This is a genomic window from Streptomyces boninensis (genome assembly GCF_048572725.1).
Lineage (GTDB): Bacteria > Actinomycetota > Actinomycetes > Streptomycetales > Streptomycetaceae > Streptomyces > Streptomyces boninensis.
This window is the reverse complement of sequence record NZ_CP183837.1, coordinates 3,991,950-4,105,918: the sequence shown is the minus strand read 5'-3', so window position 1 is coordinate 4,105,918 and position 113,969 is coordinate 3,991,950. Positions and strand designations below refer to the sequence as shown.

The following is a 113,969-nucleotide window of genomic DNA, read 5'->3' as shown; positions in this document are numbered from 1 at the left end:
AGGTGATGTTCACGTACCCCTTCACGGATGAGGTGCTGAGCGGAGTGAAGGGCGACTACCTCAACGTCTATCTGCGGATCGCCGCCCGGCCGGGGACGGAGATCGTGCCGCCGATCTCGGGCGGGGGCGGCAATGGCACCCGCAGCAGCACGCCGCTGCCGCTGCCGTCCGCCGGAGGGGAGAGCTGATGCTGACGCTCCGTACGCACCTCAAGAACATCGCCTTCATCGTCCTCGGCCTGTTCGTGCTCGCGTACATCGGCATGAACTACGCCGACCTCGGCCGCCTCGTCGGCGCCAAGAACTACTACACCGTCCGCGTCGGCATGCCCGAGACCGGCGGCCTCTTCGACCACGCCAACGTCACCTACCGCGGCGTCGACGTCGGCCGCGTCGGCAAGATGAAGCTCACCGACAGCGGCGTCGAGGCCGAGCTGCAGATCCGCGACTCGGCGCCGAAGATCCCCGCCGACCTGACCGCGAAGGTCGCCAACCTGTCGGCGGTCGGCGAGCAGTACATCGACCTGGCGCCGCGGACCGACTCGGGCCCGTATCTGACGGACGGCGCCTACGTGCCGCCGCAGCAGACGAGCGCGCCGCCGCCGGTGACGGACGTGCTGAGCAGCGTCAACGGGCTCGCGGCCTCGGTGGACCTGGAGTCGCTGCGCACGGTCGTGGACGAGCTCGGCAAGGGCTTCGCGGGCCGCGGCCAGGATCTGCAGATCCTGGTGGATACGGGCAGCGAGTTCATCCAGGCCGCCGACAAGGCGCTCCCCGCCACGACGAAGCTGATCGTGGACGCGCAGACCGTGCTCAACACCCAGGCCGAGGAGTCGAAGGCGATCAAGTCCTTCGGCACGGACGCCGCGGCGCTCGCGGCGAAGCTCGAGTCCTCCGATACGGACCTGCGCAAGCTCATCGCCCAGACCCCGCAGGCCGCGAATCAGTTCACCGCGCTGCTGCGGGAGACCGACCCCGGCTTCTCCGTCCTGCTCGCCAATCTGCTGACGACCAGCGAGCTGCTGGTCACCCGGCAGCGCGGCACCGAGGAGCTCATGGTCCGCATCCCGCGGATCGCGGCCAACGGCAACAACACCGTGTCCTCGAAGGGAGTCCGCTTCGGCATGGTCACCACCTTCTTCAAGCCGCTGCCGTGCACGGCGGGCTATGGCGGCACGGCGTACCGGAACGGTCTTGAGACGTCGCCGGTGAAGACGAACACCTCGGCGCGGTGTGCCTCCGGCGCGGGCAGCGGCATCAACGTCCGAGGCTCGCAGAACGCCCCCCGGGGCGGGGTGCCGACGCCGGCCAGGCCGGGGTCGCTGGGCACCGACCGGGACGCCAACGTCAACGACAGCCCGACCGACCTGGACGGGCTGCTGGGAGGCGGCCGATGAGACTCGCCTTCCGGCTGGCACTGGTGCTGGCCTTCGCTTTTACGGGCTTCGCGGGGTGGACGTACGCCCAGGCGCGGAGCGACGACGACCTGTCGTACGCCAAGACACGGGACGCGGCGCTGAGTGCGGCCCGCACCCACATCGCCACGCTCAACAGCATGGACGGCGCGCGGGTCGGCGACGGCGTACGGCGCTGGCGCGCGGCCTCGACGGGCGCGCTGGAGACGGAGATCGGCCGCAACGGAACGAAGAGCGCCAAGGTCCTGGCGCAGGAGGGAACCACGGCGCGCGGCACGGTCACGGACGCGGCGCTGACGGACCTGGACGAGCGGGCGGGGACGGCGACGGCGATCGCGACGGTACGGGTCGAGGTCGAGCCGCGTAACGGCGAGGCGAAGACGGACCGGAAGCGCTTCCAGGCGGAGCTGGAGCGGACGAAGAGCGGCTGGAAGCTGGCGTCGCTCGGGGCCGTGCCAGTGGGGAAGGGGTGACGATGACGACGGAGACCACGGACACCACGGACACAGCGGCCCGCACCCGCCCCTCCCCATCGGCACCGGGCAGCACGCGCGCGGACCGCCGGCGAGCGACGCAAAAGCCCAAGCGCACCGGCCGCCGCCTCACCGCGACCCTGCTCCTGATCTGCCTCCTGGCCACGGGGGCCGGCCTCCTCATCGCCACCGCCCAACTCCAGGACGGCGCCGACCCCGACAACAAGGCCCTCACGGACGCCGGCGCCACCGGAAACGTCGCCGGCGACGTCGGCAACGCGGTCGCCCGCATCTTCACCTACACGCCCGACACCCTCGACACCACCCGCCAGGACGCCAAGGAACTCCTCCGCGGCGAGGCCGCCAAGCAATACGACCGCCTCTTCGCGCGCCTGGCCCCCCGCGTGGCGGACCAAGAGCTGTCGCTCACCACCAACGTCGTCCGCACCGGCGTCGTCGACCTCACCGACACCACCGCCCACCTGCTCCTCTTCCTCGACCAGACCAGCGAGCGCAAAGGCGGCAAACCCAGCACCGCCGCCGCCCAGCTGTCCGTAACCGCCGAACAACACGGCGGCACCTGGCAGATCACCAAGATCACGGCCCGCTAGGGGAGACACCGCATGACCGGAGCCAGCACGCCGACCCGCGCAGCCCTCGCCCTCGCCACCCTCGCGGCGGCAGCCGCCGCCTGGGGCGGCACCTCGTGGTACGCCGCCGCCCACGACGACTCCGCGGCCTTCGCCAAGACCCGCGACGACGTGCTCGCCGCGGGCGAGCAGGGCGTACAGAACCTGCAGACCCTCGACTACCGCGACATCGACGACGGCCTCGACACGTGGGAGTCGTCCGCCACCGGCGACCTGCTCACCGAACTCGAGGGCGGTCGCGAGGACTTCGAGAAGCAGGTGAAGTCGGCGAAGTCGGTGACCACCGCCAAGGTGCTCTCCGGCGCGGTCACCGAGCTGGACGAGCGCGCCGGGAAGGCGAGCGTGATGGTCGCGGTCCGGATCACGGTCGATACGGCCAAGGAGAAACCGGGCAGCAAGGAGAGCCGCATCCTCGGCGAGCTCACCCGCACCGACGACGGCTGGAAGCTCAGTGCGCTGAGCGAGGCCCCGGTCGAGGGCGCCGCCGGCGCCGGCCAGTGAGGGAGGAGCGAAGCAGATGTCGACGACCCGCCACCTGGTCAACCGCCAGCGCCGCCTGGCGGCCGCGCAGACGGGGACGAAGGATGCCCCGGCCCGTACGAAGCGCCAGGACCCGGACCGCAAGCCGGAACGCGAGCGCAAGCCGGACGGCGAGCGCAAACCGGCGCGCGGCCGAAAGCCCGCGGCCGAACGCCGCACTCGCCCCCTCCCCTGGCTCTCCATCCTCGCCGCCCTCACGATCCTCCTCGGCGCCTTCGCCGCCTGGGCCTTCACCGAGGCGGGCAGCCTGCGCGACACCTCCTCCACCGCCAACGACGCCCTCACCGACAACGCCCGCACCAGCGAGGTGAAAGGCACGGTCACCAAGGCCGTCGACGCCGTCTTCTCGTACGACCACACCAAGCCCGAGAAGACCGACGCCGCCGCCCGCACCTACCTGACCGGCAAGGCCACCGCCCAGCACCGCGAGCTGCTCGCCCAGGTCAAGTCCCAGGGCCAGAAGCAGAAACTCGTCCTCACCACCACCGTCACCTACCTGGGCATCCAGCGCCTGGAGGGCGACCGCGCCCAGGCCCTCGTCTACGCCGACCAGACCAACACCAGCACGGCGAAGGGCGGCGACACGTCCTCGTCCGCCGCCATGTTCAGCGTCAGCGCGAAGCGCCAGGGCGGCGCCTGGAAGATCGCGAACATCGACACCTTCGACAGATGAGGAACCGCTATGCGTAGGACCATCCCCTCCTCGATCGCCGCGCTCACCGCCGCCGGCCTGGCCGCCCTGACCCTGGCCGGATGCGGGTCCGACGACGAGGGCAAGCCGAAAGCCGGTCCGGAAGTCGCCTGGGCGGGCAGCGTCTGCGACCACGTCAGCGCGAGCGGCGCGCGGATGCAGCTGCCGAAGACCGACCCCAAGAAGGCGCAGAAGACGCAGAAGCAGATGGCTGCCTTCCTGAAGAGCGTTGCCGAGCAACTCGGCAGCCTGCAGCAGGCGATGAAGAAGGACGGCGCGCCACCGCTCAAGGGCAGCCAGGCCGCGTACGACAAGGCCATGACGAACCTGGGCAGCACGAAGCAGAGCGTGACCGAGGCGGCCTCGGCGCTGAAGGGCGCCGACGTCTCCGACGAGAAGTCGCTGCGAAGCGCGATGGCCAAGGTCGGCAAGGGCATGGGCAAGGCGAACAAATACCCCGGCGTGGCCGCCGACCTCTCCAAGGACGCCAGGCTCAAGAGCGCCTTCCAGCAGGCACCGTCCTGCGAGAAGGTCGTCCCGCGCGCCTCCGCCTCCGCCGCGGCCGAGCAGGGCTGAGCAGGTGGACACCGGGCAGGCGCCGCCAACGGCGGCGGTGCGCAGAGCCGTCGCCGCGGTGGCCGTGGTGATCGCGGCTGCCATCGCGGTGCACACGGGCGCCACGTTCTTCCACCTGACTCCCGCCAACGCGGTGAGCGAGAAGCACGACAAGCGCATCGACGCCTATCTGCAGCCGGAGTTCCAGCAAGCCTGGAACCTCTTCGGCCCAGACATCACCCGCGACAACACCAAGCTGTACGCGCGGGCCGGACTCGGCGGCGGCGAGACCAGCCCCTGGGTCGAGATCTCCGCGGCCGACCAGCGGGAGCTGCACCACAACCTCCTGCCCAGCCACTCCACGGCCCAGCTGCGCAAGGCCTGGAACAACCTGGTGCGCTGGAGCGACGCCAAGGGCAACCCGTACGGCCAGCCGGGCGCGGACGCCCGCGAGCTGATGATGCGCATGACGATGATGCGCCTCGCCGGGCCGCTGGACGAGCACCGGATCGAGCGGATCCAGGTGCGCGCGGTGACCGCCAAGGTGCCCCCGCCGCCGTGGAAGCCCCAGCCGGGCAAGGAGCCCGAGACCGCCCGGGACTTCCCGTGGTGGTCGGTGAGCCAGGACGACATCCCGGAGGGCGGTGCACGGTGAGCGCCACGACCACGGAGGCCGGGCTGCTGAGCCGCGGCTTCGACCGCGTCACCGGCAGCCCGCTGGGCGCGTATCAGACGGCGCTGGTACGGATCGGCATCGCCGGCGTCTGGCTCCTCGGACTGCTGGTGGAGCTGCCGAACCGGCGGGAGTTGTACGGGCCCGACGGGCCGTGGAGTCTGTCGCTGGTGGAGCGCTCGCTGGAGCGCACGCACGCCTTCAGCGTTCTGCCGTGGTTCGACGGCGCGCTGTGGTTCGAGTGCTGCTACGCGCTGTCCATCGCCGTCACCGTCTGCATGCTGCTGGGCTGGCGCACGCGGACCACCTCGGTGCTGTTCATGGTGTTGCTCGTATCCGTCATGAACCGCAACGACTTCGCCCTCAACGCGGGCGACGACATCCTCCGGATCATGGCCATCTACCTGGTCTTCACCCGCTGCGGGCAGGTGTGGTCGCTGGATGCCCGGCGGGCGCGGAAGGCGAAGGGAGCGGATGCCCCGGACCGTACCGGCATCGTGCTGTGGGCCGTGCTCGGCGCCCTGCTGGCCGCGGCCACGCTGGGCGGGATGCTGGCCGCGGTATGGGCGGCGGCGTTCTGGGCGGCGTGGGTGATGACCGGGGTCTGGCGGTGGGTACGGGAGCGTCCGAACGCCCGTACCGGCCTCGACATGGTCGCCAACCTGCTGCACAACGGCGCCGTCCTCGTGATCATCTTTCAGATCTGCGTCATCTACGCGGTCGCCGGGCTCTACAAGATCCAGGGCAAGATGTGGCAGGAGGGCACGGCGGTCTACTACTCCACGCAGATCGACTGGCTCAAGCCCTGGCCCGGCCTGTCGGACGCGCTCACCTCCAACAGCGCGCTGGTGCTGGCGCTGTCGTACGGCACGGTCTTCGTTCAGGTGGCGTTCCCGCTCAGCCTGCTCAACCGCCGCGCCAAGAATGTGCTCCTGGTGCTGCTGATCGGCGAGCACCTCGGCATGGCGGTCGTGCTCGGCCTGCCGTATTTCTCGCTGACGATGATCGCCTGCGACATGGTGTTCGTGCCCACGGTGGCCGCCCTGTGGCTGGGCGGCCGCGTCGACGACCTGGCCGAACGTGCCCGCGCGCGCTGGCATGCGGCGCGCAAGGGAGGTGCGGAACGGCCCCCGGGGCCCCCGGAGAAGGTGCGCAAGCCTGCGGGTGTGCCGTCGTGACCGGGGACCGGCTGGCGCCGCGTGGCGGCCCCCTGGGCCGGTCCGCGAGCTGGGCGTTGTCCGTCGCCGCGCTGCTCGTGGCCGTGCTCGCGGGCGTGCATCTCTCGGCGACCTTCCTGCACCTCGCGCCGCGCAACCACGTCTCGCAGCGGCAGGCGGAGCGGCTCAACTGGTGGCTGCAGCCGTGGTTCGACCAGAACTGGGCGGTGTTCGCGCCCGAGCCCGGGCCGGTGCAGGTGACGGACCTGCGCCTGGAGGCCCGTACCGCGAAAGGCGCGCGCACTGACGCCTGGATCGACCTGACGGCGGCGGACTACGCGGCCATCCGCGGCAGCCTGCTGCCCGCCCGGCTGCCCCAGAACGAGCTGCGGACGGCGTTCAGCCAGTACCAGCAGGCACGGGAGGTGCCGGCGACGCGGGAGTACCTGCTCGACGTCGTCGTCGCGCGGCTGGAGCGGGAGGGACGGCACGACTTCGACCGGGTGCAGCTGCGGGCTACGTATACGGACATCCCCGGGCCGGGGAAGGTGGCGGTCGCGCCGCGGGTGGCGGAGGAGGAGTGGTGGGCGGTGGCTGATGGATAGCTGGTGGGCCGGGATCACCCAGCGGCCCGCCGCGCTGTACAGCGCGGCGGCGATGCGGATCGGCCTCGGCCTGCTCTTCCTCGTCTATCTGCTCCGGGAGCTCCCGGAGGCGACGCGGCTGTGGGGCCCGGATGCCGCCTGGACGCCTGCCAGGAACCAGGCGCTGGCGGAGCGGGCGGACTGGGCCGGCTGGACGAAGGAGCTGTACGGGCTGCTGGCCACGGACAGCGTCTGGTTCTTCTGGTGCTGTTACGGGCTGGCGGTGCTGGTCGCGGTGGCCTTCATCGCCGGCTGGCGTACGCGTGCCGTGTCGGTGGTCTTCGCGCTGCTGGTGCTGGTGTTCTTCAAGCGCAACGTCATGGTCGGGGACTCCAGCGAGCGGGTTGCCTGCATCCTGGCCGTGTACCTGGTGTTTGTGGCGTGCGGGCGGCGGTGGTCGCTCGACGCGCGTCGGGCCACGGCGGCGTCGGGTCACGGTGAGTGGGAGGAGCTGCGACGTCGGCTGGTCACGCTGCTGCACAACGCGGCGCTCGGCGTCATCGGCGTCCAGATGGCGCTGATCTACTGCTCTGCCGGTCTTGCGAAGGTCCGCGGCGACATGTGGCGGGACGGCACGGCGCTCTATCTCCAACTGCAGCGCGACTGGTGGCAGCCCTTCCCCGGGCTGACCGGGCAGTCGACGGACCATCTGACGCTGCTGCTGATTGCCGCGTACGCCACGGTGTTCGTGCAACTGGCCTTTCCCTTTGCGGTGCTGAGCAAATGGCTTAAGCGGCCGGTGCTGCTGATCATGTTGTTCTTCCACGTGAGCATCGCGGTCATGATGGGGCTCGGGTATTTCTCGTGGGGGATGGCGGTCGGGGATCTCGTCTTCGTATCCGATGGATTCTGGGCGGGCGGGCTGGCCTGGATCGCGCGGCGGCGGGGCGAGGCGCCGCAGGAGCCCGGGCCATCCGAGGAGTCCGAGGAGGCCGAGGAGGCCAAGGCGGAAGTCTCCGTGGGATCGACCTGAGCGTTGTCAGCCGGCCTGAGTGCTCACTGGGCCCCGTCGGGGATTCTCCTCGCCGGGGCCCAGCGCTTTGTTGCTGCTTACGGCTTCTTGTAGGTGAGGTCCATGTCGATGGTGTTGCCGTTGCCGGCGGTGAAGATGCTGATGATGCCGCCGAGCATGCCGCACTTGTCGGCGTCGAGGCCGGAGAGCGGGTAGTCGCTGGTGGCGAGCTTGCCGCCGGTGTAGGGCTTGAAGCCGGTGCCCTCAAGGTGGATCTTGGAGGGCTGGGAGGTCTTGCATTCCTCGCCGCCGCCGATCGGGATGCCGAAGAGGTTCACGGACTTGAGGTAGGTGAACATTTCGGAGTCGGAGGTGAGGTTGCCCTTGTTGTCGAGGGTGCCGGTGGTGTCCTTGGTCTGCTTGAAGGCGATGTCCACCTTGGTGGGCAGGAAGCCCATGATGTTCATGTCGCCCTTGGTGGGGTTGAGCGTCAGTTTGGACACGTGCTTGCCGGACGCGAGGTCGTAGTCCGCGCCCAGGGTGCCGGTGAGTGGCACGGTCCCGTTGGGAGTCTTGATCTTCGAGACGCCCTTCAGGTCGAAGTCCAGGTGGATCGGCTCCTCGCCACCTGGGTCCGTCGGCTCCGTGGGAGTCGTCGGCTCGGTGGGAGTCGTCGGCTCCGTGGGCTCCGTCGGAGTTGTCGGCTCCGTAGTTGTGCCGCCCTCCACCTTGATGGTGGTCAGCGTCTTGTTCTGATCCGCCGGGTCCAGCGTGCATTCCGACTCGAAGGTGTCGAGGGAGGTCTTGGCGCCGTCCTTGTCCTTCGGAGTCAAGGTCAGCAGCAGGCTGTTCACATCAACCTTGACGTCGCCAGGCTGCGTGAAAGTCAGTTTGGGGACCTGCCCCTTCGCCTTCACCTCGAAATCTGCCGCTGGTGAGGGAATCGGCGTCTTCTCGATCGTATTGTCAAGACCGATGTTCAGCGGCCCCTCGGGCAGGCCCACCGTAACGTCCGCCGTCGCAACGCCCTCTAGCGTGGCCCCGCCGACCGTACCCAGACCGCCCGCCGCCCGCTTGCTCACCTTCGTGACTGAATTGACCGGGGTGCCCTCGACCGTGTCGCCGACCTTGATCGTCTTGGGCAGGTCCGTGGATATCTCCACGGTGATCGGGTCCTCTTCCAGGATGGGGAAGACACATTGATAGGTCTGTTTCAGCGTGACGGTCTCAGCGGAGGCGCTTCCCCCGCTCATAATGCTGAGGAATCCGGCCAGCAGCGCGGCGGCGGCAGCCGCGGCCGGCAAGGCTCGCGCCTTCCGGTTGCGTCGCAAGTTCATTGACTGCCTCTCTGACTAGAGCCAGCCCCCCGCCGCGAATTGCGACGAGGGGCTGGATTCTCGCATGTGCAGAACTCACCTGGTGGACTTACGGCTTCTTGTAGGTGAGGTCCATGTCGATGGTGTTGCCGTTGCCGGCGGTGAAGATGCTGATGATGCCGCCGAGCATGCCGCACTTGTCGGCGTCGAGGCCGGAGAGCGGGTAGTCCTTGGTGGCGAGCTTGCCGCCGGTGTAGGGCTTGAAGCCGGTGCCCTCAAGGTGGATCTTGGAGGGCTGGGAGGTCTTGCATTCCTCGCCGCCGCCGATCGGGATGCCGAAGAGGTTCACGGACTTGAGGTAGGTGAACATTTCGGAGTCGGAGGTGAGGTTGCCCTTGTTGTCGAGGGTGCCGGTGGTGTCCTTGGTCTGCTTGAAGGCGATGTCCACCTTGGTGGGCAGGAAGCCCATGATGTTCATGTCGCCCTTGGTGGGGTTGAGCGTCAGTTTGGACACGTGCTTGCCGGACGCGAGGTCGTAGTCCGCGCCCAGGGTGCCGGTGAGTGGCACGGTCCCGTTGGGAGTCTTGATCTTCGAGACGCCCTTCAGGTCGAAGTCCAGGTGGATCGGCTCCTCGCCACCTGGGTCCGTCGGCTCCGTCGGAGTCGTCGGCTCGGTGGGAGTCGTCGGCTCCGTGGGAGTCGTCGGCTCGGTCGGCTCCGTCGGGGTCGTGGGCTCGGTCGGCTCCGTGGGAGTCGTCGGCTCCGTGGGAGTCGTCGGCTCGGTCGGCTCCGTCGGAGTCGTGGGCTCCGTCGGGGTCGTGGGCTCGGTCGGCTCCGTGGGAGTCGTCGGCTCCGTCGGTTCCGTCGGAGTTGTCGGCTCGGTGGGAGTCGTCGGCTCCGTCTCGCCTCCCGTGATCTCCATCGTGGCGATGGTGGTCTTCTGGCCCTCATTGAGGGTGCAGGGGGCCTCGAAGTCGTTCAGCTGCTCGATCGGGGCGCCGGAAGCGTCCTTGACGATCATGTTGTGCAGCTTCAGGCCGGTGACGTCGAACTTCGCCGTACCCGGCTTGTCCCAGGTCAGCAGGTCGCCCGGGGTCTTGCCGACGATGTCCTTGATGTCGAAGTCGGCTGCCGGGTCCGGGATGTTCGTCTTCGGGACGTCCGGCTTGACCTTGATCGGGAGCGTGCCGCCGTCGCCGGGCAGGGTGACCACGACGTCCGAGGTCGCCTTGCCCTCGAGGGTCACGCCACCGAGCACACCCATGCCCTGGGCCGCGCGCTTGCTCACGGTCGAGGTCACATTGACGGTGTACTCGGGGACAACCTCGCCGACCTTCATGGTCTTCGGCATGTCCATATTCACAACGATCTTGATGGGATCGTTGTTGATGATGGGGAACTTGCAGGTGTACTGCTGCGTGAGCGTGACGGGATCGGCTGACGCAGTACCCCCTCCCATACTCAAGAAACCGGCAACGATGCCACCGGCCGCCACAGCACCCAGGGCGGCTCTCACCCTGAGCTTCCTAGTTTGAGCTCCCATGAGCTACCTCTCGTGTTTTCGCCAATAAGGCACGAACACTGCACCCCGTCTGAAAGTCGCCACCTCCAGCCGAAGTGATCGATCGGGTCCGAGAACTCGCCGGCCCTTCGTTCGCGGTAACCCTCGGGGGCAGAGGGCCGCGTCTGCGGTTATCCGGTACCGATACGGCCACGTTTCGAAACCGTAAACTACTGACGGGTACATGGCCGGTCAAGGCCTACCCGCCAACGCTCCGATTAGCGCTTCTCCGTTGTGACTTGGATGAGCACGCGCTAGTTTGCGTTCATCGGTTGGCAGCAATCTTCGGCAAGTGACTAATTTTGCGGACGGGTTACTAACTCGGGTGACAATGTCGCCGGACAGGGGCCTGTTGCATTACGTCACCTGCGGCAAAGGGTTGACCGTAAACTTACCCATCAGTATGTTGGCGACCCGCGTAACACGAGCGTTTCAATTCAGGGCCGGATTCTCGCTCACCTGCATCTGATGGCCAGTTGAGAGGCAACGCATGGGAACGCATAGAAGCAAGGCTCGGTCGCGGGTCGCATTGGGCACTGCAGTGGCGACCGGTATATCGGGCGGGCTGCTCATCGTGTTCGGCGGGGGTACGGCCTCGGCAGCCAGCATCGAGCAGAGCTACACCTGCAAATTCCCGATCATCAACAACGAACCGATCAAGGTCAAGGTCGACGTCGACATGCCGACGACGATGAAGGTGGGGGAGTCCGTCCCCGCCTTTGACGTCAAGGCCGATACGACGGTCAGCAAGCGGGCCGCGACGGGACTCTCGACGGTCAATGCCGTATCGCTTGAGGGCAAGGCCACCTCTGACGTGGAGGTCACGCTGCCAGGCGGCGACGGCAATCTGCCCATCAAGGTCCCGGTCAATGTCGCGAAGACCGACATCCCTGACCCGCCCGCCGACTTCGTCACCAAGGCCACCGGCAAGACGCCCGGCGACCTGCTGGCGTGGGAGAAGCCGGGCAAGGCCGAGTTCAATGTGAAGGGCCTGAAGCTCCACGACATGGTGGCCAAGGACAAGGACGGCAAGCCGGTCGAGCTGCCGCCGCAGGGCACCAAGTGGGACGCCGAGTGCAAGCTGGACTCGGGTCAGCCGACCAAGGTCGGCGAGATGGACATCACCGGCGAGGGCGGCGGTTCGACCGGCGGCTCGTCCGGTGGTGACAGCGGCGGTGACACGGGCGGTTCGACCGGTGGTGACACGGGTGGCGACACGGGTGGCGACACCGGCGGTGACACGGGTGGCTCGACCGGTGGTGACACCGGCGGCGACACCGGCACCGGCGGTACGACCGGTGGCGACACCTCCGGCACCTCCGGCTCCCCCCAGTCCACCGGCGGCTCCTCCACCGGCGGCAGCTCCACCCAGGGCGTCGGCACCACGGTGACCAGCGGAAGCAGCGGCAGTGGCGGCGGCACCGGGCTGGCAGCCACCGGCTCCACCGGCCTCGGCCTGATGCTCGCCGCGGCCGGCGCGCTCGGCACCGCGGGCATCGGCATGCGCCACTACCTGGCCAACCGCGTCCGGCACGACGAGAGCGCGGCGTAGCCACAGGGCCCGTACGAGAACCACCGCAAGGCACCACGCAGCAGTCCGCGGGGCCCGGAGCAGGGAACTCTGCTCCGGGCCCCGCGTCATTTCGGACGCTTCAGGTGGGGCCGGGAGCCTGAGGCCTGACTCAATGGAAATGGAGGCTTCATGAAGGTCGCCCTGACCACCAAGGCCGCCCTGACCACCCTGACCGGCCTGACCGCCGTGCTCGCCGCCGTCGCGGCGCTGCTCATCGGCACCCCGACGGCCGGTGCGTCGGAGGAGTTCTACCGACCACCGTCCCCCTTGCCCACGGGCAGAGACGGGGACGTCATCAAGTCCGAGCCCGCCACGTACAACAGCAGCGGTGCGGCGAAGACCACCCGCGTCATGTACCTCTCCCGCGACATCAAAGGCCGGCCGATGCCGGTGACCGGCCTGGTCATCGTCCCGTCGAAGCCGTGGACCGGACCGGGCCCGCGCCCGATCGTCGGCTACGCGTCCGCGACCGTCGGCGCCGGCGACCAGTGCGCGCTGTCCAAGACCGCCACCGGGGAAGGGGAGTCGGACCTGCTGGCCTTCCAGCGCGGCGTGTTCGTCGACCCCCTGCTGGCGAAGGGCATCGCCGTGGCCGAGGTCGACTACCAGGGCGTCGGCACACCCGGCGACCCCACCTTCACCATCCGGCTGCCGCAGGCCCACGCGGTGCTCGACGGCGTCCGCGCCGCGCAGCGCCTGCCCGATACGGGGCTGCCGCCCGCAGGCCCGGTCGGGATCACCGGCTACTCGCAGGGCGGCGCCGCCTCGGCGGCCGCGGCGGAACTGGCCCCGAGCTACGCCCCCGAGCTCGACATGAAGGGCGCCTACGCGGGCGCGGTGCCCACCGACCTGGAGGGCGTGGGCCGCAAGGCCGACGGCAGCTACGCGGGCGGGGTGCTGGCCCTGGCGGTGATCGGCGCGCAGGCGGCGTATCCGGAGCTGGACATCGAGGGCTCCCTCAGTGAGCGCGGCCGCCAAGTGGTCGAGGCGGCGCGGTCCCTGTGCACGATGAATATGGGCCTCGCCCACCCGTTCCTGCGCAGCTCGACCCTCACCGCCGACGGCCGCTCGCTTCCCGACCATCTCGCCGAGCCGCCCTTCAACCGGATCGTCGACGAACAGCGCATCGGGCGCATCGCCCCCAGGATGCCGACGCTGATCGAGCATCCGCTCACCGATGACCTGGTGCCGTACGCCCAGGGCCGGAAGCTCCTGAAGGACTGGTGTGCGGGCGGCGCCACGGTCCAGTTCCGCGACCTGCCGTCGATGCCGTTCGTCGTTTCGCACGTCTCCGGGACGCTCTTCGCCTCCGGCAACTCGGCGGAGTGGCTGAAAGACCGCTTCCAGGGCAAGCCGGCTGAGAGTTCGTGCTGACGGGTCCGTAACAAGATGCGCGGGCCCGGAGCGGAGGTGGCTTCCGCTCCGGGCCCGCAGTCCGAGGGCCGGGATTCAGCCGGAGGTACGGGCGGCCACCGGCACCGCCACCCGCCCGCGCCGCCGCGCCCGCCGCCGAGCCGCCACCCCGAGCGCGATGAGCACCACGACCACGAGTCCGATCCCGGCGAGCCCGAGCCAGTTGACCGTACGGAAGTCCGCGGCGCCGCTCGCCACCAGCTCGCCGTCCTTGTCGCTGGCGGACAGCTGGATCTTGCCCCAGTCGACCGGCGGCGGGCCCGACCACTTCTCGGTGACGCGCACCTCCTGGCCGGGCAGCAGCTCGGCCGGGAGCTTCTTGCCGATCGCGTCGAAGGACGTGCGGCCGAAGAGGCCCTTTGCCTTCACGTCGATACGGGGCTTGAGCATCACGTTGCCGCGGTTGGCGACCGTATAGCTGATGGTGGCGTCGTCGCCGAAGCCGGGCAGGGCGGGGATGTCGTAGTCGAAGCGCACGCCCTCGACGGCGAGGCCCGGCTTCCGCTCGCCGTTCACCTGGAGGTACAGGCGGGCGCCGACGGCCTGTTGCACGCCAACGCCGGTGCCCTTTGCCCGCGCCACCCGCTTGTCGATGGCCACGATCGCGCCGGGGTGGTCCCCGGGTTCGGCGTCCTTGGGGACGCGCAGGGTGAAGGGCACGGTCACCTTGCCGCGGGCCGGGACCTTGATCTCCGTACGGGCCAGGTGCGCCCACACGCCGACCGTGCGCTGCTTCTCGGCCCGGGAGCGGATCGCGAAGCCGCCGTCGCGAGGGGTGTTGTAGGCGTCGGCGCCGTAGAGCTGGAAGGTGCGGGCCTCGGTGGCGAGGTTTCGGACGGTGACCTTGTCGCGCAGCGTCGCGCCCGGGTCGGCCTTGAGGTGGAAGTAGGCGGCGTCCGCGCCCTTTCGCGACGGGGACTTGGACTTGGCCGGGAAGACGGACCACTGGCCGTTGTCCGCGGCATGCGCCCGCTGCGCTGGGAAGGCGGCGAACACGCCGAGCACCAGGCCGAGAAGGGCGAGGGCGGCGAGGGCGGATCTGGCGCGGGTGTGCTGTGCGATGGGCATGGGCTTAACCCCCAGGACGAGGAAGGTGGGCCGACCGCCCAGAAGATGACGGCCGGCCCACCAGGGTGTGTCGGATCAGGCGAGGGTGAGGGTGAGGACGGACTTGTAGTCGCCGGCCTTCGCGGTGGCCGGGACGTCGAGGTTCAGGCCCGCGCCCACGGTGAAGGTGCCGCCGGTCTTCTCGGCGTCGGCCGCGCTGGCGAGGGTGGCGCCGGTGGCGCCGACCTTGCCTTCGGTGCCGGGGGCGCAGGTGCTGGCGGAGCCGGGGGCGGTGTCACAGCTGGGCTTCCAGCTGAGGTTGTCGCCCGGGATGGTGCCGGCGCTGCCGGTGAAGTCGGTGACCTTGCCGGTCAGCGACCAGCCCTTGTTGCCGTTGCGGTCGTCCTTGACGGTGACGGCGTTGAGGGCGCCGCTGGAGAGGCCGCCCTTGCCTTCCTCGACCTCGGACAGCGCCACGGCGTTGCCGGCCTGTGTCATGGAGAGCGTGCCGGGGTTGGTGCCGCCCGGCTTGACCTTGGCGTTCAGGTCCTGGTTGCCGGTGCTGGGATCGGCCGGGTCGGCGGGGTCAGTGGGGGTGGTGGGGTCCGTGGGGGTCACCGGGTCGACGGGGCTGCCGTCGTCGGTGATCTCCATGGTGCCGATGGTGGTGGGCTGACCGGCGTCGAGGGTGCAGGGCGCCTCGAAGTCGTTGAGCATCTCGACCGGAGCGCCGCTTGCGTCCCTGACGATCATGTTGTGCAGCTTCAGGCCGGTGACATCGAACTTTGCCTGGCCCTTCTGCTCCCAGGTCAGCAGGCCACCAGGGCTGGCCGCCTTGATGTCCTTGATGTCGAAGTCGGCCGCCGGGTCCGGGATGTTGGTCTTCGGCACGTCCGGCTTGATCTGGATGGGCAGCGTGCCGCCCTGCGGCAGGGATACGGAGACGCTCGACGTCGCCTTGCCCTCCAGGGTCACGCCGCCGAGCACACCCATCCCCTGGGCGGCCCGCTTGCTCACGGTGGAGGTCACGTTGACCGGGAATTCGGGGACCGTCTCGCCGACCTTCATGGTCTTCGGCAGGTCCATATTCACGACGATTTTGATCGGGTCGTTGCTGATGATGGGGAACTTGCAGGTGTACTGCTGGCTGAGCGTGACGGGGTCGGCCGAGGCCGTACCGCCCCCCAGGGTCAGAAAGCCGGCGGCAAGCCCCGCGGCGGCCGTTGCGGCCAGGGCGGCTCGCACCCTGGTGATCCTTCTGTGAGCTCCCATGAGCTACCTCTCGTGCAGCGCGAATCGGGCACTAACACTTGCGGCCCCCGGTTGCCGCGAATGCACACGGACGGCGTCGATCGCCCGGCCGCTGGCGACGGGTCCGGTGACTAGTGGGGGGAACTCGCGGGGGTAAAAGTCCGTATCTGTCGTGCTGTTCGATAGATACGAGGGTGTTTCGGATGCGTAACGTACTGGCGGGTAGGGGGTCGGTCAAGAAGTGCGGCCGCGGTACCCGTGGATATGCGGAGGGCGGGGAATTTGTTGTCAGGCCGGTGAGTGCCGGTGTGGCCTCCATACCCACCGGAATGCACATGCACGGGTGCGAGCCACCATCCCGGTGACGTCGCCCCGGGTCGTCGATGCGGCGGACTCGCGGAGAGCGCAGGTGACGGGTTTATGCGCGCCGTATCACAACACCGGAATTCGCCTAGCGCAGTTCCGCGATGAATTCCACCCGCTGCGTCCCGGCCCACATGACGCGTCCGCCGCATGTGTGTTTCTATCGGCCCGCCCCCCAGCCCGTACTCCCGCAGGAGCTCCGAATGGCTGTTGGCATGCGCCGGCGGCGGCGGATTTCCGCCGCTGTCGCGGCACTTCTCTCCGCGACACTCCTCCCCCTGCTCCACGGGCCGGCCGCCGATGCGGCGCCCGTGCCGAAACCCAATGCCGAGGTGTACGACTACAGCCGCGTGAAGGACCGGCTCCCCGGCACCCATGCCCCGCTCCCGAAGGGCTTCTCCCGCCATGAGTTAGCGGTGAAGTTGAAGGACGCCAAGGACACCGCCGTCCTCCGTGACGTGCTGCGTAGCCACCCGGGCGGGTGGCTGCGGCGCGCCGCGCCGGAGCCGGAGAAGCAGGTCACCGAGCGGCGAGTGCGGGCGGAGCGCCGTACGGGCCGGGACCTGCCGGATATGAACGCCTGGTATCTCATCACGGTGAGGTCCGGTATCGGGCTGCTGCTGGCGGAGCTGAATGCGCTCCCCGCTGTGGAGATCGCGATGGCGCAGCCGGAGCGGTCGAGTCCGGCCGAGCCGCTGCAGCGGTACCAGGACTACCGGAGCCCGGTCGGAGCGGGCGCTACCCCGCCCGACGGGATCGATGCGGACTACGCCAGTTCCCAGCCCGGCGGCAAAGGCGACGGCATCGCCGTGACGGACATCGAGGCCGGGGGCTCCGAGGTGGGGCCGTACGACATGGCCGGGAAGACCGCGGCGGGCGGCAACCATGCGCTCATGGTGGTGACCGACTCCACGGTCTGGGCCTGGGGCGACAACAGCCATGGCCAGCTCGGCACCGGCAACCGGACGGGCAGCAGGATCCCGGTGCAGGTACCGGGGCTGACCGGTGTGTCCTCCGTATACGCGGGATTTGACTTCTCCGTGGCGCTCAAGAACGACGGCACCGTCTGGGTCTGGGGCGACGACGCTCAGGGGCAGATCGGCAATGGCGATGGGGAGACCGGGGACCGGCTCACCCCGCAGAAGGTCGAAGGGCTGACCGGCGTGAAGTATGTCGGCGCGGGCAGCAACCACATCCTGGCCGCCTACGACGACGGCACCGGGACGACAAGGGTGAAGGCCTGGGGCGCGAATGAGCACGGGCAGCTCGGCAACAACACCGCGACGAATCGCACCAGTCCGGGCCCGGTGGGGGACCTCACCGGGGTGTGGGGGCTATCCGCGGGGGTGCACCACTCCATCGCCCGCCTGTCCAGCGGCAAGGTGCTGGCCTGGGGCAGCAACGAATTCGGCCAGCTGGGGATCGACAGCCCCGGCGGCGGCAACTACGCCAACCCGCAGCCCGTCCCCGCCCTCACCGACGTGGACCTGATCAGCGCGGGCGGCTACCACAACCTGGTACGGGACGCCGGCACCGTCAAAGCCTGGGGCCTGAACACGTCGGGGCAGGTCGGCGACGACTCCGTGACGAAGCGCATCGCCCCGGTCGCGGTCAAGAACCTCTCCGGCGTGAGCGCCCTGAGCGCCGGCGCCTTCCACAGCATGGCCCGCAGGGACGACAAGAAGATCGTGACCTGGGGCTACAACAAGTACGGCCAGCTGGGCACCGGCGACACCACGAACCGGGATGTGCCCACCCCGGGCAAGGCGCCCGACGGCCTTTACCCGCTGGCGGCGGGCTACCGCTTCTCGCTGGGTGTCAGCCCCGACCGCTCCGTCCGCTCCTGGGGCGACAACGCCTTCGGCCAACTGGGGAACGACTCCACCACCGCGGCCAAGGAGCCGGTGCAGGCGGCGAATCAGCACAACCGCTGGAACCAGTGCCACGAGGAGCTGGCCAACAAGCCAGCCTCCGCGGGCGGCCCGCCCGTACCGCTGCGGCCGATGCTGGGGTCGAAGTGCTCCACCGACGCCCACGGCACCGCCGTGGTCGGGGTCATGTCGGCGCAGGACGACAACGGCGTGGGCCTGGCCGGGATCGCGCCGCATGCGCGGCTGCAGCTGAACCTCACGGCGTCGGGCGACTCGGACGGCGGCGCCATCCTGCACACGCTCCAGACCTCCCGCCCAGGCGACGTCATCCTGCTGGAGCTGCAGACCGGGCTGGGCGCGGGGGCTGTTGAGCACTATCCGGTGGAGTACTACCCGATCACTTTCCAGGCGATCCAGACCGCCACCTATGCGTACGGGGTGACCGTGGTCGAGGCGGCGGGCAACGGGACGAACAACGTGGGCAACGACCTCAGTGACGAGACCGACCCGTACGCCAAGGCGATCATGGACCAGGGCGACTCGGGCGCCATCATCGTCGGCGCAGGACACCCCGGCACCACCAGGTGCGGCACCCAGGCAGGGCCTGAGCGCACCCCCACGAACTACACCAACTACGGCAAGCGCGTGGACCTGCAGGCGTACGGAAGGTGCGTGGCCACTCTGGGCGTCCCCGGCGCCGCCAACAATCTGCCGGACGGCACGCAGACCGACCCCAACAAGATGTACCTGGGCACCTTCACCGGCACGTCGGCGGCCAGCCCCATCGTCACCGGCGCCGTCGTAGCCCTCCAGGGCGTCGCCAAGCAGACGGGTGACGGCACACCGCTCACCCCCACCGAGGTCCGCGACATCCTGACCGTGACCGGCACCAATCAGCCGGAGCCCAGCGCCACGGACCGCCCGATAGGCCCGCAGCCCGACCTGAAGCGGGCCATCAAACTGCTGCGCATTGGGCGCGGCTGAGCTTCCACGGAGGTGCGAGATGGAAAAGGTGCGCAGAGGAAGGCCGATGGGCAGACGCTCGCTCCTGGCGGATGCCGCCGCCGGCGCCGCAGGCGTGTTCATCGGGACGTCGGCCGGCGCGAGTACGGCTCGGGTGGCTGCGACGCCGCTGCGGAGCGCGGACGGGTCATTCGAACTGACGAGCATCAGCGATGTCAGCCGCAACGGCAGGGTGCTGGGCTTCAGTGGCTCCGGCGCGGACGGCTACCGGCGCGGGGTCTGGGGCAAGGGCCGGCTCGTCGAGCTGGCGGCGCCCGAGGGCGGGAGCGTCAGCACTGCGGAATCGGTCAACTCCCTTGGGCAGGTGGCTGGCTCCGGCTACCTCGACGGGGTCCGGAGGCCGGTGCTGTGGAGCGGGGGGAAGCCCCAGGTTCTCGGGCAGGACGCGACCCCGGCGTACGCGGCATACGCGGCGTACGTCAATGACCGCGGTCAGGTCCTGGTCAATGTACTGAAGGAGGAACCGGTAGCTGATGAGGTGACCCCCTGGCGGTTGCATCTGCATCAGCATGGTGAGGTCACCCCGGTCGACCTGCCCGCACATGAGCAGTACGCGCACTCGCCGCACGGCTTGAGTCACCGGGGTCATGTCGTCGCCGACGTCGGCTTCATGGGATGGCCCGGGGACCACTACGTCTGGCGGGCAGGTGAGGCGGTGCGCTTGCGCCGCGACTACTTCCCCCTGACGCCCGAGGCGGTGAACTCGGCGGGCCAGGTCGCGGTCAGCGCCATGGAGATGGATCCGGACGGCGACATGTGGGTGTACATCTGGCAGGACGGGCAGGACCGGGACTTCCCCGGCAGCGGGTGGAGCACGTTCCGCGGCTCCCGACAGGTGCTGAACGCCCGTGGTGACGTCGTCGGCGCTCACCGCGTCGACGAGAAGTGGCAGCCGTTCCTCTGGACCGGAGATCAGGTGAGCACGCTGCTGACCCTGGGCGGGGACGCTGAGACGACGGCGGTCGCCATCAACAACCGCCGCGAGATCGCCGGCACCTCGCCCGACCCGGGCGGAACCCCCCCCACGCGGTGCTGTGGCGGGACGGCCGGCTGATCGACCTCGGTGTGCCGAAGGTATGCGTGAAGTCCGAGGCCACATGGATTTCGGAGTGGGGAGATGTCTTCGGCATCGCCTATTACGAGCAGACCGACGGCGAGAGCGTCGTCCTGCGTTCGCGGGCCTATCGCTGGCGAGCGGCCTGAGTGCGTGCGAACGGCCCGGAGCGCGGCAGCGGCTCCGGGCCGTTCGGGGCGGAATGGCCCGCTGACTCAGGCGAGGATGAGAGTGAGTACGGACTTGTAGTCGCCGGCCTTGACCGTGGCCGGGACGTCGAGGTTCAGGCCCGCGCCCATGGTGAAGGTGCCGCCGGTCTTGTCGGCGTCCTTGGCGGTGGCCAGGGTGGCGCCCGCGGTGCCGACCTTGCCTTCGGTGCCGGGCTCGCAGGTGCTGGGGGAGCCGGGGGCGGTGTCGCAGCTGGGCGTCCAGCTGAGGTTCTCGCCGGGGATGGCGCCCTCGTCGCCGGTGAAGTCGCTGACCTTGCCGGTCAGCGACCAGCCCTTGTTGCCGTCGCGGTCGTCCTTGACGGTGACGGCGTTCAGGGCGCCGGTGGAGAGGCCGCCCTTGCCTTCCTCGACCTCGGACAGCGCCACGGCGGTGCCCGCCTGCGTCATGGAGAGCGTGCCGGGGTTGCTGCCGCTGGGCCTGACCCTGGTGTTGAGGTCCTGCCCGCCATCCGCGCCGTCCTTCGCGAGGACGTCGACGGTGGTGAAGAGGGTGTGCTGACCGGCTTCCAGGGTGCAGGCGGAGCTGAAGTTGCCGAGCGCCTCGACCGGATTGCCGCTCGCATCGCGTACGACCATGTCGTGCAGTCGCAGGCTGAGCGCGTGGAACTGTGCCGTACCCGGCCGGTCCCACGTCACCAGCGGGTCCGGCTTGATGCTGGTGAGGTCCGTAACGCTGAAGTCGGCCGCGGGCCGGGGGAGGTCGAGGCTGGGGAAGCCGGCCGTGAGGCCGGTGTTCACATCGGGGCCACCGGGCTGGGGGATGCGGATGCCCACCGTCGCCCTGCCCTCGATCGTGGTGCCGCCGAGCACGGCCGCCCCCTGGGCGAAGCGCCGGCTCAGGCCCAGGGTCATCTTGATATCCGACGCGTAGACCGACTCGCCGACCGTCATGGTGGGCGGCAGATCCGTGCTCATAGTGACTTTGACGGGGTCGTTGCTGAGGATGGGGAACTTGCAGCTGTACTGCTGGCTGACCGTGACGGGGTCGGCCGCCGCCGGGCCGCCGCCCAGAGCCAGCAAGCCGGCGGTCAGCGCCGCCGCTAAGCCAAATCGCTTCATGTGTCAGCCTCCCGGCTGTCGAGAAGTTGAGATGATGGCCGGCGGTGGGGCGCCGCCCGAAATACTAGCCCGCGGACTTTCCAGGCGAGTGGTGCGCTAACGGCAGTCAATTAATTGACGCTGTCGGATGATTCTCTCCCGGCGGGTGCTCAGTGCATCGCAAAAGTAGCGGATAGTCGCAGGTCAGAGTGTGTCTCTCAGCGGCTTGTGACAAGCCCTGCGGGCCGCGTGCTCAGCCTCGTCACAACGTGGCCAATGGGATTGCGTCCTGTTCTTGACCCTCACGTGACCCCCTAGTACGTTCCGTTTTCAGCTTCCGCCAATTCGGTAATTCCAACGGGTCTTCACCTCGTCAATCGATGAATCGGAGAACCATGCCGCCTGCCGTAGAAATCCCGGAATTTGTCATCGGGTTGAGCCCTTTCGGGCGGCCCGATGCGCGCCTGGTGAGTGCTGTCTGCCGGGCCGGTGGGCTCGGGGTGCTCGACCTGGGCGCCGGGGACCGGGTGGCGCGTGAGGCGCTGGCGCAGCTCGGGCGGTGGGTGCCGGGGGACTTCGGCGTACGGATCGGGGGCGGGTGTGCGCTCGGGCCCGATGACGTCGAGGAGCTGGCGCCCGGCGGCGAGCCGCACACCGTCATCCGCGGCGCCGACGCCACCTGGCCGCTGGGCGAACTCGGCGGCTACTACCGGGTCCTCGTCGAGGTGACCAGCCGCGCCGAGGCGCTGCAGGCCGTCGCCGACGGCGCCGACGGGCTCATCGCCCGCGGCAGCGAATGCGGCGGCGGGCCGGTAGCCGAGCTGTCCACCTTCGTGCTGCTGCAGCAGCTGCTCGCCGAACCCCGGCTCACCCTTCCCGTCTGGGCCGCCGGCGGCATCGGCGAGTACACCGCCGCGGCGGCGGTGCTCGGCGGGGCGGCAGGCGTCGTACTCGATGTGCAGCTCGCGCTGCTTCCCGAGTCGTCGCTGCCGGAGCGCGAACGCGCCCTGCTGGAGGGGATGGACGGGACCGAGACGGCCGTTGCCGGCGGAGTGCGGCTCCTGCGCCGGCGCGGACGCCTTCCGGTCCAGGGGGTCGCGCGGGCAGGCGGTGCTCCGCGTGACCAGCACGGCGGGGAGGGCGGCACGGTCGACGCCGACCGCGCCCTCCCCGCCGGCGAAGACGGCTTCCTCGCCGCGCGCTTTTCATCGCGCTGGGGCGATGTGGCGGAGGCGGTGCGTGCGGTGCGCACCGCCGTCGGGGAAGCGGTGCGGGGCGCGGCGTCGGGCGAGGCGCTGCGTCCCGCTTCCGGAATGTGCGCGGCCCTGGGTACCCGGCTGCCCATCGCCCAGGGGCCGATGACGCGGGTCAGCGACCAGCCGCGGTTCGCGCGGGCGGTGGCGGACGAGGGCGGGCTGCCGTTCCTCGCGCTGGCGCTCGCCGACGGCGGGCAGACCAGGGACCTGATGACCCGTACCCGCGCCGAACTCGAAGGCCGCCCCTGGGGCGTAGGCATCCTCGGCTTCGCCGACGAGCGGACGCGGGCCGCGCAGCTGGAGGTCGTACGGGAGCTGAAGCCCACCCACGCGATCATCGCGGGCGGCCGCCCCGCCCAGGCCGCCGACCTCGAACAGGCCGGAATCCGCACCTTCCTGCACGTCCCCTCCGCCCGGCTGCTGCGGCAGTACCTCGACGCGGGCGCCCGCCGCTTCGTCTTCGAGGGCTCCGAGTGCGGCGGCCATGTCGGGCCGCTGGCGAGCTTCCCGCTGTGGGAGGCCCAGTTGGGGGTACTTGAGGAATACGGGGCCGAGGACGTCGAGGTGCTCTTCGCGGGCGGCGTGCACGACGCGCGCTCCGCGGCCATGGTCGCCGCCCTCGCCGCGCGGGTCCCGGGCCTCTCCGCAGGCGTCCTCATGGGCACCGCCTACCTCTTCACCGGCGAGGCCGTCGACTGCGGCGCCGTACAGCCGCTCTTCCAGCGCCAGGTGCTGGCCGCCGAGTCGACCGCGCTGCTGCAGACCGCGCCCGGACACGCCACGCGGTGCGTGCCGTCGCCGTTCACGTCGGAGTTCGCCGCGCGCAAGCAGCGGCTGCGCTCGGACGCCGTACCCGACCGGGACGCCTGGGAGGAGCTGGAGCGGCTCAACGTCGGCCGGCTCCGCCTCGCCAGCAAGGGCGTCGAGCGCATCAACGGCGGCCTGCCGCAGCCCGTCGCCGAGGAACGGCAGCTGAGCGACGGAATGTTCATGGCCGGGCAGGTCGCGGTGCTGCGTACTAAAGCGACGAGCGTGCGCGAGCTGCACCGCGAGGTGTCCACCGGAGCCGCGGACTATCTGCGGCTGCGGGCGGCGGAGCTGGTGGAGCGGGTCGAGGGCGTAAGGGAGCGGCCGGCGGCGGCCGCGCCGCTCGATGTGGCCGTGGTCGGGATGGCGTGCATGTTCCCGGGAGCGGACGGGCTCGACGCGTACTGGGCCCAGGTGCTGGCCGGGGACGACGCCATCACGGAGGTGCCGCCCGAGCGCTGGGACCCGGCGGTCCACTTCGGCGGCGAGCGGGCCGAAGGGGACGGCACACCGTCCAAGTGGGGCGGCTTCCTTCCCCCCATCCCCTTCGACCCGCTCGCGTACGGCATCCCGCCCGCGTCGCTCGGCAGCATCGAGCCGGTGCAGCTGCTCGCGCTGGAGGCGGCGAAGCGGGCGCTGGACGACGCGGGGTACGGGGCGCGGCCCTTCGACCGGGCGCGTACGTCCGTGGTCTTCGGCGCGGAGGCGGGCAGCGACCTCGCGAACGCGACCACGCTGCGGACGGTGCTCCCGTCGTACGTGGACCAGGTGCCGGAGGCGCTGGCGGAGCAGCTGCCGCGGCTGACCGAGGACTCCTTCCCAGGGATGCTCGCGAACGTCATCTCCGGCCGGATCGCCAACCGCCTCGACCTGGGCGGCGCGAACTACACGGTAGACGCGGCCTGCGCGTCCTCCCTGGCCGCGGTCGACGTGGCCTGCAAGGAGCTGGTCGCGGGGACGAGCGACATGGTGCTGTGCGGGGGAGCGGACCTGCACAACGGGATCAATGACTACCTGCTCTTCGCGTCGGTGGGCGCGCTGTCGCCGACGGGCCGGTGCCGTACCTTCGACGCCTCGGCCGACGGCATCGCGCTCGGCGAAGGCGTCGCGTGCGTCGCGCTGAAGCGGCTCGCGGATGCGGAGCGGGACGGCGACCGTGTGTACGCCGTCATCAAGGGCGTCGGGAGCGCGAGCGACGGCCGGGCCAAGGGCCTCACCGCGCCGCGGCCCGAGGGCCAGCAGGCCGCGCTGGAGCGGGCGTACGCCGGGGCCGGGGTCTCGCCCGCGCGGGTCGGGCTGGTCGAGGCGCACGGGACCGGGACCGTGGTCGGGGACCGTACGGAGCTGGCGGTGCTGACCGAGGTCTTCGGCGCGGCGGGGGCCGAGCCGGGGAGCTGTGCGCTCGGGTCGGTGAAGTCGCAGATCGGGCACACGAAGTGTGCGGCGGGGCTGGCCGGGCTGATCAAGACGGCGATGGCGCTGCATACGGGGGTGTTGCCGCCGACGCGGCAGCTGTCGGCGCCGAATCCGGGGTGGGATGCGTCGGGGAGCCCGTTCGTCTTCCACACGGAGGCCCGGCCTTGGGCGGCCGCGGCCGAGGAGCGGGTGGCCGGGGTCAGCGCCTTCGGCTTCGGCGGCACGAACTTTCATGTGGTGCTCGGCGCGCATGCGGCGGGGGCGCCGCCTGCGTTCGGGTACGCCGAGTGGCCGGCGGAGCTCTTCACTTTCGGGGCGGAGGCTGATGCGGAGTGGCTGCTTTCCCGGCTGGAGGACGGGGGTGACTCCGGGCGGGTACGGCTCCGGGACTGGGCCGCGACCGCTGCCCGGCGGGCGGCTTCGCGGCCTGGTCCGGTGCGGATTGCCGTCGTGGCGACGGATGTTACGGGGCTGGCCGGGCAGCTGCGGCAGGCGCTGGCGGGGGAGCAGGGGCGGGGTGTCTTCCTGGCTAGTGCCGACGCCGATGTTCCGACCGTCGCCTTCCTCTTCCCCGGGCAGGGCAGCCAGCGGCCCGGCATGGCCGGTGACCTGCTCATCGCCGTACCGGAGCTGCAGCACCACCTGCAGCTCGGGGCGGCCCACGCGCCCGCGCTCTACCCGCCGGCCGGCTTCACCGCCGCGGCGGCCGACGCGCAGCGGGCGCGTCTCACAGACACCCGCAATGCCCAGCCGGCCCTGGGCATTGCGGGGCTGACCGCGTACGAGCTGCTCGGCCGGGCCGGGGTGCGCCCCGGCCTGGCCGGCGGGCACTCGTACGGCGAGCTCGTCGCGCTGTGTGCGGCGGGCGTGTTCACCCCGGCGGAGCTGATCGCGCTGAGCGAGCGGCGGGCGCGGGTGATCCTCGACGCGGCCGGGGACGATCCCGGCTCGATGGCCGCGGTGTCCGCGTCCGCGGACGAGACCGAGCTGGCGCTGAAGGAGGCCGGGCTCGCCGAGCGGGTGGTCACCGCGAATCGCAATGCGCCGCGGCAGACGATCATTTCCGGACCTTCGGATGCGGTGGCGTCGGCTGTCGCCGCGCTGAAGGCGGCGGGTCTTGGCGCGAAGCCGCTGCCTGTCGCCTGCGCCTTCCACAGCCCTGTGGTGGCGGGGGCGGAGCCGGCCTTTGCTGCCGAGCTGGCCGAGGTGCCGTTCCGGGAGCCGGAGTTCCCGGTGTTCGCGAATCGGAGCGCCGAGCCGTATCCGGGGGATGACCCGGATGCGATACGTCGGGGGCTGGCGGCGCAGATCGGCGCGCCGGTGCGGTTCGCCGAGCAGGTCGAGGCGATGTACGCGGCCGGGGCGCGGGTGTTCATCGAGGCCGGGCCGGGGGCGGTGCTGAGCGGCCTGGTCGGAAAGGTGCTCGGCGACCGGCCGCATCTGGCGGTCCCGGTCGAGCCGCGGGCGGGGAGCGGGCTGCCCGGATTCCTGGAGGCGCTGGCGCGGCTGGCGGTGGCCGGGGTCGAGGTGCGTACGGGGTGGCTGTTCCAGGGGCGCGGGGCGGTGGCGGGTGCGGATGCCGAGAGCGCCGCGCAGCGGCGGGCCCCGGGGTGGACGGTCGACGGACAACTGGTCAGGGACGCGGCGGGAGAACCGCTGCCCGGGGCGCTGCGGCCGGCCCGGCGGATCGCTTGGGAGGGCGGCGGGATGACCGGCGGTGGCGGTGGCGGTGGAGCGGTGGAGCGGGAGGCCGTTGTTACGGAGTTCCTGCGCGGGACGCGGGAGATGGTGGCGGCGCAGCGGGAGGTCGTGCTGTCGCTGCTGGGTGGGGGCGGGGTGCCTGCGGCGGCGCCGGTGCCGTTGCCTGCGGCGGAGGCGGCGGTACCCGCGTCGGCCGCCGCCGGGGAGCCGGCGCTGATGCCCGCGGCCGCGGCGTCGGAGGCGCCGGCCGAGCCCGCAGCGGACGCGCCCGACCCCGCCCCCCTCACCGAGGACGGGGTCCTCGCCGCCGTGCTCGGCATCATCAGCGAACGCACCGGCTACCCCGCCGACATGATCGAACCCGACCTCGACCTGGAGGCCGACCTCAGCATCGACTCCATCAAGCGCACGGAGATCGCGGGCGAGCTGGCCATGCGCCTGTCGCCTGACGGCGACGCGAGTGCGCTGGGCGACGACGAGCTGGAGGAGCTGGCGAAGGCCCGTACGGCGGGGGCGATCACGGGGTGGCTGGCGGAGCGACTGGTGCCGTCCGGCCCCGGCGACAGCGCGGAAGCCGCCCACACAAGCGCCCCGTCGGAGGCCGGTGCGGGCATCCCGGGCTCCGGCGGGGTTTCAGCGAGCGCCGCGAGCGGCCGCGACAATGTGCGAGCTGTGGGCGTGCGTTCCGCCGAGGCGGAGCCGGGCGTCCACGGCGATGAGAGCGGGGCAACCCCGGCGCAGCGCGATCACACCGGCCCCGGCCATACCGGGTCTCGCGGGGCGGGCGGGAAGGCCTCCCACCAGGCCGCCGCCCAGCTTCTCGCCGCCGCGCCCAAGCGGCTCGTCGTCGAGGCCGCGCCGATCGAGGGGGTGCCGGGCGTGCCCGACCTCGCGGGCAGGCGGTTCGCCGTGCTCGGGGGCGGGGACTTCGGCGCCGATCTCGTAGCCGCCCTCGGCCGGGCGGGCGCCGACGCCGGGGCGTACGACGCCGCGCAGCTGCTCGGCGCCGAGTACGGCCCCCTGGACGGAGTGTTCCACCTGGGCGCCCTCGCCGGCGGCGAGCCCGTGCTGCCCGACGCCTTCGCCGCCCTCCAGGCGGCCCTCGACCACCGCCTCAGGTGGCTCGTGGCCGCCTGCCGCACCGACGACCCCGCCGGCGCGGGCCTCGCGGGGCTGATGCGCTCCATCGCCCGCGAGTACCCGAGGACAGGCGCCCGGCTCGTACGCTTCACCGGCTTCGACCTCACCCCCGAGGCACTGCTGCGCGAACTCCCGCCGGTGGACGACGGATTGGGTGAGACCGCCCGACCGGGCACGGCCGCGGCCCAACCCGCAGGCGCTGCGCCCACCCTCACCACGAGCGACCCGCTCGCCCGCCCCGCCGAGCCCGTCATCGACCTCACCCCCGACGGCCGCCGCACCCCCCTCCCCATACCCGCGCCCCTCACCTCCGCCCTCGGCGCCCGCGGTGCCGGCCCCGCCGCCGACGGGGCCGCCGAGGCGCAGGCGATCGGCCTCACCGCCGACTCCGTCGTCGTCCTCGCCGGTGGCGCCCGCGGGATCACCGCGCGCTTCGCCCTCGCCCTCGCGCAAGCTGCCCGCTGCCGCGTCGAGTTGCTGGGGCGTACGCCGCTCCCCGCCGCGCCCGAACACCCCGACACCGAAGGCGCACACGACCGCCCCGCGCTCATCGCCGCCCTCGCCCGCCGCGGCAGCGCCCAGACCGGCGCCCAGGCCAGCGCAAGGGCCGGCGCCCAGGGCACCGCCCCAGCCCCCCGCCTCACCCCCGCCCAAGCAGCCGCCACCGCCGACCGCATCCTCGCCCAGCGCGAAATCGCCGCCACCCTCCGCGAGCTGCGCGCCCTCGGCAGCCCAGCCCGCTACCACGCCTGCGACCTCCGCGACGCCGACGCAGTCCGCCGTACGCTCAAAGAGATCGCCGCCGAACACGGGCGCATAGACGCCGTCATCGGCGCCGCCGGAGTCATCGAAGACCGGCTCGTGGCCGACAAGGACCCGGAGTCCTTCCACCGCGTCTACGGCACGAAGACCGACTCCGCCCGCCACCTCCTCGACGCCGCCGCCGAACTCGCCGAAGGCCCCCTCCTCGCCGTCCTCTTCGGCTCCATCGCCGCCGTCTACGGCAACGCGGGCCAGGCCGACTACGCCGCCGCCAACGACGCGCTGGAACAGATCGGCACCAACTGGGCCGCCCGCACCGGCCACCGCGCCCTCACCGTCCACTGGGGCCCCTGGGCCCCGGTCGGCGCCCACGCCGGCATGGTCACCCCGGAGCTCGGCCGCGACTACGCCCGCCGCGGCGTAGAGCTCATCGACCCCGACGAGGGCGTCCTCGCCCTCCTCCGCGAACTCGCCTGGGGCGACCCGGCACTGACCTCCGTCGTCTACACGGCCTCGGGGTGGTGACGCCCGTGGATATCGCCATCACCGGGATGGCCGTCCTCTTCCCCGGCGCCGCCGACCTGGAGGCGTACTGGAACGGCCTGGTCACCGGCGCCGACGCCATCACCGACGTCCCGGCGCACCGCTGGGACCCCGCCTACTTCCCCGACCGCGTCTATTGCAGGCGCGGCGGCTTCGTCGACGACCTGGCCGCCGTCGACGTCACCCGCTTCGGCGTGATGCCGGGATCCGTGCCCGGTACGGACCCGGACCAGCTCATCGCCCTCTCCGTCGCCGCCCGCGCCCTCGCCGACGCCGGCGGCCAGGAGCGGCTGCCGGACCGCGAGCGGGTGGGCGTGGTGCTCGGCCGCGGCGGCTATCTCACGCCCGGCCAGGCGCGGCACGACCAGCGCGTCCGTACGGCAGGCCAGCTGACCCGCACCCTGGGCGAACTGCTCCCGGAACTGGGCGCCGACCATCTCGCCCGAATCCGCGACGCCTTCGCCGAACAACTCGGCCCCGAGGTGCCGGAGGCAGCCATCGGCCTCGTCCCGAACCTGGTCGCCTCCCGTATCGCCAACCGCCTCGACCTCCGCGGCCCGGCCTACACCACCGACGCCGCCTGCGCCTCCTCCCTGATCGCCGTCGACCAGGCCGCCGCCGAACTCACCTCCGGCCGCTGCGACCTGATGCTCGCCGGCGGCGTCCACCACTGCCACGACATCACCCTCTGGACGGTCTTCTCCCAGCTGGGCGCCCTCTCCAGGAGCCAGCGCAGCCGCCCCTTCCACGCGGGCGCGGACGGCATCCTGATCGGCGAGGGCACCGGCATCGTCGTCCTGAAGCGCCTCGCGGACGCGGTACGGGACGGCGACCGGGTCTACGCCGTCATCCGCGGCACCGGCGTCGCGGCGGACGGCCGCGGCGGTGGCCTGGTCAGCCCCGACCCGGTCGGCCAGACCCGGGCCGTGCGGCAGGCATGGGCGGCGGCCGGCCTCGACCCGGCGGCACCCGACGCGATCGGCCTGATCGAGGCGCACGGGACGGGCACCCCTGCCGGGGATGCAGCCGAACTGGCCACGCTGGCCGAGGTCTTCGGCCCACCTGCCGCCGACGCCGCCCCCGCCGTGATCGGCTCGGTCAAGTCCATGATCGGCCACACCATGCCCGCCGCCGGTGCGGCAGGCCTCATCAAGGCCGCCCTCGCCATCCACCGGGCCACCCTCCTGCCCACCCTCCACTGCGACGACCCCCACCCGGACCTCGCCCGCACCCGCTTCGCCCCGCTGGCGACGGCCCGCCCCTGGGAGGCGGAGGTGCGGCGGGCGGCTGTGAACGCCTTCGGGTTCGGCGGCATCAATGCGCATGCGGTGCTGGAGCAGGCACCCGGAAGCGGTCCGATATCCCGCGGGACCGCGGCACCGATTGCCCTGGTGACCGCCGGCAAGCGGGCTCTCCCGGCGACCGCCACCACCGACGAGCCTGTTCTCCGCCTGGCCGCCGACACCCCGGCCGCCCTCGCCGCGCTGCTCGACGCGCCCGACGCCGGACTCATCTCGCGCTGCGGCACCGAGCCCGGCCCCGGCCGCGTCCGGCTCGGCGTCGTCGCCCCCGACGCCCGTCGGCTCGCGACGGCCCGACGCGCCGTAGCCCGCGGAAAGCCATGGCGCGGCAAGGGCGACGTGTGGTTCACCCCCGAGCCGCTGCTGGCGCCCGGCACCGGCAAGCTGGCGTTCGTCTTCCCCGGCCTGGAGGCCGAGTTCGACCCGCAGGTGGACGAGGTCGCCGAACACTTCGGCCTGCCGCGCCCCGGCGCCGCCGACGTCGGCGACGTGGCCCGGCACGGCCTCGGCGTCCTGGGCGTCGGCCGCGTACTCGACGCCGCACTGCGCAAGCTCGGCCTCGTACCGGACGCGGTCGCGGGCCACAGCATCGGCGAATGGTCGGCGATGTACGCGGGCGGCCTCTACGACGACGCCGCCGCGGACGAACTCCTCGGCCCCTTCGACCCCGACTCCCTCCGCGTCCCAGGCGTCGTCTTCGCGGCAATCGGCGCACCCGCCAACCACGTGGAGTCGATACTCAACGACCGCACGGACATAGTCCTCAGCCACGACAACGCCCCCGGCCAGTCCATGATCTGCGGCCCGGAATCCGCGGTGGCGGAGCTGGTCGCGGACTTCCGCGCGGAACGGATCATCGCCCAGCTCCTCCCTTTCCGCTCCGGCTTCCACACCCCCATGCTCAAGCCCTACCTCGGCCCCCTGACCGAGGGCGTACGGCGAACCAGGGTCCGCCCCGCACGCATCCCCGTCTGGTCCGGCACCACGGCGTCCCCGTACCCGGAAGGCACGGAAGCAATACGCGACCTGTTCGTACGCCACCTCCTGGAGCCCGTCCGCTTCCGCCCTCTGATCGAGGCGATGTACGCGGCCGGATTCCGCGCCTTCGTCCAGGTGGGCACGGGCCAGCTGACCTCCCTCATCTCCGACACGCTGCAGGGCCGGGACTTCCTGGCCATAGCCGCGAACTCCCCCCGCCGGGGCGGCCTGGCACAGCTCCACCGGGTTTCCACAGCACTGTGGACGGAGGGCCGGGCAACGGACACGCGCGACCGCGCGTCGGCCCCGGTCCGCCTCGACCTCGGCGGGGCGCTGGTGTCCTTGCCGACCGGGGTACGGGATGAGCTGCGCTCGGCCATACACGGCGCAACCGGACCGAACCCAGCCCCCGACCCACTGGCGGCCCACACCGACCGGCACCCCGTGGCAGCCCAGCTGCGCGCCGCCCTGGCCGAAACGGCCGCAAGCGCGGCAGCCGTACTGACCGCCACCCGCCCACCCGAGGAGGGGCCGGAGTGGAGCGACGCCGCCGAAAAAACCCAGCACCGAGCAGCCGCCGACCACAACGTTTTTTCGGTGGTGTCGCGGAACTCCGGCCCCGGCCCACGCACCCACCGGGAAACAATCACGGTCTCCATCCCCGAAATGCCCCACCTACTCGACCACTGCTTCATCCCCCAGCAGCCCAACTGGCCAGACCTCTCCGACCGCAGACCAGTCGTCCCAGCCACCACCATCGTCCAGCTCATGATGGACGCCGCCGAACGCGCCCACGGCGGCCGAGCCATCGGCGTCCACGACGTACGCCTCGAACAGTGGCTGGGCGCCGAGGAACCCACCGACGTCGACGTCACCGTCACCCCCACCGGCGACGTAACCTTCGGCCCCTACGCCCGCGCCACCGTAGAACTCGCCCAAACCCACCCCACACCCCCCGCCCCCTGGCGCCCGGACGGGCGCATCGCCGAGCCCTGCCAGCTGACCGCCGCCGACCTCTACCGCGACCGCTGGATGTTCCACGGCCCCGCCTTCCAGGGCGTCACCGACCTCATCGCCATCGGCGACACCCACATTCGCGGCACCATCACCACCCCGGCCGCCCCCGGCGCCCTCCTCGACAACGTCGGCCAGATCCTCGGCTACTGGATCCTCGCCAAGCGCAGCGAGCGCAACGTCGTCTTCCCCGTACGCATGCGCGGCTTCCGCTTCTACGGCCCCCAGCCCGAGCCCGCCACCGAGGTCGACTGCCGCATCCGGATCACGTCCGTCACCGGCACCGCCCTCACCGCCGACGTCCAACTCAGCATCGACGGCAAGGTCTGGGCCGAGATCGCCGCCTGGCAGGACCGCCGCTTCACGGCAGTCAGCGCCGCAAGGCCCGGCGGCTACCCGGAACACCGCACCCTGGCCGCCCCGCAGCCCGGCGGCTGGGTGCTGCTCGCCGACGGCTGGCCCGACCTGGCCTCCCGCGACCTGGTCATGCGCACCCACCTCGGCGCAGCCGAGCGAGCCGCGTACGAGAGCCACCCACCCCGCGGCCGCCGCCAGTGGCTCCTCGGCCGGATCGCCGCCAAGGACGCGGTCCGGCAGTGGCTGTGGACGGAGGGCGGCGAGGACGGCCCGATCTTCCCGGCCGAAATAGCGATCCACAACACCGCCGACGGCCGCCCGTACCCCATCGGCCACCACCGCGACCTGCCCCTCCCCCCGCTCTCCCTCTCCCTCGCCCACCGCGGCGACGCCGCGGTCGCCCTGGTCCGCCCGGGCAAGGACGCGGAGACCGGCATCGACATTGAGCTGATCTCGGATCGCGCCGAATCCACGTACGGCACCGCCCTGGGCCCCCGCGAACGCGACCTCCTGGCCGAGCGCGCCAGCGCCACCAGCGCGCCGGAAGCCCTCTGGTTCACCCGCTTCTGGGCCGCTAAGGAAGCCGCCGCAAAGGCGGAAGGCACCGGCCTCCGCGGCCGCCCCCGCGACTACGAGGTCGTCGAAGCCGAGCCGTACGCCCTCGTCGTAAAGACCCCCAGGCGCACCCACCACGTCCGCCTGGACCACGTGACGACCGAAACGCCCGGCGCACCGAGCAGGGGCTATGTCGTGGCATGGACAACGAAGGAGTTGTTTCAGTGAAAGCCGTAAAGGCCACGCCGACGCCCATCCCGGACGAGGCGCAAGTCCTCGCCGAGATCGGCGAAATGATCATCTCCGTCCTCGGGGATTACGCGCCCGAGGGCGACGCAGCGATCACGCTCGACAGCCGCTTCGGCGACGACCTGGAGATGGAATCCATCGACCTGGTCACGCTCTCCGGACGGCTCGCCGAGTGGTACGGACCGGAGGCCAACTTCGCCGAGTACCTCGCCTCCCTGGAGCTCGACGAGATCATCGAGCTGACCGTCGGCCGGCTGGTCTCCTACGTCGTGCGCAGCCTGCGCACGGCGGCCGCGGACGCAACCGTAATCGCAGCGGAGCGCTGAGCGATGGCCCGGGTCCAGGCCAACGGGGTCGACCATCACGTGCAGGTGCTCCCGGCGAAGGGCGCGCCGCTGGGCACCGCCGTCTTCATCCACGGCGCCTTCATCGACAGCCTCGCCAGCTTCTACTTCACCCTCGGACCGCAGTTCGCCGACGCCGGCTTCGACGCGGTCCTCTACGACCTGCGCGGGCACGGCCGCAGCGAGCGCCCGCCCACCGGCTACACCCTCCAGGACTTCACCGCCGACCTCGACGCCCTCCTGGACGCCCTGAGCATCGAGGAGCCCGTCCACCTGGTCGGCAATTCCTTCGGCGGCACGGTCGCCCTCGATTACGCCGTCCACCACCCGGACCGCGCCGCCTCCGTCACCGTCGTCGAGTCCGGTCCCGCTACCCAGGACTGGGCGCACACGATGGCGGGCGCCCTCGACCAGGCCACCGACAAGCTGCCGCCGGAGGAGGCCCTCGACTGGTTCGTCGCCGAGTACGGGGCCATCGCCTCGACCCGCCAGGGCGACGGCAGGCACGACGCACACATCCGCCGCCTCGGCCGCAGCGCGGGCCGCTTCATCGCGACCACCACCATCGCCCGCGATATCCCGGACGGCCGGGTACTGACCGACGGCGAACTGCGCGCCATCCGCTGCCGGGTGCTGCTCATCAACGGCCAGGACGGCCTCGTAGCCGAGCAGACGGCCTGGCTCGCCGAGCTGCTGCCCGGCACCCAGGTACGGATCGTCGCAGGCCAGAAGCACTCGGTGCTCGTGGAAGCCGCGGAGGAAGTCGGCGCCCTCGCCCTCGACTTCGTCATTGCGGAAGCCGACAGGGCCGCCGCCCTCGAAGGGGGGCGGGCCAGATGAGCCGTTTCCTCTTCGTCGTACCGCCCCTCGCGGGGCACATCCACCCGCCCGCCGCCGTAGCCGCCGAGCTCGCCGAGCGCGGCCACGAGATCTCCTGGGCCGGACAGCCGGCCGTGATCGAGCGACTCGCGGGCACCAAGGCGCGGATCTATCCGTGCGCGGGCCCGGCCGGCATCGACGACCGGCCGCGCGACCTCCGCGGCGTGGCAGCCCTCAAGTTCCTCTGGGAGGACTTCTTCGGCCCGCTCGCCCAGGCGATGGCACCCGGCGTCACCACGGCCGCACTCGAAGCGGGCCCCGACGTCATGGTCGTGGACCAGCAGACCGTCGCGGGCGCCCTGGTCGCCGAGCGGCTCGGCGTCCCGTACGTATCGTCATCGACCACCTCCGCCGAGCTCTCCGGCTCACTCGTCGGCATGCCAAAAGTCGACGAATGGATCACCGGCCTCCTCGACGGCCTCCGCCAGCGCCTGGGCGACCCCTCCGCCCGCTACGACCCCCGCTTCTCACCCCGCCTCACCCTCGTCTTCTCCACCGAGGAACTGACCGGCCCGCAGCCGCTCGCCGCCCAGGGCCCGGTGGCGTACGTCGGCCCGGCCCTGGGCCCGCGCCCGGACGTCCCCGACTTTCCCTGGCGCTGGATCGACGCCGACGACGGCCGCGACCTGGCGCTGATCTCCCTCGGCACCGCCAACACCGCCGTCGGCGCCCGCTTCCTGGAGAGCTGCGTGCAGGCGGTACGGGCCAGGGCCGACCGGCTGCGCGCCGTCGTAGTCGACCCCGGCGGGGTCCTCGGCGAGCCGGCCGCGGACGACGATGTCCTGATCCACCCGGCCGTCCCGCAGCTGTCGCTCCTCGAACAGGCCGACGCGGTCGTCTGCCACGCCGGCCACAACACCGTCACCGAGGCCCTGTGGCACGGCGTCCCGCTCGTAGTGGCGCCGATACGGGACGACCAGCCCGTAGTCGCATCGCAGGTCACCGCCGCCGGCGCCGGCGTCCGGGTGCGCTTCGGCCGGGCCGACGCGGTCCGTATCGGCGGGGCGCTGGACGCCGTCCTGCGCGAGCCCTCCTACCGCGCCACCGCCCGCCGCATCCGCGACTCCTTCCGCGCCGCGGGCGGAGCCGGATCGGCCGCGGTGCGCCTGGAGCAGCTCGCCGCCGAGGAGGAAGAAGAGGAGGAGGAACCGTGGTGGACCGAACTGTCGCTATAGCCGAGGCGCGCCCCCGCTACCAGGCCGAACTGGCCGGCGGCGTCGAGCGCTTCCTCATGCCGCGCCGCGAGGACTGCCCGTGGTGCGGCGCCACCAGGCTCCGCGTGAAGGTGCGTACGCGCGACTTCGTGCAGCTCAAGCCGGGGTGGTTCACGCTCGAGGAGTGCCGCGCGTGCGGGCACGTCTTCCAGAACCCGCGGCTGAACGAAGAGGGCCTGGACTTCTACTACCGGGACTTCTACGACGGCCTCGGCGAGGACGCCACCACGGATCTCTTCGGCGGCCCGGGCGCCCGCAAGCGGTACGTCGCGAGCGCCCGCGCCATGGCCGTACACGACCGGCCCGGGAAGTGGCTGGACGTGGGGACCGCGCACGGCCAGTTCCCGCAGATCGCCCGGCCCGAGCTGCCGGAGACCGTCTTCGACGGGCTCGACATGGGCGAGAGCGTCGAAAAGGCGGCGGAGAACGGGCACATCGCGCATGCCTACCGCGGCACCCTGACCGGGCTGGCCGCCGAGCTGGCCGGGCAGTACGACGCGCTCAGCATGTTCCACTACCTGGAACACACCCTGGAGCAGAAGAAGGAGCTCGCCGCCGCGCACACCGTGCTGCGGCCCGGCGGGCACATGATGATCGAGGTGCCGGACCCGCAGTGCGCCTTCGGCCGGCTCTTCGGGAAGTACTGGCTCCCGTGGTTCCAGCCGCAGCACCTGCACTTCGCGACGCTGCGTAACCTGTGCGCGGAGCTGGAGGCCACCGGCTGGACGGTGGTGCACGCCTCCCGTACGGGCGACCAGCACATCCCGCTCGACGGGGTCAGCGCGCTCTGGTACTTCTCCACCCGCTTCGTACCCGACGACGACGCCCCCTGGCTGCCGAAGCGCCCGAGCCGGGCCGTCATCCGCGCCCGCATCGCGCTGCTGATCTCTCTCGTGCCCGCGCTGGCCGCCGTGCACTTCACGGAGCGGGCGCTGGCGCCGGTGGTGCGCAGGACCCCGTTCTCCAATGCCTACCGGGTGATCGCCCGCCGCAATTGACCCGCTCTGCCAACCCTCAATTCGCTAACGGAGCCGCTGAGATGTTGCTCAACTCCCCCGTCAGGGCCTGGCGCCTGCTCGGCCTGTTTTTACTGATCGCGGCCACGATCGCCGCCACGGCCGTGCTCTCCGGCGGCGACTCGGACAACGCCCAGGGCGCCACGGTCAAGGCCGGCATGCCCTCGGACGACTTCTACAAGCGCCCCAACCCGATTCCGGAGGGCAAGCCGGGCGACGTCATCAGCTCCCGCAAGATCGCGCCGGGCACCCCGACCAACCGCGAGCTGGCCGACACCTGGCAGGTGATGTACCGCTCCACGAACGCCAAGGGCGAGCCGGTCGCGAACACCGGCACCGTGATGGTCCCCAAGGGCAAGGACCCGGCGACCGTGCCGATCATCGGCTGGGCCCCGGGCACCCAGGGCCCCGCCTTCCGGTGCACCCCGTCGCGGCTGATCGCCAAGGGCGCGCTGTACGAGCAGTGGGTGATCAACGAGCAGCTGAAGCAGGGCTACGCGCTGGCCATCCCCGACTACGAGGGCACCCACCCCGACCCCAAGACCACCTACATGACGGGCAAGTCCCTCGGCCCGGCCCTCATCGACGTCGTACGGGCCGCCCAGCGCCAGCCCGACACCAAGCTCTCCGCCGACGCCAAGGTCGTCTTCCGCGGCTACTCGCAGGGCGGCGGCGCCGCCATGTGGGCAGGGGAGACGCAGCCCGCGTACGCCCCCGAGCTGAAGCTGCAGGGCGTGGTCGCCGGCGGCGTCCCGGGCCACCTGATGGACGAGGCGCTCGCACTCAACGGCCAGGCCGGCTCCGGCTTCCTCTTCAACGCCCTCTTCGGCCTCGGCAACGCCTACCCGGAGCTGAAGCTGCAGGACTCGCTCAACGACGCGGGCAAGGCGGCGTACGCGGAAATGAACAAGAGCGCCTGCGCCCTGGAGCTGATCCACGACTACAAGAACAAGAAGACGACCGACTACTTCACCACCAGCCCGCTCGGCCGCCCGGAGTGGGTCAAGGCGTACACCGAGAACTCCCTCGGCGAGAGCCCGAAGGTCAAGGTCCCGGTGTTCCAGTACCAGGCCACCAAGGACGCGCTGATCGACCCCACGCAGGCCGACAACCTGCACCAGCAGCTGTGCGCGGCCGGCGTAAAGCTCACCTGGAAGACGATCGACTCCAGCACCAAGCCCGACATCCAGGACCACCTCTGGGGCATCCAGGCGGGCAACGCGGACGCCTCCGCGTACGTCGCCGACCGACTGGCGGGCAAGCCGGCGGAATCCAACTGCTGACCGGAGGTAGGCCATCGTGAGCCGCACCAACAAACACCGCAAGACCCGCCGGCGCACCGGCGCCTTCCGCATGCGCCGCGGCGCGGCAGGCACGGCCGCCGCCGCGGCGGCCATGCTCGCACTGACCGCCTCACAGGCCCCGGGCGTCTTCGGCGCCCGCGACGAGGGCGCGCGGACCCAGGGCCACCGCACGCCGGATCCGCTGCCACCGGACGCCTCGTCCGACGACTCGTACCACACCGAACTGCCGCCGTTGGAGGGCCGCGAGAAGGGCAGCGGCGGTGGCGGATCCGGTGTCGAGACGGCGCTCGGGGACGTAAAGGGCCAGGCAGGCATACCCGCGACGGTGCTCGCCGCGTACAAGAAGGCAGAGGCCGCCCTGGCGGACACCCAGCCGGGCTGCAAGCTGCCCTGGCAGCTGCTGGCGGCGATCGGGAAGGTGGAGTCGGGGCATGCGCGGGGCGGGGATGTGGACGCGTCGGGGAGGACGCGGCATGTGATCCGCGGACCGGTGCTGAATGGCAACGGCTTCGCGAATATCTCGGATACGGATGGCGGGCGCTACGACGGGGACGGGCGCTATGACCGTGCGGTCGGCCCGATGCAATTCATCCCGTCGACGTGGGCGCGGTGGGGCACGGATGCCACGGGCGATGGGCGGGCGGACCCGAACAACGTCTTCGACGCGGCGCTGTCGGCGGGGCGGTATTTGTGCGCGGGGGGCCGCGACCTGAGCACGGATGCGGGGCTGCGGTCGGCGATCCTGAGCTACAACCGGTCGGAGGAGTATCTGCGGACGGTGCTGTCGTGGCTGGCCTTCTACCGGAAGGGCGTCCATGAGGTGCCGGACGGGGAGGGGGTGCTGCCGAGCAGCCCGGGGCCGGGGTCGTCGTCGGGCGGCGGTGGCAGCGGCATCTCGGTGGGCCCGACACCGCCGAATGGCGGGGGCTCCGGGGGGAGCGGGGGTGGCGGGTCACATGACCCGGGTGGGTCGGGAGGCTCCGGAGGTTCCGGCGGCTCGGGCGGTACGGGCGGCTCAGGCGGCTCCGGAGGTACGGGCGGCTCGGGCGGCGGCTCCGACGACCCATCGACCCCCGGCCCCGGTCCCGGCGACCCCAGCGAAGACCCGAGCAGCCCGGATCCCTCGGACCCGCCCACCGACTGCCCGACGGACCCGTCCCCGGACCCGTCCAAGGGCTCCCCATCCCCGGACCCGAGCGGCACCGAGGACCCGTGCGACGAGGAGTCACCGTCGGCGACCCCCTCGTCCTCGGCCACGAAGTCGGCATCGTCCTCGGCATCGGCATCCACCGCACCATCAGTCACGAGTCCGTCCCCGACGAAGACCACGTAACCCATCCTGCCCCCGCGGGGCGCCACCCCCGGATATCTCTCGGGGGCAGGCGTCCCGCTGGGCGGGACGGGTGGGCCCGGACGTTTCCGGCGGCCGCCGACGCAACCTGCACCGAGCAGGACTCGCGTCGGCGGCAACCTGCAACCCCCGGTTGCGTGCGCACACTTGAACGAAATCCGGCATGATGTCACTCGTGGCACACGACAAGGTGGACCCCACCCGCCCCCACAACGCCCGCGTCTGGAACTACTGGCTCGGCGGCAAGGACAACTACGCCGTAGACCGGGCCTTCGCCGACCAGATGGCCGAGCTCCTCCCGGTGCTGCCGCAACTCGCGCGCTCGGACCGCGCCTTCCTGCGCCGCGCGGTCACGCACCTCGCAGGCGAGGCGGGCATACGCCAGTTCCTCGACATAGGCACGGGCCTGCCCAGCGAGGGCAACACCCACGAGGTGGCCCAGGCGATCGCGCCCGACGCCCGCATCGTCTACGTGGACAACGACCCCCTCGTCCTCGCCCACGCCCGCGCCCTGCTCACCTCCACCCCCGAGGGCGACACGCAGTACGCCCACGTCGACGCCCGCGAACCGGACAAGGTCCTGGAAGCCGCCGCGAAGACCCTGGACCTCACCCGGCCCGTCGCCGTGACGATGCTCAGCATCCTGCACTTCTTCGAGGACGCCGAGCTCAGCCGCACCGTCCGTACGATCATGGATGCGATGCCCCCCGGCAGCTACCTGGCCGTAGCCCACGCCACCTGGGAATACTCAGGCACCGAGGACGCCACCGCCCTGGAGCACTGGAACACCAACAGCCCCACCCCCATCCACCTCCGCGACCGCTCCCTCCTCACCGACCTGATGCTCGACGGCCTGGAGCTGCTGGAACCCGGCATCGTCTCCTGCGCCCGCTGGCGTGCCGAAGACGACGACTACTGGCGCACGGCCCCGGAGGTCCCCCAGTACGGCCTGGTGGCACGCAAGCCGTAGCGATCAGAGCCGTCAGAGCAGCCGCTCGCTGACCGCCCAAAGCCGCTCCGCCGACACCGGGTCGATCGCCCGTGACGTCGCCTCGGACGGCACGCTGTCCGCCGTCAGCGGCCGCGGCTCGTCGTCCAGACGCGACACGTCGCAGTCCTTGAGATAGACGCCCCCGATCCCGTCGAGGAGCGGGCTGGCCGCGCCGAAGGCGATCGTGCCCGCGCCTTGCTGCGGCGTCTTCTTCCCCAGCTCGGGGTCGATGACGGGGCGGCCGGCCTCGTCGATCAGCCCCTGCTCGCGCAGCGACTCGGCTCCGGCCGCGCTGTTCAGGGCGGTGCCGACGATGACGCCCGGGTGGGCGGCATAGCCGCGGATGCCGTCGCCCGCCCAGCGGCGGTCGAGCTCGACCGCGTGCAGCACGTTCGCGAGCTTGGACTGCGCGTAGGCCGCCAGCGGGTCGTAGCCGGAGTCGAAGTGCAGGTCGTCCCACCGGATCTCGCCGAACCGCTGGGCGCCGGAGGAGACGTTCACGACCCGCGCACCCCGCGCCGCCCGCAGCGCCGCGTGCAGCCCGCGGGTCAGCTGGAAGTGGCCCAGATGGTTGACGGCGAACTGCGCCTCATAGCCGCGCGCATCGCACTCCCGTGTCGCGGGAACCGGCAGCCCCGCGCAGTTGATGAGCATGTGCAGCGGCCGGTCAGCGGCGAGCCATCGGCCGACGAAGCCGTCCACAGATGCCGGATCCAGCAGATCCAGCTGCCCGACCTCGACGCCCGCCGCGGCACCTTCAGCCACCAGCCCCGCGAGCCCCTCCTCGGCCCGCCCCGCGTCCCGCGCCCCCACCGTCACCCGCGCACCGGCAGCAGCCAGCGCCCGCGTGACCTCCCGGCCGATCCCGGCATGCCCGGCCGTGACGATGGCGTACGTGCCGCTCAGATCCACCCCCGCGAGCACCTCGGCGGCCGTCGACGCCGCGGTGAACCCCGACCCGATGGGGTGCTGTCGGTGTGCCATCTCAGCTGTCTCCTCGCTCACTTGGACTCGACCGTTCCGTACGCATCAGGGCCGGTGAGCAGCTCCTCCTGCGCGTCCCGCCACGCGCTGTCACCGGGGCGCAGCGCGCTGCGCAGATAAGCCCCGGTCAACCGGGCCAGCGCAGCCAGCCGCTCGGGGCTCTCGTCCGTGGTCTCGGCCGCGTCGTATCCGGCGATCCCGCCGAGGCCGTGCTCCAGGTCGAAGAGCGTCAGCAGCGTCTTCGGCCCGGGCGCCAGGTGGTACGGGTCGTAGTGCCAGGCCGGGCCCATGTCCGTGAAGTGCGGGGAGTCGTCCTTGTCGCCGGCCACGACCAGCGCGGGCCGCGTCATCGTGGAGAAGTCCATTCCCCGCATGATCGGGACCTGGGGCGCCATCGGCCCGTTCAGGGCGTCGCCGCCCCGCCCGGGGGCTGCCAGCAAGACGCCCTGCTTCACGCGGGGTTCGGGGTGGCTCAGCACCTCCCCGGTGTCCGGCTCGACCGTCCGCGCGCCCAGGATCATCGCTGTGGTGAAGCCGCCGAGCGAGTGCCCGGCGAGGGCGACCGCCTCCCGGTCGAGCCGGCCGGCCAGCAGCGGCACGGTCTTCTCGATCTCGTCGAGGTGGTCGAGCACATGCGAGATGTCCTCGGCGCGCTCGCGCGCATAGAACGGGGCCCGCGGATCGCCCTCCCACAGGTGGCTGAGGGTGCGCGAGCTGAGATGCGTGGGCTGGATGACGGCGAAGCCCTGCTGCGCCCAGAGGGTGGCAAGGGGCTGGTAGCCGTTCATCGAGGACAGGTGGTGCGACGGGCCGTGGCCGTGGGACAGGACGATCACGGGCAGCTCGTCGCCGTGCTCGGGGGCCGTGACGCGCAGCTGCAGCTCCGCCGGGCGCCCGGGGATGGGCAGTGTCACGGGGGCGTACGAGAGAAGCGGGACGGCGGTGGTGGTGGACATGGACAGGCCTCCAGAAGGGAAACGGTACGATGTCCCGTTTGACGATACGGGACGCTGTCCCGTTTCGACAATCCGGGTAATGTTCCACGTGACGGCGACGGCCCGTACCGGAAGGAGCCCGCGTGCCCCCCGCACCCCAGCAGCCCGCCCGCGGCAAGCGCGCCGACGCGGTGCGCAATCAGGAGAAGCTCCTGGCGGCCGCCGCGGAGGTCTTCGTGGAGGCGGGCGTCGACGCCCCGATCCGGCGCATCGCCACAAAGGCGGGTGTTGGTACGGCGACGATCTACCGGCACTTCCCGACCCGCGCCGACCTGGTGGTGGCGGTCTTCCGGCATCAGGTCGAGGAGTGCGTCGAGGCCGGTCCGCGGCTGCTGGCGAGCGCCGGTTCGCCCTTCGAGGCGCTGCGGGAGTGGATCGATCTCTTCGTGGACTTCCTGGTCACCAAGCACGGCCTGGCCGACGCGATGCAGTCGGACGCGGCGGGCTTCGGCGCCCTGCACACGTACTTCCTGGACAGCTTGCTGCCGGTCGCTCAGCGGCTGCTCGCCGCGGCGGAGGAGGCCGGCGAAGTCCGGCCCGGAGTCGAGCCGTACGAGCTGCTGCGCGCCATCGGCAATCTGTGCGTCGGCGGCAATGAGGACCCGCGTTACGACCCGCGGCGCATGATCGCGGTGCTGCTGCGGGGGCTGCGGCGGCAATAGGGCACGCAAAGGGCGGCCGAGGCGCTCAAGCGCCCCGGCCGCCCCAAAGCCGTCTCTTACGGCAGCAGTTGTGCGTCCAGCGTGATGTTCTTCACCCCGGCCAGGGCCTGGCTGACCGGGCAGTTGGCCTTCGCGTCGGCCGCGGCCGCCTGGAAGTCCTCCTCCGACAGGCCGGGCACCTTGGCCTTGACGGTCAGCTTGATGCCCGTGATGCCCTCACCCGGCTGGAAGGTGACATCGGCCTGGGTGTCCACCTGCTCGACGGTGTAGCCCTTGCCGGCCAGGCCGTGGCTGAAGGCCATCGAGTAGCAGGACGAGTGCGCCGCGGCGATGAGCTCCTCCGGGCTGGTCTTCCCGCCGGGCTCCTCGGAGCGGGCCGGCCAGCTCACGTCGTAAGAGCCGAGCTTCGAGGAGTCGAGCGTGACGGTGCCCTTGCCCTCGAGGAGATTGCCTTCCCAGTGGGTCTGCGCGGTGCGAGTGGTTGCCATCTTCACTGCCTCCTGTGCATAGGTGCGATCAGTGTCCAAGCTATCGCTCTGGGCTAGGTGACGCGCATCACACCCGTCAGGCGAAATAACCGGGGAGCGCGTCCCCGTTTAGGAAGGCGTTGGCGAAACGGGGATCCGGTCCCCGCTTCGGTTCACACGAGACCGTACGACCCGTACGAGAGGAGTCGCACCATGAGCACGGACACCGCACTCCCGCGGCAGCGCGCATCGCGGCGCGACGCCTCCCGGAACCGGCAGCGCATCGTCGAGGCCGCCCGCCAGGCCCTGGTCGAGTACGGCACCGATGTGCCGCTCGACGAGGTCGCCCGCCGGGCCGGGGTCGGCAATGCGACGGTCTACCGGCACTTCGACGGCCGCCGCGACCTGCTCCTGGCGGTGATGCTGCACTCCATGGAGCGCATCGCCGAGGAGGCCGAGTCGGCCCACGACGAGGTGGACCACCCCTTCGAGGCGCTCCGGCGCTTCGTGCTCAGGGCCGCGGACGAGCGGATCGGCTCGCTCTGCCCGCTGCTGGCCGAGGGTTTCGACAAGGGCGCCCCGCCGCTCGCCGACACCCACGACCGGCTCGACCGGGCGATCGTGCGCCTGATGGACCGGGCTAAGGAGGCCGGGCAGCTCCGCGGCGACGTAGCCGTGGGCGACCTGATGGTCGCGCTGTCCCAGCTGACCAGGCCGCTGCCCGGCTCCGACTGTGTCGGCTTCGACCAGTTCGTCAGCCGGCACCTGCAGCTGTTCCTCGACGGACTGCAGGCCCCCGCCCGGTCGGTGCTGCCCGGGCATGCCGCGACCCTCGAGGACCTCAGGCAGAAACGAGACCCTGAATCGGACTAGCGCTCCTGCCAGGAGCCGTTGTCACAGTTCACTCACTCAGTTCTTTCACTCAGTTTTTCCACTCCGCAATCACAGATAGGCCCCTCATGTCCGAAATTGAGGCACAAACTCCGCCAAAGGCGGATCCACGGCGCTGGAAGGCCCTGGCCTTCATCGCCGTCGCGCAGCTCATGGTGGTGCTCGACGCGACCATCGTGAACATCGCGCTCCCCACGGCACAGCAGGACCTCGGCATCTCCGATGCCAACCGCCAGTGGGTCATCACCGCGTACGCCCTGGCCTTCGGTGGTCTGCTGCTCTTCGGCGGCCGCATAGCCGACCTCTGGGGACGTAAGAAGGCCTTCACGACCGGCCTCATCGGCTTCGCCGTGGCCTCCGCCGTCGGCGGCGCCGCCACCAACGAGGCGATGATGCTCACCGCCCGTGCCGCGCAGGGCGTCTTCGGCGCGCTGCTCGCGCCCGCCGCGCTGTCGCTGCTCGCCGTCATGTTCACCGACGGCAAGGAGCGCGCCAAGGCCTTCGGTATTTACGGCGCCATCGCCGGTGCCGGTGGTGGTATCGGCCTGATCCTCGGTGGTCTGCTCACCGAGTACCTGGACTGGCGCTGGACGTTCTTCGTGAACATCCCGTTCGCGATCATCGCCGTGCTCGGCGCGGTCTTCGTAATCCACGAGCCCAAGGGCACCCGTAACCGGGCAGGCCTGGACGTCCCCGGCGTGCTGCTGGCCACCAGCGGTCTGGTCGCGCTGGTCTACGGCTTCACCCGCGCCGAGTCCAGCGGCTGGTCGGACGGGCTGACCGTCGGCATGTTCATCGCCTCCGCGGTGCTGCTGGCCGCCTTCGTGGTCCTCGAGTCCCGGGTCAAGCACCCGCTGCTGCCGCTGCGCGTCATCCTCGACCGCAACCGCGGTGGCGTGTACCTCGGGCTTGGCATCGCGGTCATCGCGATGTTCGGCACCTTCCTGTTCCTGACCTACTTCCTGCAGGTCGTGCAGAGCTTCAGCCCGGTCAAGACCGGTCTGGCCTTCCTGCCGATGATCGCGGGCATGATCGTGGGCTCCACGCAGATCGGCGCCCGCCTGATGACCCGGGTCCCGCCGCGCCTGCTGATGGCGCCGGGCTTCCTGGTCGCCGCGGTCGGCATGGGTCTGCTGACCCAGATCGAGCCGGGCACGAGCTACGCGGCCCACGTGCTCCCGTCGCTGCTGCTGCTGGGTCTCGGCATGGGTACGGCGTTCATGCCGGCGATGTCCCTCGCCACCATCGGCGTCGAGCCGCGGGACGCGGGCGTCGCCTCGGCGATGATCAACACCTCGCAGCAGGTCGGCGGCGCCATCGGCACCGCGCTGCTGAACACCATCGCCGCCTCGGCCACCACCTCCTGGGTGGCGTCCCACGCCGCCGAGGCGCGGACCCTGGGCCGCGAGGGCTTCACCAACGCCGCCGCGGTGCACGGCTACTCCACCGCCATCTGGTGGGCGGTCGGCGCGCTGCTCCTCTCGGCCGCGATCACCGCGGTGTTCGTGACCGCGAAGGGCCAGAGCGGCACCGTCGCCGGCGGTTCGGGCGACTCCGCCACGGAGGGCGCCGAGGACCAGGTCCCGGTGATGGCGCACTGAACGGCTCACCGAGCCGGATGGCATGAGGGATGCCTGAGGCCCCGTCCCGCACCGACCGGTGCGGGACGGGGCCTTCCCGCGTACTGGCGCCAACTCCCCTTTGTACGGGCACACTTGAGCGACTTTCCGGCATGATGTGCGCCGTGGCCGACATCCCCGCGGTGGACCCCACCGTCCCCCACAACGCCCGCGTCTGGAACTACTGGCTCGGCGGCAAGGACAACTACGCCTCCGACCGCGCCCTCGGCGACCAGATGGCGGAATTCGTCCCCGTCTTCCCGCAGATGGCCCGCGCCAGCCGCGCATTCCTGCGCCGCGCGATCACCTATCTCGCGGCCGAGGCGGGCATCCGCCAGTTTCTAGACGTCGGTACGGGCCTGCCCAGCGAGGGCAACACCCACGAGGTGGCCCAGGCGATCGCGCCCGACGCCCGCATCGTGTACGTGGACAACGACCCCCTCGTCCTGGCCCACGCCCGCGCCCTGCTCACCTCCACGCCCGAGGGCGCCACGCAGTACGCGCACGTGGATGCCCGCGCGCCGGAGGAGGTGCTGGCGGCCGCCGGGGTGACCCTGGACTTCGAGCGGCCCGTGGCCGTAACGATGCTCAGCGTCCTGCACTTCTTCGACGACGAGGAAGTCCGCCGCACGGTCGGCACGATCATGGACGCCGTCCCGTCCGGCAGCCATCTGGCCATCGCCCACGGCACGTACGAATACTCGGACACCGTCAGCACAGCCGCCCTGGAGCACTGGAACGCCAGCACCACCACCCCCGGCCACCCCCGCGACCGCACCGCCCTCGCGGAGCTGGCGCTGGACGGCCTGGAGCTGCTGGACCCCGGCATCGTCTCCTGCGCCCGCTGGCGCGCCGAGGGCGCCTGGAAGGACGCCCCCGAGGTGCCCCAGTACGGCCTGGTGGCCCGCAAGCCGTAGCCAGGCGCCAGGTCACAGCGGGTCGATCATCTCCACGGCCCGTACGCCCGCGGCCAGAGCCGCCTCGTCTCCGACGTCGAGCGCCGTGTCGACGAACTTGATCGCATGCTCGTCGCCATGCTCCGCGACCCGCGCGAAGAGCTCGTCGGGGTCCGGGGCGGCCTCCTCGACCACGGCGGCCTCCGCCGGCCGGTACATCGCCGTGACGGCCGCGCTCGCCGCCCACGCGGCCGCGTAGCTCGGCGCCCACAGCTCGCGGGGGAGCGCGGGCAGCGTCCGCAGGACCGCGTTCGGGGCGGTGGCGGAGTGGACGAGCATCACCGCGTTGCCGTGGACGTACGACCCGTAGCGGTGCGTGGCGGCCCGCACCACCTCCGTGAGCAGCGCCGCCGCCTCCTCCGGCGAGGACGCGGGGCGCAGCGCGGTCAGCGTGTCCGTGAAGCCCGGCGTCTCCGGCAACTGCGCGAAGCGCATGTGGATGCCGAACACGGTGGGATCCGGGATCTGCGGCACCGCCGCCAGCGCGTCCGCCGCGGTCGTCGCGCCGCCGGGCACCGCCGTCACCGGCAGCGCCCAGTAGCGCGCGGCCCAGTACGCCAGCGCGTGCGCCAGCTCCGCGACCCGCGGCGCGGACGGGGCCCGCCCCGCCGCCTCCTCGTCCAGCAGCGCCCGGACCGCGTGTCCGGTACGGATCACCACATGCGTCGCGCCGCCCGCGAGCCCCGGCAGCAGCCGCGGCCACCAGGCGGCCAGCACGTCCCGCCACGGGGCCTCGGCCAGGCGCTCCGTAAAGAAGACGGGCCAGTCGCCGAGCCGCTTCGGGTCGCCGAGCGCCTCCCGCCAGGTCTCCTGGGTGATCCGCTCGCCCGGGCCAGGCAGCTCCTCCAGCCGCCCCTGGTACGCGTCCACCCAGCGGTGCACGACGCCCGCCTGCCCGTGCCGTACGAGGGCCTCCACGGCCATCGGGCCGTGATTGGTCAGCCAGCAAGCGAATCTCATAAGTACCTTGAGAAGAAATGGCGCGTGCTGCTCCTGCCCGACCGGTATCGCATCCGTTCTGCCTGGCGACTGATCTCTCAGCCCCCTCGTACGGGCTGAGTTCCGTCGGTACTGTCGAGTGCGTGTCCGGCGGGCGCTGGGTTTGGTCACCCATGTGGCGTGCGCTGGTTGATCGCGCGCGATTAGGGGAGCTGGTTCCGGCATGGCGTCTCAGGATGCTCAGCCATCGGCAGAGGGGTTCACTTCGGGGTCTGCGACGCGGGTGATGGCTGCGGCCTGCCGGTCCGCTGGACTGGAGGCGAGCGGGGCGGAGTTGATCCGCTTCGGTGAGAACGCGTTGTTCCGACTGGCTTCGGCCCCGGTCATCGTGCGGGTGGCACGTGGGCCGGAGTGGATGTCGAAGTCGCGCACCGAGGTTGCCGTTTCGCGCTGGCTGACTGATGAAGGGTTTCCGGCTACTCGGATCATCGATGATCTGGAGCAACCGCTGTCCATCGATGGGTTCCCGGTGACCTTCTGGCACCTGATCGTAGAGGGAGACAGAAAAGCCACCTACGGTGAGCTCGGGGCCATCCTGCGGGATCTCCACTCCCTGACGTTGCCAGCCGGCCTGGAGCTGCCGTCGTACGAGCCGTTCGACAAGTCGGAACTGCGGCTCGACCTGGCGGTGATTCCGGACGATGACAAAAAGTTTCTTCGGAAGCGGGAACGGGAACTTCGCGACAAGTACGCAGATCTCCGATTTGAGTCGACCAAGGGGCCTGTCCATGGGGATGCGCATGTACAGAACCTCATGGTGAACGAGCGCGGGCAAGTGATCCTGATCGACTTCGAGGGCTTCTGTTTTGATCAGCCGGAATGGGATCTGATGGTCACGACGGTGGAACATCACAGCCTGGGCTGGCAGACGGACGAACAGTATGCGGACTTCGTGAGCGCCTACGGGCGGGACCTCTACGACTGGCATGGATACGCGACACAGCGGGGAATCCAGGAATTCTCGATGACCACTTGGCTCATGCAGAACGTGGCGGAGAGTGAGAGCGTTGCGGCGGAGTACCGGCGCCGTATCGCTGGACTCCGGGATGACGATGCGCCGCGTGACTGGCGTCCCTGGTAGCCCAGGAACCTTAAAAGCTTGATCCGATCTTGTAAACGCGCAGGTAATGGAGCTGCGGTGGCTTGTCCGTTGGCCAGCTTCCTCACGCAACGAAGCTTCTCGTTATGTTGCCGGGTGGCTGTCGCTCCCGGCAACATAACGAGAAGCTTCGCCGCGTCACGGGTACGGGGCGACCATCTGCCGCTCCGTTCACCCTCACCCTCCGCGATGAGATCCGCTCAATAACGTCGCCATGCGCGGACTCTTGGACGAGTAGGGATAGGGGTGGCGACTCAACGACACGCAGTACCTGGCCTATCTCACGATGCGGAAACTCATCGACCCAGCAGCATCAAGGCCCAGTGGCGGCGGATCACGTCGAAACGGTAACGTGAGGCACCCGAAACCACCGTCGCAACTGGGGGAGAAGCTCGTGGTCCGCCACACCGTGCAAGCCGCTGCTACAACTGCCATCGCAACGCTCGTTCTCACAGGGTGTGGCACGGGGGATAGCGGACAAGCGGACGACAAGATCGAGGGGGCCAAGTCCTCGCCGGCGAAGACCACAGCTCCGCCGAGCACGGCTCCTGGGGAACCGGAGATCAAGCTGCCCAGCAGCATGAAGCTGGTCTTCGAGAGCTGGAAGTCCGATGACCCCAAGGAGCAGGCGGTACTTGATTCGGGCGCGCAGGCAGAACGTGCGACCTACGAAGCGCTGACTCAGAATCCTGCCAATCCCGACTCGAAATTTGTCGCGATCTACCACATGAAAGGCACTGGGGCCTGGTCCGACGTGCAGAAGTACATCGGTGGCTTTAAGAAGGCAGGTGCCACAGTCAAGGGCACCACTCGCTACCTTCCTCCCAAGGTAGCGGTCAAGGGCAATCGTGCATCGATCGTGTTCTGTGCGGACGAAAGCAAGGTCGCGTCCCTGGAACGGCAGAGCGGCAAGGTCCTCTCTGCTGCAAAGCCGAACTCGTACACGCGCTACAGCGAAGGTCTGCAGAGGAACGATAACGTCTGGCAGGTTGTCAGCGTGGCGAGCAAGGAAGGTGGATGCGACAGTCGGGGGGTAACCCAGTGAGGGTAGCTCGAATTACAGCCGTCGCGCTGGGGCTGGCGTGTTCAACGACGATGGTCTTGCTGTCAGCTCCTGCCGCCGTAGCGGGTCCGACGGTTCCTGGGGGCGGCACCAAGGGCGGGGCGGACGGACCTGAGATCAACGCTGGAGTGAGCACCAGAGCAGTAATCCACTCTTCGTCCAGCGCTGCCGGGGAGGGCGAGCCCGTCACGCCGGTCAACACCAACTGGACCCCACCCCGTGCTGGTACGAACCCGTAGCGACGCCGCAGCAATTGGAGAAGGCTGTCGACAAAATTCGACCGGGCAGCAATCTTGTTCATGTAACAAAGTATCTCTCCTGGGGCAAAGACCTCATGCATCAGCACTTCCGAGACGACAAAGACGGAGACGGCGCTAAGAACTACAACCTCGACAAGCAAGGTGAGGGCATGTGGTGGCGCTCGGTCGTCAATCCATACCGGGAGGATGAGATCGACCCCATGGAGTGTGAGGAAATCATGTTCTGGGTCGATGAAGGCGAGAAGGCCCCAGTCCCCGAGGCGGTCGACCCCAAGACGTTGGCCGGCTACGCCTACGACAGCATTAAGGTCCCGAAGACCGAGGTGCAGATGAACCCTAAGCCTGATTCTGCGAAGGTCAATCTGGCCTCCTGGATCTGGCAGAAGCCGGGCACGTTCCAGAAGGTAGATGTCAAAGCTGAACTTCCCGGCACCGGACTGTGGGCTACCACGACCGCAACCCCAAAGAGCCTGCATCTGGAGCCTGGTACCGACGACGCGGTGGTTCACCCTGCTTCGGGTGAGTGCCCGATCAACGAAGACGGCAGTATCGGCGAGCCTCACCACCGCGGCGACGCCGACAAGACGCCGCCATGCGGGATTACCTACACCCGGTCCTCGGACCATTCCGGCCCGTATCAGATGACGGCGTCCATCACCTGGGAGATCCACTGGAACGGATCGCAGGACACCGGAGGCGACCTCCCCGACGGAGTCTTCGAGGCCAAACAAGCGGTGACCGTCAAGGAAGTGCAGACCGTGGTTCGCTGACTAGTCACGCCAAGGGGTAGGGGTAGCTATGAGTGATCTCATCATCGATTACGAGTTCCTCATGCAGACACGGAACAGTCTGCGCCGGATACGGGAGTTGATGGAGAAGCCGGGGCGTGAGATGGAGGACGTGTCCGGCGAGGCCATGGGGGTATACGAACTGGCCAGCAAGATGGATGATTTCGGCGATGAATGGTCCTACGGGATCAAGCAGCTGACCAACTTCTCCGACTCTGCGGCCAAGGAACTGGATCACATCAAGCGCAGTTTCGATGAGGTGGACACGAAGTTGGCTAAGGCATTGGACCGGCCGGCCGAACCACCTAGGTACGTCGAAGCGTGAAGCTGAAGAATACGGGGTTCACACGTGTTTGATCCATCGAATAACCCATGGCAAGTACTCGCTCAAAGAGCGATTTCCTGCCCTAGGCTTCGTTCCCTGCCCTGGGCATCCTGGAACCGCCGAGACCGTAGCAGCAACGGTGGCCAGGACGGCGAAGGCGCTAGAAGATATATGTCATGTCCTGGATGGCACTGGTCGAGGTGCCTGGACAGGGCAAGCCGCAGAAGCTTTCCGCGAGAAATTCGACAACGACTTCAAGCCTAAGATGAAGGACGCTAAGAAGTCTTTCGTCAAGGCGGCTCGGGCGCTTACGCATTGGGCGGAGGACATGCCCAACTGGCAGGACGAGGCTCTGAAGTTGGAGGCCAAAGCCCAGTTCCAGAAAGATAAGGCGGGCCATGCTACTCACGAGCTCGGCAAAATACCGGTCGCGAACCCCTTTGATACGCCGAAGTCGAATAGTGAGCGAAAGGATCAGGAGAAAGCTGAGAACAAGCGTAAGCATTGGGGGTCGGTCCGCGATTCCGCCAATACCGAACTAGTCAACATCCGGCGTGCAGCTGAGACGCTCGCGAGGAACTACAACGATGCTGGCGAACGCGTGGCCAATCAGCTCGACAAGGCCATGGACATCGCCCCTGATGAGCCAGGACTCTGGGATAAAATAGGCGATGTCGTAAAGACCGTGGGACAGGCGCTCGGGGCGTTGAGCGAGATTCAAATTGACTCGATCAATGCGGTATTCGATGATGCCGTCGATTGGATCAAAGATCACGCCTATGCCATCGGAGCAATCGGCGACGTGTTCTCGACTGTCAGCGCTATGTTGGGAGTTCTGGGCCTAGGCCTTGTTGCTTGTCGCCGATTTTCCCTCCCCTTGCGCTAGTTGGTGGAGCGGTACTCACGTCGTCATCTGCCGTTGCCGGTGTCGCGCTTATAATTCATGGAACGGTGCGACTGGCGAGCGGCAACGCGAATGCGGTGCCCAATCGCACCATTGCGCAGGATGTACTTGGCGCTATTCCTTTCGGCGACGCTTTGAAGGTCGGCGGCAAAGTGCTTGATTCGACTGCACTAGGTCCCACGATCGACCATGCTGGAAACTTTGGCCTAGTGGATTCCTGGGCGGGACTCTTCGGCGACCCTACAGCGCTCGGCTACTTCAAGCCGGACGGCGGGCGGCAGGCGGCTGAGATGTTTATTCCTGGAGGTGGTGGACCTATGATGGTTGCCCTGGAGAACGCATGGAAGACGGGAAGCGGGAAGGACCGCGCTGCACGGTAGGACGCCGGCGGTCAGCCACTTCCCCAGCAAGTGCGCACGGTTTCACCCGCAAACGGGAAGGTTTCGACAGCTATTTGGACCGTTTGACAGAAGGTATCCAGTGAAAGATTCTGAGATCAGGAGTAAATTCGATGGTCGAGGGAGGGTGGAGGTCAAGCTTCACGGTCTTGAGGTATCTGATTACGGTCGAGTGAACGCGCTGGCGTACGTGCATGGCTACGATGTTGTAGCGGCTGAAATGATATCGCGTTCGACTTACCGAATGCTATTCGTCCGCAATGATTCGCCCGAGGTGCGCGCACGCGTAGAGCAAGCGAACATCAATGCACGCCAACCGGGCCCTCTACCGACTGACTATCCTGGGCAGCATCCACGCCCCTTCCACGCTTGGGGAACGTGGGTCACGCCTGGCGAAGTTGCGGAGGCTAAACTAAATACACAGCTAACTCGCGTGAACACTGTCGCACCGCTTTGGATGGTTCCGGGTGCGATTGCTATTGGGCTCGTGGTTGCGGCTTGGTATAACAGGCATGACTCTGGAGCTGTCCTCGTATTGGGCTACCTGGCGGCAATTTTTGTTTTTGCCGCGATTGGACTGCCAATTCTTACGCTTCGGCGCCGGAGTCGAGATCAAGCAGTACTCGAGCAGTATCGTCGCCAGCAGGCGGAGAACGTGCAGCCTCCACCGCCACCGCCGAGTATCCCGCCCAATAATCCCACGGGTCCACCGGATAGTGACTAGGGGACGCGGCCTTCGAATATGACGCGAATCGAATTTACCGTTCCGGATGGATATCAACGTATACCTATTGGCTTGAGCCTGCCGGAGGCTCAGGATCAGATCGAGGTCAGGCTGAAGGAAGCAGCAGCGCCACCGACCACTTCCGTGAAGAAGGAAATGGCGAACAATCTCCATGCGTTCTCGCGTGCCTTGGAGCTGAGCGGCACACTCTTTGCCGGTGTATATCTGCATGGCGTAGGAGATGGCCTCGATTTCGGGGCGCTTCTAGTCGGGACGCATCCCCTTTCTTTTCCGGATTCAAAGACAGCTGTCATGGCCATTTCGGCCGCGGCTGGCCAGCAGGTAGGCGGAGGTATTACGCGCTCTGTCTTTGAGCTCCCTTGCGGGCCGGCGGTGGTGCTTGCTCATCAGGAACTGCAGGAAATATCGGCGGAATTTACGCCGACCAGCGAACCAGTCTCGGTTGAGATGTCGATGTTTCGCGTCATTGTTCCAATTTCTCAGAAGGTGGACAATTCTGGGGAGCATGTTGCTGTAATTAACCTTCAGTTTCTAGGGTCTCAAAATTTTCAGCTGTTTTCCGAACACCTGGCCAGCCTTATGCGGAGCTTCATATTCCGGCCAGATTCAGAAGAATCTTGATGAGTGCTGGTACCTGCACGGGCACGGAGTGATCAGGTCAGTAGCCCGTCGGTGGGCCGTCCTACCCGGTTTCGCCCCTGTGCTATCGGTACTCGTAGCCCTAATCTTCCTCCAGCCGGGCCATCGCTTCACGTACCTTGCCGTTGAAGTCGGCGACGGCGGGGGGTCTGCTGCACGAGTAGGTGACAGATGATCACGCCGCCATCGCGACGCGTTCCTTCATGATCAGTTCGTACTCGATGGGCGTCAACCGGCCCAGCGCGATCTGGCGCCGCCGACGGTGATAGGTGCGTTCGATCCAGGTGACGATCGCGATGCGGAGTTCCTCGCGGGAATCCCAGCTACGCCGGTTGAGGACGTTCTTCTGCAGGAGCGAGAAGAAGCTTTCCATCGCGGCATTGTCCCCGGCTCCACCGGCTTTCCCCATCGATCCTTTCATTCCGTGCCTGTCGAGTTCCTCCTTCAGCTTCTTGGAACGGAACTGGCCGCCGCGGTCGGAATGCAGGACGCATCCGGCGACGGATCCGGACCGGCGGGCCACGGCCTGTCGCAGGGCATCCACGGCCAGCGCGGATCTCCTGCGATGCGAGATCGAGTAACCGACATCCTGCGTGACCAGACGTCCTTGACCGCGCAGAGGTAAAGAACTCCCTCCCCGGTGCGGTGCTCGGTGATGTCGGCCAGCCACAGCGCATTCGCCCGTACGGCGCTGAAGTCCCGCCGCACCAGGTCATCGTGCGCCGGCGGACCGGGCCTGCCGGACTTGGCCTGCTTCTTCTTGCCGAACACGCTCCGCCAGCCGTTGTCCCGGCACACCCGCCACACCGTCCGCTCCGCCGCCCGGTACCCGGCAGCACGGGCGGCATCGGCGAGGAACCGGTACCCGAACTCCGGGTCATCGATGTGCGCGTCGAACAACGCGTTCGCCAAATACGCCTCTTCCAACTCAGAGCGCGTGACTGGGTTTTCCACCCACCGGTAATACGGCTGCCTGGCGAGCTTGAGGACCCCGCACGAGACCGCCACGGGAATCCCGTCAGCGGCCAGCTCGCTCACGAGCGGGTAGAGCCTTTTCCCGGAATCTGCGCCTGCGACAAATACGCCGCAGCCCGCCGCAGCACCTCGTTCTCCTGCTCCAGCAACTTGTTCCGCCGGCGCAACTCCTTCAGCTCCTCACGCTCGTCACCCAAGACCGAAGGACGCCTTCCCTCGTCCTTCTCCGCGGTCCGCAGCCACGTGTTCAGCGTGGCGGCATGGATCCCGAAATCTCTCGCGACCTGCTCGACGGAAACCCCCGGACCACGCTCACGCGCGACCCGGACGACATCGTCACGGAACTCCTTGGGGTACGGCTTCGGCACAGCAACATCCTTCCCAGCCCGCCCGAAGGCAAGCCACCTCGGATGTCACCCGACCGTGCAGCAGACCCCTGGCGGGCGACGCGGCGGCGGGTGTCCTCGCTCGCCTTGTTAGCCATGGCGACCATGACCCGGGCCATGGTGCGGCCGTCAGGGGTCAACAGATCGATGCTGCCGGACACACCGATCACCGGTCGGCGGCGGTGCTCCACAAGGTCGATGAGGTCTTCTAGGTCCCGGGGCTGGCGGGCTAGGCGGTCGAGATCGTAGACGATGATCCCGTCGATAACCCCGGCCTCGTAGTCGGCCAGCATCCTGTCCCACTCGGGCCTGACAACTCGCCAGACGTGGCGGCCGTCGCCAGTGCTGACGCGACGCTTCTTGAACGCGCTGGTGTCGTTCTCGGTGTAGACCTTGCTGATCTTCCAGCCGTGGCGGTCACCCGTCTCCCCGCAGTCCTCGGTCTGGCGCGCAACCCCCTTCTCCAGGCCTAAGGGATCTTCGGAGATCCGAACCTACGCGCCCGCCTTCTTGGCTTGCCGCTTCACGTCGAGTGAGGTCATGCGAAGAAGGTAGTTCTAAGATGCGACAGCCAGCCCTCGAATTCGGGGCCGCAGTCGTGCAGCCGGTCAAACGCTTCGTCGAGTGTCCCCGTCGTGTCCATGCCGTGGACGTTATGCGGTGACCGGCGTCACGGGAACGGACCGGGGGCGTAGGACTAGCGCCCTAGATCCTTCTCGTACCAGGCCACGTCCCAGTACCGGCCGAACTTCCGGCCCACCTCGCGATACGTCCCCACGTGCTCGAAGCCGAAGCGGCGGTGCAGCCGCTCGGAGGCCTCGTTCGGGAGCGCGATCCCGGCGTACGCGCGGTGCACGTCCTCGCCCTCCAGGGCCGCGAAGAGGGCCTTGTAGAGCAGGGTGCCGAGGCCGCGGCGGCCCGCGTCGGGGGCCAGATAGACGCTGCACTCCACCGAAGTGTCGTACGCGGCCTTCGGGCGGAAGGCGCTGGAGGTGGCATAGCCGAGAATCCGTGGGCCGCCGCGAGCAACCAGAAGGCGGTGCGGGCCGTCTTCTGGATGGGAGCGCAGCCACGCGCGGCGCTCCTCGGGGGCGAAGGGGGCGGTGTCGAACGTGATCGGGGTCTCACGGACGTAGTGGTTGTAGATCGCCGTCAGGGGCTCCAGATCGGCCTCGACGCCCGGGCTGACCTGCACTTCTGCAAACTCTTGCACCGTCCGAAGGTATCAGCCGGTTGTGCAGGGTACTGCAAGATCACGAAAATCGGAGCCCCGCATGGGAATTCTGTCCGGATTCCAGCCGTTGGAAGCAATGTAACGGGCACCCGACAGGTGCCGAACCGTTATCCGTCTCACTCGTTAAGGGAGCACGCATGGCAACCCGTGCCGTCGCCCGTCGAGCGGCTGCTGACACCAAGGCCGCCGGCAAGGGCAGCGTTCGCGCATCGAGCGGGGAGATCGCCGACCGTGACCTGGTCGGCATGTACCTCGACGAGATCGCGCGCACTCCGCTGCTCGACGCCGCGAAGGAGGTCGAGCTCTCCCTGGACATCGAGGCCGGTGTGTACGCCGAGAAGCTGCTCGCCAAGGAGGTCGACCCACTGGGTGACGATTCCGCGAGCGCTACGGCGACCCGGGAAGAGCTCGAGACGATGGTGGCCCTCGGCGAGCGCGCCAAGGACCTCTTCATCCGCTCGAACCTTCGCCTGGTCGTGGCGGTCGCCAGGCGCTATCCGCGCAGCGGCCTGCCGCTTCTCGACCTGATCCAGGAGGGCAACGCCGGCCTTGTCCGCGCGGTGGAGAAGTTCGACTATCGCAAGGGCTTCAAGTTTTCCACGTACGCCACGTGGTGGATCCGCCAGGCCATCACGCGGTCCATTGCCGACCAGTCCCGCACGATCCGGCTTCCCGTCCACCTGGTCGAGGAGCTGGGCCGGATCCGCCGCGTGCAGCGCGAGTTCAACCGCGAGCATGGGCGCGAGCCGGAGCCGGCGGAGGTCGCCGCCGAGCTCGGGTCCACACCCGAGCGCGTCGTGGACGTGCTCGACTGGGCCCGCGACCCGGTCTCGCTGAACATGTCGGTGGACGACGAGGGCGAGACCCAGTTCGGCGATCTGCTGGAGGACACGGGCGCCGTGTCCCCGGAGCAGTCGGTGCTGTCGCTGCTGCGCAGCGAGGAGCTCGAGGACCTGATCGGCAGGCTCGACCCCCGTACGGCCTCGATCATTCGCGCCCGCTACGGCATCGAGGACGGCCGCGAGCGCACGCTGACCGAGGTCGGCAAGCAGCACGGCCTGACCCGCGAGCGGATCAGGCAGATCGAGAAGCACGCCTTGGTCGAGCTGAAGAAGCTCGCCCGCGACACGGGCTTCGAGTCCGCGGCGTAACGACACGTGGCGCATCCCCTCGCGGGGTGCGCCCCCCACAGACAGCCCCCGGCCCGCCGCCCCCCCTGGCGGCCGGGGGCTTTCCTCTGCCCCGAAGCCTGCGCTCAGAACGTGTAGCGCGTGTGGCTGTACACGCCACCATCCCGCCCGAAGGCATAGGCGGTGTGCGGCGCGACCGCGAAGACCGTCCCGTCGCCTTTACGGAGCGAGTCGCCGAAGCCGTGGAAGGTCCCCTCGGGTGAGGTGATGTGGTCGCCGTACTTCGCCTCGTGCACCGCGATGACCTGCTCCAGCGCCGCCGGGTCGGTGACCCGCTCGGCCGTGCCCTCGACGACGAGGTCGCGGCCCCCGGTGAGCGAGCTGCCGCCGGTGGTGAGGGCGCAGTGCGGGTTGTGCGCGAGGTTCTTGGCCTTCTGCTCCGTCGGGCCGGTGGTGAAGTACAGCACTCCAGAGTCCGCGTCCCACGCGGCGATCAGCGGTGTGATGTGCAGTCGGCCGTCGGCTCGGATCGTGGAGATCTGGAAGATCTCGGCCGCCTCCAGCTGCCGCTGGGCCTCCTCCCAGGGGGTGGCGGCGACTTCCGCCGCTCCGGGGAGCGGATTGAGGGCGGAGCTGTAGCGGGCGTCGAGCTCGGTCGTGGGCTGCTGTGCGGGCATGCGGGTCTCCCTTCCTGTCTGTCCACGTAACGACCGATCGGGCGGCCAGGACTCATCGGCCGTGCCCGAATGCGTCTGCGCGCATGCCCGAGTCTGTTTACTTTCCGGAAGCGGCCCCGTAATGTGGAGGCGAAGCCACACAGTCGGGCACCGAAACGGACCTGAATCCACATGTACGCACCGGAGCGTCAGCAGGAGATCCTGCGCCTGGCCCGCGAGGGCGGGCGCGTCGATGTGTTGTCCCTCGCCGAGGAGTTCCAGGTCACCGCGGAGACCATCAGGCGCGACCTGAAGGCGCTGGACCGGGCCGGCCTCATCCGCCGGGTGCACGGCGGTGCGATACCGCGCGGCGGCCTCGACTTCGAGCCCGACCTCGCCGAGCGCGAGACCACCGCCGCCGACGAGAAGGACCGCATCGCCGAGGCGGCGCTCGCCGAGCTGCCGGACGGCGGCAGCGTGATCCTCGACGCCGGCTCGACCGTGGCGCGGCTGGCGGGCGTGCTGCCGGTGGAGTCGTCCTTCACCGTGATCACCCACGCCCTCCCGGTCGCCGCCCGCCTCGCCGACCACCCCGGCATCGACCTGCACCTGGTCGGCGGCCGGGTCCGGCACCGCACCCGGGCGGCCGTCGACGCCTGGGCCCTGCGCGCATACGGCGAGGTCAACGCCGACGTCGCCTTCATCGCCACCAACGGCTACTCCCTCGACGCCGGCCTCACCACCCCCGACCTCGCCGAAGGCGCCGTCAAGCGGGCGGTGATCGGCGCCGCGCGGCGCGTGGTGCTGCTCGCCGACTCGGGCAAGTTCGGCGCCCAGCACCTCGCCCGCTTCGGCTCCCTCGCCGGAGTGGACCTGCTCATCACCGACACCGGCCTCGCCCCCGAGGACGCCCGCGCGATCAAGGCGCAGGGCACCGATGTCGTACGGGCATGAACCCTCGCACGTCACTGGAAGCAGCACGCACATGATCCTCACCGTCACGCCCAACCCCAGCCTCGACCGCACCTACGAGCTGCCGGCGCTGGCGCGCGGCGCCGTGCTGCGGGCGGCCGCCGACCGGGTCGACCCCGGCGGCAAGGGTGTCAACGTCTCCCGCGCGATCGCCGCGGCCGGCCACCGTACGGTCGCGGTCCTCCCGCTCGGCGGCCCCGAGGGCGACCTGCTCGCGCGGCTGCTCGGCCAGTTCGGCATCGAGGCGGCGGGCGTCCCGGTCGTCGGCTCGACGCGCGTGAACGTCGCGCTGGCCGAGCCGGACGGCGTCCTCACCAAGGTCAACGCGGCCGGTCCGGTCCTGACCCCGACCGAGGCGGAGGCGCTGCTGGAGGCGGTACGGGCCACGGCCGTCGACGCCGCCGCGGACTGGATCGCCTGCTGCGGCAGCCTGCCGCGCGGCCTCGCGCCCTCCTGGTACGCGGAGTTGGTCGACCGCGTGCACCGGGCGGGCGCCCGTATCGCCCTGGACACGTCGGGCCCGGCGCTGACGGCCGCCCTGGCCATGCGCCCCGACGTGGTCAAGCCCAACGCCGCGGAGCTCGCCGAGGCCGTCGGCCGGCCGCTGCTCACCATCGGCGACGCCGTGAAGGCCGCCGAGGAGGCGCGCGACTGGGGCGCGGGCGCGGTGCTCGCGAGCCTGGGCGCGGACGGGCAGCTGCTGGTGTCCGGCGACGGCATCTGGTTCGCCTCGGCCCCGGCCGCGGTGGTCCGCAGCAACGTCGGCGCGGGCGACGCCTCTCTGGCCGGGTTCCTGGCCGCCGGCGGTACGGGCCCGGCCGCCCTCGCGGCCGCGGTCGCGCACGGCGCCGCGGCCGTCCAACTCCCCGGCAGCGTCATGCCGGCCCCCCGCGACCTCGCCCCCGACGAGGTCACCCTCACCGCAGATGTCCCCCTCGACCGGCCCCTCACCGAGCCGGTCCGCTCAGGCAATGGAGCTGCACAATGAGCGAATTGATAACGGCACAACTGGCCGACCTGGACCTCACCGCCGACACGAAGGAGGCAGCGGCCCGTTCGCTGGCGGAGCGGATGGTGGCCGCCGGCCGCGTCACGGACCTGGAGGGCTTCCTCGCGGACGTCGCGGCGCGCGAGGCCCAGATGCCCACGGGCCTGGACGGCGGCATCGGCATCCCGCACTGCCGCAGTGCACACGTAACGGAGCCGACGCTGGCCTTCGGCCGGAGCGCGGCGGGCGTGGACTTCGGGGCGGCGGACGGCCGCCCGGCGGACCTGATCTTCCTGATCGCGGCGCCGGCGGGCGGGGATGAGGACCATCTGTCGATCCTGTCGGGGCTGGCGCGGCATCTGATGGATGAGTCGTTCACGGCGGCTTTGCGAGGCGCCGCTGACGCGGCGACGGCGGCGCGGCTGATCAGAGGCGAGGAGACGGAGGACAGCACCTCTGAGACCGAGGCCACCAGCTCGCGGCCGGGAGCGGACGAGCCCATCGACACCGCGTCGGCCGCGGAGAGCACGGAGCACGCCTTCCGTATCGTCGCCGTCACCTCCTGCCCAACTGGCATCGCCCACACCTACATGGCCGCCGAAGCCCTCGAACAGGCCGGCCGCGAGGCCGGAGTCGAGGTCACCGTCGAGACCCAGGGCTCGGCAGGCTTCACCCGCCTCGACCCCCAACTCATCGCCTCCGCCGACGCGGTCGTCTTCGCCCACGACGTCGAAGTCCGCGACCGCGACCGCTTCGCGGGCAAGCCCACCGTCGACGTAGGCGTGAAGGCGGGCATCAACCGCCCGGCGGAACTCATCGCGGAGGCCCGCGACAAGGCCGCCCGCGGCGAGGTGACCGCGGCCCCGGCGCCCGGGGCGCCCATGGACCGTAACGCCGACGCCGAGGACGGCTACGGCACCAAACTCCGCAAGTGGCTGATGACCGGCGTCAGTTACATGGTCCCCTTCGTCGCCGCCGGCGGCCTGCTGATCGCGATCTCCTTCGCCATCGGCGGCTACGACATCACCGAGGCGAAGTCCGTCGCCGAACACTTCGTCTGGTCCGAAGCCGACAGCTGGGCCGCCCTCTTCAACCAGATCGGCGGCGCCGCCTTCGGCTTCCTCGTCCCGGTCCTGGCGGGCTATATCGCGTACGGCATGGCGGACCGCCCAGGTCTCGTCCCCGGCTTCGTAGGCGGCGCGATCTCGCTGACCATCGAGGCGGGCTTCCTCGGCGGCCTGGTGGCGGGCCTCCTGGCCGGCGCCCTGGTGCAGGCGATCCAGCGGATCGAGGTCCCGAAGACACTCCGCGGCATCATGCCGGTGGTGGTGATCCCGCTGATCTCCTCGGCGGTGATCGGCTTCTTGATGTACGTGGTGATCGGCAAGCCGATCGCCTCCCTGCAGAGCGCCCTGACCGACTGGCTGAGCAGCCTCTCCGGCTCCAACGCGATCATCCTGGGCGTGGTCCTCGGCCTCATGATGTGCTTCGACCTCGGCGGCCCGGTCAACAAGGTCGCGTACGCCTTCGCGGTCGGCGGCCTGACGCACCCCAACGACGGCAGCCTGAAGGTCATGGCGGCGGTGATGGCGGCCGGCATGGTCCCGCCGCTGGCCATGGCCCTGGCGACGACAGTCCGCGGCAAGCTCTTCACAAAGACGGAACGCGAGAACGGCAAGGCGGCCTGGGTCCTGGGCGCGTCCTTCATCTCGGAAGGCGCCATCCCCTTCGCGGCAGCGGACCCGCTCCGCGTCATCCCGGCGTCGATGGCGGGCGGCGCGGTGACGGGCGCCCTGTCGATGGCCTTCGGCTCCACCCTCCGCGCCCCGCACGGCGGCATCTGGGTCACCCCGTTGATCGGCGGCTGGTTCCTCTACCTGGTAGCAATCGCCGCAGGCACAGCAGTCAGCGCAGCCCTGGTCATCTTCCTGAAGGGAAGGAAGAAGGACCGGTCGGAAGTGCAGATGCCGTCGCAGCTGACCCCGGCAGGTGAGCCCAAACCCGACAAGAGCCTCGCCCCTGCCTGATCCTGCGTGCCTCGCTCGGCCCGGCTGCACGTACCACCGCTGCCGGGCCGAGGCGTGCCGTTCAGACCTTTACGACCTGTACGGTCGGACCGCACAGCAAGGAAAGGTCATCCGGGTCCGACGTCAGCAGCGTCACGGGGCGCGGCGCCGCCCTGCCGATCGCGGCAAGGACGGCATCGATCGCATACTTGTGGCCGTGCAGGCCGTGTTCCCGCAGCAGCCTGGCGGCTTCGGCCGCCACATCGCGGCTGATCTCATGGACGTCGATCCGCGAGAGCACCCAGTGGATGCGCGCAGGATGGATGCGCTCGTAGTCGGCCTCAAGAGTGGTCATCACGGTCGTGCCGACCCGCACATTCTCCAGCTGGGCCGCCTCCACCATCGCGATGGCCTGGCGATCCTTGCGGTAGACCTTGCTCAGCCCTTCGCAGTCCAGCAGCAGAGTGCCCGGCATCAGGCTGCGGCCCCGGCAGAATCGTCGTCGCGATGCTCCTGGTGTAGCAAAGACCGTGCCTGCTCGATCTCTTCGGTGGTCAGCGGATCGTTGTCCGTCTCGAAGTCGGCAACGATCTCGCGCAGTCGGTCCATGGCCAGCCGGTGCTCCAGTGCCTCCGCCAGATAAGCGGAGAACCCGCCCGGTCCGACTCGGTCGCGCACCGTCTCGGCCAAGTCTTCCGGCAGACTCACGGAGTACTTTTTACTACCAGCCATGCGCCCGATGCTACCACTGGTAGCAGTAGGCGCGGTGGGGATGGCTACGCGCGCGCGTAGAGCTCCCGATACGACGGGAACACCCCGCCAGGAGTCTCCATACCCTCCGCCGCACGGACGGCTTTGGCGATGGCGCGGGTCAGGGTGTCTGCGCCGGCGGCCAGCACCTCGTTCAGCGCGGCCGCCGCCAGCAGCGGGGCGAACGCCGGGTCGAGGTCGCCGTCCGGGGCCGGGAGCGGGTGCTCGCCCGTGGCCAGCGTGAAGACCGTGTCGCCGTCGTTGAGGAGGTGGACCGGGCGTACGGCGCGGGCCAGGCCGTCGTGGGCCGTGCCCGCGAGCTTCTGGGCCTGGACCGAGGTCAGCGCCGCGTCCGTCGCGATCACGGCGAGGGTCGTGTTCAGCGGCGGCCGCGCGACGGCGGCGGACCGGCGCTCGGTCTCCTCCTGGGCAGCCGCCAGGCGGCGCCGCGCCTCCGCGTGCACCTCGGCCGCGGGCGCCGGGGGTGCGCCGGCCTCGTACAGCTCGCCGTAGAGGCGGCCCGTCTCCGGATCCACGGCGGAGCCAATCGCGTTCACCGCCGCCAGCGCGCCGACGGTGATCCCCGAGGGCAGCTGCAGGCTCGCCGTCCCCACGCCGCCCTTCAGCCCGCCGACCCGGGCACCTGTGCCGGCTCCGACGCTGCCCTCGGCCACCGGGGCGCCGAGCGCTGCGCCGCCCGCGGCCTCCGCCGCCTGACGCCCGAGGGTGGCGTCGGGACGGGCCCGCCAGTCGCCGCCGCGGCCGAGGTCGAAGAGAACCGCCGCCGGGACCACCGGCACGACCTGTGACGGGTCGGGACCGATCCGGAACCCGCGGCCCTGTTCCTCCAGCCACCCGACGACGCCGGACGCGGCGTCCAGGCCGAAGGCGCTGCCGCCGCTCAGGACGACCGCGTCGATCCGCTCGACCAGATTCCGCGGGTCCAGCGCATCCGTCTCCCGGGTGCCGGGGCCGCCGCCGCGGACATCCACCGCGGCCACCGCGCCGCCCTCGGGCGCCAGCACCACCGTCGTGCCGCTCAGCCAGCCGGCGCCGGTGCGCTGGGCATGCCCCACCCGGATCCCCGGGACGTCCGTGATCGCGTCAACTCGGTCAGCCATGGCCGCACCGTACCCTTGAGGGCATGAGCAACACCCCCGCGGCCGACCCGCGGAAGCAGGACGACGAGGGCGAGACGCAGCGGCCGTCGGTGGGCGCGACGGAGCCCAAGGCCGCGACAAAGCCCAAGACCGCGGCCAAGGCCAAGCCGCGGAAGCCGGGTGCCACCGGCGCCACAGGCGCCGACGCGCTCGTCTTCGACGACCCGCTGGCGCAGCAGAGCTCCGACGACACCGACCGGGGCTGGGGCGAGCGGCCTGCCAGCACCGACCCCGCGGCAGATCTGGCCCGCTTTCTCGACGAGAAGCCGCCGCATCACATCTGACGCGGCGGCTTCGGGCGAGCGGCGGGCCCGCCGTCGCTACGGCTTGTCGAGCGGGCCGCCCGGGCCCGAGCCCGGGCCGTCCGAGCCGCCCAGGACGTCCGGGCCACCCGCGGCGCCCGCCGCACCACCGCCCCGCTGGGCCACCAGCGCATCGCGGATCTCCGTCAGCAGCTCCACCTCGGTCGCCTCGTCCGGCACCGGGTCGCCCTGGGCCGCCTGCCGGGCCTTGTACTTGTTCAAGGGCAGGATCATCAGGAAGTAGACGACCGCGGCCGTGATCAGGAAGCTCAGGGCGGCGCTCAGCACCGAGCCCCACATGATCGCGTTGCCGGAGGTGACCTTGCCGGCTTCCACGACGCAGTCGCCGCCGAGGCACGAGTGATAGCGCTCGAGGTTCTCCGAGCCGAAGAGACCGACGATCGGGTTGATGACGCCGTCGACCACGGAATTCACGATCTTTGTGAATGCGGCGCCGATCACCACGGCGACCGCTAGGTCTATGACGTTCCCGCGCATCAGGAATTGCTTGAAGCCGCCCAGGATGCCGGTGTGCTCCGCTGGCGCCGGCGCGGGTGCCGGTGGCGTCGCGCTCACGTACTGCCCCTAACTTCGATTGCTCCGGAGGAGTCAGCACCATATGCCCGGCCGGAGGTACGCCGTCCACTTGGGTCACACGAATCGGTGATGGCGGAACAGGAGTTGGGTCGGTCGTCCCTTTCAGCACAGCGACACCGCCAGCCGCCCCGACGCCCCCGCGCCGGCCAGCGCCGTCGCAGTGCGGCGCGGTACGGACAGCACCACCAGCGCGCCCGTGCCAAATCCTGCTTCGGCTGATGCCGATGGGCCCTGCTCCCGCGGGACCTGGGTCACCTTCGCCGCCCGCGCCACCACCTTCGCCGGCCGGCCCGCCGCGGTGCCGTCGCTGTCGCCCGCCGCCACCACATCCACCCGGTCTCCCGGGCGCAGCAGCCGCACCGACGCCGCGTCCGCGATCCGCACCGGAGCCGAGACCAGCGGCTGGCCTGCCCGGCCGGGCTTCGGATGCGGCTCCGCCGTGGCCGGGCCCGCGGGCTCCGCCGCCGTCAGCCGGGCATCGTCGCTCCGCGGGGCGGCCGCCGCCAGCGCCGCCGCCGAGATCGCCAGCCCGGCCGCCATCGCCCGGCGCCGCCGCCGCACCGCGCGCCGCAGCCGATGCCGCCCGCCCCGGGGCCGTAACGGCGCGAAGTCCGGCACCGCGCAGCCGGGCGGGACGGGGGAGTGCCCGGCTGGAAGAGCTGACGGGACGGGGGAGTGCCCGGCTGGGAGAACTGAACTGACCGGCGTCATACGGGACATGGCCATCGCCACCTGATGCGAGTCGCTTGCGGTTCGTAACGCGACTCACGATCCCGTCCGAGCCCAGCCCTCGCACCACCCTGTGGATTACTCCCCAGTTGTGGAAAACGCCGACCGCAGCCCCGCCCGAAGCTCCTCCGCCCCCGGCCGCCCCACCGGGTCCTTCGCCAGCAGCCCGGCGAGCAGCCTGCCCAGCACCGGGCCCGCCCGCTCCGGCACCGCCGGCGGGTCCGTCAGCACCGCAGCCATCGCCGCCGTCGGGCTCGGCCCGCGGAACGGCGGCTGCCCCTCCACCGCATAGAACAGCGTGACCCCGAGCCCCCACAGGTCAGTCGCGGGACCGGGCTCATGCCCGCGGATCTGCTCCGGGGCCATGTACGCGGGCGTGCCCATCACGGCCCCGGCCTCCGTGAGCGTCGGATCGCCCTCCAGCCGCGCGATCCCGAAGTCGGCGAGCTTGACCGACCCGTCCTGCCGGACAAGGACGTTGGCCGGTTTTACGTCGCGGTGGATGATGCCGAGACCGTGCGCCTCGGTCAGTACGTCCAGCAGCTCCACGCCCAGCGCGGCCACCCGCCCGGGCGGCAGCGGACCCGCGTCCGCCACGGTCGCGTGCAGCGTCGCGGCCGACTTCACCAGCTCCATCACGATGATCACGGACTCCTGGTCCAGCAGCACGTCGTGAACGGTCACCGCGCCTTTGTGGTCGAGCCGCGCCGCCGCCCGCGCCTCGCGCAGCAACCGCGCCCGCATCGAATCGCGCGCCTCCGCCGCGAAGCCCGCCGGCGGCAGCAGCTGCTTGATCGCCACCTCCCGGCCGAGCACCCGGTCCTGCGCCCGCCACACCACCCCCATGCCGCCGCGGCCGAGCTCCTCCAGCGGCGCGAAACGGCCGCCGGACAGCGGGCCGTTGCCGTTCCCTGCGTCCCGTACGGTCGCGGGTGCCGTCGCAGGCGCGGGTACGGGCGCCGGCGCGGCAACCGTGTCCTTCGCGGCAACGGTGTCCGGCGAGTACGTAGCCGCCAGGTCCGCCCGCCGCGCCGCCGCAAGCCGCGCCGCCCGCCCCCGCAGCACATTCCGCACCCCAAGCACGATGAGCACGCCGGCGGCCAGGAGGACGAGATACGGGAGGAGGCCCAGCCAGTCGAAGGCGTCCGAGTCCGTCACAAGCCGAGGCTACGGCAGCTCGATCCCCGTATCCCACCCCTTCAGCGCGTCAGCGCACAGGCAGTCCCGCTCCTCCGTCGCGGGCAGCCCGCCCACCACGTCGAAGAGCACCTCCCGCATCCGGTCCACATTCGCCGCGAAGACCTCCAGCACCTCCTGGTGGGAGACCCCCTCACCCGTCTCCGCCCCCGCGTCCAGGTCCGTGACCAGCGTCAACGACGTGTAGCAGAGCTCCAGTTCGCGCGCCAGCACCGCCTCCGGATGCCCGGTCATGCCGACCACCGACCAGCCCTGCGCCGCATGCCACTTCGACTCCGCGCGGGTCGAGAAGCGCGGGCCCTCGATCACGACCAGGGTGCCGCCGTCCACCGGCTCCCAGCTGCGGCCGCGCGCCGCGGCCAGCGCCGCCGTGCGCCCCACCGGGCAGTACGGGTCGGCGAAGGTGGTGTGCACGACGTTCGGGGTGCGGCCGTCCGGGAGTTGCTCGCCGTCGTAGTACGTCTGCGTGCGCGCCTTGGTGCGGTCCACCAGCTGATCCGGTACGAGCAGCGTGCCGGGCCCGTACTCCGGTCGCAGCCCGCCGACCGCGCACGGCCCCAGCACCTGCCGTACGCCCAGCGAGCGCAGCGCCCACAGGTTGGCGCGGTAGTTGATGCCGTGCGGCGGCAGGTGGTGCTTGCGGCCGTGGCGGGGGAGGAAGGCGACCCGGCGGCCGGCCACCTCGCCCACGAACAGCGAGTCGCTCGGTGGGCCGTACGGGGTGTCGACGGCGACCTCGGTGACGTCGTCCAGGAACGAGTAGAAGCCGGAACCGCCGATGACGCCGATCTCTGCAAGCGCTGCCTCAGTCATGCGACCAGACTAGGCGGCGCCCAAACCTGCGTGCGACTACGCGGCCGAGCTGCTGCTCGACGAGGAGGACGACGAGGACGAGGAGGACGAAGACGACGAAGACGACGACTTGTCGGACGACTTCCCGTCCGAAGACTTCGGCTTCGACTCAGAAGACTTCGCGTCCGCCGGCTTCGCCTCCGACGACTTCCCGTCCCCCGACTTGGCCGCCGGGCTGGAGCTCGAAGAGCCCCCGCGGCTGTCCGTACGGTAGAAACCGGAGCCCTTGAAGACCACGCCGACCGCCGAGAACACCTTCCGCAGCCGGCCGCCGCAATTCGGGCACTCCGTCAGCGCGTCATCGGTGAACTTCTGCACCGCCTCGAGGCCCTCGCCGCATTCGGTGCACTGGTACTGGTAGGTCGGCACTTTTCGTATCCTCCTGGCACTCTCACCTATGGAGTGCTAACGACGCTCTATCTTGCAGCATTCCAGCCGTGTCAGTCCACCGACACCGAGCTCCCGTGACGCGCCCCACGCGAGGCGCCACTCCCCGTCACCATCTCAACCGGCCGGACCGGCGGCACCAACCGCCCCCGCAGCACCCACAGCACGGCGCACGCCAGCGCCGTCCCGCCCAGCGGCACCAGAAAGCCCGCCCGCGCCCCGCCCGCGTCCGCGAGCTGCCCCGCCGCCGACGACGCCAGCGCCTGGCCGAGCGCGACCGCGCCGGTCAGCCACGTGAAGGCCTCCGTCCGCGCGCCCGCCGGGACCAGCGCGTCCACCAGCGTGAAGCCGGTGATCATCGCGGGCGCGATGGCGAAGCCGACCAGCAGGCCCAGCCCGCCCTGCAGCCACCCCGCAGGATGCATGGCGCCGAGCCACAGCGGCACCGTGGCCGCCACCAGCACCGGATACGCCAGCAGCAGCCGCCGATCCGCGGGCCGCCGCCAGTGCAGCATGCCGACCACCAGGCCCGCGAGCATGTTGCCCGCCGCGAAGACGCCGTAGAGGACGCCGTTCATGCCGGGCTTGCCGATCTCCTCGGTGAAGGCGGTCAGCGACACCTGCATGCCGCCGAAGACGATGCCGATGCCCAGGAAGGACACCGCCAGCACCCGCACCCCGGGGATCCGCAGCGCCGAGCCGCCGGCCGAGGCGCCTTCGCTGCGGAGCGACACCGGCGGCTGCGTACGCCGCTGCGCCGCGAAGAGCAGCCCGCCGGACACCGACAGCGCCGCCTCCGCGACCAGCCCGGCCGCCGGGTGCACTCCGCTGCACAGCGCCGCCGCCAGCACCGGCCCTATGACAAAGGTGAACTCGTCCGTCACCGACTCAAAAGCCGCCGCCGTGTGCTGCAGCGGCGACCGCGGATCGAGCCGCGCCGCCCACCGGGCGCGCACCATGGGCCCGATCTGCGGCACCGACGCACCGGCGAGCACGGCCGCCAGCAGCAGCGCCCACAGGGGCGCGTCGGAGAGCGCCAGGGCGATGACCAGCGATACGGATGCCGCGTGCAGCAGCACCGCGGGCACCAGCACGGCGCGCTGCCCGTACCGGTCGGCGAGCTTGCCGCAGAGCGGGGCGATGAGGGCGATGGACAGGCCGGCGGCGGCCGCGACGATGCCGGCCGTCCCGTACGAGCCCGAGGTGTCCTCGACGAGCAGCACGATGCCGATCGTCAGCATCGCGAAGGGCTGCCGGGCCAGGAAGCCGGGGATCAGAAATGTCCAGGCGCGGGGCGTGCGGAGCAGCTGCGCATATCCGGGCCTGCGGTTTGCCGTGTGCGCCACGGCGGCGTCCTTCCTGCCGCCTGAGGACGCGGGCCCGCTGACCGGGGCTCGACCGCGCCGAGAACTGTCCACCGCGCACGCCGGGGAACGGCCACTGCGCGAGCTCTGCGTCAGGCAGGTTTCGGGTAAAACATGTACGCCGCAATTATAGCGGCGATCCCGGTTTTACACCCCACCCGTGCTTTACACCCCACCCGTACCGAGCCACCCCGCCAGCTTGCCGCCCTTGCCGACCGCCCGGAGCCGCTTCTCCGCCTGGTCGCGGACCTCGTCGGTGGCGACCACGAGCAGCTCGTCGCCGACGCGCAGCACCGTCGTCGGCCCCGGCACGAAGCTGGCCCCGTTCCGTACGACCAGGGTCACCGCCGCGCCCTTGGGCAGCCGCAGCTCGGCGATCTCCACGCCGTGCATCCGCGAGCGCTCCGGTACGGACAGGGACAGCAGGTGGCCGCGCAAGCGTTCCAGCGGGGCGGACTCGATGCCCAGGTCGTACGCCGCGTCGGAGGCACCGAGGCCGAGCCACTTGGCCAGCCAGGGGAGCGTCGGGCCCTGTACGAGGGTGTAGACGATCACCAGCACGAAGACGATGTTGAAGATCCGGGTGGAGTCCGGGATGCCGGTCACCATCGGGATCGTGGCCAGGACGATCGGCACCGCGCCGCGCAGCCCGGCCCAGGACATCAGCGCCTGCTCACGCCAGGGGATGCGGAAGGGCAGCAGGCTCAGGAACACCTCGGCGGGCCGGGCCACCATCGTCAGCACCAGCCCGATGATCAGCGCGGGGACGATGTCGTCGGCCAGGTTGTGCGGCGTCACCAGCAGCCCGAGCAGCACGAACATGCCGATCTGGGCGATCCAGCCGAGGCCGTCGGCGAAGCCGCGGGTGGCGGCGAAGTGCGGCAGCTTGGAATTGCCGAGGATCATCGCGGCCAGGTAGACGGCGAGGAAGCCGCTGCCGTGCAGCAGGGCGCCGGTCGCGTACGCCGAGATGGCGATGGCCATGACGGCGATCGGGTAGAGGCCGGAGGCGGGCAGGGCGATGTGCTTCAGGCCCTGGGCGCCGAGCCAGCCGATGGCCAGGCCGATGGCGGCGCCGATGGCCAGCTCCAGGGCGATATGGCCGATCAGCGCGTACCAGGGGTCCATCTCGCCGACCGCGGAGAGCGCCACGACCAAAAGCACCACGGGCGCGTCATTGAAGCCCGACTCCGCCTCCAGGGTGCCGGTGATGCGTCTGGGCAGCGGCACCCGGCGCAGCACCGAGAACACGGCCGCCGCGTCGGTCGACGACACCACGGCCGCGATGATGAGGGACTGCCGCCATTCGAGGCCCACCAGATAGTGCGCCCCGACCGCCACCACCCCGACGCTGATCGCCACGCCGACCGTGGACAGCACGATCGCGGAGCCCAGCACCGGCTTGATGTCCGCCCACTTGGTACCGAGACCGCCCTCCGCCAGGATGATCGCGAGCGCCGCATAGCCGAAGACCTGGGTGAGTTCCGCGTCGCTGAAGGGGTAGCCGAAGCCGTCCTCGCCGACCGCGATCCCGATGCCCATGTAGAGCAGCAGGCTGGGCAGCCCGGTGCGCGACGCGAGCCGTACCGCCGTGACAGCGACGAGCAGGATCAGCGCCGAGATCAGCAGCAGCCGGTTGAGGTCTTCGACGGTCAGCGGGCGCACCTCTCGTTTTGAAGGAGGGGTCGGCAAGTAGGGTGAAGTTGAGCGCTTGACAGAGAATTTACCTTCTCATCAGCCCGGGCGACGCCCCGGGTCTTGCCGCCGGACCGGGTGCAGCCGCGGGCGCCGTGCGCTCTACAGTGGCATCTGCCCTTAGTGGCACCTGCCCTTTAGGACCATGAGAACAGAGCCCGCGAAGGACAACGATGCCCGCCAGTGAGACAGGCGCCCCCGCGCAGCAGTCCGGCCGCCGGGGTGCGCGCGGCAGCTCCCGGGCCGGCGGCCGCAGGCGCCGCCTGCGCCTCATCGTCATCGGCCTCGCTCTCCTGCTGGTCATCGGCGTCGGCGCGGGCACGTACTGGTCCATCTCGACCGTCCGCGACTCCTTCCCGCAGACCTCCGGCCAGGTCAAGGTGCCCGGCATGTCCGCGCCTGCCCAGGTCAAGCGGGACGGCAACGGCATCCCGCAGATCTACGCCAACACCCCCGAGGACCTCTTCCGTGCCCAGGGCTACGTCCAGGCGCAGGACCGCTTCTGGGAGATGGACGTACGCCGGCACATGACGGCCGGGCGGCTGTCGGAGATGTTCGGCAAGAGCCAGGTCAGCACGGACAAGTTCCTGCGCACCCTGGGCTGGCGGCACATCGCGCAGAAGGAATACGACGAGAAGCTCTCGCAGGACACCAAGAACTACCTCAAGGCCTACTCCGACGGGGTCAACGGCTACCTGAAGGACCACAAGGGCTCGGCCCTCTCCGTCGAGTACGCGGCGCTCGGCTTCACCAATGACTACGAGCCGGGCAAGTGGACGCCGGTCGACTCGGTGGCCTGGCTGAAGGCCATGGCCTGGGACCTCCGGGCCAACATGGAGGACGAGATCGACCGCTCGCTGCTGACCAGCAGGTTCAGCGAGAAGCAGATCGCCGAGATGTATCCGGCGTACCCGTACAAGCGGAACCGCCCGATCGTCGAGGGCGGCAGCGTCAGCGGCAAGACCTTCCGGCCCAGCGGCGGTACGGCCACCCAGGCCGGGTCCGCCGGGACCTCCGGCTCGGCCGCGGCCGCCACCGAGGACGCCCGTACCCAGATGTCGAAGGTGCGCAAGAAGCTCGAACAGGTCCCGGTCGCGCTCGGCACCAACGGCAATGGCATCGGCTCGAACTCCTGGGTCGTCGGCGGCGACAAGACCACCACCGGCAAGCCGCTGCTCGCCAACGACCCGCACCTGTCGGCGTCGCTGCCGGGCGTCTGGTACCAGATGGGCCTGCACTGCAAGACGGTCAGCAAGGCCTGCCCGTACGACGTCAGCGGCTTCACTTTCTCCGGCATGCCGGGCGTGGTCATCGGCCACAACGACAAGATCTCCTGGGGCATGACCAACCTGGGCGCCGACGTCTCCGACCTCTATCTGGAGAAGATCACCGGCGAGGGGCGGTACGAGTCGGGGAGCGGCGAGAAGGAGTTCCGTACCCGCAAGGAGACGATCAAGGTCGCCGGCGGCGACCCGGTGGAGATCACCGTCCGCGCCACCGACAACGGCCCGCTGATCTCCGACCGCGGCGGCGAGCCGGAGGACGTCGGCAAGCGCGCCCCGGTCGGCAATGCCGCCCCGGACCGCGGCGACGGCTATGGCGTCGCGCTGCGCTGGACCGCGCTGGAGCCGTCGAAGACGATGGACTCGGTCTTCGAGATGAACCGGGCGCAGGACTTCAAGGAGTTCCGCGCCGCCACCCGCGACTTCGCGGTGCCCTCGCAGAACCTGATCTACGCGGACACGGCCGGCAACATCGGCTACCAGGCCCCGGGCAAGATCCCGATCCGCGGCAAGGGCGACGGCACCATGCCCGCGCCGGGATGGGACCCCGACTACCGCTGGAAGGGTTACATCCCGCAGTCCGCGCTGCCGTACGAGTACAACCCGGACCGCGGCTACATCGTCACCGCCAACCAGGCCGTGATCGACGAGTCCGACTACCCGTACAACATCACCGAGGACCCCGGCTACGGCACTCGCAGCCAGCGGATCAACAGGCTGATCGAGTCCAAGGTCAAGGACGGCGGCAAGATCTCGCCGGACGATATGCAGACCATGCAGATGGACAGCTTCAGCGAGATCGGCAGCGAGCTCACCCCGCTGCTGCTGAAGCTCGACATCAAGGACCCGTACGTCAAGGAGGCCCAGGACCTGCTGAAGGACTGGGACTACAAGCAGGACTCCGACTCGGCCGCGGCCGCGTACTTCAACGGCGTCTGGCGGCAGCTGCTGAAGCTCACCTTCGGCGACAAGATGCCCAAGGAGCTGCGGGTCGAGGACGAGTGCCTCAATGTGAAGCCGGCCGACGCCGAGACCAACCCGGACGCCCCGGCGCTGGTCCGCGAGTGCGGCGAGCGCGAGCCCGAGGACGCCCAGCCGGACGGCGGCGACCGCTGGATCGAGGTGGTCCGCGGGCTGCTCGAGGACAAGAACCAGAAGAGCGAGTGGTGGAAGACGCCGGAGAGCCGGCACGGCCGCGGCGACGCCACGGACACCCGCGACGAGCTGCTGGCCAAGGCGATGAAGGACGCCCGCTGGGAGCTCACCGCGAAGCTCGGCAAGGACGTCTCCACCTGGAACTGGGGCCGGCTGCACCAGCTGACCCTCAAGAACCAGACCTTGGGTACGGAGGGCCCGGGCGCCGTCCAGTGGCTGCTCAACCGCGGCCCGTGGAACCTCAGCGGCGGCGAGGCCGCGGTGAACGCCGCCGGGTGGAACGCGGCGGGCGGCTTCGACGTGGTGTGGGTGCCGTCGATGCGGATGATCGTGAACCTCGACAACCTCGACAAGTCGCGCTGGATCAACCTGACGGGCGCCTCCGGGCACGCGTACAGCGACCACTACACCGACCAGACGTCGAAGTGGGCGAAGGGCGAGATGCTCGACTGGCCGTCGAGCAAGGCCGAGGTGAACGACGCGACCGAGGCGACGATGGTGCTGACGCGCTGAGGGTTGTACGGATCGGGCTGTGAGCTTGATCCTCGCCGCCGCGGGCCTGACGTGCGAATATCGCGCGCATGTCCGGGGATGGTGAGCTGCTCCTCAGCGTGAGCCGCAGGTTCTGGTACGGGGTCGTGGTCTGCGCGCTCCTCGCGCTGCCCGCCGCCTGGGCGACTGTCCATGTCGCGCGCCGCGGCGAGCAGCCGGACCCGGCGCTGGCGCTCCCCGGCACCCTCGCCGTGTCCTTCGTCATCGTCGCCGTGGTCTTCGTCTGCACCCTGCGGCGCCGGGTGGAGGCCGGTCCGTACGGGCTGCGGATCCGCCGCTTCCGGCGGTGGCGGCACCTGGAGTGGGACGAGGTCGCCCGCTTCGGCGTCATCGTGAAGCGCCGCGCCAAGGGGCCCGACAGCTGCCGCGTCGGCGTCGAGCTGCGCGACGGCGGGCGGCTGCTGCTGCCGCTGCCGTACGAGAACGCGCCCGCCCCGCCGCGCTTCCACGAGCAGCTGGAGCGGCTGCGGGAGCTGCAGCTGCGCTATTCGGCGGCGGAGCCGGTGCCGGAGTTCCCGGCGTTCGGCACCTCCCCGGCGGAGCCGCCGCGCGACCGGCTGCTCTACGCCCGCCTGGTGCCGCTCGTGCTGTGCCTGATCGCGGGCATCGGCGGCGGATACGTGGCCGTGGCGGGCGTCGGCCCCGAGGAGCGGTCGGCGCGGGACTGGGCGGCGGCGCGGCCGTGCCCGGAGATGCCCGGGCCCGACGACGCGGGCCGGGACTGCAGGACCGTGGGGCGGGGCGTGGTCAAGGAGGTCCATGTGGACCGGCCCAGCCGCCGCAGCGACGACAGCTGGATCTCCTTCAAGGACGAGACGCCGCTGCCGAAGGCCGACGTCGAGCACGACACCGCCCTCGAACTCCGGCCCGGCGACCGCGTCGAGCTGACGTGGTGGCGCGGGCGCCTGATGACGGTGGCGGGGGCGGGCCGGACCTTCAAGGAGTACGAACCGGCGCCGCGCGTGGTGGCCGTGCTGGTCACCGTCGTCGTGCCCATAGCCGCGGGCTTCCTCGTCTTCTGGCTCGGCCGCCGGCGCCGGCACGGCCAGGCCGTCAAGCCCGGCGAGCGCGGCGACGCCAGCGGCATGGCCTTCCTGGTGCCGGTCCTCGCCACCGGCGCCTGGACGATCGCCCTTGCCGCGATACGGCCGGGGGCGGACGTCGCCCGGTGGGTGGCGATCGGCTGCGGGCTCGGGACGCTGGCGCTCCTGGTGGCCGCTTGGCGGCAGACCGGGGAGCGCGGGCGGACCGGGCCGCGGGTGCTGCCGGAGGGCGAGGACGTGTACGTGCCCGCGATGATCCTCGGCCCGGTGCCGTACGCCGGGCACTTCGGGGGCAGCTGGATCGTCGTCGGCGGCGGTCCCATGGCGCTGGTGCCGGCCAAGTCGAGCCGCTTCGGCGCCATCCCCGTGCCGGCCGGGCGGCTCACCGTCCAGGACGTACGGCGGCCGCTCGCCGACGAGGAGGGGGTGCCGTCGGCCTGGCACGTCGCCGACCTGCTCGACGGCGACACGCATGTGCGGCTCACCGCGGCGCCCGACGACCTGGCGGCGCTGCTGGGGCGGCTGCGGCACCTGGGCCCGGCCGGGCCGCCGCCTCCGCCGCGCCTCACGCCTCCGGAAAGCGGTGCACTCCCGACGGCGTGACCGCCGCCCGTACGGCGCGGTCGTGCGGCTCCGCCGGGACGTGCTCGACGACCTCGCCGTCGTACAGCAGCACCACCAGCGCCGGATCCCGCCCGTCCGCCGCCAGCCGCGCCAGCACCCGGTCGTACGAGCCGCCGCCGCGCCCCAGCCGCACCCCGCGGCGGTCGGCGGCCAGGCCGGGGAGCAGCACCACGTCGGCGTCCGTGACGGCGCCGACGCCGAGGGGCGCGGCGGCCGGCTCCAGCAGGCCGCGGCCCGCCCGTACCAGCGTGTCGGGGCCCTCGTAGACCGCCCAGTCGAGGTCGTTGTCGGGCTGGAGCACCGGCAGGAGCACGCGCGTGCCGCGGTCGCGCAGCGTGTCGAGCAGCTCGCGGGTGGACGGCTCGCGGCCCACCGACACGTACGCCGCCACCGTGCGCGCCGCGGCGAGTTCGTCCAGCTTCAGCGCCCGGCGGGCGAGCGCGGCGCCGGCCATCCGCAGGTCATCCGGCGGCAACCCGGCCCTCACGGAGAGGACGCGCCGGCGCAACGCCGCCTTCGTAACCTGACCCGAATTAGTCACCGCCTGAAACCCCAAACTTTCCGACACCTCTGTCGATATGGTGCTCAACATGACCTCAACCCCCCGCCCTCGCATCACCAAGGCTGTCATCCCGGCAGCCGGGCTCGGCACCCGCTTCCTTCCCGCCACCAAGGCGACGCCGAAGGAAATGCTGCCGGTCGTGGACAAGCCGGCCATCCAGTACGTCGTGGAGGAGGCCGTCGCCGCGGGGCTCTCCGACGTGCTGATGGTCACCGGCCGCAACAAGCGCCCCCTCGAGGACCACTTCGACCGCAACTACGAACTCGAAGAGGCGCTGCGCCGCAAGGGTGACGAGTCGCGGCTCGCGAAGGTGGAGGAGTCGAGCGAGCTCGCCAGCATCCACTACGTCCGCCAGGGCGACCCCAAGGGCCTCGGCCACGCCATCGCCGTGGCCGAACCGCACATCGGCGACCAGCCCTTCGCCGTCCTCCTCGGCGACGACCTGATCGACCCGCGCGACCCGCTGCTGCAGCGCATGATCGAGATCCAGCGGCGGCACGGCGGCAGCGTGATCGGGCTGATGGAGGTCGAGCCCTCCCAGATCCACCTCTACGGCTGCGCGGCCGTGGAGAACACCGCCGACAGCGACTGCGTCCGCATCACCGGCCTGGTCGAGAAGCCGGCCGCGGACGACGCGCCGAGCAACCTCGCGATCATCGGCCGGTACGTCCTCGCCCCCGGCGTCTTCGACGTACTCCGCCGCACCCCGCCGGGCCGCGGCGGCGAAATCCAGCTCACCGACGCCCTGCAGACGCTGGCCGCCGACGAGTCGATCGACGGCCCGGTGCACGGCGTCGTCTTCAAGGGCCGCCGCTACGACACCGGCGACCGTGCCGACTACCTCCGGGCGATTGTCAGACTCGCATGCGAACGTGATGACCTGGGTCCTGAATTCAGTACCTGGCTGCGGAAGTATGTTGCGGAGGAGCTGGGCAGTTGAGCACGACGATGGAGAAGCCGGTGGCTGAGGAAGAGAAGAGCACGCAGCGGACCGTCTGGTCCGTCGACGAGCATCTCGACGACATCCTCCGGCAGCTCCGTCCCCTGGACCCGCTGGAGCTGCAGCTTCTGGAGGCCCAGGGCTGCGTGCTGGTCGAGGACGTCAAGGTCCCCGTCTCGCTGCCCCCGTTCGACAACAGCTCGATGGACGGTTACGCGGTCCGCGTCGCCGACGTCGAGAGCGCAGGCGAGGAATACCCGGTCGTCCTCACCGTCATCGGCGACGTGGCCGCGGGCAGCGGCGAGTTGCCCACCGTCGGGCCCGGGCAGGCCGCCCGGATCATGACCGGCGCGCCGCTGCCGCCGGGCGCCGACGCCGTGGTGCCGGTGGAGTGGACCGACGGCGGGCTCGGCGAGGGCCCGGTCGACGGCATGCGGGCGGCCAGCGCAGCGCCCGAGGGCGCGCGCGGCGATGTCGCGGTGCACCGGCCGGCCGAGGAGGGCCAGTATGTGCGCCGCCGCGGCAGCGACGTATCGGCGGGCGACCTCGCCCTGGAGGCGGGCACGGTCCTCGGCCCGGCGCAGATCTCCCTGCTGGCCGCGATCGGCCTCGGCTCCGTGACGGTACGGCCCCGGCCCCGCGTCGTGGTCCTGTCCACCGGCAGCGAGCTGGTCCCGCCGGGTGAAGCGCTCGGCCCCGGCCAGATCCACGACTCCAACAGCTATGCGCTGACCACCTCCGCGATCGCCGCGGGCGCCATCGCCTACCGGGTCGGCGCCGTCGCCGACGACGCCGAGACGCTGCGCTCCACCATCGAGGACCAGCTGATCCGCGCGGACGCGGTCGTCACCAGCGGCGGCGTCAGCGTCGGCGCGTACGACGTGGTCAAGGAGGCGCTCTCCGACCTGGGTTCGGACGGCGCGGGCGGGGTGGAGTTCCGCAAGCTCGCCATGCAGCCGGGCAAGCCGCAGGGCTTCGGCCGCATCGGCGACGACCGCACCCCGCTGCTCGCCCTGCCCGGCAATCCGGTGAGCGCCTATGTGTCCTTCGAGCTGTTCGTACGGCCCGTGATCCGCACTCTGATGGGTCTGGAACCGGCCCGCCGGGCGCCGGTGCGGGCGCGGGTCACCGCAAAGGAAGCGCTGTCCTCGCCGGATGGCAAGCGCCAGTTTCTCCGCGGGCGGTACGAGCCCCCCGCCAAGGGGAAGACGGTCGGCAAGGTGACTCCGGTGGGCGGCTCCGGCTCCCACCTGGTGGCGGCCCTCGCTCAGGCCAATGCGCTGATCGTGGTCCCGGAGGCCACCACCTCGGTGGCATCGGGAACCACCCTGGATGTGCTTGTGCTCGATTGAGCGCGCCGGGGTCCGGTCCGGGTACCGTTGGCGCCGCATCGTTTGACCCCGGGAGCGCACGCGACATGGCAGCGACATCAGCAGAGGGCCAGCAGCATCTGACCCACATCGACGAGGCGGGCGCGGCCCGTATGGTCGACGTCTCCGCCAAGGACGTCACCGCCCGCACCGCCAGTGCCACTGGCCGGGTGCTGGTGTCGCCGCGGGTCGTCGAGCTGCTGCGCGGCGAGGGCATGCCGAAGGGCGATGCGCTGGCCACGGCCCGTATCGCCGGCATCATGGGCGCCAAGCGCACCCCCGACCTGATCCCGCTCTGCCACCCGCTCGCCGTCTCCGGCGTGAAGGTCGAGCTGTCGGTCGCCGACGACGCGGTCGAGATCGCGGCGCGGGTGAAGACCACGGACCGTACCGGCGTGGAGATGGAGGCGCTGACCGCGGTGACGGTCGCCGCCCTCACCGTCGTCGACATGGTCAAGGCCGTCGACAAGTCCGCCGTCATCACGGACGTCCGCGTCGAGGAGAAGACCGGCGGCAAGTCCGGCGATTACCTTCGGAGGGCCGACGCATGAGCCCGTCCGCAGCCGCGCCCGCCGGTGGCGGTGAGCCGAGCGCTGCGCCCACCGCCTCGTCCGCGCGTCGCGCGCTGGCCGTCACCATTTCCAACCGGGCGTCGGCCGGTGTCTACGCCGACAAAGGCGGCCCCCTGCTGGCCGACGGCTTGTCGGCCATGGGCTTCACCGTCGACGGCCCGCGAGTGGTCCCCGACGGCGAGGCCGTGGAGACCGTCCTCCGCGAGGCTGTTGCCGCCGGCTATGACGTCGTCCTCACCACGGGGGGTACGGGGATCTCCCCGAGCGACCTCACTCCAGAGATGACCGCGCGGGTGCTGGACCGTCAGGTCCCCGGCATCCCGCAGGCCATCCGCGCGTACGGCATGCCCAAGGTGCCGACCGCCGCCCTCTCCCGCGGCCTCGCGGGCACCGCGGGCCGCACCCTGATCGTCAACCTGCCGGGCTCCTCCGGCGGCGTACGCGACGGCCTCGCCGTCCTCGCGGACCTGCTTCCGCACGCGGTCGACCAGCTGCACGGCGGCGACCATCCACGGCCGGACGCCGCTCCGGACCACGCGGCCCACGGCGGCCCAAGCGCAGGAGCCTCACGCTGAACGCCTACTGGCCCGCCGAGCTGGTGGAGGGACCCGTCACCCTCCGCCCCATCCGACTGCGCGACCAGCGCCTCTGGCGCGAGGTCAACCGGCGCAACCGCGACTGGCTGCGCCCCTGGGAGGCGACGGTCCCGCCGCCGCTGCCCGGCACCCCGCCCACCCGCCGGCCCACCTTCCGGCAGATGGTCAGACACCTGCGCGCGGAGGCGCACGCGGGGCGGATGCTGCCCTTCGTCATCGAGTACGAGGGCCGGCTCTGCGGCCAGATCACCGTCGCCGGCGTCACCTGGGGCTCAATGCGCTCGGGCCACATCGGCTATTGGGTGGACCAGGATGTGGCGGGCCGCGGCGTCATGCCTACGGCTGTTGCGCTCACTGTCGACCACTGCTTCCGGCGGGTCGGACTGCACCGCATCGAAGTGTGCATCCGCCCCGAGAACGCGCCGAGTCGGCGCGTGGTGGAGAAACTCGGATTCCGCGACGAAGGGCTTCGCCCGCGCTACCTTCACATCGACGGCGCCTGGCGCGACCACCTGGTCTTCGCGCTCACCGCGGAGGAAGTCCCGGAAGGTCTGCTGGCCCGCTGGCGCTCGCTGTGGCACTCGCAGAAATAAAATAAGTGTTCGAGATTCTGCCGCACTTGAGCATTTCGCGTCGGAATAGTCACAAGAAAAGCTCGAGATATCAGCCAGATGGTGCGACACACCGAGCCAATTGGCGGATGCGCTGCGCGGTTCACCTCTACCGTGTAAGGCGTGAGCAGCAGCGGCCTCATCTACGCAATGATCGTCGGGGCCTGGGCCGCCTACCTCGTGCCGATGTGGCTGCGCAGGCAGGACGAGCTGAACGAGGCTCGTCCGACGGAACGCTTCAGCACGGCCATCCGCCTGCTGACCGGCCGGTCGGCCGGGCGGCGGTCGGCCGGACCTGACGATCATGACGCTGCCGCGGACGGCGCGGGGGAGTACTCGGGTGAGTACCAGCCCGGCGCCGCCGACGACGGCAGCGCGCACCCGGACGCCGCACCCGCCCCCGTGGACCGCCGCGGGCGGCCGGTGGACGTCCGGGCCGCAGCCGTGCCCGCGACCGGGCGTTACGAGGCGCCTGACGGCGCGGATGACGCGGTCGAGCCTGACGGCTCGGGTCGTGCGGACGGCTCGGACGGCTCGGGCGGCGGGCCGCTCAAGCCGCCGGCCCCGGGCCCGCAGCAGCCCAGCTTCGCCGAGCGCCGGGCGCGCGCCAAGGTCCTCGCGCGCCGCCGCCGCACCACGACACTCCTCTTCGTCGCCCTCACCATCGGCGCCATCGCCGCCGCGACGGGCGGCGCCCGCTACCTGTGGGCGGTCCTGGTCCCGGCGCTGCTGCTCACCGCGTACATCGTGCGGGTGCGCGGCCAGGAGCGGCGGCGGTACGCGTACCAGGCGGACGAGGCCGGCGCGCAGGCCGCGGCGCGGCGGGTGCGCGAGCGCGCGGCGGACCGCGAGGGCGCGGGCGGCCGGCGGGCCGCCGGGCGTGACGGTGCGGCGGACGGGCTGCCCGGGCAGGACGCCCGGGATGGCGGTGCGTACGGCCGGGATGCTCGTGACGGTGGCGCGTACGGCCGCTCCGGCCGGGATGTCCGCGAGGACGGTGCCGACCGCAGGGCCGCGCGGGATGACCGCAGGGCCGCGCGCGACGACCGCCGAGCGGCTTATGAGGACCGCCGGGCCGCACGTGACGGTGCGGCGGGCGGCCGCGCCGGTCGTACGGGCGGCGCCCCCGACCGCAGCGGTGGCCGGGCGGACGGGGCAGACCGCCGCGGCCGCCGCGGCCGCGGCGGCCCCGCGGACCGAGACCGGGCAGCCGCCCCGGCCCAGGACAGCGCTCCGCGCTCTCCCGGCCGCACGGCGCCCCCGGGCCCCCGCTCCGGCGGTGCGGACGGCGCCCACCACGAAGACCTGGCCCCGACCCGCCGCAGCCCGGCGATGGACGGCGACGACACCCGGCCGCCGTACGGCGCGGACGGCCACCGCGGCGCCGGGGCGTACGGCACCGCGCCGCAGGACCCCGACGGTTCGTACGGCTCGATCCCGCACGGCGCCGCAGGTGGGCAGTCGGCTGCAGGCCCCGACCCCGCCGCCGACCGGCGCGCGCTGGTGGAGCAGACGGACCACGCCGAGTGGGTCGACCAGGAGCGCTCGGGCGGTCGCCCGGAGCAGTCCGGCTGGGATCCGGTGCCGGTGCCGCTGCCGACGTACGTGACGGCGCCGGTGGCGCCGCGGGCCACGGACGGCGTGGACCTCGGCGCACCTGACACGTGGTCGTCGGCCCGCTCCTCCACCGTGGAGCCGCAGCGCCGCCGCCAAGAGGCCGAGGAGGCCGCTGAGGCCAAGGAGGCGGACGAGGCGGGGCGCCGCCGTCCGCGCGAGCGCGGCCGCACCCCGCTCTTCGACCAGTACGCGGACCCGGACCGCAAGCGCGCCGCGAACGAGTAGCTGACCAGCGCGATAACCGATTTCCGATCTCCCTGACCGGGATGCTAAAGTTCCTGACGTCGCAAGGGCGTGTAGCGCAGTCCGGTAGCGCACCTCGTTCGCATCGAGGGGGTCAGGGGTTCAATTCCCCTCACGTCCACGCACAGGAGATCCCGGCGAGACAGTATCTGTCTCGCCGGGATTTCGTCGTTTGGGTCAAGCAGGGGCGCCGAGCGGCGGGTGCTCCAGGACGCGGGGCTTGTACTCGACCAGTTGGGTGCCGCTGTCGAAGGTGCGGTGGTCGGTCATTTCGAGGGCGACGTCCGGATAGCCGTCGTAGATGCGCTCCTCGCCCGTGGCCCCGGTGATCACCGGGAACATCCCGACCCGGAAGCGGTCGACGAGGCCCGCTCGCAGCAGGGCCCGGGCCAGGCTGAGGCTGCCGATCGTGCTGAGGATGCCCGAGCCGCTCGCCTTCATGGCGCGGACCGTCTCGACGGCGTCGTCGCGGACGAGCGTGGTGTTGGCCCACTTCAGCGGTTCCTCGAGGGTGGAGGAGAACACCACCTTGGTCGCCTGCGTCAGCTCGTCCACGGACGCCTCTTCCTCGGGCCTGAACTCGTCCTGGCCATCCGGGACCTCGCCGGCGGCGAAGCCCGACATCAGGCGGTAGGTGTTCGCTCCCATCAGGTACGTGACCTCGGGCTGCTCGCCCAGCCAGGCGAGGTACTCCGGCCCCTCAAGGCCCCAGAACCCGGGCCAGCCCTCCCCCGATGCGTAGCCGTCGAGGGAGGTGATGAAGTCGACGAGAAGCTCAGACATGGCAGTGTCCTTTCCTAGGCCGTCGTCATGAGCTTGGACCGGCCGGAAGGCACAAACTCATCGCCCCGCTAGCGGATGATGTTCGGCGCCGAGTAGCCCAGCGACGACGGCAGGTCCGTGACCGTGTGGGCGTGCGGGGTGTGCTGGGGGTGCGGGCCCGCGGTCAGGAAGTCGTAGACGCTCAGCTCCGTGGCGTTCAGCAGCGGCTTGCTCGCCGTCTGCGGGGCGGGCTTGTGCAGGACCGCGGTGAAGCGGATGCCGGTGTCGATGAACTGGGCCGGGGGGAGGCCCGCGTCGCTCAGCACGTCCGAGACGGCGGGGATGCCGCTGGCGAGGGCCTCGATGACGCGGCTGCCGGTCTGCGGGGAGCGGGCGTGCTGGCAGATGGCGACCAGGCGGGCGTTGCGCGCCGAGGTGACGGCGTCGCGGCCGAGCCGCTCCATCGACAGGCCGTAGAGGCCGCCGGGGTTGGAGATGAGGAGGCGGTCGGGGCGCAGCCTGACCTCGATCGCCATGCCCGCCGACCACTGGTCGAGGTCGCGGTGCACCAGCGCGTTGGCGATCAGCTCGCGGAAGGCGAGCAGCGGATACTCCGGCTGGTCCCGTACGACGCCGTCGGACTCCGAGGTGATCGTGGTGTCGAAGGTGCGCCGGGCCCAGTCCAGCGCCTGGTCCAGCATCCGCGGGATGGCGCCGGTCAGGGTGACCTGGTTGCGGGCGCGGGTGCCCAGCGGGTCGGAAGGGTGCGGGTCGGCGGCGAGCTGGATCGTATAGCGGGGGAAGAACTGCTGCGGGTGCACGCCGAGCACCAGCAGCCCGGCCACCGATGGGGTGCCCTCCGGCAGGAGGATGCCCGCCCGCACCATCAGTTCGGCGTCGTCGCCGAAGCGGCCGAGTCCGTACGGGTCGCGCTCGCGGGCCGCCTGCAGAAAGGCCGTGGTCAGCTCGTGGTCAAGGTCGTCGATCTTGGCGCCCGGCACCGGCTGCCGGTCGAAGGCGGGCGGGCGGCGGGTGGAAGGGTAGGCCTGCTCCTCCAGCTCGGAGAGCTGGAAGTCGGAGTCGTAACCGCGCATAAAGGCCGCGCCGGAGGCGGCCATCCGGCAGGGCTTCTCCGGGCGGTCGCACTCGTGGACCGTGGCCGCCACCACCGGCGAGCCGTCGACCTCGGCCTCCTCGACGGTGAGGCGCAGGGCGGGGGTGAAGGAGCCCGCCATTTCGGTGAGGCCCGCTCTGAGGCCCTGGATATCGGTCAGCGGCACGGGGCGGAAGCCGGCCCGCCGGTCGACGCCCAGGATGACCATCCCGCCGCCGGGGAGGTTGGCCAGCGCCCCCAGGGTCGAGGTCAGGGAGTCCGGGAGCCCGCTCGCCGCGGACCTCACCTCCACGTCGGTGGCGTATCCGCCGGCGGCACGGAGGCTGGAAACAACACGGCTAAGGTCTCTCGTCACGACCGGAAATGTAACTGTGTGCTCGATATGTGCGCCGTTTCCGTTGACCCTTCCGTCCACTTCCACCGGAACGAGTGAGTTGGTGTGCGCGGAATCGACACCTCCGCATGGGTGCGCGATTAGTGATGTCGACCTTGTTCAGCGGTCGTCAACGACCCTGCGGATCTTGCCGACCGACCGCTCCAGCGTCTCCGGATCCACGATCTCCGCGGCCGCCGTCACCCCGATGTGATCCTTTACGGCCCGTATGAGGTCCTCGCCCGCGGCCGCCCGCTGCTCCGGCAGCGCGCCCGGGCGGGCCTCCGCGCGGACCGTGAGGTGGTCGAGGCGGCCCTCGCGGGTGAGGTGGAGCTGGAAGTGCGGGGCCAATTGCGGGGTGCGCAGGACGATTTCCTCGATCTGGGTGGGATAGAGGTTCACGCCGCGGATGATCAGCATGTCATCGCTGCGGCCGGTGATCTTCTCCATCCGGCGGAAGGCCGGGCGGGCGGTGCCGGGGAGCAGGCGGGTGAGGTCGCGGGTGCGGTAGCGGATGACCGGCATGGCCTCTTTTGTGAGGGAGGTGAAGGTGAGTTCGCCGGTTTCGCCCGCCGGCAGCACCTCGTCGGTGAGCGGGTCGAGGATCTCCGGGTAGAAGTGGTCCTCCCAGATGTGCAGGCCGTCCTTGGTCTCCACGCACTCCTGGGCGACGCCGGGCCCGATTACTTCGGAAAGTCCGTATATGTCCACGGCGTTGATCGCCAGCCGCCCCTCGATCTCCCGCCGCATCTCCTCCGTCCACGGCTCGGCGCCCAGGATGCCGGTGCGCAGCGAGGTCCCGCGCGGGTCGATGCCCTGGGCCTCGAACTCGTCGATGAGGGTGAGCAGATACGACGGCGTGACCATGATCACCTCGGGCCGGAAGTCCCGGATCAGCTGCACCTGCCGCGCCGTCATCCCGCCCGACGCCGGGATCACCGTGCAGCCGAGCCGCTCGGCCCCGTAATGCGCGCCGAGGCCGCCGGTGAAGAGGCCGTATCCGTACGCCACATGGATCTTGTCGCCCGGCCGGCCGCCGGCCGCGCGGATCGAGCGGGCGACCAGGTCGGCCCAGGTCGACAGGTCGCCGTCCGTGTAGCCGACGACCGTCGGCTGCCCGGTGGTGCCGCTGGAGGCGTGCAGGCGGCGGACGCGCTCCATGGGGACGGCGAACATGCCGAAGGGGTACGCCTCGCGCAGGTCGGCCTTCGTGGTGCACGGGAATCGCGACAAGTCGGACAAGGCGCGGCAGTCGTCGGGATGGATGCCGGCCGCGTCGAACTTCCGCCGGTACAGGGGCACGTGCTCGTACGCGAGGCGCAGCGTGGCGCGCAGCCGGTCCAGCTGGAGGGCGCGGAGTTCATCGGACTTGAGCTGCTCACCGTCGTCCTGAGGCGTCATGGGCGTGAACGTGCCGGTGCCGCCGCCCGGTGTCAAGGCGGCGGACGACGCACGAAAGAGGTGTTTGAACGGCGGACCGTCCGCCTGCGGCTGTACTCCTCCAGGAGGACCTACTGCCAGAGCAGTAGGTCGGAGAGCGTCCCAGCGGATGACGATTTTTGCGGCGGAACGCTTCATCGTTTATGACATGAGCCCTTTCCTGCTGTCGGTGGTGCTGTCGCTGGTCTCGGCGGTGGCGTATGCCGGCGCAGCCGTGATCCAGGAGCGGGTCGCCGTCACCACCCCTGAGGCCGGCGACCCGGCTTCGCGTGCCGCACCTGTTTCTTGGGCCCCGTACCACCGCGCCGGCTGGTGGGCCTCCGTCGGGCTCAACGGCGCGGGCGCGCTGCTGCACGTGGCGGCGCTCGCCTACGGGCCGTTGAGCCTGGTGCAGCCGCTGGGCGCGCTCACCATCGTGCTCGCGCTGCCGATCGCCGCGATCTTCGTACGCAAGCAGATCGCGCCCGCCGCCTGGCGCGGCGCGCTGCTGACCACCGGCGGCCTCGGCCTGCTGCTGGCGCTCACCGACGACTCCGCCTCGGGCGAGGCGAGCGCGACCGCCCGCGGCGTCCTGGCCGCGGCGACCATCGGGGGCGTGGCGGCCCTGGTGGTCGTCGCCCGGCGGCTGAGCCGTCCGGCGGCGCGCAGCCTGACCCTGGCGGTGGCGTCGGGTGCGGCGTTCGGCATGGCCTCGGTCTTCACCAAGGCGGTTACGGACGACTGGACCGACCCGCTGAGCCTGGCCATGGTGGCCGTGCTGGCGCCGGCCGGGCTGCTGCTGTCGCAGGCGGCGTACCGCGGCGCCGGGCTCTCCGCGCCCCTGGCGACGCTGACCGTCGTCAACCCGGTGATCGCGGGCGCCGTCGGCATATTCGCCTTCGGTGAGTCCTTCCGCTTCGGCGCGACCGGTGCGGTGCTGGCGGTGGCCGCGGCCGCGGTGACCGCGGCGGGCCTGGTCGCGCTGACCGCGCAGGCGCCGAGCCCGGCGGGCGTACCGGCGCCCGAGTCCGAGTCCGCGCCTTCGGCGAAGGTGCCCGCGCAGCGCGGAACACACCCTGCGGCTACCTGTGCCCGCGGCACAGGCGTGTCAGGGTTGGCTCATGCGCGCACCCGTCGTGACCTTCGTCGCCGCCCTCACTCTCCTGACCGGCTGCGGAGCGAGCACCGGCAGCGCAGACGCGGCCCCGAGCGGATCGAGCCGGTCCTCGACCGGCCCGTCCTCGTCCAGCCCGTCATCATCGGACCCGTCGTCGTCGAGCCGGCCCGGCAGCTCGTCGCCGGGCGAAGACGCCTCGAGCTCGAGCCCGCAGCGGCTGCGGGTGCAGGTCCGCCGGACGCTGCCGCATGACCCGAAGGCGTTCACGCAGGGCCTGGAGATGTCCGGCGGCATGCTCTACGAGGGCACAGGCCTGACCGGCCACTCCTCGGTCCGCGCGGGCGCCCCGGGCGAGCGCCCTTCGGCGCGCACCAACCTCCCGGCGAGGATCTTCGGCGAGGGCATCACGCTCGTCGGCCGGGACCGCCTGTGGCAGCTGACCTGGCAGGACGGCATCGCGTACGAGCGGGACCCGAAGACGCTCAGAGAGCGGCGGCAGGTCCGCTACGAGGGCGAGGGCTGGGGTCTTTGCCATGACGCGGCCGGGCGGCGGCTGGTGATGAGCGACGGCTCGGCGCGGCTGGCCTTCCGCGACCCGGAGTCGTTCCGTAAGACCGGCGAGGTGACGGTGCGCAGGGCCGGGCGGCCGGTGGCGGAGCTCAACGAGCTGGAGTGCGCGGGGCCGCACACGGTGTACGCGAACGTCTTCCAGTCCGACGAGATCGTCCGCATCGATACGCGCACGGGCGCGGTCACCGGCGCGGTGGACGCGAGCGGGCTGCTGCCGGCGTCGGAGCGGTCGGGGTCGGCCGCGGTGCTGAACGGGATCGCGGCGATCCCGGGGACGGACGAGTTCTACGTGACGGGCAAGAACTGGCCGAAGCTCTTCCGGGTGCGCTTCGTGCCTAAGGGGTGACCGGACCGACCGACTTGCGCAGCGTGCGCAGGCACAGCGTCAGCGCCTCGTGCTTGCTGCCGCCGTCGCGGCCGCGCTGCCAGGCCACGTACAGCAGCGACCACAGCACCTGCACGATCCAGTCCTGGTCGAGCCCGTCGTCGAAGGCGCCCTCCGCGTGGCCGCGGTCGATGAGCCGGGCCAGCTCGCGGTCCGCCTCGGTCTCGTCCTCCCAGCCCTCCCACTGCCAGGTCGCGGCGAGCGACTCGTCGAAGACCAGGGTGAGGCTCTCGCCGAGCTCGAAGAGCTCCTGGCACAGCCGCTCCAGCGCGGCGAGCGCCGGGCCTTCCTCGATGCGGGCCCGCTCGGTGGCGGCGGCCACCTTCTCCAGTACGTCGGTGCCGAGGGCGCGCAGCAGGTCGGTGCGCTCCGGGAAGTAGCGGTGCACGGTCGTGCGGCCCACCTCCGCCGCGGCGGCCACGTCGGCGAGGGAGGCCGAGGGGTTCTTCGCCAGCACGGTGGCGGCGGCGTCGAGGATCGCGCGGCGGGTGCGATTGCGCGTTCCGCTCACGGCCGTTCCCATGCCGCACACCGTAGCGCGGTTCCGTAGCGAAAAGAATTTGACCCTTGTGGAACAGTGGTGTTCCACTTGGGAGCATGATTGCTCCCGACAGTCTCCGGATCCTCTGGTCCTTCGCCAGACCCCACAAGCGCGCCCTCGGCGCCGGGCTGCTGCTCGCGCTGGCCGCGTCCGCGCTGGGTCTTGCCACGCCGATGGTCACCAAGTGGGTCCTGGACGCGCTCGGCGACGGCGGCTCGCTGCGCGGACCGGTGCTCGCGTTGCTGGTGCTGCTGGTCGTCGGCGCGGTGCTCTACTGCGTCGAGTGGATCCTGCTCGGCACCCTCGGCGAGAAGGTGGTGCTGGAGGCGCGCGAGTCGATGGTGCGGCGGTTCTTCCGCGCCACCGTGCCCGCGATCAGCAAGCGGCCTCCGGGCGAGCTGGTGTCGCGGACCGTGTCGGACACGGTGCTGCTGCGCGAGGCGGCGTCGTCCAGCGTGATCGGGCTGATCAACGGCGTGGTGATGCTGGTCGGCACGCTGGTGATGATGGCGGTGCTCGACCTGGTGCTGCTCGGCACGACGGTGGCGTCGGTAGTCGTGGTCGTGGTGCTGTTCGGCGCGCTGATGCCGAAGATCGCCAAGGCGCAGGAGCGGGCGCAGGAGCACGTCGGCCGGGTCGGCGGCCGGCTGGAGGGCGCGTTGCGCGCGATCCGTACGGTCAAGGCGAGCGGCGCCGAGGAGCGGCAGGCGCGGCGGATCGGCGAGGACGCGCAGGAGTCGGCGCGGTACGGCATCCGCGCCGTGCGGCTGGAGGCGACCGTGTGGACCATCGCCTGGACCGGGATCCAGCTCGCGGTGATCCTCATCCTCGGCGTCGGCGCATGGCGGGTCGGCGAGGGCCAGCTGGAGGTCTCCAGCCTGATCGCCTTCCTCCTTTACGCCTTCGGGCTGATGGAGCCGATCACGGAGCTGTCGCAGAACCTGACCGCGCTCCAGTCCGGCATCGCCGCGGCGGAGCGGATCCGGGCGGTGGACGCGCTGGAGTCGGAGTCGGCGGAGCCGGGTGACACCACGGCGACGCCCGCGGGGGACAAGCAAGGTCCCGTGCTGCGGCTGCGCGGCGTCACGGCGGCGTACGGACCGGAGCTCGACCCCGCCGTACGCGCCCTCGACCTGCAGGTGCCGCGGTACGGGCACACCGCGATCGTCGGCCCGTCAGGCGCCGGCAAGACCACCGTCTTCTCGCTGCTGCTGCGCTTCCTGGAGCCGCAGGACGGGACGCTGCTGCTGGACGGCGTCCCGTATCCGAAGATCGGTCACGCCGCGATCCGCTCCCGGCTCGCGTACGTCGAGCAGGACACCCCCGTGGTGCCCGGCACCATCCGCGACAACCTCCTCATCTCCCGCCCCGACGCGACCGAGGAGGCCCTGCACCAGGTGCTCGCCGACGTACGCCTCACCGAGAAGGTGACGGGGCTGGACGACGGCCTCGATACGGAGCTGTCCTCGGCGGCGGTGTCCGGCGGCGAGCGGCAGCGCATCGCGCTGGCCCGGGCGCTGCTGCGCCGCCCCGACGTGCTGCTGCTCGACGAGGCGACCGCGCAGCTGGACGCGCTGACCGAGGCGGCGGTGCACGACTGCATCCGGCAGCGGTCCCAGCAGGGCGCCGTGGTCACCATCGCCCACCGCCTGTCCACGGTGATCGACGCGGACACCATCATGGTGATGGAGGCCGGCCGGATACGGGCCCGCGGCACCCACGAGGAGCTGCTCGCGTCCGACGAGCTCTACCGCGACCTGGTGGAGGCGCTGCGGATCGCTCAGGAGGGCGACTCGGCGCCGGTGCGCGCGTAGTACCACCAGGCGACCGCGATGCAGCTGACGTAGAAGCCGACGAAGCCCCACATGGCGCTGGTCACGGCGAAGTTGGCGAAGAGCGCCGGGATGAAGAAGAAGCCGTAGGCCGCGATGGCGGCGGTGAAGCCGGTGACGGCGCCCGCCTCCATCGCGGACTGCTGCTGCGCCTTCGCGTACTCCCGGGTGCCCTCGGTGATGCCCTTGAGGTGCTGGTTGCGGAAGATCACCGGGATCTGCGTGAAGGTCGAGCCGTTGCCGATCCCGGAGAAGAGGAAGGCGGCCAGGAAGCAGAGGAAGAAGCCGGTGAAGCTGCCGCCGTTCCCGCCGGACGGCAGGAAGTTGATGACGCCGATGATCGACGCCGCCATGCCCGCGAAGGACAGGATCGTCACCCGGGCGCCGCCCAGCTTGTCCGCGATCCAGCCGCCGCCCCAGCGGGCCAGGGCGCCGAGGGCCGGGCCCATCCAGGCGTAGGTGGCGACCGAGTAGTCGGGGAAGGTCGTCTTGATCAGCATCGGCAGCGCGGCCGCGAAGCCGATGAAGGAGCCGAAGGTGCCGACGTACAGCCAGGTCATCAGCCAGGTGTGCTTGCGGCGGAAGATGACCTTCTGCTGGGCGAAGGAGCTGGCGGCGGTCTTGAGGTTGTTCTGCCCGAACCAGGCGACGGCGGCGAGGATCACCACGACCGGGATCCAGATGAAGGCGGCGTTCTGGAGATAGACCGTGCCGCCGGTCTTCGCATTCGCCTGCCCGGAGCCGATGGCGATCACCGAGGCGGTGATGACGATCGGGGTGAGCAGCTGGACGACCGAGACGCCGAGATTGCCGAGGCCGCCGTTGATGCCGGTGGCGTTGCCCTTCTTCTCCTTCGGGAAGAAGAAGCCGATGTTGGCGAGGGAGGACGAGAAGTTGGCGCCGCCGATGCCGCAGAGGGCGGCGATGACCGCCATGGTGGTGAAGGACGTGGACGTGTCCTGTACGGCGATGCCCAGCCACAGCAGCGGGATGACCAGCACGATCGTGGAGAGCGCGGTCCAGGTGCGCTGGCCGACCTTCGGGCCGAGGAAGGTGTAGAAGAGGCGCCCGGTGCCGCCGGTGAGGCCGGGTATCGCGGTCAGCCAGAAGAGCTGCGAGGTGGAGTACGCGAAGCCCACGTCCGCGAGGTTGGTGGCGGTGACGCTCCAGACCTGCCAGACGACGAAGCCGACGAGCAGCGCGGGGACGGCGATCCAGAGATTACGGGCGGCGACCCGCTTGCCCGTCGACTGCCAGAAGAGCTCGTTCTCCGGCTCCCAGTCGGTGATGGCCCGGCCCGGCCGGTACTGGTCGGGGTCGTATGCCCCACCGGTGGTGGCGGTGGATTCCTGCAGAACAGGGCTGCCCATGGCTCGCCTTCCTCGGGTTTGCACGCTTGTGAAAGTTTTCACGATCTTTCACAGTCATGCTCGCGGAAGGCTTCACGCGCGCTTAGAGGCGAGAGTCAGCAGCTCAAGGGCCGAAGGTCCCGGCCGCTACGGCTATCCGCGGAGCCCGCGCGGCAGCTGCCGTACGAGATCCGCGAAGGCGTCCTGCTCGGCCTGCGGCGCGATCAGCACCCGGACCATCCAGGCGACGGCCGCGGTCGAGAGCAGGAAGAGGCCGAGGCCGAGGAGCAGCGATATGTGCACGGACATGCGGGACATTAGACACCACCCGAAAGGGACCAAGGTCCCGAAGTGATGCATCTCGCTCGCTACGACGTGGCGCGGAAGTCGCTGGGGCGCACGCCCCGGTGCCGCTTGAACGCCTCGCTGAACCCGAAGGCGTCCGCGTAGCCGACGGCCTTCGCCACCTGCGCCACCGTGAGGGCGCGGTCGGCCAGCAGCTCTTCGGCGTCGTCCATCCGGCAATCGGTGAGGTAGGCGAGCGGCGGCTGCCCCATCACCTCGGTGAAGCGCCTGGCGAACAGCGCCCGCGACACCCCGGCCTCGGCGGCGAGGGACGCCACCGTCCAGCCGGCCGCGGGCTTGCTGTGCATGGCCTCCAGCGCCGGCCCGACCACAGGGTCGGCCGAGCCGCGATACCAGCCCGGCGCCTGGGCGCCCTCGCCCTCGAACCACTCGCGCAGTGTGCACACCAGCGCCCAGTCGAGCAGCCGGTCGAGCAGCGCCCTGGAGCCGGCCGGGCGGGTGGCCGCGTCCGCGGCGACGGATTCCACCCAGGTGTGCGTCGCCACGTCGTCGGTCACCACCAGCACCGGCGGGATCGCCCGCAGCAGCCGCTCGTGCCGCCGGCCCGAGGCCCGGTACGCGCCGACGAGCAGGGCGGTCTCGCCGTCCGGGGCGTTCCCCCACCGGCCGTCGTCGAGCTCGGCGTCGCAGCGCGGATCGTCCTGTACGAAGCAGGCCACCTCGTACTCCTCGTGCGGCCGCCCGACCGTGTCCGCCGCGTCGGCGAGCAGGAACGGCAGCGGGCCGCGCACGATCGCGGTGTCGCCGGGCGTGATCCGGCGCCGGCCGCCGTCGGGGAGCAGCAGGGTGCCCTCGCCGCGCAGCACCGTGACCATGGTCAGCGGCGCCCGGTCGGCGAAGCGGATGCTCCACGGCGCCTCGAGGACCGCGTGGGTGAGTACGGCGCCTTCGGCGCGGATGCCGCTCAGCAGCTTGCTCAAGGGGTCCATGGTGCCGAGCGTAGACGAATGCCTATCAAACGTAGACCTTCACCAATAGATCGTCTATCTGATCACGGGTGGAATGGAATCCGACCACCCCACCGAGCAATGGAGGATTCCGTGTCCGAGACCCCGACCGCCCTGGTCGTCGTCGCCCATCCCAGGACCGATTCGCTCACGGCCCACATCGCCGGTCTCGCCACCCGACGGCTGGCCGCGGCCGGGTACCGGATCGACGTACTCGACCTGCACGCCGAGGGCTTCGACCCCCGGATGACCGCCGCCGACCTCCCGGAGTGGGGAAACCGGGAGAAGCCCTACTCCGCCGAGGTCGAGGACCACATGCGGCGGGTGCTCGCGGCCGACGTGATCGTCGCGACGTTCCCGGTGTACTGGGTGCACGTACCGGCGATCCTCAAGGGCTGGATCGACCGCGTGTGGAACTACGGCTTCGCGTACGGGCGCAGCAAGCCCCGGCTCGCGGGCAAGCGGATGCTGTGGCTGGGGCTGGCCGGTGCGGCGGCTGACGACGCCATGGTCGACGTCATGCAGCAGGCGCTGGCCGCCCAGCTCAACGAGGGCATCGCCTACTACTGCGGCCTGACCGACTCCGTCGTGGGGCTGCTGCCCGGCGCGGAGGAAAAGCCCCAGCGCGTGGACGCCAACGGCATTCTGCAACTCGACGAGGCCCTGACCGGCGCAGCCCGCGACGCGCATTACGCGGCACTGGAGGAACGCGCGCTGACCTTCGTCGACGACTTCCTCACCACCGCGCGGCCGGCAGCCGCCTAGCCGTACGTCACCGTCACCGGCGCATGGTCGCTCCACCGCTCCGGATGGGAATCCGCCCGCTCCACCCACCCCTTGACCGCCCGCGCCGCGAGTCCCTGGCTCGCCACGTGGTAGTCGATCCGCCACCCCGAGTCATTGTCGAAGGCGCGGCCCATATAGGACCACCAGGTGTACGGGCCCGTCATCCCGGGGTGGAGGTCGCGGACGACGTCCGTGTACTCGGCTTCGGCGAAGACGCGGGACAGCCATTCGCGTTCCTCGGGGAGGAAGCCCGAGTTCTTGCGGTTGCCGCGCCAGTTCTTGAGGTCGGCCTCGTGGTGGGCGATGTTCCAGTCGCCGCAGACCAGGACCTCGCGGCCGTCCGCCGCCGCGCGCTGCCGCAGGTCTTTCAGGTACGGGAGGAACTCGGCCATGAAGCGCTCCTTCTCCTCCTGGCGGGGCGTGCCCACGTCGCCCGAGGGGAGGTAGAGGGACGCGACCGTGACGCCCGGCAGGTCGGCCTCCAGGTAGCGGCCGCTGACGTCGAACTCCGTCGAGCCGAAGCCGATACGGACGGCGTCCGGCTCCCGCCGGGTGTAAAGCGCCACCCCTGCCCGGCCCTTCGTCGCCGCCGACGCCGGGGCGAAGACCGTGTGCCAGCCCTCCGGCTCCCGCGCCTCCGCTTCCAGCTGGTCGGGCTCGGCCCGTACCTCCTGGAGGCAGATCACATCGGCGGACGTCGCCGCCAGCCACGGCAGGAAGCCCTTGCGGGTCGCGGCTCGCAGGCCGTTGACGTTCACGGAGGTCACCGTCAGCAAAACACTCTCCCAAGCAGTAGGAGGCGCATGTTACTGGGCGGGTACGACACGCAGCCCGTCCAGGACGATGGTCAGGACGTGCCGGGCCCGCGCGTCCCACTCGTCCTCCTCCAGGCGGGTCAAGTAGCCGACGAGGAGAGTGATGTCCCGTGCGTCGACGTCGGGGCGGACCACCCCCGCGGCCTTGCCGGCGTCGAGGAGCGTGGTCAGCGCCTTGCCCATCGGGCCGAGGCTGTGCGCGGACAGGTCCTGCCACACCGCCGCCTCGACCGCGGCCAGCACCCCGCGCTTGACGCGCGCGTACTCCACGAGCCGGTCGAACCAGCGCGCCAGCGCCGTCGCCGGATCGTGCTCCGCGAGCAGCGCGGGCGCGGCGGCGACGAGCGCCTCGACGTCCGCGCGGTAGACCTCGGAGAGCAGGTCCTCGCGGGTGGGGAAGTGCCGGTAGAGGGTGCCCTGGCCGACGCCCGCCTGCTTGGCGATCGCGTTGAGCCTGATCTCGCCCCCGCCCCCGAGCACCTCGCCCGCGACCCGGATGATCCGGGCCCGGTTGTCGGCGGCGTCGGCCCGGCGGCGGTTCGGCGGCATCGCCCTCTCCTCGCGGCAGAACGGTAAACGGACACGTGTCCGGTACGCTGGAAGAGCAACCGGACACGTGTCCACTTTACCGCGAAGGGATTTCCCGTGACCGATCTGAGCCACAGCGTCATCGCGATCACCGGCGCCAGCAGCGGCATCGGCGACGCCACCGCGCGCATGCTGGCCGGGCGCGGCGCGGCCGTCGTCCTCGGCGCGCGCCGGACCGAGCGCCTCGACGCCCTCGCCCGGGACATCCGCGCCGCCGGCGGCACCGCCGCGACCTGCGCCACCGATGTCACCCGGCCCGAAGACCTGCAGCGGCTCGTGGATCTGGCAGTGACCGAGTTCGGCCGACTGGACGTCCTCATAGGCAACGCCGGGATCGCCAGGATCAGCCCCGTCGCCGATCTGGATGTCGCCGCCTGGTCCTCGATGATCGACGTCAATCTGCGCGGCGTGCTGCACGGCATCGCCGCCGCGCTGCCGGTCTTCCGCCGCCAGGGCCGCGGCCACCTGGTGACCACGGTCTCCACCTCAGGACTGAAGATCGTGCCGTCCCAGGCCGTCTACGCTGCCACCAAGAACGCCGTCCGTACGCTCCACGAAGGCCTCCGCAGCGAGTCGACCGACGGCGTGCTGCGGACCACCGCCATTTCGCCGGGGTACGTGAACACCGAACTGGCCGACCACATCGACGATCCCGGGCTCAAGGAGAAGATCCGCCGCGACCAGGACGCATTCGCCCTTCCCCCCGAGGCGGTGGCCCGCGCCATCACCTTCGCCGTCGAACAGCCCCACGACGTGGAGATCGGCGAGCTGGTCATCCGCCCCACCGCTCAGGGCTGAGCTCGCGCGGCAGCACCCCGGCCGCCCCACGTACGATTCCGGCCATGCGCATAACCCCGGTCCCGTACGACCACCCGGACGCCGTGAAGCTCGACGAGCTCACGCAGCTCGAATACGTCGAGCGCTATGGCGAAGGCGACGCCACCCCGATGGATCCGGCGCACTTCGAGCCGCCGCACGGGGTGTATCTGCTCGCGTACGACGAGGACGACGCCCCGGTCGCGACCGGTGGCTGGCGGGCCATGAGCGCGACGCCGGAGGGACTGCGGGACGGGGACGCCGAGATGAAGCGGATGTTCGTCATCCGCGAGGCGCGCGGGCAAGGGCTCGCGCGGGCGATGATCGCGGCGCTGGAGGACAGCGCGCGGGCCGCGGGCCGGCTGCGCATGGTGCTGGAGACGGGCGGGGAGCAGCCGGAGGCCATCGCGCTGTACCGCTCCTCCGGATACGCCCCCGCCGAGCGCTACGGGCACTACCGGAACGAGCCCGATGCGGAGTACTACGCAAAGGATCTGCGGAAGTGAGACAATGGTGCGTGCAGTCCGCTTCGGCGGGCTCCTGGGTGAAAGACGGACCGGCCCGAGAAGCGGTCCCGGCAGCCGAGGAGTGATGCGCGTGAAGGATCTTACGCGGCAGTAAATCCCTGCCTTGAATGTCGGGCAGGAAGTAACTGCCACGGCTCATGGAAGGCCCGTTGCGGCGCGCAGTCTGACGCCGGGCGGGCCTTTCCCGTATCTGCGATGATCCCCCTTTGCTGCGATGATGATGGCGTGGAGATCATCGCTTTTGGCGTGCAGCGGGACGAGCAGCCCATTCTCGAGCGGGCCTTCGCCGACGGCTTCGGCGGCGAGCACGAGGTGCGGACGCTGCGGCTGTTTCTGAATGCCGACACCGTGGCCACCGCCGCCGGCTACGAGGTGGTGCTGACCAGCGTCAATGCCGAGCTGGACGCCGAGGTGCTGCGCGCCCTCGCGGCCGGCGGCACCCGGCTGATCGCCCAGCGGTCGACCGGCTACAACAACATCGACCTGGACGCGGCCCGCGCCTGCGGCATCGCCGTCGCCCGCGTCTCGTACTACTCCCCGTACTCCGTCGCCGAATTCGCCTGGTCCCTCGCCCTCGCCGTGAACCGGCGGATCCCCCGGGCGGCCGCCCGCTCCCGGGATTTCAACTTCCGCCTCGACGGGCTGATGGGCCGCGACTTCCACGGCCGTACGGCGGGCGTGCTCGGCACCGGAAAGATCGGCGCCGTCTTCGCAAAGATCGCGCACGGCTTCGGCATGCGGCTGCTGGGCTCCGATATCGCCGAGAATCCCGAGTGCCTTGACCTGGGGATGAAATACGTCGACCGCGACACCCTCTTCCGCGACGCGGACCTCGTCAGCCTGCACACGCCGCTGCTCGACGACACCCACCACGTCATCGGCGCCCACGCCCTCGCCCTGATGAAGGACGACGCGATCCTCATCAACTCCAGCCGCGGCGGCCTCATCGACACCCAGGCGCTCATCGAGACGCTGCGCACGGGCAAGCTCGACGGCGTCGGCCTCGATGTGTACGAGGAGGAGGCCGGAGTCTTCTTCCACGACAAGTCGCTGGAGGTGATGACGGACGACGTCCTCGCCCGGCTGATGACCTTCCAGAACGTCATCGTCACCTCGCATCAGGCGTACTTCACGCAGGATGCGGTGGGCCAGATCATGACCGCCACGGTCGACAATGTCCGCGACCACCTGGCCGGGCGCACCAGCGAGAACTTCCTGGTCACGCCCGGCCGTTGAGACAGCCTGCCTACTCGTCGCGCTCCCGGCCCGCCATCCGCGTCTGCAGGCCCCCGCCGCCGCTGGGCCTGACGACCGGCGCCGCCCCCGCCTCGCGCATCCGCCCGTACGCGTACACGCAGCCCGCCAGCGCCATCATCGCCAGCAGCATGAAGCCGATCGAGTACGAGCCCTTGCTGCTGTAGATCGCGCCCATCACCAGCGGCGGCACAAAGCCGCCGAGGCCGCCGATCGCGCCGACGATGCCGGTGACCGAGCCGACCTGCGGCTGCGGGGTCACCTGCGAGACCAGGGCGAAGACGGATCCTGAGGCGGTGCCGAGGCCGGCCGCCATGACGAGGAGGGCGATGGTGCCCATCGGGTTCAGCTTCGGGTCGAAGGCCTGGACGATCGCGAAGAGCGCGACGACGCCCAGCGCCCAGGCCGTCACCACGGCCGGGTGGATACGGTCCGAGAGCCAGCCGCCGAGCGGCCGGAAGATGACCGTGACCAGGGCGAAGCCCGCCGCCTTGGTGCCCGCGTCGGTCGGGGACAGCTCGTACCAGGTCTTGAGGTACGTAGGCAGATAGACGCCGTAGGCGACGATGCCGCCGAAGCCGATCGCGTACAGCGCCGACAGCTCCCACGTCACCCGCAGGCTGCCCGCCTCGCGCAGCCGGGACATCAGCGGCTTCGTCGGGACCGGGCGGTCCGGGCGGTCGGTCAACAGCATCGCGGCCAGCACCGCATACGCCGCCAGCGCGATCGCCAGCAGCCAGAACGGCAGGTTCTCGCTGTTCTTGTACAGCCGCGGGGTGAGGTAGCCGGACAGCGCCACGCCGCCCATGCCCATGCCGAAGATGCCGAGCGCGGCGCCGCGCTTGTGCGGCGGGAACCACGAGTTGACGTGCGGGACGCCGATGGCGAAGGTCGTACCGCCGATGCCGAGGATGAAGCCGACCAGGAGCAGCGCCCAGTACGAGTTCTTCGCCGGGATCAGCAGCAGCACCGGGATGATGGTGAGCGCCGCGAGCAGCGGGAACATCTTCCGGGCGCCGAACTTGTCGGTCAGCGCGCCGACCGGGACTCGCCCCAGCGAGCCGACGATGACCGGCACGGCCACCATCAGCGACTGCTGGAACGACGAGAACCCCAGCTTGTCGTTGAGGGGCCCCGCGATCGGGGCGATCAGATTCCAGGCCCAGAAGGTCAGCGCGAAGCCGACCGTGGCGACGATCAGGTTGCGGTAGGCGGCGGCGGAGGGCTTGGCGTCGGCGTCGGTGGTGCTGGTCATCACTGTCCGATCCGCTCCCAGCCGCGGCGCTCGGGGCGCGCGGTCAGGCGCTCGGTGTCACGGCTGCGGTAGACGATGTACGGGCGGAAGAGGTACTGCAGCGGCGCACTGAACATGTGCACCAGGCGGGAGAAGGGCACGAGGGCGATCAGCGCCATCCCGACGACGGCGTGGATCTGGTACATGACCGGGACGCCCTCCATCAGCCCGGTCTTGGGCTGCAGCGTGAAGACGCTGCGCATCCAGGGCGCGATGGTCTCGCGGTAGTCGTAGCCGTGGCTCCAGGAGGAGTGCATCAGCTTGGCGACCATGCCGAGCACGATGGCGCCCAGCAGGAAGACGTACATGAGCTTGTCGTTGCGGGTGGTGGCCAGGAAGACCGGCCCCGTGGTGCGGCGGCGGTAGATCAGCAGCGCGATGCCGGCCACTGTGAGCAGCCCCGCCGCCGTGCCGCCGATCAGCGAGAACTTGTGGTACCAGTGCTCGTCGAAGCCGACCGCGTCCGTCCAGGAGGACGGGATGAGCAGGCCCATCACATGTCCCGCGAGCACGAACAGAATCCCGTAGTGAAAGGCCGGCGAGGCCCAGCGGAGCAGCTTGGACTCGTACAGCTGGGAGGAGCGCGTCGTCCAGCCGAACTTGTCGTAGCGATAGCGCCAGATCAGCCCGCCGATCAGCAGGACGAGGATGACGTAGGGGAGGATTCCCCACAGCAGCGTGGTCAACGGGGGTCTCCAGCCGGGAGTGGTTCGGGCGCCGGGAAGCCCGGCATCGGCAAGGGGGTGGCGCCGTACGGTTCCAGGCCGACGTCCTCGCGCGGCGGGCCGTTCCTGGCCATCTGCATGGCGGCGGCGCGGTCCTTCGGCGACGGGCCCGGGAGGGTGGCGCAGACCGCCTGCAGCACGCGGGCGTACGGGGTGCCGCAGTCCTCCAGCGACAGGCGCAGCAGCTCCAGGCCTGCACGGTGCTCGTCGAGCAGGCTCGTATCGCCGGTGGTGGCGGTGAAGTGCAGGACGGCGGGCAGGAAGTCGGGCAGCTCGCCGCCGCCGGTGAACTCCAGGCCGTGCGCCCGGTACGCCTCCTTGAAGGCGACCAGCGCGACGCCGCGGCGGCGGGTGTCGCCGTCCCGCCACCAGGTCAGGTACAGGCAGCGGCGGGCGCGGAAGTCGAAGACCTCCGTGTAGTGGGCGGCCAGCTCGGCGAGGGGGGTGGCCGCGCAGTGGTCGAGGAAGGCGGGCAGGTGCCGGTCCCCCGCGGCCAGTTCGCGCATCTCCGGGAGGTCGGCGGCCAGCTCGGCGTCGGGGTAGGCGAGCGCCACCGCGGCGACGCGGTGCACGGCGCGGGCGCGGTCGTCGGCGGTCATCGGCGGCCTCCCTCGTCCGCGGCGCCCTCTTCCGTACGGTCGGGGAAGAGGCCCTCGGGCCTGCCGTTGCCGTCCCAGTTGAGGAGGTTCACGCGGCTGGCCCCGGTGTCGGCCGGGGCGTCCGCGGTGGCGCGGTCCGCGAGCACGTGGAAGTTCTCGACGGCGACGGGGGCCGGGCGGCCGGAGGCCTCGCCGAACGGACCCGAGCCGCCCATCCCGGGCCCGCCCTCGAAGTCGAGGCTGCAGCCCTCGGGCAGCACCGACTCCTCCAGCGCCTGCGCGTTGCCGATCGCCGCGGTCGGAATGACGTAGCGGTCCTCGTACTTGGCGACGGCCAGCAGCCGGTACATCTCCTCGATCTCGTACGCGCTCATCCCCACGCGCTCCGCGGCGGTCCCGTCCGGCGTGCCGCCGAGGTTGATCTCGCGCATGTGCGCGCGCATCGCCGCGAGCTTCTCCAGCGAGGCGCGTACGGGACGGGTGTCGCCCGCCGTGAAGATCTCCGCCAGGTATTCGAGCGGAATGCGCAGGCTGTCGATCGCGCCGAAGAGATTGCCGGCGTCCTCGCCGTCGTGCCCCGTCTCGTTGAGCGCGTCGACGACCGGGGAGAGCGGCGGGATGTACCAGACCATCGGCATCGTCCGGTACTCCGGGTGCAGCGGCAGCGCCACCTGGTACTTGCTGATCAGCGCATGCACCGGCGACCGGCGGGCGGCCTCCACCCAGTCGTACGGGACGCCGTCGCGCTCGGCCGCGGCCCGCACCTCCGGGTCATTGGGATCGAGGAAGATCCCCAGCTGCTCCTCATAGAGATCGGTCTCGCGCGGCGCGCTTGCCGCCCGCGTCACCTGGTCGGCGTCGTACAGGATCACGCCGAGATAGCGCAGCCGCCCGACGCAGGTCTCCGAGCAGACGGTCGGCAGGCCGACCTCCAGCCGCGGATAGCACAGCGTGCACTTCTCGGCCTTGCCGGTCCGGTGGTTGAAGTAGACCTTCTTGTACGGGCAGCCCGTCACGCACTGCCGCCAGCCGCGGCAGGAGTCCTGGTCGACCAGGACGATGCCGTCCTCGGCCCGCTTGTACATGGCGCCGCTTGGGCAAGAGGCGACGCACGCCGGGTTGAGGCAGTGCTCGCAGATCCGCGGCAGGTAGAACATGAAGGTCTGCTCGAACTGGAACTTGACCTTCTCCGCGGCCTGTTCGCGGACCTTGGCGACCATCGGGTCGAGGTCGCCGTGCTCGGGGGCGCCGCCGAGGTTGTCGTCCCAGTTCGAGGACCACTCGATCTTCATCGGCTTGCCGGAGATCAGCGAGCGGGGCTCGGCGACCGGGAAGTCGTCGCCCAGCGGCGCGTTGGTGAGCTTGTGGTAGTCGTACGTCCAGGGCTCGTAGTAGTCCTTGATGTCGGGCAGCACCGGGTTGGAGAAGATCTCCGCGAGCCGCTTGAGGCGGCCGCCCTGCTTGAGCTTGAGCTTGCCGCGCTTGTTGAGCTCCCAGCCGCCCTTCCAGCGGCCCTGGTCCTCGTACCGGCGCGGATAGCCCTGCCCTGGTCGGGTCTCGACGTTGTTGAACCACACGTACTCGACGCCGCTGCGGTTGGTCCACGCCTGCTTGCAGGTGACCGAGCAGGTGTGGCAGCCGATGCACTTGTCGAGGTTCATGACCATGGCGATCTGCGACATGACCTTCATGTCAGTAGGTCACCTCCTGCGAGCGGCGGCGGATGACGGTGACCTCGTCGCGTTGATTGCCCGTCGGCCCGAGGTAGTTGAAGGCCCAGGAGAACTGGGCGTACCCGCCGATGAGATGCGAGGGCTTGAGGATGAGTCTGGTCAGGGAGTTGTGGATGCCGCCGCGTCTGCCGGTGGCCTCGGTCTTGGGCACGTTCACCGTCCGCTCCTGGGCGTGGTGCATGTAGACGGTCCCCGCGGGCATCCGGTGCGAGACGACGGCGCGGGCGACGACGACGCCGTTGCGGTTCATCGCCTCGATCCAGTCGTTGTCGCGGACGCCGATGGCGTCGGCGTCCTGCGGGGACATCCAGATCAACTGGCCGCCGCGGGAGAGGGACAGCATGAAGAGGTTGTCCTGGTACTCGGAGTGGATGGACCACTTGTTGTGCGGGGTGAGATAGCGGACCGTCACCTCCGCCTGGCCGTCGGGGCCGAGCCGTGGCTCACCGAAGAGGCGGTTCATGTCGAGGGGCGGCCGGTACGTGACCATCGCCTCGCCCAGCTCGTGCATCCAGTCGTGGTCGACGAAGAACTGCTGCCGGCCGGTGAGGGTGTGCCAGGGCTTGAGGTGCTCGGTGTTGAGGGTGAAGGCCGTATAGCGGCGGCCCCCCGCCTCGCTGCCGGACCACTCCGGGGAGGTGATGACCGGGACGGGAGCCGCCTGGGTGTCCGCGTACGTGATCCGCTTGCCCTCGTGCTCGGCGGCGAGGTGCGCCATTTCCTGGCCGGTGCGCTGCTCCAGGGTGTGGAAGCCCTGGGTGGCGAGGCGGCCGTTGGTGGTGCCGGCGAGGGCGAGGATCGTATTGCAGGCCTTGACGGCGGTGTCGAGGAGCGGGCGGCCCGCGGCAGGGCCGTCGCGCATGACGCCGTTCTGCTGCTTGAGGTAGTCGACCTCCTCGTCCGGCCGGAGCGCGATGCCCTTCACCGGGAGGCCGAGCTGCTCGGCGAGCGGGCCGAGGGCGGCCATCTTGTCGCCGACCGCGGTGTAGTCGCGCTCGACGACGGCGATGTTCGGGAAGGTCTTGCCGGGCACCGGCTCGCACTCGCCCCGCTTCCAGTCCGGGGCGACGCCGCCGGGCAGCGCCAGCTCGCCCGGGGTGTCGTGCTGCAGCGCGGTGGCGACCAGGTCCTGGCGGGTGTCGAGGTGCCCGTGGGCGAGCTCGCTGAGCTTCTGCGCGATGGCGTGGAAGGTGGCGAAGTCGCTGCGGGCCTGCCAGGGCGGGTCGATGGCCGGGGTGAAGCTGTGCACGTACGGGTGCATGTCGGTGGTCGAGAGGTCGGCCTTCTCGTACCAGGTGGCGGCCGGGAGGGTGACGTCGGCGAGGAGGGTCGTGGACGTCATCCGGAAGTCCATGGTGAGGAGCAGGTCGAGCTTGCCCTGGGGTGCCTCCTCGTGCCAGGTCACGTCGCGTGGGCGGACGTCGGGCGGGGCCTCGTTGGCGCGGACGGCGTCGTGGGTGCCGAGGAGGTGCTTCTGGAAGTACTCGACGCCCTTCGCGGAGGAGCCGAGGAGGTTGGCGCGCCAGACGGTGAGGACGCGCGGCCAGTTCTCCGGCGCGTCCGGGTCCTCGCAGGCGAAGCCGAGGGTGCCGTCCTTGGCCTGCTGCGCGATGTACGCCCCGGGGTCCTGGCCGGAGGCGAGGGCCTCGTCGGCGAGGTCGAGGGAGTTGCGGTTGAAGGTCGGGTACGACGGCATCCAGCCGGAACGGGCCGAGTGGGCCAGGCAGTCGGCGCCGGTCATGCCTTCGAAGCGGCCCTCGCCGAGCGGCGAGGCGAGGACGTCGGCGGAGAACTGGTCGTACCGCCACTGGTCGGTGTTGAGGAACCAGAACGCGGTCCCGATCATCTGCCGCGGCGGCCGCTGCCAGTCGATGGCACCGGCGTACGTGGCCCAGCCGGTGACGGGGCGGCACTTCTCCTGGCCGACGTAGTGCGCCCAGCCGCCGCCGTTACGGCCCTGGCAGCCGGTGAGCTGGAGCAGGGCGAAGAAGGCGCGGTAGATCATCTCGGAGTGGAACCAGTGGTTGGTCCCGGCGCCCATGAGGATCATGCAGCGGCCCTGCGACTGCTCGGCGGTCTTGGCGAACTCCCGCCCGATCTTGACGGCCTGCGCGGCCGGTACCGAGGTATGCACCTCCTGCCAGGCGGGCGTGCCCGGCTGCTCGGCGTCGTCGTAGCCGGTGGGCCAGGTGCCGGGGAGCCCGTAACGCTCCACCCCGTACTGCGCGAGGAGGAGGTCGAAGACGGTGGTGACCAGCCGGCTTGAGCCCGGCAGCCGCTTGGCCGGTACGCCCCGGCGCAGCACCTCGCCGCGGCCCTGCCCGTGCTCGCCGCCCTCGGTGTCGAAGCGGGGCAGCAGGACTTCGGCGGCCTCGGAGCCCTCGGTGGCGTAGAGGGTGAGGCGGGGGCTGATGTCCTCCAGGTCGAGGTTCCACTGGCCCTTGCCGCTGTCGGTCCAGCGGAAGCCGATGGAGCCGTTGGGGACGGCCGGGTCGCCGCTCTCGTCGTCGGCGACGACGGTCTTCCACTCGGCGCCCTCGGTGGTGTCGCCGAGGTCGGCGGCGCGGACGAACTTCCCCGGTACGTACGCCCCGTCCTTCTCGGTGAGCGTGACGAGGAAGGGCAGGTCTGTGTAGCGGCGGACATAGTCCTCGAAGAAGGGGACCTGCCGGTCGACGAAGCACTCCTTGAGCACCACGTGCCCCATGGCGATGGCGAGCGCGGCATCGGTGCCCGGGTGGGGGTGCAGCCACTCGTCGGCGAACTTCGCGTTGTCCGCGTAGTCGGGCGCTACGACGATGACCTTCTGGCCGCGATAGCGCGCCTCGGCCATCCAGTGCGCGTCGGGGGTGCGGGTGACGGGGACGTTGGAGCCCCACATGATCAGGTACGCGGCGTCCCACCAGTCGCCGGACTCGGGCACGTCGGTCTGGTCGCCGAAGACCTGTGGGGAGGCGACCGGGAGGTCGGCGTACCAGTCGTAGAAGGAGAGCATCGGCGCGCCGATGAGCCCCATGAAGCGGGCGCCGACGCCGTGCGAGACCTGCGACATGGCGGGGATGGGGGAGAAGCCGGCGGCGCGGTCGGGGCCGTACTTCTTGATGGTGTGGACATGCGCGGCGGCGACGATCTCGACGGCCTCGTCCCAGGAGGCCCTGACGAGGCCGCCCTTGCCGCGGGCCTGCTGATAGCGGCGGCGGCGCTCGGGGTCGGCCTGGATGTCGGCCCAGGCTTCGACGGGGTCGCGGAGGCGCTGCTTGGCCTCCCGGTACATCTCCAGGAGCACGCCGCGGACGTACGGGTAACGGACCCGGGTCGGGGAGTACGTGTACCAGGAGAAGGCGGCGCCGCGGGGGCAGCCGCGGGGCTCGTACTCGGGGCGGTCGGGGCCCACGGACGGATAACTGGTGTCCTGGGCCTCCCAGGTGATGATCCCGTCCTTGACGTAGACCTTCCACCGGCACGATCCGGTGCAGTTCACGCCGTGCGTGGACGGGACGACCTTGTCGTGGCTCCACCGGTCCCGGTAGAAGACGTCGCCGTCGCGTCCGCCCTCCTTGTAGATGGTGCGGTGGTCGGGGGAGACGGCGCCGCGGGCGAAGTACCTGCCGGTGCGGTGCAGCAGTCCGCTGCCCGCGGTGTCGGGTCCTGGCACGTCAGCTCCTCGTGGCAGACAGGGGTGGCGGCGCCACTGTGCAGGCGGCCCGGCCGAGCGGCCTCCCTCGAACGTAGGCACGCCCAGAGCCCCCCGCTTCCTGGAGACCCCCGTACGAGTTGCCCCACACCCGCACCGGCGCCAAGCTCGTCGCATGAGAGAGGACGTGGCGCGGGCGTACGAGCGGCTGCTGCGGCTCTTCCCCGATGCCGTGGTGACGGAGGACGGCGACCACATCGGCTTCGGGACGGACGCCGGCTACAAGGGCCTGGTCTTCACCCTGATCCCGGCGAAGGAACACGTGACCCTCGGCATCGCGGGCGGCGCGTCCCTGCCGGACCCGGCGGGCCTGCTGGAGGGCACGGGCAAGGTCCACCGCCACGTAAAGCTGCGTGGGACGGCGGATCTGGAGCAGCCGGAGCTGACAGCGCTGCTGAAGGCGGCGCTGGAGCGGGCCGGGCGCGCCTCCTAGCGACGCGGGCATTGATCGACAGGTGCCGCTGGATGTTTTACGATACGGGGCGTGGCGTATCTAAACGAGAAGGGGCGGCCCGCGGCGGCGCGGGGCCGTCCGCGGGATGCCGGGCTGGAGCGGCGGATCACGGCCGCCGTGCTGGACCTCCTCGCCGAGGCCGGCTACGAGGGTGTGACCTTCGAGGCGGTGGCCCGCCGCTGCCAGACGTCGAAGGCGAGCCTGTACCGGCGGTGGTCGGCCAAGCGGGACATGGTGATCGCCGCGGTAAAGGCCGGCCCGGCGCAGCACGGCGCGGCGACGCCGGTCGACACCGGCAGCCTGCGGGAAGATCTGCTCACCCTGTGCCGCCGCCTCGATCGCACCATGCGCGCCGCCGACAGCCGCACCGCGATGCTCCTCCTCCAGGCGGGCCTGGAGGACCCCGAGCTGTGCGACGCCATCGAAGGCTCCATAGGCCCCACGGGTGCCCGGCTCCCACAGCAGGTCATCGAGGCGGCCGTCGCGCGCGGGGAGCTGCCGGAGGGGGCGGACCCCTTTCCGTACGAGGAAGTCGTCGGAGCCGCGCTGCTCCTCCGCCGGGTCAACGCCCTCGCGGTCGACGAGGACTACCTGGCGGCGCTGGTGGACTCCGTGGTGCTGCCCGCGATGAAGGCCTCGGCCGATCGCCCGGTCGCACTGCCGGCCGGCATCTTCTCCGGCCACCCCGCCGTAGCCGCGGGCGCATCCACCCCCGACCCGAGGGAGAACGCGTGACCACCCACCTGACCATCGACGGCTTCGACTACCGCACCCTCCCCGGGGCCGACGGCGTTGGGATCAACGTCGCCGTCGGCGGCCACGGACCGGCGATAGTGCTGCTCCACGGCTTCCCGCAGACGCACTACATGTGGCGGCACGTCGCCGCGAAGCTCGCCGGCGACCACACGGTGATCGTCCCGGACCTGCGCGGATACGGCGCCAGCGACAAGCCGGCGGCCGACGATCCCGCCACGTACTCCAAGCGCACGATGGCGGGCGACATCGTGGCCGTCGCCGCCGCGCTCGGCTTCGACCGCTTCGGGCTCATCGGCCACGACCGTGGCGCCCTGGTCGCCGTCCGCGCCGGCCTGGACCACCCCGCCGCCGTGGACTATCTGGGCATCCTCGACGTCCTGCCCACCCTCGACACCTGGGCCGTCCTGCAGGGCGTCAACGCGAAGGTGGCCTGGCACCTGTACCTCATGGCCCAGCCCGCGGGCCTGCCGGAGAAGATGATCGCCGCCGTCGCCCCGGAGTTCTTCGGCTCCTTCCTCGACGCGTGGGATCCGGCCGGCGCCACCTTCACCCGCCAGGAGCGCGACCACTACGTCGACAGCTCGATCGCGGCGATCGACTCGATCGTGGCCGACTACCGCGCCACGGCGAGCATCGACCTGGAAATGGACCAGGCCGACCGCGACCGCGGCGCCCAACTGACGATGCCCGTAGGTGTCATCTCCCAGGACTGGGGCTCCCAGCTGGGCTTCGACGCCGCATCGCTGTGGCGCGCGTGGGCCCCGGACCTGTCGTACCAGCCGACCACGTCAGGCCACTTCATGGCCGAGGAAAACCCGGACGAGATCACGGCCTTCATCACCGGACTCAGCCACCGCGAGCACGGACGTGCCGTCTTGTGACAGCGAAGGGTGGCCTCATAGGAGGCCACCCCCATGCGCTGCCTGCCGTCGAGCGTCAGACGGTGGACAGTTCGAACGCCACCGGTACCCGGTGTGCGTTGTCGCCGGCGCCGACGCACACCGTTACTTCGGTGATCTCGGGGTCGAGCGCCACGGTCCTGTCGATGTCCTCGACGGTCTCGAAGTGGGCGTACCAGGGCCCCTCGTAGTTGTTGGTGTTGTCGGTGACGTTGATGCTCCAGGTTGTCCGGCCGGTGGAGGTGCCGGTCAGCCGGACGGTGGTGCCGGGCCCGACGCGGGTCCGGTCACCGCATGCCTGCGCGGCCGACAGCTTCGCTGTGTGCTGCCCGATGTCGGTCACTGTGCGCGGGCTGGACGAGGTGAGGTTCATCCGGTAGTTGGCGACGAGGCTCAGGGGTACGGGCTTGACGACCCAGTCGAGGGTGAGGCAGGCCCGGTAGACGAAGGTGCCGGTCTCCGTCACCGTCTTGTCGATCGGCACCTCGCCCGGGGTGCGCGAACCGGCTTTGGCTCGCAGGACCACGGCCTCCGGACCCGTTGGACTGGTGGCCTTGCGTACGGTCCATTCGCCGGTGCTGTCGTCGAGGACGCCGGTCAGCCGGACGCCATTGTCCGACTGCACCCAGTCGGTGCACACGGTGTCGCCGACCTTGATGCCCTGCCCGGCGCCGTCGTTGACGGCGGCCGCCGGGTTGACCGCGATGGTCATGATGAGCGCCGCGGCTGCAGCTGCGACGACCATTACCCGTTTCACAGCGTTCATGGGTGCTCCGTTCTGAAGCTGTCGCTGTTCGGGGCCCGCCGCACAGGCATGCCACGGCGGGGCTAGTTGTAGTTTCAACCAGCTATACGGAGCGTTGGGAGCACTCGTTCAGGCGCAGGCGGGTGCGTACGTCCATCAGCGCGAAGCCGAGCAGATTGAGGCCGCGCCAGGTCTTCGGGTCCTGCGCCCGCTCGTCGTCGGCCGCGAGTCCGATCCCCCATACCCGGTCCATGGGGCTGGCCTCGACCAGCACCCGGTCTCCGGTGCGGAGCAGCACGTCGCGCAGCTCGTCGTGCTGCCCGAACTTCGCCTCATTGCCGCGGACGACGAGCTCGTACCGATGCGCGGCCCACGCCTCCTCATCGAACCGGCGCACAGTGCGCCCCAGCTTCTTCGCCTCCGCCGGGTGCCCCGCCGCGACGATCGCGGCCGCGGCCTCCGCGTCCCCGAAGAGCCGCGCCTTGCCCGCCATCATGAAGTGCTCGGCGGTCGCGTACTCGACCCCGTCCACGGTGAACGGCGCCGGCCACCACTGGCTGAAGCAGCCCTTCCCCACGCTGCCGTCGCGCTCGGCCCTGTGCCCCCAGAAGAAGAGAAACTTCACCGCATTCGAATTCGTCACCATGACGAGAAGTCAACGCCGCCCACCCCCGCCAGAGCAAGCCCTTTTCTCCACAGGCCCGGCAGCGCGGATCGCTAGGCTGCGAAGAATTGTCCAAGCCATGTCAAGTGGGGAGGAACGTAGTGCGGCGCACCCGAGCGACCCTCCTGGCCGCGGCACCCACCCTGGCCGGTCCGCGGGCAGCGGGGCGATCGAAGGCACGGTCCGTGACACCGTGAAAGACGGGGCGAGCGGTGTGGTGAAGGCCCATGTCAGGACCGTTGAGTTCCGAGGGGAGCGGTGCCAGCCCCCGCCCCCGAGAGACCCCATCATCTGCACGCCTGTCTACGAGCCCGTAGTGCGCGAGGTGATCATCGCCAAGGTGTCCTCCGGAGTCGGGACCAGCGCGCGCATCCAGCGCTGGGAGTGTGCAGGACCGATTTCAGTGCTGACCTCCAGAGGCAGCGCTCCGCCCCGGGCTGAACTCGCGCCGATCGCGAACCCGCGCCGGTCATGGAAAAAATCTTCGCCGTCGTGTCGAATCCCGGCAGGCCCGTTCGACGCCTGGGGTGAGAGAGCGGTCCCCGGAAGACGGGATCGCTGCGCACTGCCGTGAGGAGACACGACCATGCCGCGCTTTCTGACCATGATCAAGCTTGATGAGCAGGAGTTCACCGGACCGCCCAGCGACGACATCATCGCCGAGATGACGAAGCTGCTCGACGAGATGCGGCAGTCGGGGGTGCTGCTGGACGACAGCGGGCTGAAGTCGACCGCCGAGTCGCAGCGGGTGCACCTGTCCGGCGGGAAGACGACCACCACGGACGGGCCTTTCACCGAGACCAAGGAGATGGTCGGCGGCTATCTGATGCTGCAGGCCAAGGACCGCGAGGAGGCCGTCGAGTGGGCTCGGCGCTTCCTCCTGGTGCACGGGGATCAGTGGAACATCACCTGTGAGGTGCGGGAGCTGGTGGCGGGCTAGCCAAGGGCCGGCCGGCACAGCCCGCCGCGTCAGGTTTGCCGTCGCGGCGCCCGTCCTGCTCTGATGGGTGACCGTGACGGCAGCCCCCGACGAAGGTGACGACGCTCGCGGCGCCGTGGCCGCCGTGTGGCGGATCGAGTCCGCGCGGCTGATCGCCGGGCTGACCCGGCTCGTACGCGATGTCGGCACCGCGGAGGAGCTGGCGCAGGACGCCCTCGTCGCGGCGCTGGAGCAGTGGCCGCGGGACGGAGTGCCCGACAACCCCGGCGCCTGGCTGATGGCCACCGCCAAGCGGCGCGGCATCGATCTGATCCGGCGCCGGGAGATGTACGCCCGCAAGCTCTCCGAGGTCGGCGAGGACCTGCGGCGGCGCCAGGACGGCGGCCGCGACGACTTCGACGCCGTCGACGAGGACCGGATCGAGGACGACGTCCTGCGGCTGGTCTTCACCGCCTGCCACCCGGTGCTGGCCACCGAGGCGCGGGTGGCGCTGACGCTGCGGATGATCGGCGGGCTGCGGACGGACGAGATCGCCCGCGCGTTCCTGGTGGCCGAGCCGACCGTGGCGCAGCGGATCGTACGGGCGAAGAAGGCGCTGGCCGCGGCGCAGGTCCCCTTCGAGGTGCCGCAGGGCGCGGAGCGGGCCGAGCGGCTCGCGTCGGTGCTGGAGGTCATCTACCTCGTCTTCAACGAGGGTTACTCCGCCACCGCCGGCGACGACTGGATGCGGCCCGCGCTGTGCGAGGACGCGCTGCGGCTCGCCCGGCTGCTGCAGGGCCTGATGCCGGACGAGCCGGAGGTGCACGGCCTCGCTGCGCTGCTGGAGATCCAGGCCTCGCGGTCGGCGGCGCGGACCGGCCCGGACGGGGAGCCGGTGCTGCTCGCCGACCAGAACCGGTCGCGCTGGGACCAGGTGCTGATCCGCCGCGGGATCGCCGCGCTGGCCCTCGCCGGGAAGACGGCGCAGGGACCCGCGGGCCCGTACGTCCTCCAGGCCGCGATCGCCGTCTGCCACACCCGGGCGCGGCGGGCCGAGGACACCGACTGGGGGGAGATCGCGGCGCTGTACGGGCAGTTGGTACGGGTCGCGCCCTCGCCCGTGGTGGAGCTGAACCGGGCGGTGGCGGTGTCGATGGCACAGGGCCCGGAGGCGGGGCTGGCGATCGTCGATGCGATCGCGAACGAGCCCGCGATACAGGGCTACCACCTGCTCCCGAGCGTCCGCGGCGACCTGCTCGCGAAGCTGGGGCGGGGTGCGGCGGCCCGCGCGGAGTTCGAGCGCGCGGCGACGCTGACGCGCAATCAGCGGGAGCGGGAGCTGCTGCTGCGCAGGGCGGAAGAGGCCTAGGCCGGCCCAGCAAGTGCCGTGACTCCGCGGCGACTTCGAGGTGTCGCGCGGGCGAATCTCTCGCGCGTCCTCTTCCCCGCCGGGCACCCGCATGCCACGCTTCCGCTCGGTCGCAAGCGGTTACCCAGGAGGGGGCGGAACATGGCAGCAGCAGGTACCGGCAGACCCACCCGGCGCGGGGTGCTCACCGGGGCGCTCGGCGCCGCGGGCGCCATCGCACTCGCCGCACCACAGGCGCGGGCGGCCGCCTCAGGCGGCCGCCGGCTCCCGCACATCCTCGTCGGCGATCAAGCGACCCGCAGCCTCCTGCTCCTCGACTCCGCCAAGAAGACCTGGGACCTCGCCGCCGACCCGGCGGCCGCGCTCTGGCGCTACACCCCGGACGGCGACCCGCAGTTCGCCGATCTGCAGTACGCGGACGGGTGGCGGTACGTCAGCGAGGTGAAGGTCCGGCGGCACGGCCGGAAGACCTACGTCCTCGCCACCGCCTCCTTCGGGCTCTGCTTCGCCGTCGAGTACCCGACAGGGAAGCGCTACTGGGGCGCGGGCCTCGGCCTCGGCGACGACCTCCTCAACCCGCACAGCATCGAGCTGCTGCCGAACGGCAACATCGCCGTCGCCGGCTCCACGGGCGGCCTGGTCCGTATCTACGCCGCCTCGCAGGGCCCGGCCAACACCACCTACGCCGAGGCCAAGCTGCCCACCGCGCACGGCGTCGTGTGGGACGAGCGCCGCGACGTGCTGTGGGCGATCGGGCACGACGACCTCGTCGCGTACCGGATCGGTGGGACCCGGGCCGCGCCCACGATCAAGCAGGTGTTCTCGACGCCGCTGCCCGGGCCCGACGGACACGACCTCTTCCCGGTGGCCGGGCGCCCCGACCGGATGTGGGTGACGGTCAACGGCGACATCTTCCAGTACTCCAAGCGCCGCAAGGCCTTCCTGCAGGACTTCCCGTGGGCGGCGGGCTGGCCCCGTAACAAGGTCAAGGCGGCCGGCGTGCACCCGGACTCCGGCACCATCGTCACCACCCAGCCGGAGCCGAATCTGGGCGAGACGTGGTGGACGGAGCGGGTGCGGCTGCATCCGGAGGGGGAGCCGTATCACCTCGTGGGCGGCGGCATTTACAAGGCGCGGCTCTGGCAGCCGTAGCGCAGGACCGTCAGGTGGCGCGGATCAGGCGGTTGGCGAAGGTCGACATCGTGTACGCGCCGATGCCCAGCACGACCTCCAGGGCGTTGCGCTCGGTGTAGCCGTGCGCGAGCAGCGCCTTGATGTCGTCGTCGGGCACGGCGCCCGCGGTGTCCAGGGCGGTGAGAGTGAACGCCTGGATGGCGGCGAGCCGCTCGTCGGGTACCGCCTGTTCGTCCCGCAGGGCGGCTATCAGCTCCGCGTCGGCGCCGTGCTTGCGGAGGGTGGCGGTGTGGATGCTGATGCAGATGTGGCATTCGTTGCGGGTGGCGACCGTCATGATGACGGTCTCTCTGGACAGCGGGTCCAGGGTGCAGTTCTCGAAGGCGCCGCTCAAGGACAGGAAGCCGCCCAGGA

101 protein-coding genes, 1 tRNA gene and 2 pseudogenes (2 of these 104 cut by a window edge) are annotated in these 113,969 nt (G+C 70.7%); 63 read left to right on the top strand and 41 right to left on the bottom strand.

The features are described from left to right. The 11 genes in view from ACNNMR_RS18575 to ACNNMR_RS18525 are tightly spaced (at most 16 nt apart) and all read left to right on the top strand, a layout consistent with a single transcriptional unit that may run on beyond the window. Window positions 1–188 carry the 3' portion of an MlaD family protein gene (locus ACNNMR_RS18575; RefSeq protein ID WP_420000403.1) on the top strand. Its footprint begins 940 nt before the window's first position, so the window shows 188 of its 1,128 coding nt (coding positions 941–1,128); the start codon falls outside the window, past its left edge; its stop codon occupies window positions 186–188. Further along, window positions 188–1,396, top strand: coding sequence for an MCE family protein (locus ACNNMR_RS18570; protein WP_419995747.1), 1,209 nt, complete (start codon window positions 188–190; stop codon window positions 1,394–1,396). Before ACNNMR_RS18575 ends, ACNNMR_RS18570 begins: the two co-directional genes overlap by 1 nt. Then, window positions 1,393–1,887: a hypothetical protein gene (locus ACNNMR_RS18565; RefSeq protein WP_419995746.1), complete on the top strand. Its 495-nt coding sequence runs from the start codon at window positions 1,393–1,395 to the stop codon at window positions 1,885–1,887. Before ACNNMR_RS18570 ends, ACNNMR_RS18565 begins: the two co-directional genes overlap by 4 nt. Window positions 1,888–1,889: 2 nt before the next feature. Then, window positions 1,890–2,498, top strand: coding sequence for a hypothetical protein (locus ACNNMR_RS18560; protein ID WP_419995745.1), 609 nt, complete (start codon window positions 1,890–1,892; stop codon window positions 2,496–2,498). Window positions 2,499–2,510: 12 nt separating this feature from the next. Beyond that, window positions 2,511–3,038 (top strand): hypothetical protein, encoded by a 528-nt coding sequence (locus tag ACNNMR_RS18555; RefSeq protein ID WP_419995744.1) that lies wholly within the window; start codon window positions 2,511–2,513, stop codon window positions 3,036–3,038. Window positions 3,039–3,054: 16 nt separating this feature from the next. Continuing rightward, entirely contained in the window at window positions 3,055–3,750 is a 696-nt protein-coding gene (locus ACNNMR_RS18550) for a hypothetical protein (RefSeq protein WP_419995743.1), read from the top strand. A 9-nt stretch (window positions 3,751–3,759) separates the two neighbouring features. Next, window positions 3,760–4,344: a hypothetical protein gene (locus ACNNMR_RS18545; protein WP_419995742.1), complete on the top strand. Its 585-nt coding sequence runs from the start codon at window positions 3,760–3,762 to the stop codon at window positions 4,342–4,344. A gap of 4 nt (window positions 4,345–4,348) precedes the next feature. Continuing rightward, window positions 4,349–4,978, top strand: coding sequence for a DUF5819 family protein (locus ACNNMR_RS18540; protein WP_419995741.1), 630 nt, complete (start codon window positions 4,349–4,351; stop codon window positions 4,976–4,978). After that, window positions 4,975–6,174 (top strand): HTTM domain-containing protein, encoded by a 1,200-nt coding sequence (locus tag ACNNMR_RS18535; protein WP_419995740.1) that lies wholly within the window; start codon window positions 4,975–4,977, stop codon window positions 6,172–6,174. The genes ACNNMR_RS18540 and ACNNMR_RS18535 overlap by 4 nt, the downstream gene beginning before the upstream one ends. Continuing rightward, window positions 6,171–6,758: a DUF5819 family protein gene (locus ACNNMR_RS18530; RefSeq protein WP_419995739.1), complete on the top strand. Its 588-nt coding sequence runs from the start codon at window positions 6,171–6,173 to the stop codon at window positions 6,756–6,758. Before ACNNMR_RS18535 ends, ACNNMR_RS18530 begins: the two co-directional genes overlap by 4 nt. Further along, window positions 6,751–7,770 carry an HTTM domain-containing protein gene (locus tag ACNNMR_RS18525; RefSeq protein WP_419995738.1) on the top strand — a complete coding sequence of 340 codons (1,020 nt, stop codon included), beginning with the start codon at window positions 6,751–6,753 and terminating at the stop codon, window positions 7,768–7,770. The genes ACNNMR_RS18530 and ACNNMR_RS18525 overlap by 8 nt, the downstream gene beginning before the upstream one ends. Window positions 7,771–7,847: 77 nt before the next feature. Here the strand turns inward: ACNNMR_RS18525 and ACNNMR_RS18520 are convergent, their stop codons facing one another. Together ACNNMR_RS18520 and ACNNMR_RS18515 are read right to left on the bottom strand one after the other, a co-directional pair. After that, window positions 7,848–9,086 carry a DUF6801 domain-containing protein gene (locus ACNNMR_RS18520; protein WP_419995737.1) on the bottom strand — a complete coding sequence of 413 codons (1,239 nt, stop codon included), beginning with the start codon at window positions 9,084–9,086 and terminating at the stop codon, window positions 7,848–7,850. Window positions 9,087–9,174: 88 nt separating this feature from the next. Next, on the bottom strand, window positions 9,175–10,524 hold the full coding sequence (locus ACNNMR_RS18515; RefSeq protein ID WP_419995736.1) for a DUF6801 domain-containing protein: 1,350 nt from the start codon (window positions 10,522–10,524) through the stop codon (window positions 9,175–9,177). Window positions 10,525–11,167: 643 nt separating this feature from the next. Here ACNNMR_RS18515 and ACNNMR_RS18510 point away from each other — a divergent pair. Next, window positions 11,168–12,178 carry a DUF6801 domain-containing protein gene (locus tag ACNNMR_RS18510; RefSeq protein WP_419995735.1) on the top strand — a complete coding sequence of 337 codons (1,011 nt, stop codon included), beginning with the start codon at window positions 11,168–11,170 and terminating at the stop codon, window positions 12,176–12,178. Between the two features lie 150 nt (window positions 12,179–12,328). Beyond that, window positions 12,329–13,573 (top strand): lipase family protein, encoded by a 1,245-nt coding sequence (locus ACNNMR_RS18505; protein WP_419995734.1) that lies wholly within the window; start codon window positions 12,329–12,331, stop codon window positions 13,571–13,573. Between the two features lie 75 nt (window positions 13,574–13,648). Here ACNNMR_RS18505 and ACNNMR_RS18500 read toward each other — a convergent pair whose 3' ends face one another. Next, on the bottom strand, window positions 13,649–14,680 hold the full coding sequence (locus tag ACNNMR_RS18500) for a WxL protein peptidoglycan domain-containing protein (RefSeq protein WP_419995733.1): 1,032 nt from the start codon (window positions 14,678–14,680) through the stop codon (window positions 13,649–13,651). Between the two features lie 75 nt (window positions 14,681–14,755). Beyond that, a complete protein-coding gene (locus ACNNMR_RS18495) occupies window positions 14,756–15,904 on the bottom strand; it encodes a DUF6801 domain-containing protein (protein ID WP_419995732.1) in 1,149 nt (382 codons plus the stop codon). Window positions 15,905–16,476: 572 nt separating this feature from the next. Between ACNNMR_RS18495 and ACNNMR_RS18490 the strand changes: the two genes are divergently transcribed. From ACNNMR_RS18490 to ACNNMR_RS18480, 3 genes are read left to right on the top strand one after another with little or no spacing between them, the layout of a single operon-like run. Continuing rightward, window positions 16,477–19,128 (top strand): S8 family serine peptidase, encoded by a 2,652-nt coding sequence (locus ACNNMR_RS18490; RefSeq protein ID WP_419995731.1) that lies wholly within the window; start codon window positions 16,477–16,479, stop codon window positions 19,126–19,128. 46 nt (window positions 19,129–19,174) lie between these two features. Further along, complete coding sequence (locus ACNNMR_RS18485) at window positions 19,175–20,221, top strand: hypothetical protein (protein WP_419995730.1); 1,047 nt, start codon at window positions 19,175–19,177, stop codon at window positions 20,219–20,221. Then, complete coding sequence (locus ACNNMR_RS18480; protein ID WP_419995729.1) at window positions 20,197–20,370, top strand: hypothetical protein; 174 nt, start codon at window positions 20,197–20,199, stop codon at window positions 20,368–20,370. The genes ACNNMR_RS18485 and ACNNMR_RS18480 overlap by 25 nt, the downstream gene beginning before the upstream one ends. A 66-nt stretch (window positions 20,371–20,436) precedes the next feature. On the opposite strand, the gene ACNNMR_RS18475 is transcribed toward ACNNMR_RS18480, so the two are convergent. Next, window positions 20,437–21,510 carry a DUF6801 domain-containing protein gene (locus ACNNMR_RS18475; RefSeq protein ID WP_419995728.1) on the bottom strand — a complete coding sequence of 358 codons (1,074 nt, stop codon included), beginning with the start codon at window positions 21,508–21,510 and terminating at the stop codon, window positions 20,437–20,439. A gap of 374 nt (window positions 21,511–21,884) precedes the next feature. On the opposite strand from ACNNMR_RS18475, the gene ACNNMR_RS18470 reads away from it, so the two are divergent. The 9 genes from ACNNMR_RS18470 to ACNNMR_RS18430 all read left to right on the top strand — a co-directional run bounded on the left by ACNNMR_RS18470 (window position 21,885) and on the right by ACNNMR_RS18430 (window position 40,646). Continuing rightward, complete coding sequence (locus ACNNMR_RS18470; RefSeq protein ID WP_419995727.1) at window positions 21,885–29,096, top strand: SDR family oxidoreductase; 7,212 nt, start codon at window positions 21,885–21,887, stop codon at window positions 29,094–29,096. Window positions 29,097–29,101: 5 nt separating this feature from the next. After that, on the top strand, window positions 29,102–33,547 hold the full coding sequence (locus tag ACNNMR_RS18465) for a beta-ketoacyl synthase N-terminal-like domain-containing protein (protein WP_419995726.1): 4,446 nt from the start codon (window positions 29,102–29,104) through the stop codon (window positions 33,545–33,547). A 65-nt stretch (window positions 33,548–33,612) separates the two neighbouring features. Further along, complete coding sequence (locus tag ACNNMR_RS18460; protein ID WP_420000402.1) at window positions 33,613–33,894, top strand: acyl carrier protein; 282 nt, start codon at window positions 33,613–33,615, stop codon at window positions 33,892–33,894. Window positions 33,895–33,897: 3 nt separating this feature from the next. Further along, window positions 33,898–34,752 (top strand): alpha/beta fold hydrolase, encoded by an 855-nt coding sequence (locus ACNNMR_RS18455; protein WP_419995725.1) that lies wholly within the window; start codon window positions 33,898–33,900, stop codon window positions 34,750–34,752. After that, window positions 34,749–35,966 carry a glycosyltransferase gene (locus ACNNMR_RS18450; RefSeq protein ID WP_419995724.1) on the top strand — a complete coding sequence of 406 codons (1,218 nt, stop codon included), beginning with the start codon at window positions 34,749–34,751 and terminating at the stop codon, window positions 35,964–35,966. The genes ACNNMR_RS18455 and ACNNMR_RS18450 overlap by 4 nt, the downstream gene beginning before the upstream one ends. After that, a complete protein-coding gene (locus ACNNMR_RS18445) occupies window positions 35,942–37,003 on the top strand; it encodes a class I SAM-dependent methyltransferase (protein ID WP_419995723.1) in 1,062 nt (353 codons plus the stop codon). Before ACNNMR_RS18450 ends, ACNNMR_RS18445 begins: the two co-directional genes overlap by 25 nt. 41 nt (window positions 37,004–37,044) lie before the next feature. After that, window positions 37,045–38,304, top strand: a complete 1,260-nt coding sequence (locus tag ACNNMR_RS18440; RefSeq protein WP_419995722.1) for a lipase family protein — start codon at window positions 37,045–37,047, stop codon at window positions 38,302–38,304. Between the two features lie 70 nt (window positions 38,305–38,374). After that, window positions 38,375–39,658, top strand: a complete 1,284-nt coding sequence (locus tag ACNNMR_RS18435) for a lytic transglycosylase domain-containing protein (protein WP_420000401.1) — start codon at window positions 38,375–38,377, stop codon at window positions 39,656–39,658. Window positions 39,659–39,851: 193 nt separating this feature from the next. Beyond that, the gene (locus ACNNMR_RS18430) at window positions 39,852–40,646 is read left to right on the top strand and encodes an SAM-dependent methyltransferase (protein WP_419995721.1); all 795 of its coding nucleotides are present in this window, start codon (window positions 39,852–39,854) and stop codon (window positions 40,644–40,646) included. A gap of 12 nt (window positions 40,647–40,658) precedes the next feature. On the opposite strand, the gene ACNNMR_RS18425 is transcribed toward ACNNMR_RS18430, so the two are convergent. Continuing rightward, window positions 40,659–41,651 carry an SDR family NAD(P)-dependent oxidoreductase gene (locus tag ACNNMR_RS18425; RefSeq protein ID WP_419995720.1) on the bottom strand — a complete coding sequence of 331 codons (993 nt, stop codon included), beginning with the start codon at window positions 41,649–41,651 and terminating at the stop codon, window positions 40,659–40,661. Window positions 41,652–41,668: 17 nt separating this feature from the next. Continuing rightward, window positions 41,669–42,607, bottom strand: coding sequence for an alpha/beta hydrolase family protein (locus tag ACNNMR_RS18420; protein ID WP_419995719.1), 939 nt, complete (start codon window positions 42,605–42,607; stop codon window positions 41,669–41,671). A 122-nt stretch (window positions 42,608–42,729) separates the two neighbouring features. Between ACNNMR_RS18420 and ACNNMR_RS18415 the strand changes: the two genes are divergently transcribed. After that, window positions 42,730–43,308 carry a TetR/AcrR family transcriptional regulator gene (locus ACNNMR_RS18415; RefSeq protein ID WP_419995718.1) on the top strand — a complete coding sequence of 193 codons (579 nt, stop codon included), beginning with the start codon at window positions 42,730–42,732 and terminating at the stop codon, window positions 43,306–43,308. Between the two features lie 56 nt (window positions 43,309–43,364). On the opposite strand, the gene ACNNMR_RS18410 is transcribed toward ACNNMR_RS18415, so the two are convergent. Next, window positions 43,365–43,796 (bottom strand): OsmC family protein, encoded by a 432-nt coding sequence (locus ACNNMR_RS18410; protein ID WP_419995717.1) that lies wholly within the window; start codon window positions 43,794–43,796, stop codon window positions 43,365–43,367. A gap of 192 nt (window positions 43,797–43,988) precedes the next feature. Between ACNNMR_RS18410 and ACNNMR_RS18405 the strand changes: the two genes are divergently transcribed. The 3 genes from ACNNMR_RS18405 to ACNNMR_RS18395 all read left to right on the top strand — a co-directional run bounded on the left by ACNNMR_RS18405 (window position 43,989) and on the right by ACNNMR_RS18395 (window position 47,202). Then, complete coding sequence (locus ACNNMR_RS18405) at window positions 43,989–44,648, top strand: TetR/AcrR family transcriptional regulator (RefSeq protein WP_419995716.1); 660 nt, start codon at window positions 43,989–43,991, stop codon at window positions 44,646–44,648. A gap of 86 nt (window positions 44,649–44,734) precedes the next feature. After that, complete coding sequence (locus ACNNMR_RS18400) at window positions 44,735–46,267, top strand: MFS transporter (RefSeq protein ID WP_419995715.1); 1,533 nt, start codon at window positions 44,735–44,737, stop codon at window positions 46,265–46,267. Window positions 46,268–46,410: 143 nt separating this feature from the next. After that, window positions 46,411–47,202: an SAM-dependent methyltransferase gene (locus ACNNMR_RS18395; protein ID WP_419995714.1), complete on the top strand. Its 792-nt coding sequence runs from the start codon at window positions 46,411–46,413 to the stop codon at window positions 47,200–47,202. A 12-nt stretch (window positions 47,203–47,214) separates the two neighbouring features. Here ACNNMR_RS18395 and ACNNMR_RS18390 read toward each other — a convergent pair whose 3' ends face one another. After that, window positions 47,215–48,201, bottom strand: coding sequence for a questin oxidase family protein (locus ACNNMR_RS18390; RefSeq protein ID WP_419995713.1), 987 nt, complete (start codon window positions 48,199–48,201; stop codon window positions 47,215–47,217). A gap of 202 nt (window positions 48,202–48,403) precedes the next feature. Here ACNNMR_RS18390 and ACNNMR_RS18385 point away from each other — a divergent pair, with 202 nt between their 5' ends. From ACNNMR_RS18385 to ACNNMR_RS18355, 7 genes are all read left to right on the top strand, one after another. Further along, window positions 48,404–49,321, top strand: coding sequence for a phosphotransferase enzyme family protein (locus tag ACNNMR_RS18385; protein ID WP_419995712.1), 918 nt, complete (start codon window positions 48,404–48,406; stop codon window positions 49,319–49,321). Window positions 49,322–49,733: 412 nt separating this feature from the next. Next, entirely contained in the window at window positions 49,734–50,384 is a 651-nt protein-coding gene (locus ACNNMR_RS18380) for a hypothetical protein (protein ID WP_419995711.1), read from the top strand. Between the two features lie 271 nt (window positions 50,385–50,655). Beyond that, window positions 50,656–51,432 (top strand): hypothetical protein, encoded by a 777-nt coding sequence (locus ACNNMR_RS18375; protein WP_419995710.1) that lies wholly within the window; start codon window positions 50,656–50,658, stop codon window positions 51,430–51,432. A 28-nt stretch (window positions 51,433–51,460) separates the two neighbouring features. After that, entirely contained in the window at window positions 51,461–51,775 is a 315-nt protein-coding gene (locus ACNNMR_RS18370) for a hypothetical protein (RefSeq protein ID WP_419995709.1), read from the top strand. Beyond that, window positions 51,705–52,661 (top strand): WXG100 family type VII secretion target, encoded by a 957-nt coding sequence (locus ACNNMR_RS18365; RefSeq protein ID WP_419995708.1) that lies wholly within the window; start codon window positions 51,705–51,707, stop codon window positions 52,659–52,661. Before ACNNMR_RS18370 ends, ACNNMR_RS18365 begins: the two co-directional genes overlap by 71 nt. A 65-nt stretch (window positions 52,662–52,726) precedes the next feature. After that, window positions 52,727–53,059 (top strand): hypothetical protein, encoded by a 333-nt coding sequence (locus tag ACNNMR_RS18360; RefSeq protein WP_419995707.1) that lies wholly within the window; start codon window positions 52,727–52,729, stop codon window positions 53,057–53,059. 760 nt (window positions 53,060–53,819) lie between these two features. Then, on the top strand, window positions 53,820–54,443 hold the full coding sequence (locus ACNNMR_RS18355; RefSeq protein WP_419995706.1) for a hypothetical protein: 624 nt from the start codon (window positions 53,820–53,822) through the stop codon (window positions 54,441–54,443). Window positions 54,444–54,636: 193 nt separating this feature from the next. Here the strand turns inward: ACNNMR_RS18355 and ACNNMR_RS18350 are convergent. The 3 genes and pseudogenes from ACNNMR_RS18350 to ACNNMR_RS18340 form a co-directional block, all read right to left on the bottom strand. Further along, window positions 54,637–55,804: pseudogene (locus tag ACNNMR_RS18350) on the bottom strand (IS3 family transposase). 65 nt (window positions 55,805–55,869) lie between these two features. Further along, window positions 55,870–56,310 (bottom strand): annotated as a pseudogene (locus ACNNMR_RS18345) (recombinase family protein); the annotation flags it as partial. A 209-nt stretch (window positions 56,311–56,519) separates the two neighbouring features. After that, the gene (locus ACNNMR_RS18340) at window positions 56,520–57,035 is read right to left on the bottom strand and encodes an N-acetyltransferase family protein (RefSeq protein ID WP_419995705.1); all 516 of its coding nucleotides are present in this window, start codon (window positions 57,033–57,035) and stop codon (window positions 56,520–56,522) included. Window positions 57,036–57,193: 158 nt separating this feature from the next. Between ACNNMR_RS18340 and ACNNMR_RS18335 the strand changes: the two genes are divergently transcribed. Then, window positions 57,194–58,207, top strand: a complete 1,014-nt coding sequence (locus ACNNMR_RS18335) for a sigma-70 family RNA polymerase sigma factor (protein ID WP_419995704.1) — start codon at window positions 57,194–57,196, stop codon at window positions 58,205–58,207. Between the two features lie 104 nt (window positions 58,208–58,311). On the opposite strand, the gene ACNNMR_RS18330 is transcribed toward ACNNMR_RS18335, so the two are convergent. Continuing rightward, complete coding sequence (locus ACNNMR_RS18330; protein WP_419995703.1) at window positions 58,312–58,863, bottom strand: pyridoxamine 5'-phosphate oxidase family protein; 552 nt, start codon at window positions 58,861–58,863, stop codon at window positions 58,312–58,314. 171 nt (window positions 58,864–59,034) lie between these two features. Here ACNNMR_RS18330 and ACNNMR_RS18325 point away from each other — a divergent pair, with 171 nt between their 5' ends. Genes ACNNMR_RS18325 through ACNNMR_RS18315 form a run of 3 tightly spaced genes read left to right on the top strand, consistent with a single transcriptional unit; the run spans window position 59,035 to window position 62,829 of the window. Continuing rightward, complete coding sequence (locus ACNNMR_RS18325; RefSeq protein ID WP_419995702.1) at window positions 59,035–59,796, top strand: DeoR/GlpR family DNA-binding transcription regulator; 762 nt, start codon at window positions 59,035–59,037, stop codon at window positions 59,794–59,796. A 31-nt stretch (window positions 59,797–59,827) separates the two neighbouring features. Next, window positions 59,828–60,802 carry a 1-phosphofructokinase gene (gene pfkB, locus ACNNMR_RS18320; protein WP_419995701.1) on the top strand — a complete coding sequence of 325 codons (975 nt, stop codon included), beginning with the start codon at window positions 59,828–59,830 and terminating at the stop codon, window positions 60,800–60,802. Then, the gene (locus tag ACNNMR_RS18315; protein WP_419995700.1) at window positions 60,799–62,829 is read left to right on the top strand and encodes a PTS fructose transporter subunit IIABC; all 2,031 of its coding nucleotides are present in this window, start codon (window positions 60,799–60,801) and stop codon (window positions 62,827–62,829) included. Before pfkB ends, ACNNMR_RS18315 begins: the two co-directional genes overlap by 4 nt. Window positions 62,830–62,890: 61 nt before the next feature. Here ACNNMR_RS18315 and ACNNMR_RS18310 read toward each other — a convergent pair whose 3' ends face one another. The 3 genes from ACNNMR_RS18310 to ACNNMR_RS18300 form a co-directional block, all read right to left on the bottom strand. Next, window positions 62,891–63,283 (bottom strand): DNA-binding protein, encoded by a 393-nt coding sequence (locus ACNNMR_RS18310; RefSeq protein ID WP_419995699.1) that lies wholly within the window; start codon window positions 63,281–63,283, stop codon window positions 62,891–62,893. Next, a complete protein-coding gene (locus ACNNMR_RS18305) occupies window positions 63,283–63,516 on the bottom strand; it encodes a hypothetical protein (RefSeq protein WP_419995698.1) in 234 nt (77 codons plus the stop codon). The genes ACNNMR_RS18310 and ACNNMR_RS18305 overlap by 1 nt, the downstream gene beginning before the upstream one ends. Window positions 63,517–63,584: 68 nt before the next feature. Next, entirely contained in the window at window positions 63,585–64,679 is a 1,095-nt protein-coding gene (locus tag ACNNMR_RS18300) for a P1 family peptidase (RefSeq protein ID WP_419995697.1), read from the bottom strand. A 23-nt stretch (window positions 64,680–64,702) separates the two neighbouring features. On the opposite strand from ACNNMR_RS18300, the gene ACNNMR_RS18295 reads away from it, so the two are divergent. Then, window positions 64,703–65,002 carry a hypothetical protein gene (locus ACNNMR_RS18295; RefSeq protein WP_419995696.1) on the top strand — a complete coding sequence of 100 codons (300 nt, stop codon included), beginning with the start codon at window positions 64,703–64,705 and terminating at the stop codon, window positions 65,000–65,002. 36 nt (window positions 65,003–65,038) lie between these two features. Here the strand turns inward: ACNNMR_RS18295 and mscL are convergent, their stop codons facing one another. The 7 genes from mscL to ACNNMR_RS18260 form a co-directional block, all read right to left on the bottom strand. Then, complete coding sequence (gene mscL / locus ACNNMR_RS18290; protein ID WP_419995695.1) at window positions 65,039–65,596, bottom strand: large conductance mechanosensitive channel protein MscL; 558 nt, start codon at window positions 65,594–65,596, stop codon at window positions 65,039–65,041. Between the two features lie 123 nt (window positions 65,597–65,719). After that, entirely contained in the window at window positions 65,720–66,337 is a 618-nt protein-coding gene (locus ACNNMR_RS18285) for an RcpC/CpaB family pilus assembly protein (protein WP_419995694.1), read from the bottom strand. 87 nt (window positions 66,338–66,424) lie between these two features. Then, a complete protein-coding gene (locus ACNNMR_RS18280) occupies window positions 66,425–67,504 on the bottom strand; it encodes a serine/threonine-protein kinase (protein WP_419995693.1) in 1,080 nt (359 codons plus the stop codon). Between the two features lie 9 nt (window positions 67,505–67,513). Next, window positions 67,514–68,356 (bottom strand): S-methyl-5'-thioadenosine phosphorylase, encoded by an 843-nt coding sequence (locus ACNNMR_RS18275; RefSeq protein WP_419995692.1) that lies wholly within the window; start codon window positions 68,354–68,356, stop codon window positions 67,514–67,516. 36 nt (window positions 68,357–68,392) lie between these two features. After that, on the bottom strand, window positions 68,393–68,764 hold the full coding sequence (locus tag ACNNMR_RS18270) for an FmdB family zinc ribbon protein (protein WP_419995691.1): 372 nt from the start codon (window positions 68,762–68,764) through the stop codon (window positions 68,393–68,395). Between the two features lie 71 nt (window positions 68,765–68,835). Further along, the gene (locus ACNNMR_RS18265; RefSeq protein ID WP_419995690.1) at window positions 68,836–70,128 is read right to left on the bottom strand and encodes an MFS transporter; all 1,293 of its coding nucleotides are present in this window, start codon (window positions 70,126–70,128) and stop codon (window positions 68,836–68,838) included. Window positions 70,129–70,311: 183 nt separating this feature from the next. Further along, a complete protein-coding gene (locus ACNNMR_RS18260; RefSeq protein ID WP_419995689.1) occupies window positions 70,312–71,811 on the bottom strand; it encodes a potassium/proton antiporter in 1,500 nt (499 codons plus the stop codon). Between the two features lie 203 nt (window positions 71,812–72,014). Here ACNNMR_RS18260 and ACNNMR_RS18255 point away from each other — a divergent pair, with 203 nt between their 5' ends. Together ACNNMR_RS18255 and ACNNMR_RS18250 are read left to right on the top strand one after the other, a co-directional pair. Further along, entirely contained in the window at window positions 72,015–74,792 is a 2,778-nt protein-coding gene (locus ACNNMR_RS18255; RefSeq protein WP_419995688.1) for a penicillin acylase family protein, read from the top strand. A 68-nt stretch (window positions 74,793–74,860) separates the two neighbouring features. Then, window positions 74,861–76,477: a PH domain-containing protein gene (locus ACNNMR_RS18250; RefSeq protein ID WP_419995687.1), complete on the top strand. Its 1,617-nt coding sequence runs from the start codon at window positions 74,861–74,863 to the stop codon at window positions 76,475–76,477. Here the strand turns inward: ACNNMR_RS18250 and ACNNMR_RS18245 are convergent. Then, window positions 76,440–77,090 (bottom strand): 5-formyltetrahydrofolate cyclo-ligase, encoded by a 651-nt coding sequence (locus ACNNMR_RS18245; RefSeq protein WP_419995686.1) that lies wholly within the window; start codon window positions 77,088–77,090, stop codon window positions 76,440–76,442. The two genes, ACNNMR_RS18250 and ACNNMR_RS18245, sit on opposite strands and share 38 nt — an antisense overlap. Here ACNNMR_RS18245 and galU point away from each other — a divergent pair. The 7 genes from galU to ACNNMR_RS18210 all read left to right on the top strand — a co-directional run bounded on the left by galU (window position 77,077) and on the right by ACNNMR_RS18210 (window position 83,130). Next, window positions 77,077–78,000 carry a UTP--glucose-1-phosphate uridylyltransferase GalU gene (galU, locus tag ACNNMR_RS18240; RefSeq protein ID WP_419995685.1) on the top strand — a complete coding sequence of 308 codons (924 nt, stop codon included), beginning with the start codon at window positions 77,077–77,079 and terminating at the stop codon, window positions 77,998–78,000. The two genes, ACNNMR_RS18245 and galU, sit on opposite strands and share 14 nt — an antisense overlap. Window positions 78,001–78,008: 8 nt before the next feature. Then, on the top strand, window positions 78,009–79,352 hold the full coding sequence (gene glp, locus ACNNMR_RS18235; RefSeq protein WP_420000400.1) for a gephyrin-like molybdotransferase Glp: 1,344 nt from the start codon (window positions 78,009–78,011) through the stop codon (window positions 79,350–79,352). Between the two features lie 65 nt (window positions 79,353–79,417). Beyond that, the gene (gene moaC / locus ACNNMR_RS18230; RefSeq protein WP_419995684.1) at window positions 79,418–79,921 is read left to right on the top strand and encodes a cyclic pyranopterin monophosphate synthase MoaC; all 504 of its coding nucleotides are present in this window, start codon (window positions 79,418–79,420) and stop codon (window positions 79,919–79,921) included. Then, on the top strand, window positions 79,918–80,517 hold the full coding sequence (locus tag ACNNMR_RS18225; RefSeq protein WP_419995683.1) for a MogA/MoaB family molybdenum cofactor biosynthesis protein: 600 nt from the start codon (window positions 79,918–79,920) through the stop codon (window positions 80,515–80,517). The genes moaC and ACNNMR_RS18225 overlap by 4 nt, the downstream gene beginning before the upstream one ends. A 20-nt stretch (window positions 80,518–80,537) precedes the next feature. Continuing rightward, window positions 80,538–81,131, top strand: coding sequence for a GNAT family N-acetyltransferase (locus ACNNMR_RS18220; protein WP_420000399.1), 594 nt, complete (start codon window positions 80,538–80,540; stop codon window positions 81,129–81,131). Window positions 81,132–81,272: 141 nt separating this feature from the next. After that, window positions 81,273–82,991, top strand: a complete 1,719-nt coding sequence (locus ACNNMR_RS18215; protein ID WP_419995682.1) for a hypothetical protein — start codon at window positions 81,273–81,275, stop codon at window positions 82,989–82,991. A gap of 65 nt (window positions 82,992–83,056) precedes the next feature. Beyond that, window positions 83,057–83,130, top strand: a tRNA-Ala gene (locus tag ACNNMR_RS18210). A 56-nt stretch (window positions 83,131–83,186) separates the two neighbouring features. Here the strand turns inward: ACNNMR_RS18210 and ACNNMR_RS18205 are convergent. The 3 genes from ACNNMR_RS18205 to paaK form a co-directional block, all read right to left on the bottom strand. Continuing rightward, on the bottom strand, window positions 83,187–83,792 hold the full coding sequence (locus ACNNMR_RS18205; protein ID WP_419995681.1) for a dihydrofolate reductase family protein: 606 nt from the start codon (window positions 83,790–83,792) through the stop codon (window positions 83,187–83,189). A 68-nt stretch (window positions 83,793–83,860) separates the two neighbouring features. Beyond that, window positions 83,861–85,240 (bottom strand): ATP-binding protein, encoded by a 1,380-nt coding sequence (locus ACNNMR_RS18200; protein ID WP_419995680.1) that lies wholly within the window; start codon window positions 85,238–85,240, stop codon window positions 83,861–83,863. 138 nt (window positions 85,241–85,378) lie between these two features. Continuing rightward, on the bottom strand, window positions 85,379–86,659 hold the full coding sequence (gene paaK / locus ACNNMR_RS18195; RefSeq protein WP_419995679.1) for a phenylacetate--CoA ligase PaaK: 1,281 nt from the start codon (window positions 86,657–86,659) through the stop codon (window positions 85,379–85,381). A 187-nt stretch (window positions 86,660–86,846) separates the two neighbouring features. On the opposite strand from paaK, the gene ACNNMR_RS18190 reads away from it, so the two are divergent. Beyond that, window positions 86,847–88,046: a DMT family transporter gene (locus ACNNMR_RS18190; protein WP_419995678.1), complete on the top strand. Its 1,200-nt coding sequence runs from the start codon at window positions 86,847–86,849 to the stop codon at window positions 88,044–88,046. Then, the gene (locus ACNNMR_RS18185; RefSeq protein ID WP_419995677.1) at window positions 88,018–88,710 is read left to right on the top strand and encodes a glutaminyl-peptide cyclotransferase; all 693 of its coding nucleotides are present in this window, start codon (window positions 88,018–88,020) and stop codon (window positions 88,708–88,710) included. Before ACNNMR_RS18190 ends, ACNNMR_RS18185 begins: the two co-directional genes overlap by 29 nt. Here the strand turns inward: ACNNMR_RS18185 and ACNNMR_RS18180 are convergent. Then, entirely contained in the window at window positions 88,700–89,272 is a 573-nt protein-coding gene (locus ACNNMR_RS18180; protein WP_419995676.1) for a TetR/AcrR family transcriptional regulator, read from the bottom strand. The genes ACNNMR_RS18185 and ACNNMR_RS18180 overlap by 11 nt on opposite strands. Window positions 89,273–89,346: 74 nt before the next feature. Here ACNNMR_RS18180 and ACNNMR_RS18175 point away from each other — a divergent pair, with 74 nt between their 5' ends. Further along, entirely contained in the window at window positions 89,347–91,104 is a 1,758-nt protein-coding gene (locus ACNNMR_RS18175; RefSeq protein ID WP_419995675.1) for an ABC transporter ATP-binding protein, read from the top strand. Here the strand turns inward: ACNNMR_RS18175 and ACNNMR_RS18170 are convergent. The 3 genes from ACNNMR_RS18170 to ACNNMR_RS18160 all read right to left on the bottom strand — a co-directional run bounded on the left by ACNNMR_RS18170 (window position 91,071) and on the right by ACNNMR_RS18160 (window position 93,766). Continuing rightward, complete coding sequence (locus ACNNMR_RS18170) at window positions 91,071–92,492, bottom strand: NarK family nitrate/nitrite MFS transporter (RefSeq protein WP_419995674.1); 1,422 nt, start codon at window positions 92,490–92,492, stop codon at window positions 91,071–91,073. The two genes, ACNNMR_RS18175 and ACNNMR_RS18170, sit on opposite strands and share 34 nt — an antisense overlap. Before the next feature lie 132 nt (window positions 92,493–92,624). Then, a complete protein-coding gene (locus ACNNMR_RS18165) occupies window positions 92,625–92,780 on the bottom strand; it encodes a hypothetical protein (protein ID WP_419995673.1) in 156 nt (51 codons plus the stop codon). 59 nt (window positions 92,781–92,839) lie between these two features. Further along, the gene (locus ACNNMR_RS18160; protein WP_419995672.1) at window positions 92,840–93,766 is read right to left on the bottom strand and encodes an AraC family transcriptional regulator; all 927 of its coding nucleotides are present in this window, start codon (window positions 93,764–93,766) and stop codon (window positions 92,840–92,842) included. A gap of 99 nt (window positions 93,767–93,865) precedes the next feature. Here ACNNMR_RS18160 and ACNNMR_RS18155 point away from each other — a divergent pair, with 99 nt between their 5' ends. Further along, window positions 93,866–94,549 carry an NAD(P)H oxidoreductase gene (locus ACNNMR_RS18155; protein WP_419995671.1) on the top strand — a complete coding sequence of 228 codons (684 nt, stop codon included), beginning with the start codon at window positions 93,866–93,868 and terminating at the stop codon, window positions 94,547–94,549. On the opposite strand, the gene ACNNMR_RS18150 is transcribed toward ACNNMR_RS18155, so the two are convergent. Then, window positions 94,546–95,346, bottom strand: a complete 801-nt coding sequence (locus ACNNMR_RS18150; RefSeq protein ID WP_419995670.1) for an exodeoxyribonuclease III — start codon at window positions 95,344–95,346, stop codon at window positions 94,546–94,548. The genes ACNNMR_RS18155 and ACNNMR_RS18150 overlap by 4 nt on opposite strands. A gap of 30 nt (window positions 95,347–95,376) precedes the next feature. Next, window positions 95,377–95,934: a TetR/AcrR family transcriptional regulator gene (locus ACNNMR_RS18145; RefSeq protein WP_419995669.1), complete on the bottom strand. Its 558-nt coding sequence runs from the start codon at window positions 95,932–95,934 to the stop codon at window positions 95,377–95,379. A gap of 96 nt (window positions 95,935–96,030) precedes the next feature. On the opposite strand from ACNNMR_RS18145, the gene ACNNMR_RS18140 reads away from it, so the two are divergent. The 3 genes from ACNNMR_RS18140 to ACNNMR_RS18130 all read left to right on the top strand — a co-directional run bounded on the left by ACNNMR_RS18140 (window position 96,031) and on the right by ACNNMR_RS18130 (window position 98,552). Continuing rightward, the gene (locus ACNNMR_RS18140) at window positions 96,031–96,771 is read left to right on the top strand and encodes an SDR family oxidoreductase (protein ID WP_419995668.1); all 741 of its coding nucleotides are present in this window, start codon (window positions 96,031–96,033) and stop codon (window positions 96,769–96,771) included. 44 nt (window positions 96,772–96,815) lie between these two features. After that, on the top strand, window positions 96,816–97,295 hold the full coding sequence (locus ACNNMR_RS18135; protein ID WP_419995667.1) for a GNAT family N-acetyltransferase: 480 nt from the start codon (window positions 96,816–96,818) through the stop codon (window positions 97,293–97,295). Between the two features lie 246 nt (window positions 97,296–97,541). Then, entirely contained in the window at window positions 97,542–98,552 is a 1,011-nt protein-coding gene (locus tag ACNNMR_RS18130) for a 2-hydroxyacid dehydrogenase (protein ID WP_419995666.1), read from the top strand. 10 nt (window positions 98,553–98,562) lie between these two features. Here the strand turns inward: ACNNMR_RS18130 and ACNNMR_RS18125 are convergent, their stop codons facing one another. Genes ACNNMR_RS18125 through ACNNMR_RS18105 form a run of 5 tightly spaced genes read right to left on the bottom strand, consistent with a single transcriptional unit; the run spans window position 98,563 to window position 106,576 of the window. After that, on the bottom strand, window positions 98,563–99,825 hold the full coding sequence (locus ACNNMR_RS18125) for a nitrate/nitrite transporter (protein WP_419995665.1): 1,263 nt from the start codon (window positions 99,823–99,825) through the stop codon (window positions 98,563–98,565). After that, a complete protein-coding gene (narI, locus tag ACNNMR_RS18120; protein WP_419995664.1) occupies window positions 99,825–100,550 on the bottom strand; it encodes a respiratory nitrate reductase subunit gamma in 726 nt (241 codons plus the stop codon). The genes ACNNMR_RS18125 and narI overlap by 1 nt, the downstream gene beginning before the upstream one ends. Continuing rightward, the gene (gene narJ / locus ACNNMR_RS18115) at window positions 100,547–101,188 is read right to left on the bottom strand and encodes a nitrate reductase molybdenum cofactor assembly chaperone (RefSeq protein WP_419995663.1); all 642 of its coding nucleotides are present in this window, start codon (window positions 101,186–101,188) and stop codon (window positions 100,547–100,549) included. Before narJ ends, narI begins: the two co-directional genes overlap by 4 nt. Beyond that, complete coding sequence (gene narH, locus ACNNMR_RS18110) at window positions 101,185–102,879, bottom strand: nitrate reductase subunit beta (protein ID WP_419995662.1); 1,695 nt, start codon at window positions 102,877–102,879, stop codon at window positions 101,185–101,187. Before narH ends, narJ begins: the two co-directional genes overlap by 4 nt. Before the next feature lies 1 nt (window position 102,880). Continuing rightward, entirely contained in the window at window positions 102,881–106,576 is a 3,696-nt protein-coding gene (locus tag ACNNMR_RS18105; protein WP_419995661.1) for a nitrate reductase subunit alpha, read from the bottom strand. A gap of 154 nt (window positions 106,577–106,730) precedes the next feature. Here ACNNMR_RS18105 and ACNNMR_RS18100 point away from each other — a divergent pair, with 154 nt between their 5' ends. Genes ACNNMR_RS18100 through ACNNMR_RS18090 form a run of 3 tightly spaced genes read left to right on the top strand, consistent with a single transcriptional unit; the run spans window position 106,731 to window position 108,706 of the window. Next, window positions 106,731–107,048 carry a DUF1801 domain-containing protein gene (locus ACNNMR_RS18100; RefSeq protein ID WP_419995660.1) on the top strand — a complete coding sequence of 106 codons (318 nt, stop codon included), beginning with the start codon at window positions 106,731–106,733 and terminating at the stop codon, window positions 107,046–107,048. 51 nt (window positions 107,049–107,099) lie between these two features. Then, on the top strand, window positions 107,100–107,804 hold the full coding sequence (locus ACNNMR_RS18095; RefSeq protein WP_419995659.1) for a TetR/AcrR family transcriptional regulator: 705 nt from the start codon (window positions 107,100–107,102) through the stop codon (window positions 107,802–107,804). Next, window positions 107,801–108,706, top strand: coding sequence for an alpha/beta hydrolase (locus ACNNMR_RS18090; protein ID WP_419995658.1), 906 nt, complete (start codon window positions 107,801–107,803; stop codon window positions 108,704–108,706). Before ACNNMR_RS18095 ends, ACNNMR_RS18090 begins: the two co-directional genes overlap by 4 nt. 55 nt (window positions 108,707–108,761) lie before the next feature. On the opposite strand, the gene ACNNMR_RS18085 is transcribed toward ACNNMR_RS18090, so the two are convergent. Further along, the gene (locus ACNNMR_RS18085) at window positions 108,762–109,490 is read right to left on the bottom strand and encodes a hypothetical protein (RefSeq protein WP_419995657.1); all 729 of its coding nucleotides are present in this window, start codon (window positions 109,488–109,490) and stop codon (window positions 108,762–108,764) included. Between the two features lie 82 nt (window positions 109,491–109,572). After that, window positions 109,573–110,115 (bottom strand): NADAR family protein, encoded by a 543-nt coding sequence (locus ACNNMR_RS18080; protein WP_419995656.1) that lies wholly within the window; start codon window positions 110,113–110,115, stop codon window positions 109,573–109,575. A 604-nt stretch (window positions 110,116–110,719) separates the two neighbouring features. Between ACNNMR_RS18080 and ACNNMR_RS18075 the strand changes: the two genes are divergently transcribed. The 3 genes from ACNNMR_RS18075 (at window position 110,720) to ACNNMR_RS18065 (ending at window position 113,573) form a co-directional block, all read left to right on the top strand. After that, window positions 110,720–111,073 (top strand): YciI family protein, encoded by a 354-nt coding sequence (locus ACNNMR_RS18075; RefSeq protein ID WP_419995655.1) that lies wholly within the window; start codon window positions 110,720–110,722, stop codon window positions 111,071–111,073. Between the two features lie 67 nt (window positions 111,074–111,140). Then, window positions 111,141–112,421: an RNA polymerase sigma factor gene (locus tag ACNNMR_RS18070; protein ID WP_419995654.1), complete on the top strand. Its 1,281-nt coding sequence runs from the start codon at window positions 111,141–111,143 to the stop codon at window positions 112,419–112,421. A 141-nt stretch (window positions 112,422–112,562) separates the two neighbouring features. Continuing rightward, a complete protein-coding gene (locus ACNNMR_RS18065; protein ID WP_419995653.1) occupies window positions 112,563–113,573 on the top strand; it encodes a DUF6528 family protein in 1,011 nt (336 codons plus the stop codon). Window positions 113,574–113,583: 10 nt separating this feature from the next. On the opposite strand, the gene ACNNMR_RS18060 is transcribed toward ACNNMR_RS18065, so the two are convergent. Then, window positions 113,584–113,969, bottom strand: partial view of a carboxymuconolactone decarboxylase family protein gene (locus ACNNMR_RS18060; RefSeq protein ID WP_419995652.1) — the 3' portion only. Its footprint extends 124 nt past the window's final position; only the last 386 of its 510 coding nucleotides appear in the window; its start codon lies off the right edge, out of view; it ends in the stop codon at window positions 113,584–113,586.

Bases quoted from the DNA above. Each gene is read 5' to 3' on its own strand.
- ACNNMR_RS18485 (WP_419995730.1), top strand. From the start codon at position 19,175: ATGGGCAGACGCTCGCTCCTGGCGGATGCCGCCGCCGGCGCCGCAGGC.
- ACNNMR_RS18470 (WP_419995727.1), top strand. From the start codon at position 21,885: ATGCCGCCTGCCGTAGAAATCCCGGAATTTGTCATCGGGTTGAGCCCT.
- ACNNMR_RS18490 (WP_419995731.1), top strand. From the start codon at position 16,477: ATGGCTGTTGGCATGCGCCGGCGGCGGCGGATTTCCGCCGCTGTCGCG.
- ACNNMR_RS18525 (WP_419995738.1), top strand. From the start codon at position 6,751: ATGGATAGCTGGTGGGCCGGGATCACCCAGCGGCCCGCCGCGCTGTAC.
- ACNNMR_RS18555 (WP_419995744.1), top strand. From the start codon at position 2,511: ATGACCGGAGCCAGCACGCCGACCCGCGCAGCCCTCGCCCTCGCCACC.
- ACNNMR_RS18460 (WP_420000402.1), top strand. From the start codon at position 33,613: ATGATCATCTCCGTCCTCGGGGATTACGCGCCCGAGGGCGACGCAGCG.
- ACNNMR_RS18295 (WP_419995696.1), top strand. From the start codon at position 64,703: ATGAGCAACACCCCCGCGGCCGACCCGCGGAAGCAGGACGACGAGGGC.
- ACNNMR_RS18505 (WP_419995734.1), top strand. From the start codon at position 12,329: ATGAAGGTCGCCCTGACCACCAAGGCCGCCCTGACCACCCTGACCGGC.
- ACNNMR_RS18335 (WP_419995704.1), top strand. From the start codon at position 57,194: ATGGCAACCCGTGCCGTCGCCCGTCGAGCGGCTGCTGACACCAAGGCC.
- ACNNMR_RS18245 (WP_419995686.1), bottom strand. From the start codon at position 77,090: ATGTTGAGCACCATATCGACAGAGGTGTCGGAAAGTTTGGGGTTTCAG.
- glp (WP_420000400.1), top strand. From the start codon at position 78,009: ATGGAGAAGCCGGTGGCTGAGGAAGAGAAGAGCACGCAGCGGACCGTC.
- ACNNMR_RS18315 (WP_419995700.1), top strand. From the start codon at position 60,799: ATGAGCGAATTGATAACGGCACAACTGGCCGACCTGGACCTCACCGCC.
- ACNNMR_RS18065 (WP_419995653.1), top strand. From the start codon at position 112,563: ATGGCAGCAGCAGGTACCGGCAGACCCACCCGGCGCGGGGTGCTCACC.
- ACNNMR_RS18355 (WP_419995706.1), top strand. From the start codon at position 53,820: ATGACGCGAATCGAATTTACCGTTCCGGATGGATATCAACGTATACCT.
- ACNNMR_RS18500 (WP_419995733.1), bottom strand. From the start codon at position 14,680: ATGCCCATCGCACAGCACACCCGCGCCAGATCCGCCCTCGCCGCCCTC.
- ACNNMR_RS18275 (WP_419995692.1), bottom strand. From the start codon at position 68,356: ATGACTGAGGCAGCGCTTGCAGAGATCGGCGTCATCGGCGGTTCCGGC.
- ACNNMR_RS18550 (WP_419995743.1), top strand. From the start codon at position 3,055: ATGTCGACGACCCGCCACCTGGTCAACCGCCAGCGCCGCCTGGCGGCC.
- ACNNMR_RS18400 (WP_419995715.1), top strand. From the start codon at position 44,735: ATGTCCGAAATTGAGGCACAAACTCCGCCAAAGGCGGATCCACGGCGC.
- ACNNMR_RS18135 (WP_419995667.1), top strand. From the start codon at position 96,816: ATGCGCATAACCCCGGTCCCGTACGACCACCCGGACGCCGTGAAGCTC.
- ACNNMR_RS18420 (WP_419995719.1), bottom strand. From the start codon at position 42,607: ATGTCCACCACCACCGCCGTCCCGCTTCTCTCGTACGCCCCCGTGACA.
- ACNNMR_RS18075 (WP_419995655.1), top strand. From the start codon at position 110,720: ATGCCGCGCTTTCTGACCATGATCAAGCTTGATGAGCAGGAGTTCACC.
- ACNNMR_RS18225 (WP_419995683.1), top strand. From the start codon at position 79,918: ATGAGCCCGTCCGCAGCCGCGCCCGCCGGTGGCGGTGAGCCGAGCGCT.
- ACNNMR_RS18410 (WP_419995717.1), bottom strand. From the start codon at position 43,796: ATGGCAACCACTCGCACCGCGCAGACCCACTGGGAAGGCAATCTCCTC.
- ACNNMR_RS18545 (WP_419995742.1), top strand. From the start codon at position 3,760: ATGCGTAGGACCATCCCCTCCTCGATCGCCGCGCTCACCGCCGCCGGC.
- ACNNMR_RS18435 (WP_420000401.1), top strand. From the start codon at position 38,375: ATGCGCCGCGGCGCGGCAGGCACGGCCGCCGCCGCGGCGGCCATGCTC.
- ACNNMR_RS18085 (WP_419995657.1), bottom strand. From the start codon at position 109,490: ATGAACGCTGTGAAACGGGTAATGGTCGTCGCAGCTGCAGCCGCGGCG.
- ACNNMR_RS18175 (WP_419995675.1), top strand. From the start codon at position 89,347: ATGATTGCTCCCGACAGTCTCCGGATCCTCTGGTCCTTCGCCAGACCC.
- ACNNMR_RS18125 (WP_419995665.1), bottom strand. From the start codon at position 99,825: ATGACCAGCACCACCGACGCCGACGCCAAGCCCTCCGCCGCCGCCTAC.
- ACNNMR_RS18325 (WP_419995702.1), top strand. From the start codon at position 59,035: ATGTACGCACCGGAGCGTCAGCAGGAGATCCTGCGCCTGGCCCGCGAG.
- ACNNMR_RS18285 (WP_419995694.1), bottom strand. From the start codon at position 66,337: ATGTCCCGTATGACGCCGGTCAGTTCAGTTCTCCCAGCCGGGCACTCC.
- ACNNMR_RS18365 (WP_419995708.1), top strand. From the start codon at position 51,705: ATGAGGTGGACACGAAGTTGGCTAAGGCATTGGACCGGCCGGCCGAAC.
- ACNNMR_RS18145 (WP_419995669.1), bottom strand. From the start codon at position 95,934: ATGCCGCCGAACCGCCGCCGGGCCGACGCCGCCGACAACCGGGCCCGG.
- ACNNMR_RS18455 (WP_419995725.1), top strand. From the start codon at position 33,898: ATGGCCCGGGTCCAGGCCAACGGGGTCGACCATCACGTGCAGGTGCTC.
- ACNNMR_RS18560 (WP_419995745.1), top strand. From the start codon at position 1,890: ATGACGACGGAGACCACGGACACCACGGACACAGCGGCCCGCACCCGC.
- ACNNMR_RS18165 (WP_419995673.1), bottom strand. From the start codon at position 92,780: ATGTCCGTGCACATATCGCTGCTCCTCGGCCTCGGCCTCTTCCTGCTC.
- ACNNMR_RS18180 (WP_419995676.1), bottom strand. From the start codon at position 89,272: ATGGGAACGGCCGTGAGCGGAACGCGCAATCGCACCCGCCGCGCGATC.
- ACNNMR_RS18255 (WP_419995688.1), top strand. From the start codon at position 72,015: ATGCCCGCCAGTGAGACAGGCGCCCCCGCGCAGCAGTCCGGCCGCCGG.
- ACNNMR_RS18205 (WP_419995681.1), bottom strand. From the start codon at position 83,792: ATGTCTGAGCTTCTCGTCGACTTCATCACCTCCCTCGACGGCTACGCA.
- ACNNMR_RS18100 (WP_419995660.1), top strand. From the start codon at position 106,731: ATGAGAGAGGACGTGGCGCGGGCGTACGAGCGGCTGCTGCGGCTCTTC.
- ACNNMR_RS18570 (WP_419995747.1), top strand. From the start codon at position 188: ATGCTGACGCTCCGTACGCACCTCAAGAACATCGCCTTCATCGTCCTC.
- ACNNMR_RS18310 (WP_419995699.1), bottom strand. From the start codon at position 63,283: ATGCCGGGCACTCTGCTGCTGGACTGCGAAGGGCTGAGCAAGGTCTAC.
- ACNNMR_RS18390 (WP_419995713.1), bottom strand. From the start codon at position 48,201: ATGAGATTCGCTTGCTGGCTGACCAATCACGGCCCGATGGCCGTGGAG.
- ACNNMR_RS18250 (WP_419995687.1), top strand. From the start codon at position 74,861: ATGTCCGGGGATGGTGAGCTGCTCCTCAGCGTGAGCCGCAGGTTCTGG.
- narH (WP_419995662.1), bottom strand. From the start codon at position 102,879: ATGAAGGTCATGTCGCAGATCGCCATGGTCATGAACCTCGACAAGTGC.
- ACNNMR_RS18475 (WP_419995728.1), bottom strand. From the start codon at position 21,510: ATGAAGCGATTTGGCTTAGCGGCGGCGCTGACCGCCGGCTTGCTGGCT.
- ACNNMR_RS18080 (WP_419995656.1), bottom strand. From the start codon at position 110,115: ATGGTGACGAATTCGAATGCGGTGAAGTTTCTCTTCTTCTGGGGGCAC.
- ACNNMR_RS18190 (WP_419995678.1), top strand. From the start codon at position 86,847: ATGAGCCCTTTCCTGCTGTCGGTGGTGCTGTCGCTGGTCTCGGCGGTG.
- ACNNMR_RS18565 (WP_419995746.1), top strand. From the start codon at position 1,393: ATGAGACTCGCCTTCCGGCTGGCACTGGTGCTGGCCTTCGCTTTTACG.
- ACNNMR_RS18515 (WP_419995736.1), bottom strand. From the start codon at position 10,524: ATGGGAGGGGGTACTGCGTCAGCCGATCCCGTCACGCTCACGCAGCAG.
- galU (WP_419995685.1), top strand. From the start codon at position 77,077: ATGGTGCTCAACATGACCTCAACCCCCCGCCCTCGCATCACCAAGGCT.
- pfkB (WP_419995701.1), top strand. From the start codon at position 59,828: ATGATCCTCACCGTCACGCCCAACCCCAGCCTCGACCGCACCTACGAG.
- ACNNMR_RS18160 (WP_419995672.1), bottom strand. From the start codon at position 93,766: ATGGACCCCTTGAGCAAGCTGCTGAGCGGCATCCGCGCCGAAGGCGCC.
- narJ (WP_419995663.1), bottom strand. From the start codon at position 101,188: ATGACCGCCGACGACCGCGCCCGCGCCGTGCACCGCGTCGCCGCGGTG.
- ACNNMR_RS18300 (WP_419995697.1), bottom strand. From the start codon at position 64,679: ATGGCTGACCGAGTTGACGCGATCACGGACGTCCCGGGGATCCGGGTG.
- ACNNMR_RS18425 (WP_419995720.1), bottom strand. From the start codon at position 41,651: ATGGCACACCGACAGCACCCCATCGGGTCGGGGTTCACCGCGGCGTCG.
- paaK (WP_419995679.1), bottom strand. From the start codon at position 86,659: ATGACGCCTCAGGACGACGGTGAGCAGCTCAAGTCCGATGAACTCCGC.
- ACNNMR_RS18450 (WP_419995724.1), top strand. From the start codon at position 34,749: ATGAGCCGTTTCCTCTTCGTCGTACCGCCCCTCGCGGGGCACATCCAC.
- moaC (WP_419995684.1), top strand. From the start codon at position 79,418: ATGGCAGCGACATCAGCAGAGGGCCAGCAGCATCTGACCCACATCGAC.
- ACNNMR_RS18330 (WP_419995703.1), bottom strand. From the start codon at position 58,863: ATGCCCGCACAGCAGCCCACGACCGAGCTCGACGCCCGCTACAGCTCC.
- ACNNMR_RS18155 (WP_419995671.1), top strand. From the start codon at position 93,866: ATGGAGGATTCCGTGTCCGAGACCCCGACCGCCCTGGTCGTCGTCGCC.
- ACNNMR_RS18370 (WP_419995709.1), top strand. From the start codon at position 51,461: ATGAGTGATCTCATCATCGATTACGAGTTCCTCATGCAGACACGGAAC.
- ACNNMR_RS18405 (WP_419995716.1), top strand. From the start codon at position 43,989: ATGAGCACGGACACCGCACTCCCGCGGCAGCGCGCATCGCGGCGCGAC.
- ACNNMR_RS18170 (WP_419995674.1), bottom strand. From the start codon at position 92,492: ATGGGCAGCCCTGTTCTGCAGGAATCCACCGCCACCACCGGTGGGGCA.
- ACNNMR_RS18440 (WP_419995722.1), top strand. From the start codon at position 37,045: ATGTTGCTCAACTCCCCCGTCAGGGCCTGGCGCCTGCTCGGCCTGTTT.
- ACNNMR_RS18385 (WP_419995712.1), top strand. From the start codon at position 48,404: ATGGCGTCTCAGGATGCTCAGCCATCGGCAGAGGGGTTCACTTCGGGG.
- ACNNMR_RS18520 (WP_419995737.1), bottom strand. From the start codon at position 9,086: ATGAACTTGCGACGCAACCGGAAGGCGCGAGCCTTGCCGGCCGCGGCT.